The 111,829-nt window shown below is 64.7% G+C and carries 86 protein-coding genes, 1 tRNA gene and 1 pseudogene; 56 read left to right on the forward strand and 32 right to left on the reverse strand.

Annotated features, from left to right (window positions below):
* Positions 1-195: 195 nt before the first annotated feature.
* Positions 196-1,104, reverse strand: a complete 909-nt coding sequence (gene nhaR / locus GNK13_RS01665) for a transcriptional activator NhaR (RefSeq protein ID WP_164100703.1) — start codon at positions 1,102-1,104, stop codon at positions 196-198.
* Between the two features lie 144 nt (positions 1,105-1,248).
* On the opposite strand from nhaR, the gene GNK13_RS01670 reads away from it, so the two are divergent.
* The 5 genes from GNK13_RS01670 (at position 1,249) to GNK13_RS01690 (ending at position 13,322) form a co-directional block, all read left to right on the forward strand.
* Positions 1,249-3,408, forward strand: a complete 2,160-nt coding sequence (locus tag GNK13_RS01670) for a peptidase domain-containing ABC transporter (protein ID WP_164100704.1) — start codon at positions 1,249-1,251, stop codon at positions 3,406-3,408.
* Positions 3,409-3,414: 6 nt separating this feature from the next.
* On the forward strand, positions 3,415-4,881 hold the full coding sequence (locus tag GNK13_RS01675) for an HlyD family secretion protein (RefSeq protein ID WP_164100705.1): 1,467 nt from the start codon (positions 3,415-3,417) through the stop codon (positions 4,879-4,881).
* A 29-nt stretch (positions 4,882-4,910) separates the two neighbouring features.
* Positions 4,911-6,599, forward strand: a complete 1,689-nt coding sequence (locus GNK13_RS01680; RefSeq protein ID WP_203328876.1) for a TolC family protein — start codon at positions 4,911-4,913, stop codon at positions 6,597-6,599.
* A 708-nt stretch (positions 6,600-7,307) separates the two neighbouring features.
* The gene (locus GNK13_RS01685) at positions 7,308-12,893 is read left to right on the forward strand and encodes a pre-peptidase C-terminal domain-containing protein (protein WP_164100707.1); all 5,586 of its coding nucleotides are present in this window, start codon (positions 7,308-7,310) and stop codon (positions 12,891-12,893) included.
* A 270-nt stretch (positions 12,894-13,163) separates the two neighbouring features.
* On the forward strand, positions 13,164-13,322 hold the full coding sequence (locus tag GNK13_RS01690; protein WP_164100708.1) for a hypothetical protein: 159 nt from the start codon (positions 13,164-13,166) through the stop codon (positions 13,320-13,322).
* Here the strand turns inward: GNK13_RS01690 and GNK13_RS01695 are convergent, their stop codons facing one another.
* Positions 13,323-14,084, reverse strand: a complete 762-nt coding sequence (locus tag GNK13_RS01695) for a 3-keto-disaccharide hydrolase (RefSeq protein WP_164100709.1) — start codon at positions 14,082-14,084, stop codon at positions 13,323-13,325. It abuts the gene before it with no gap.
* 168 nt (positions 14,085-14,252) lie between these two features.
* Between GNK13_RS01695 and GNK13_RS01700 the strand changes: the two genes are divergently transcribed.
* The 3 genes from GNK13_RS01700 (at position 14,253) to GNK13_RS01710 (ending at position 17,906) form a co-directional block, all read left to right on the forward strand.
* Positions 14,253-15,050 carry an SDR family oxidoreductase gene (locus tag GNK13_RS01700; protein WP_261345380.1) on the forward strand — a complete coding sequence of 266 codons (798 nt, stop codon included), beginning with the start codon at positions 14,253-14,255 and terminating at the stop codon, positions 15,048-15,050.
* Positions 15,047-16,144, forward strand: a complete 1,098-nt coding sequence (locus GNK13_RS01705; RefSeq protein WP_164100710.1) for an NAD-dependent epimerase/dehydratase family protein — start codon at positions 15,047-15,049, stop codon at positions 16,142-16,144. Before GNK13_RS01700 ends, GNK13_RS01705 begins: the two co-directional genes overlap by 4 nt.
* A gap of 361 nt (positions 16,145-16,505) precedes the next feature.
* Entirely contained in the window at positions 16,506-17,906 is a 1,401-nt protein-coding gene (locus GNK13_RS01710; RefSeq protein ID WP_164100711.1) for a fatty acid desaturase family protein, read from the forward strand.
* 153 nt (positions 17,907-18,059) lie between these two features.
* Here the strand turns inward: GNK13_RS01710 and GNK13_RS01715 are convergent, their stop codons facing one another.
* The 4 genes from GNK13_RS01715 to GNK13_RS01730 form a co-directional block, all read right to left on the reverse strand.
* Positions 18,060-19,283: an ATP-binding protein gene (locus GNK13_RS01715; RefSeq protein ID WP_164100712.1), complete on the reverse strand. Its 1,224-nt coding sequence runs from the start codon at positions 19,281-19,283 to the stop codon at positions 18,060-18,062.
* A 50-nt stretch (positions 19,284-19,333) separates the two neighbouring features.
* On the reverse strand, positions 19,334-19,876 hold the full coding sequence (locus GNK13_RS01720; protein WP_164100713.1) for an RDD family protein: 543 nt from the start codon (positions 19,874-19,876) through the stop codon (positions 19,334-19,336).
* A gap of 291 nt (positions 19,877-20,167) precedes the next feature.
* Positions 20,168-23,278, reverse strand: a complete 3,111-nt coding sequence (locus tag GNK13_RS01725) for a PVC-type heme-binding CxxCH protein (protein ID WP_164100714.1) — start codon at positions 23,276-23,278, stop codon at positions 20,168-20,170.
* Positions 23,279-23,514: 236 nt separating this feature from the next.
* Positions 23,515-24,567: a DNA topoisomerase IB gene (locus GNK13_RS01730; RefSeq protein ID WP_164100715.1), complete on the reverse strand. Its 1,053-nt coding sequence runs from the start codon at positions 24,565-24,567 to the stop codon at positions 23,515-23,517.
* A gap of 608 nt (positions 24,568-25,175) precedes the next feature.
* Between GNK13_RS01730 and GNK13_RS01735 the strand changes: the two genes are divergently transcribed.
* Both GNK13_RS01735 and GNK13_RS01740 read left to right on the forward strand, forming a co-directional pair.
* The gene (locus GNK13_RS01735; RefSeq protein ID WP_164100716.1) at positions 25,176-26,207 is read left to right on the forward strand and encodes an ImuA family protein; all 1,032 of its coding nucleotides are present in this window, start codon (positions 25,176-25,178) and stop codon (positions 26,205-26,207) included.
* On the forward strand, positions 26,107-27,993 hold the full coding sequence (locus GNK13_RS01740; RefSeq protein WP_164100717.1) for a Y-family DNA polymerase: 1,887 nt from the start codon (positions 26,107-26,109) through the stop codon (positions 27,991-27,993). Before GNK13_RS01735 ends, GNK13_RS01740 begins: the two co-directional genes overlap by 101 nt.
* Here GNK13_RS01740 and GNK13_RS01745 read toward each other — a convergent pair.
* A complete protein-coding gene (locus GNK13_RS01745; RefSeq protein WP_164100718.1) occupies positions 27,990-28,343 on the reverse strand; it encodes a PilZ domain-containing protein in 354 nt (117 codons plus the stop codon). The genes GNK13_RS01740 and GNK13_RS01745 overlap by 4 nt on opposite strands.
* A gap of 6 nt (positions 28,344-28,349) precedes the next feature.
* Positions 28,350-29,849: an arylsulfatase gene (locus GNK13_RS01750; RefSeq protein ID WP_164100719.1), complete on the reverse strand. Its 1,500-nt coding sequence runs from the start codon at positions 29,847-29,849 to the stop codon at positions 28,350-28,352.
* Between the two features lie 452 nt (positions 29,850-30,301).
* Between GNK13_RS01750 and GNK13_RS01755 the strand changes: the two genes are divergently transcribed.
* Positions 30,302-31,105, forward strand: coding sequence for a carboxylesterase family protein (locus tag GNK13_RS01755; protein ID WP_164100720.1), 804 nt, complete (start codon positions 30,302-30,304; stop codon positions 31,103-31,105).
* Positions 31,106-31,280: 175 nt separating this feature from the next.
* On the opposite strand, the gene GNK13_RS01760 is transcribed toward GNK13_RS01755, so the two are convergent.
* The 3 genes from GNK13_RS01760 to GNK13_RS01770 form a co-directional block, all read right to left on the reverse strand.
* Positions 31,281-32,318 (reverse strand): zinc-dependent alcohol dehydrogenase, encoded by a 1,038-nt coding sequence (locus tag GNK13_RS01760; protein WP_164100721.1) that lies wholly within the window; start codon positions 32,316-32,318, stop codon positions 31,281-31,283.
* 20 nt (positions 32,319-32,338) lie between these two features.
* On the reverse strand, positions 32,339-32,770 hold the full coding sequence (locus GNK13_RS01765; protein ID WP_164100722.1) for a peptidylprolyl isomerase: 432 nt from the start codon (positions 32,768-32,770) through the stop codon (positions 32,339-32,341).
* Positions 32,771-32,859: 89 nt separating this feature from the next.
* On the reverse strand, positions 32,860-33,645 hold the full coding sequence (locus tag GNK13_RS01770; protein ID WP_164100723.1) for an enoyl-CoA hydratase/isomerase family protein: 786 nt from the start codon (positions 33,643-33,645) through the stop codon (positions 32,860-32,862).
* Positions 33,646-33,729: 84 nt separating this feature from the next.
* On the opposite strand from GNK13_RS01770, the gene GNK13_RS01775 reads away from it, so the two are divergent.
* The 5 genes from GNK13_RS01775 to GNK13_RS21870 all read left to right on the forward strand — a co-directional run bounded on the left by GNK13_RS01775 (position 33,730) and on the right by GNK13_RS21870 (position 37,224).
* Positions 33,730-34,977 carry a GTPase gene (locus GNK13_RS01775; RefSeq protein ID WP_164100724.1) on the forward strand — a complete coding sequence of 416 codons (1,248 nt, stop codon included), beginning with the start codon at positions 33,730-33,732 and terminating at the stop codon, positions 34,975-34,977.
* Between the two features lie 67 nt (positions 34,978-35,044).
* A complete protein-coding gene (gene hisH / locus GNK13_RS01780) occupies positions 35,045-35,671 on the forward strand; it encodes an imidazole glycerol phosphate synthase subunit HisH (RefSeq protein WP_164100725.1) in 627 nt (208 codons plus the stop codon).
* Between the two features lie 29 nt (positions 35,672-35,700).
* Complete coding sequence (locus tag GNK13_RS01785; protein WP_164100726.1) at positions 35,701-36,213, forward strand: hypothetical protein; 513 nt, start codon at positions 35,701-35,703, stop codon at positions 36,211-36,213.
* A 363-nt stretch (positions 36,214-36,576) separates the two neighbouring features.
* Entirely contained in the window at positions 36,577-36,999 is a 423-nt protein-coding gene (locus tag GNK13_RS01790) for a hypothetical protein (protein WP_164100727.1), read from the forward strand.
* Positions 37,000-37,089: 90 nt separating this feature from the next.
* A complete protein-coding gene (locus GNK13_RS21870) occupies positions 37,090-37,224 on the forward strand; it encodes a hypothetical protein (protein ID WP_261345378.1) in 135 nt (44 codons plus the stop codon).
* A 6-nt stretch (positions 37,225-37,230) separates the two neighbouring features.
* Here the strand turns inward: GNK13_RS21870 and GNK13_RS01795 are convergent, their stop codons facing one another.
* The 5 genes from GNK13_RS01795 to GNK13_RS01810 form a co-directional block, all read right to left on the reverse strand.
* Complete coding sequence (locus tag GNK13_RS01795) at positions 37,231-37,761, reverse strand: 3-hydroxyacyl-ACP dehydratase FabZ family protein (RefSeq protein WP_164100728.1); 531 nt, start codon at positions 37,759-37,761, stop codon at positions 37,231-37,233.
* A 12-nt stretch (positions 37,762-37,773) separates the two neighbouring features.
* Positions 37,774-37,872: a 50S ribosomal protein bL37 gene (locus tag GNK13_RS22030; protein ID WP_390622483.1), complete on the reverse strand. Its 99-nt coding sequence runs from the start codon at positions 37,870-37,872 to the stop codon at positions 37,774-37,776.
* A gap of 170 nt (positions 37,873-38,042) precedes the next feature.
* The gene (locus GNK13_RS01800; RefSeq protein ID WP_164100729.1) at positions 38,043-39,125 is read right to left on the reverse strand and encodes a mannose-1-phosphate guanylyltransferase; all 1,083 of its coding nucleotides are present in this window, start codon (positions 39,123-39,125) and stop codon (positions 38,043-38,045) included.
* Between the two features lie 45 nt (positions 39,126-39,170).
* The gene (locus tag GNK13_RS01805) at positions 39,171-40,646 is read right to left on the reverse strand and encodes a UTP--glucose-1-phosphate uridylyltransferase (protein WP_164100730.1); all 1,476 of its coding nucleotides are present in this window, start codon (positions 40,644-40,646) and stop codon (positions 39,171-39,173) included.
* Between the two features lie 194 nt (positions 40,647-40,840).
* Entirely contained in the window at positions 40,841-41,584 is a 744-nt protein-coding gene (locus tag GNK13_RS01810; RefSeq protein WP_203328877.1) for a lipoate--protein ligase family protein, read from the reverse strand.
* A gap of 307 nt (positions 41,585-41,891) precedes the next feature.
* Here GNK13_RS01810 and GNK13_RS01815 point away from each other — a divergent pair, with 307 nt between their 5' ends.
* From GNK13_RS01815 to GNK13_RS01845, 7 genes and pseudogenes are all read left to right on the forward strand, one after another.
* Positions 41,892-43,490, forward strand: coding sequence for a hypothetical protein (locus GNK13_RS01815; protein WP_235934716.1), 1,599 nt, complete (start codon positions 41,892-41,894; stop codon positions 43,488-43,490).
* Between the two features lie 57 nt (positions 43,491-43,547).
* Positions 43,548-43,889: a 4a-hydroxytetrahydrobiopterin dehydratase gene (locus GNK13_RS01820; RefSeq protein ID WP_164100732.1), complete on the forward strand. Its 342-nt coding sequence runs from the start codon at positions 43,548-43,550 to the stop codon at positions 43,887-43,889.
* A gap of 2 nt (positions 43,890-43,891) precedes the next feature.
* Entirely contained in the window at positions 43,892-44,215 is a 324-nt protein-coding gene (locus tag GNK13_RS01825; RefSeq protein WP_164100733.1) for a hypothetical protein, read from the forward strand.
* A 1,031-nt stretch (positions 44,216-45,246) separates the two neighbouring features.
* A complete protein-coding gene (locus GNK13_RS01830; RefSeq protein WP_164100734.1) occupies positions 45,247-46,716 on the forward strand; it encodes a sulfatase-like hydrolase/transferase in 1,470 nt (489 codons plus the stop codon).
* Positions 46,717-46,733: 17 nt separating this feature from the next.
* A pseudogene (locus GNK13_RS01835) lies at positions 46,734-48,602 on the forward strand (PSD1 and planctomycete cytochrome C domain-containing protein); the annotation flags it as partial.
* On the forward strand, positions 48,554-49,396 hold the full coding sequence (locus GNK13_RS21600; protein WP_390622484.1) for a DUF1501 domain-containing protein: 843 nt from the start codon (positions 48,554-48,556) through the stop codon (positions 49,394-49,396). The pseudogene GNK13_RS01835 and the gene GNK13_RS21600, both read left to right, overlap by 49 nt.
* A gap of 162 nt (positions 49,397-49,558) precedes the next feature.
* The gene (locus GNK13_RS01845; protein WP_164100736.1) at positions 49,559-51,037 is read left to right on the forward strand and encodes a sulfatase family protein; all 1,479 of its coding nucleotides are present in this window, start codon (positions 49,559-49,561) and stop codon (positions 51,035-51,037) included.
* A gap of 189 nt (positions 51,038-51,226) precedes the next feature.
* Here GNK13_RS01845 and GNK13_RS01850 read toward each other — a convergent pair whose 3' ends face one another.
* Both GNK13_RS01850 and GNK13_RS01855 read right to left on the reverse strand, forming a co-directional pair.
* Positions 51,227-51,529 carry a hypothetical protein gene (locus GNK13_RS01850; RefSeq protein WP_164100737.1) on the reverse strand — a complete coding sequence of 101 codons (303 nt, stop codon included), beginning with the start codon at positions 51,527-51,529 and terminating at the stop codon, positions 51,227-51,229.
* A 13-nt stretch (positions 51,530-51,542) separates the two neighbouring features.
* Positions 51,543-52,967: a YeiH family protein gene (locus GNK13_RS01855; RefSeq protein ID WP_164100738.1), complete on the reverse strand. Its 1,425-nt coding sequence runs from the start codon at positions 52,965-52,967 to the stop codon at positions 51,543-51,545.
* 212 nt (positions 52,968-53,179) lie between these two features.
* Between GNK13_RS01855 and GNK13_RS01860 the strand changes: the two genes are divergently transcribed.
* The 3 genes from GNK13_RS01860 (at position 53,180) to GNK13_RS01870 (ending at position 58,747) form a co-directional block, all read left to right on the forward strand.
* Positions 53,180-53,581 (forward strand): acyl-CoA thioesterase, encoded by a 402-nt coding sequence (locus tag GNK13_RS01860; RefSeq protein ID WP_235934717.1) that lies wholly within the window; start codon positions 53,180-53,182, stop codon positions 53,579-53,581.
* The gene (gene hrpA, locus GNK13_RS01865) at positions 53,578-57,546 is read left to right on the forward strand and encodes an ATP-dependent RNA helicase HrpA (RefSeq protein ID WP_164100739.1); all 3,969 of its coding nucleotides are present in this window, start codon (positions 53,578-53,580) and stop codon (positions 57,544-57,546) included. The genes GNK13_RS01860 and hrpA overlap by 4 nt, the downstream gene beginning before the upstream one ends.
* 319 nt (positions 57,547-57,865) lie before the next feature.
* A complete protein-coding gene (locus GNK13_RS01870; RefSeq protein WP_235934718.1) occupies positions 57,866-58,747 on the forward strand; it encodes an SDR family oxidoreductase in 882 nt (293 codons plus the stop codon).
* A gap of 176 nt (positions 58,748-58,923) precedes the next feature.
* Here GNK13_RS01870 and GNK13_RS01875 read toward each other — a convergent pair whose 3' ends face one another.
* Entirely contained in the window at positions 58,924-59,412 is a 489-nt protein-coding gene (locus tag GNK13_RS01875; RefSeq protein WP_164100741.1) for a YciE/YciF ferroxidase family protein, read from the reverse strand.
* 118 nt (positions 59,413-59,530) lie between these two features.
* Complete coding sequence (locus tag GNK13_RS01880) at positions 59,531-59,953, reverse strand: hypothetical protein (RefSeq protein WP_164100742.1); 423 nt, start codon at positions 59,951-59,953, stop codon at positions 59,531-59,533.
* Positions 59,954-60,231: 278 nt separating this feature from the next.
* On the opposite strand from GNK13_RS01880, the gene GNK13_RS01885 reads away from it, so the two are divergent.
* From GNK13_RS01885 to GNK13_RS01950, 14 genes are all read left to right on the forward strand, one after another.
* Positions 60,232-60,672, forward strand: a complete 441-nt coding sequence (locus GNK13_RS01885) for a hypothetical protein (protein WP_164100743.1) — start codon at positions 60,232-60,234, stop codon at positions 60,670-60,672.
* 141 nt (positions 60,673-60,813) lie between these two features.
* Entirely contained in the window at positions 60,814-61,785 is a 972-nt protein-coding gene (locus GNK13_RS01890) for a serine O-acetyltransferase (RefSeq protein WP_164100744.1), read from the forward strand.
* A 71-nt stretch (positions 61,786-61,856) separates the two neighbouring features.
* Positions 61,857-62,594 carry a uracil-DNA glycosylase family protein gene (locus GNK13_RS01895; protein ID WP_164100745.1) on the forward strand — a complete coding sequence of 246 codons (738 nt, stop codon included), beginning with the start codon at positions 61,857-61,859 and terminating at the stop codon, positions 62,592-62,594.
* Positions 62,591-63,799 (forward strand): PA0069 family radical SAM protein, encoded by a 1,209-nt coding sequence (locus GNK13_RS01900; protein WP_261345379.1) that lies wholly within the window; start codon positions 62,591-62,593, stop codon positions 63,797-63,799. Before GNK13_RS01895 ends, GNK13_RS01900 begins: the two co-directional genes overlap by 4 nt.
* Before the next feature lie 3 nt (positions 63,800-63,802).
* On the forward strand, positions 63,803-64,492 hold the full coding sequence (locus GNK13_RS01905) for a hypothetical protein (RefSeq protein ID WP_164100746.1): 690 nt from the start codon (positions 63,803-63,805) through the stop codon (positions 64,490-64,492).
* A gap of 187 nt (positions 64,493-64,679) precedes the next feature.
* Entirely contained in the window at positions 64,680-66,140 is a 1,461-nt protein-coding gene (locus GNK13_RS01910; protein WP_164100747.1) for a sulfatase-like hydrolase/transferase, read from the forward strand.
* 60 nt (positions 66,141-66,200) lie between these two features.
* A complete protein-coding gene (locus GNK13_RS01915) occupies positions 66,201-66,941 on the forward strand; it encodes a 3-keto-disaccharide hydrolase (RefSeq protein WP_164100748.1) in 741 nt (246 codons plus the stop codon).
* Positions 66,942-66,957: 16 nt separating this feature from the next.
* Entirely contained in the window at positions 66,958-68,424 is a 1,467-nt protein-coding gene (locus GNK13_RS01920) for a sulfatase family protein (RefSeq protein WP_164100749.1), read from the forward strand.
* A 326-nt stretch (positions 68,425-68,750) separates the two neighbouring features.
* Entirely contained in the window at positions 68,751-69,188 is a 438-nt protein-coding gene (locus tag GNK13_RS01925; protein WP_164100750.1) for a CsbD family protein, read from the forward strand.
* A gap of 62 nt (positions 69,189-69,250) precedes the next feature.
* On the forward strand, positions 69,251-69,667 hold the full coding sequence (locus tag GNK13_RS01930) for a hypothetical protein (protein WP_164100751.1): 417 nt from the start codon (positions 69,251-69,253) through the stop codon (positions 69,665-69,667).
* Positions 69,668-69,733: 66 nt separating this feature from the next.
* Positions 69,734-70,081: a hypothetical protein gene (locus tag GNK13_RS01935; RefSeq protein WP_164100752.1), complete on the forward strand. Its 348-nt coding sequence runs from the start codon at positions 69,734-69,736 to the stop codon at positions 70,079-70,081.
* A 44-nt stretch (positions 70,082-70,125) separates the two neighbouring features.
* Positions 70,126-70,872, forward strand: coding sequence for a phage holin family protein (locus tag GNK13_RS01940; RefSeq protein ID WP_164100753.1), 747 nt, complete (start codon positions 70,126-70,128; stop codon positions 70,870-70,872).
* A 176-nt stretch (positions 70,873-71,048) separates the two neighbouring features.
* On the forward strand, positions 71,049-71,279 hold the full coding sequence (locus GNK13_RS01945) for a hypothetical protein (RefSeq protein WP_164100754.1): 231 nt from the start codon (positions 71,049-71,051) through the stop codon (positions 71,277-71,279).
* An 11-nt stretch (positions 71,280-71,290) separates the two neighbouring features.
* Positions 71,291-72,526, forward strand: a complete 1,236-nt coding sequence (locus GNK13_RS01950) for an AI-2E family transporter (RefSeq protein ID WP_164100755.1) — start codon at positions 71,291-71,293, stop codon at positions 72,524-72,526.
* Between the two features lie 27 nt (positions 72,527-72,553).
* On the opposite strand, the gene GNK13_RS01955 is transcribed toward GNK13_RS01950, so the two are convergent.
* Positions 72,554-73,618: a beta-ketoacyl-ACP synthase III gene (locus GNK13_RS01955; protein WP_164100756.1), complete on the reverse strand. Its 1,065-nt coding sequence runs from the start codon at positions 73,616-73,618 to the stop codon at positions 72,554-72,556.
* A 286-nt stretch (positions 73,619-73,904) separates the two neighbouring features.
* On the opposite strand from GNK13_RS01955, the gene GNK13_RS01960 reads away from it, so the two are divergent.
* Both GNK13_RS01960 and GNK13_RS01965 read left to right on the forward strand, forming a co-directional pair.
* Positions 73,905-74,378: a hypothetical protein gene (locus GNK13_RS01960; RefSeq protein WP_164100757.1), complete on the forward strand. Its 474-nt coding sequence runs from the start codon at positions 73,905-73,907 to the stop codon at positions 74,376-74,378.
* Between the two features lie 191 nt (positions 74,379-74,569).
* Positions 74,570-75,673 (forward strand): S26 family signal peptidase, encoded by a 1,104-nt coding sequence (locus GNK13_RS01965; protein ID WP_203328879.1) that lies wholly within the window; start codon positions 74,570-74,572, stop codon positions 75,671-75,673.
* Here GNK13_RS01965 and GNK13_RS01970 read toward each other — a convergent pair.
* A complete protein-coding gene (locus tag GNK13_RS01970) occupies positions 75,636-75,962 on the reverse strand; it encodes a hypothetical protein (protein ID WP_164100759.1) in 327 nt (108 codons plus the stop codon). The genes GNK13_RS01965 and GNK13_RS01970 overlap by 38 nt on opposite strands.
* A 536-nt stretch (positions 75,963-76,498) precedes the next feature.
* The gene (locus GNK13_RS01975) at positions 76,499-77,335 is read right to left on the reverse strand and encodes an EcsC family protein (RefSeq protein ID WP_164100760.1); all 837 of its coding nucleotides are present in this window, start codon (positions 77,333-77,335) and stop codon (positions 76,499-76,501) included.
* A gap of 167 nt (positions 77,336-77,502) precedes the next feature.
* Here GNK13_RS01975 and GNK13_RS01980 point away from each other — a divergent pair, with 167 nt between their 5' ends.
* The 4 genes from GNK13_RS01980 to GNK13_RS01995 all read left to right on the forward strand — a co-directional run bounded on the left by GNK13_RS01980 (position 77,503) and on the right by GNK13_RS01995 (position 80,731).
* Positions 77,503-77,901, forward strand: coding sequence for a hypothetical protein (locus GNK13_RS01980; RefSeq protein WP_164100761.1), 399 nt, complete (start codon positions 77,503-77,505; stop codon positions 77,899-77,901).
* Between the two features lie 204 nt (positions 77,902-78,105).
* Positions 78,106-78,921, forward strand: coding sequence for a CAP domain-containing protein (locus GNK13_RS01985; protein WP_164100762.1), 816 nt, complete (start codon positions 78,106-78,108; stop codon positions 78,919-78,921).
* A 424-nt stretch (positions 78,922-79,345) separates the two neighbouring features.
* A complete protein-coding gene (locus GNK13_RS01990; RefSeq protein WP_235934720.1) occupies positions 79,346-80,242 on the forward strand; it encodes a DUF1559 domain-containing protein in 897 nt (298 codons plus the stop codon).
* 42 nt (positions 80,243-80,284) lie between these two features.
* Positions 80,285-80,731 (forward strand): hypothetical protein, encoded by a 447-nt coding sequence (locus GNK13_RS01995; protein WP_164100764.1) that lies wholly within the window; start codon positions 80,285-80,287, stop codon positions 80,729-80,731.
* 306 nt (positions 80,732-81,037) lie between these two features.
* Here GNK13_RS01995 and GNK13_RS02000 read toward each other — a convergent pair whose 3' ends face one another.
* On the reverse strand, positions 81,038-82,519 hold the full coding sequence (locus tag GNK13_RS02000) for a Gfo/Idh/MocA family protein (RefSeq protein ID WP_164100765.1): 1,482 nt from the start codon (positions 82,517-82,519) through the stop codon (positions 81,038-81,040).
* A 505-nt stretch (positions 82,520-83,024) separates the two neighbouring features.
* Between GNK13_RS02000 and GNK13_RS02005 the strand changes: the two genes are divergently transcribed.
* The 4 genes from GNK13_RS02005 (at position 83,025) to GNK13_RS02020 (ending at position 89,387) form a co-directional block, all read left to right on the forward strand.
* The gene (locus GNK13_RS02005; protein ID WP_164100766.1) at positions 83,025-83,618 is read left to right on the forward strand and encodes a DJ-1/PfpI family protein; all 594 of its coding nucleotides are present in this window, start codon (positions 83,025-83,027) and stop codon (positions 83,616-83,618) included.
* Between the two features lie 162 nt (positions 83,619-83,780).
* The gene (gene aroE, locus GNK13_RS02010; protein WP_164100767.1) at positions 83,781-85,331 is read left to right on the forward strand and encodes a shikimate dehydrogenase; all 1,551 of its coding nucleotides are present in this window, start codon (positions 83,781-83,783) and stop codon (positions 85,329-85,331) included.
* Positions 85,328-85,753, forward strand: a complete 426-nt coding sequence (locus GNK13_RS02015; RefSeq protein WP_164100768.1) for a GNAT family N-acetyltransferase — start codon at positions 85,328-85,330, stop codon at positions 85,751-85,753. Before aroE ends, GNK13_RS02015 begins: the two co-directional genes overlap by 4 nt.
* A 37-nt stretch (positions 85,754-85,790) precedes the next feature.
* The gene (locus GNK13_RS02020; protein ID WP_164100769.1) at positions 85,791-89,387 is read left to right on the forward strand and encodes an ABC transporter permease; all 3,597 of its coding nucleotides are present in this window, start codon (positions 85,791-85,793) and stop codon (positions 89,385-89,387) included.
* 313 nt (positions 89,388-89,700) lie between these two features.
* On the opposite strand, the gene GNK13_RS02025 is transcribed toward GNK13_RS02020, so the two are convergent.
* On the reverse strand, positions 89,701-90,174 hold the full coding sequence (locus GNK13_RS02025) for a thiol-disulfide oxidoreductase DCC family protein (protein ID WP_164100770.1): 474 nt from the start codon (positions 90,172-90,174) through the stop codon (positions 89,701-89,703).
* 326 nt (positions 90,175-90,500) lie between these two features.
* Here GNK13_RS02025 and GNK13_RS02030 point away from each other — a divergent pair, with 326 nt between their 5' ends.
* Positions 90,501-92,177, forward strand: coding sequence for a hypothetical protein (locus GNK13_RS02030; RefSeq protein ID WP_164100771.1), 1,677 nt, complete (start codon positions 90,501-90,503; stop codon positions 92,175-92,177).
* 329 nt (positions 92,178-92,506) lie between these two features.
* Here GNK13_RS02030 and GNK13_RS02035 read toward each other — a convergent pair whose 3' ends face one another.
* The 6 genes from GNK13_RS02035 to GNK13_RS02060 all read right to left on the reverse strand — a co-directional run bounded on the left by GNK13_RS02035 (position 92,507) and on the right by GNK13_RS02060 (position 103,045).
* A complete protein-coding gene (locus GNK13_RS02035; protein ID WP_164100772.1) occupies positions 92,507-93,895 on the reverse strand; it encodes a hypothetical protein in 1,389 nt (462 codons plus the stop codon).
* A gap of 217 nt (positions 93,896-94,112) precedes the next feature.
* A complete protein-coding gene (locus GNK13_RS02040; RefSeq protein WP_164100773.1) occupies positions 94,113-97,118 on the reverse strand; it encodes a PVC-type heme-binding CxxCH protein in 3,006 nt (1,001 codons plus the stop codon).
* A 53-nt stretch (positions 97,119-97,171) separates the two neighbouring features.
* Positions 97,172-98,239, reverse strand: a complete 1,068-nt coding sequence (locus tag GNK13_RS02045; RefSeq protein WP_164100774.1) for an FAD-dependent oxidoreductase — start codon at positions 98,237-98,239, stop codon at positions 97,172-97,174.
* Between the two features lie 155 nt (positions 98,240-98,394).
* Entirely contained in the window at positions 98,395-99,813 is a 1,419-nt protein-coding gene (locus GNK13_RS02050) for a sulfatase family protein (RefSeq protein ID WP_203328880.1), read from the reverse strand.
* A 142-nt stretch (positions 99,814-99,955) separates the two neighbouring features.
* Entirely contained in the window at positions 99,956-100,360 is a 405-nt protein-coding gene (locus GNK13_RS02055) for a hypothetical protein (RefSeq protein ID WP_235934721.1), read from the reverse strand.
* Positions 100,361-100,936: 576 nt separating this feature from the next.
* The gene (locus GNK13_RS02060) at positions 100,937-103,045 is read right to left on the reverse strand and encodes an alpha/beta hydrolase family protein (RefSeq protein ID WP_164100776.1); all 2,109 of its coding nucleotides are present in this window, start codon (positions 103,043-103,045) and stop codon (positions 100,937-100,939) included.
* Positions 103,046-103,418: 373 nt separating this feature from the next.
* On the opposite strand from GNK13_RS02060, the gene GNK13_RS02065 reads away from it, so the two are divergent.
* From GNK13_RS02065 to GNK13_RS02085, 5 genes are all read left to right on the forward strand, one after another.
* Complete coding sequence (locus GNK13_RS02065; protein WP_164100777.1) at positions 103,419-105,710, forward strand: DUF1549 and DUF1553 domain-containing protein; 2,292 nt, start codon at positions 103,419-103,421, stop codon at positions 105,708-105,710.
* A 28-nt stretch (positions 105,711-105,738) separates the two neighbouring features.
* Positions 105,739-107,772: a serine protease gene (locus GNK13_RS02070; RefSeq protein ID WP_164100778.1), complete on the forward strand. Its 2,034-nt coding sequence runs from the start codon at positions 105,739-105,741 to the stop codon at positions 107,770-107,772.
* Positions 107,773-107,774: 2 nt separating this feature from the next.
* The gene (locus tag GNK13_RS02075; protein WP_164100779.1) at positions 107,775-109,196 is read left to right on the forward strand and encodes a DUF1501 domain-containing protein; all 1,422 of its coding nucleotides are present in this window, start codon (positions 107,775-107,777) and stop codon (positions 109,194-109,196) included.
* A 302-nt stretch (positions 109,197-109,498) separates the two neighbouring features.
* Entirely contained in the window at positions 109,499-110,692 is a 1,194-nt protein-coding gene (locus tag GNK13_RS02080) for an exo-beta-N-acetylmuramidase NamZ family protein (RefSeq protein ID WP_164100780.1), read from the forward strand.
* 130 nt (positions 110,693-110,822) lie between these two features.
* Entirely contained in the window at positions 110,823-111,179 is a 357-nt protein-coding gene (locus GNK13_RS02085) for a hypothetical protein (protein ID WP_164100702.1), read from the forward strand.
* A gap of 356 nt (positions 111,180-111,535) precedes the next feature.
* Here the strand turns inward: GNK13_RS02085 and GNK13_RS02090 are convergent.
* Positions 111,536-111,619, reverse strand: a tRNA-Leu gene (locus GNK13_RS02090).
* Positions 111,620-111,829 lie beyond the last annotated feature (210 nt).

Genomic DNA, 111,829 nt, shown 5'->3' on the forward strand with positions numbered 1-111,829 from the left:
GAGAACGCAGATGAAAGGGGGAGGAGGGGAGGTGGCGGGCGATCGAAATGGACGAGTGGGGCCACGGAAGGACACGGAAAGGGCACGGAAAGGGGAGGGACCGCGGATAGCTCGGAGAACGCGGATGAAAGGGGGCCACGGAAGGACACGGAAAGGGGCACGGAAAGGGGGAGGGAACCGCGGGGGGAGGATTTTTCAGGGCTTTGGGGGCTGGGCGGCTCGGCAGACGGCGACGACTGCAGGGTGTTGGATCTGTCGCTCGGTGGAAATCGCAAAGAAGCGGACTTGGACGGCGCTGGTTTGTCCCAGCTGCACGACGTCGTACTGGCGGCAGATCTCTTCGGCGACGACCGCGGGTGCGGGAAAGACTCCGTCGCCCGCTTGGCCGAAGACTTTCAGCAGCGCGCTATCGGCGATCTCGTGGACCACGCGGGGCAGGATCTGGTGCGTGTCGAACCACTGCTCGAGCCCTCTTCGCAGCGGGTTGTCGGTGGGCGGGAGCAGCATCGGCAGCTCGCGGAGCCGGCTGACGAGTTCGGCTTCCGTGGAGGCTGTGCGTGATTCGATCACATCGGGGTGGGCAAAGAATGCCACCGCCGACTGTCCCAGCGCGTGGTTAAAAACCTTCAGCCCGCTGGCCGAGGGTGCCGGGGCATCGGAGAGGACGACGTCCAGACGGTGGGCCACCAGGTCGGCCAGCAACCGATCCAGTTCGGCTTCGCGGCAGAGGATTTGCACCGGTTGATCGGTGGTCCGAGCGGACTGCAGCAAGCGGTAGATGACCAGTTTCGGCAGCGAGCTCGTCGCCCCGACCTTCATCCGCAGCGCGCCGCTGGTCGCTCCGCTCCGGATGAACTCGGCCAGCTCTCGGCCGAGCGAAAAGATCTGCTCGGCGTACTCGAACACCGTCTGCCCGGTGTCGGTCAGCGTCAGGCGGCGGCCGCCAGGGCGAAACAGCTTGGCCCCCAAAGATTCCTCGAGCTTGCGGATCTGGCTGCTCAAGGTCGGGCTGGTCAGGTGCAGCTGGCGGGCTGCCTCGGCGACGCTGCCGGTGCGGGCCACCATCCAGAAATAGTGCAGATGGTGGTAATTTAGCCAATCCATCGCAGGACTCCCGTGCAGGACGCCGCCGGACAACCATTCGATATTTTCGAATGTTTTCGTAGAAAGTTAAGAAATAGCTTTGTCAAACGCCAGCCGTATATTTCTATCGGGGACTGGAAACGACATCCATTGAGACGAAGCGACATGTGGAATCCTGCAGACACGCACCGGGCTGTGGACGGCGTCGAGGAGGCGTTGGCGATCCTCGAGCGGTTTTGCGACCAGAACCGGGTGCCGCGTGATTCGGCCGAGCTGCGGCGTTGGCTGCTCGAATCGCTACGAGCGGTTCCCGGGGAAGGGGCCAACGGCTGGATGCGTCGGCTGATCAGCTGTGGCGGCAAGACCGGCCTTCGCGTGGGGCTGTTCGAAGCCCGTCCCGAGGAGGCGCTGCCGTTTGTCCGCCAGGGCTATCCTGTGGCTTTCGCGCTGCCGAGCGAGGATCCGACCGAGCCGGTCGCGTGGCAGGTTTTGACCGGCAGTCGGGGGCGGAAGGTGCGGGTTTGGAAGCCGGCCGAGGGGAATCGCGAGCGGTGGATGTCGCGGCGGCGGTTTTTGAAACGGCTGGCCTGCGAGGGGGCGAGTTCCTGTCGCTGGTTGGTCGCTCAGCCCGCCCTTGGCTGTGCGGCAGCGGCCGAGCAGGGCAAACCGCTGACGCCCCTGGCGCGGCTGGCGGCGGTGCTGCAGCCGGAGCGTCGCGACATCATCTCGATGATCATCTTTTCGGTGATGGTGGGGGTCTTCACGCTGGCCACACCGCTTGCGGTCGAGGCGTTGGTCAACACCGTCGCGTTTGGGCGGTATCTGCAGCCGATCATGGTGCTGGCGTTCCTGCTCTTCAGTTTCCTGTCGTTCGCGGCGGGGCTGCACGCGCTGTTGGCCTTGATCTCGGAGATGATTCAGCGGCGGCTGTTTGTGCGGGTGGTCGAGGATCTTGCGCATCGTTTGCCGCGGGTCCGCCAGTCGCAGTTGGACGGTCGCTACGGGCCGGAGCTGGTCAACCGATTTTTTGACGTCGTGATGGTCCAGAAGGCGACCAGCCGGCTGTTGCTCGATGGAATTGCGTTGGTCGTCGCGACGCTGGTGGGGATGGCGGTGTTGGCCTTTTACCATCCGTTTTTGCTCGGCTTCGACGTGCTGTTGCTGGCGATGATGGCCGTCAGCGTGTTCGTGCTGGGGCGAGGAGCTGTCTCGAGCGCGACGAAAGAGTCGAAGGCCAAGTACGAGGTTGCCGGGTGGTTGGAGGAATTGGTCCGGAACCCGACCGCCTTCCGCTTGCACAGCGGCAGCCACCATGCGCTTGAGCGGTCGGACCAACTGGCGGTGGATTACCTCGACGCCCGCCAGTCGCACTTCCGGATCTTGATGCGGCAGATCCTGTTCTCGTTGGGGTTTTATGCGATCGCGGCGACCGTGCTGCTGGGTCTTGGCGGCTGGTTGGTGATTCAGGGCGAGCTGACGCTGGGGCAATTGGTCGCGGCCGAGATGATCCTGGCGGTGATCCTGGGGGCCTTTGCAAAGATTGGAAAGCAGTTGGAGAGCTTTTATGACTTGCTGGCCGCGGTCGACAAGCTGGGCCAGTTGTTTGACCTGCGTTTGGAGCCGACCGGAGGGGCTTACACGCTGATCGGCGAGGAGCCGGTTCCGCTAAGGCTCGATCGCGTGAGCGTCGCCATCGCCGGGCGGTCGATTCTCAAGGACGTTTCCCTCGAAGTGGACAGGGGAGCGTCGTTGGCGGTAACGGGCGCGAGCGGGAGTGGCAAGTCGACGCTGCTGTCGGTTTTAACGGGCGAGCGGGGAGCCAGCTCGGGCTATCTGCAGGTGGCGGGGATCGATTTCCGCGAGATCGATCTGGACAGCTATCGCGAGCAGTTGGGAATCAGCCGCGGGAACGAAGTCTTTGCGGGAACGCTGGCGGAGAACGTCCATCTGCATCGGGCCCACATTCGCCCGCAGGACGTGAGCTACGCGCTGCGGCTGGTGGGTCTCGAAGAAGAGGTCCTCGCCTTGCCCGACGGCACCGAGACGCAGCTGACCACCGGCGGCCGACCGCTCTCGGAGACCCAAGCGGCGCGGCTCGCCCTCGCTCGGGCTATCGCAGCCCGTCCGAGAGTCTTATTAATCGACGGCACGCTCGACGGGTTACCGGCGGACACGGCTCGCACAGTTTTGGCAAACCTATTGCAGGCACCTCGTCCTTGGACGCTCCTGGTGGCCACCAGCCGCCGCGAGCTGGCGGATCTGTGCGATCGGGAGTATGCGGTCGGCCGCGGTGATGTCCACTCAGGTCTTTCTTCTTCAAAGTAGCGACGCATGAACAGCAAGTCTTCCAAAGTCGCTTCCCAGGAACCTCGGGTCGGCACCCTGACGAGCCCCAGCGGTCTCACCCCCGCGAGAGAACTCCTCGGCACGCGTCAACCGGCCGGCGGCACCGAGGCGGTCCTAGTTCCCGCTTCGCCGCGGATTCGCCCCCTGCGAACCGCTTCGCGACTGGTTCAGTCGAGAGGTCGATCGCAGCGGCTCGCCCGTTGGCTGCTCGCCGTCATCTGCCTTGCTATCGTGGCGCTGGCGTGGCTTCCCTGGCAGCAGTCGGCTCGGGGGACCGGGAGCGTCATCGCGCTGAATCCCCAGGAGCGCCAACAACCGATCACTTCTCCGGTCAAAGGGCTCGTGCTCAACGTCAGCGACGGGTTGACCGAAGGGGCGTCGGTCCGCGAGGGGGACGTGCTTCTGGAAATCCAACCTTTAGCAGCCGATCTGGCTGCGACGCTCGAGTTGCAGACCAGCGACTACGAGGGCAAGCTCGCCAACACCGAGAACAAGATCGAGCTCTACGGTGAAATGGTCCGCTCGCTGGAGGTCGCTCGTGATTTTGCCGTCAGTGCAGCCGAGGCGATGGTCCAGTCGGCCGAGGCGAAGCTGCGGGCCAAGCAACAAACGGTTCCGGCTTACGAATCGAAGGCCCTGCAGACCGAGCAGTTTTATAACCGCAACCTGACGCTCTTCCGGCAAGGGGTGAAACCCGAAAAGGAAGTCGAGAAGGCCAAGCAGGAATGGGATCTGGCCCGAGCCGAACTGGCGGCGGTCCAGAGCGAGGTGCAGAGCGCCCAGGAGGAACTGCGGAGCAAGCAGAGCGAGCTGGAGCAAAAACGAAGTGAAGCTCAGAGCAAGGTGGACCAGTACCGCGCGATGGTCGAAGGAGCGCGAGGCGATTTGAATACGCTCCGCAAGGAGATGCGCGACCTCGAGATCAAACGCTCGGAGCTGGACCGCTTGGTGATCCGGGCGCCGCGGGACGGAAAGATTTTTCGGCTGCCGGTGTTCGAGCGGGGGCAGGCGGTCAAAGAAGGCGACTACCTGTTGACGTTGGTCCCCGACTTCACTGAACCGGCGGTCGAGCTGTGGGTCGCTGGCAACGACATGCCGCTGGTCCGTCCGGGCGACCATGTGCGGCTGCAGTTCCAGGGCTGGCCGGCGGTGCAATTTTCCGGCTGGCCTTCGGTCGCCGTGGGAACCTTTGCCGGCGAGGTAATCCAGGTCGACCCGGCTGATGATGGGCAGGGGAATTTTCGCGTCGTCGTGGGGCCGACCGCCGAAGAAGATTGGCCCGATGACCGATACTTACGGCAGGGAGTTCGCGCCAATGGATGGGTGATGCTCCGCACGGTTTCACTCGGCTACGAATTGTGGCGTCAGATGAACGGCTTCCCGCCGGTCGTCGCCGAGGATGCTAAGGGTGCCATGGATTCCAAGCCCTCCAAACCAAAACTGCCCAAATGATCTGCCAGGGATGGGGAAGGCGAATTGCCGTGGGCGGCTTGCTGCTGGTCACGGCTGGCTGTGGATCGCTCGAAGCGCCGCGGCTCGACCCTTTCGCTTTCTACCGCCCCGACTCGGCCGCGGCTTCGCTGGCGGAGACAAGCGCGGAGACGAGCGCGGAGACGAGCGCGGAGACGAGCGTCGAGCCAAGCGTTGCGGCCAGCACTGCAGCGGCGGATTCGGGCGTGGTTCTGGCTGGAGCCATCGAGGACGTGGCACCCGAGCAGACGGCGATCCTTCCGCCGCCGATCGGCACTCTCGACGATGCTCCGACCGCCCCTGCGACTCGCACCCATGGCGGGACAGAACCGCTTCCGTTGGCGGCGGTGATCGAATCGGTCGAGCGGGCGTATCCGGAAGTTGCCGAAGCGGCGGCCGAACGGGCCACCGCACGCGGTAAGGAGCTGGCCGCCTGGGGTGCGTTTGATACGGTGCTCGAGGCGACCACGATCAACCAGCCACTCGACTACTACGAGAACTATCAGCACGCGGTCGGCGTCACCCGTCCGCTCTGGTCGGGCGGGGCGGTTTCGGCGGGCTACCGAATTGGCCGCGGCGACTTTGAGCCCTGGTATGGGGGCCGCGAGACGAACGAGGGTGGCGAGTTCATGGTCGGCTTTCAGCAGCCGCTGTTGCAGGGACATCGGATCGATCCGCGGCGGGTCGCCGTGCGAACCGCGGCGCTGCGTCGGCAAGCGACCGATCCGGGTTTCCGCGCGGCGGTGCTGGGAGCGCAAGGCGTGGCTGCTCGGGCCTACTGGGGCTGGGTGCTGGCCGGGTTCAACGTCCGCGTGCAGCAAGAATTGCTGGCACTGGGACGAGAGCGGGTCGAGCAGATTGAGAAGCAGATCGCGGCGGGCGACTTGGGACGAATCGCGGGGATCGACAACGCCCGCCTGATGGCCCAGCGTGAGGCGGCGCTGATCCAAGCCGAGCGAGGGCTGCAAGTCGCGGCGGTCGACCTCTCGATCTTCCTTCGCGATGCCTCCGGGATGCCGATCGTCGCTCCGCCGCAGTGGCTTCCCGAAGAGTTTCCCGCGATCTCTGCCCCGCAGCCGGAGAGGCTTCGCGACGCCGTCGTGCGAGCTCCCTTGAACCGCCCCGAACCGCAGGCCCTGCAATTGGAAGCGGCCGCTCTTCGCGTCGAGCTTGCCGGGGCAGCCAACCTGACCTTGCCGCAACTCGATGCAGCGGTCGAAGCCTCGCAAGACGTCGGCGGCCGGTCGAAGCCAAGCAACGACAAGCAGCCGTTCAAATTGATCGCCGCGGTCGAGGGCTCGCTGCCGGTCCAGCGTCGTGCCGGTCGCGGACGGATGGCAGCGATCCAAGGCGAGCTCAGTCAGAATCGCGCCCAGGCACAATTGGTCAGCGATAAGATTACCGCCGAAGCTCGCGAGGCGGCCGCACGGCTGGTTGCGGCTTGGGAGCAAATCGAACGCGCCGAGGCCAATCTCGACTTGGCCCAGCAGGCGCTCCAACTGGGACGAGTGGCGTTTGAGGAGGGAGACATCGACCTGCTGCTCCTGAACATTTATGAGCAGAGCGTCGCCGATGCTCAGCTCCAACTCTATTCGGCTAAAGCCTCTTTGTTCGCCGCCGCGGCCGATTTCCAGATCGCCACCGGCCAAGGCCTCTCTCCTCGCCAAGCCGCCGCCGTCGCCGTGGACCCCGCCCCTTAGCCGGCTTCGCCATGCGCTGCAGGTGAGACGGACCTGGCCGGGGAAACAACCACGAATCACACGAATTGCACGAATGGGGGCCACGGAAGGACACGGAAGGGCACGGAAAGAGGGAGGGAAAGGGGAGGGACCGCGGATAGTACGGAGAGCGCGGATGAATGGGAAATTCGATTGCCAATTGATCGTGGTTCAGCTCTCTGCCTGTCCTTTGTGCCCTTCGTGGTTTCTCGGTTTATTGGTAATCCGTGGGCTCACGCTCGCCCGCTTAGATTCCGTTAGTGTTAGGAGATTTGGAATCTGAAATCTGAGATTTGGGATTTCAAACATGGGATATGAGATTCTGCATTCTGATAATGAGCGCGAGCACCGCTGTGCGGAGCGCGATATAGGCCAGACTGGAAAGCCTGACGTACGTTCCCGGGCGAGGAGAACCTGACGTACAGGGGGGGCGGGGGCGGCGAAGTTGACACCCCATTGTCAGGGGGATTAAAACCGTCCGCCGATGGGAGAACGTCTCTCCCTTTCCTCCTTTAGCGGACATCGCCCATGTCACCGGCTCAGCGACGGAATTCTCGCCAGGTTCTCCGTGGTCTTTTGCAGTCCGAATCTCCTTGGATCACTCGCCGTGCCTGCCGCTCAGCGTTCGCGCGGCAGGCTTCAGCGGCGCCGCGTTATACCACTCCGCGGTGCGAGCAGCTCGAGGCCCGAATGCTCTTGGCCGCCGCTCCTTTCGGCGATGTCGCTTACGCCAGTGCCGCATCGGCCTTTCCAGCACTTGAGCCGCAACTACCACTCGGCTCGCTGGTCTACCAAGGGGAACAGGCCGGGGCGATCGAGCTGGACGGGGAGCGAGACACTTTCACGCTGGACGTCGATCCCGGTCAGTCGTTGACGGTGGTCCTCGCCGCGGACGACACGCTGCGGGCTTCGGTGGAAATTCGCCGCTCACCGGACGCGGACGCGGTCCACGCGGAAGCCGACAGTGCCGGCGAGGCGGTGGTCCTTCAGTCGATTCCGACCCGCGGCCGGCTGATCGGCAATGGCCCGCCGGCGGCGACGTATGAGATCGTGGTTTCCAGCCTCGACGGCAGCACCGGCGGTTACACGCTGCAAACGATCCTGAATGCGGCAGCGGAGTTGGAAGAGCAGACCGGAGCGACCAACGACGATCCCGCGACGGCTCAGGATCTCGCTGCCGCCTTCCAGCCGCTCGCCCAAGGGATCGACGACGACAGTGATGGCGATGGCCGCGCCGACCGGGCGGCGGTCATCGGCCGCCTCGGCAGTGACGGCACGACGACCGTGCCGTCGGTGTTTGCGGAGGTGGACGGAGACAGTGCTACCGACATCCCTTTCAACGTCAGCCGCTTCTATAACAAGACGAGCATGCGGTTTCAGCAAATCTACTCGGCGAGTGAATTTACCGAGGGAGGGCTGATCGACGAGCTGCGATTCCGCCGCGATGCCTGGGCGGAGGCTTTTGAAGAGCGTGGAATCGATGTTCAGGTGAAGCTGAGCTACGCCGCGAGAAGCGTCGACACCCTTTCTCAGCGGTTTGCGGAAAACGTCGGAGCCGACCAGATCACCGTGTTCGACGGCCTGCTCGATTTGGAGAGCGACGGTGAAGGAATCCCAAGGCCCTTTGACATTGTCATCGATGTCGACGATGTCTTTGTCTACGATCCGAGCCGTGGCGATCTTTTGGTCGAGATGCAGATACGAAATGCGGCGACGGTCCCCCGATTCGACTATGCACGCGGGATTCAGCAATCCACGACGAATAGCGTCTACGCGTTCGACGCCGATGCGACGGACGGAGCGGCTTATCCATGGAACCTGGGAGGCCTGGTGACGCAGTTCGGTATCGCGGCGAACGAAGACTGGTACCGCTTCACTCGAGAAGCGGGCGAGTCGACGACGATCGCGCTTTCGGAACTCTCCGCGGGCCAAGCGACTCTGGAGTTGTACGCCGCCGACGGTACGCAGCTGGCGAGGGGCGTGAGCGATGCGCTGCATGCTTCGGAAGTGATTGCAGACTTTGCGGCCGAGGAGACGGCGGGCACTTACTACGTCCGCGTCAGCGGTGAGGGGAATACCCAGTACAACTTGGTGGTCACTCGCAACGCGGCGTTGGAGAGCACAAACAACGATTCGATTGCATCGGCCCAGGAGTTGATTCCTTCAGCGTCGGCCGGTCGCCGCTGGGTGCTGGGGGGCATCGATGGCAGCTCCGATTTCTACGCCGTCACGGTGGAAGGCAATCGAATGCTGACCCTGGAGACCGACACTCCGGGTAGCGGCTCGGGAGATTTTGTCAACGATCTCGATCCGATGCTTCGTTTGTATGACAGCGAAGGCCAACTGGTCGCCGTGGATGACGATGGTTCGCCGGTGGGGCAAAACGCGAAGCTCCGTTACAAAGTGCCCAAGGGTGCCGGTGGGGTCTACTACGTCGAGGTGCTGTCGTCCGAGGCGGCGAGCCCGACCACCGGCGAATACATTCTCAGCGTCCAGCACGCCGACGCGGTCCCTGGGCCTTTCGAAGCCACGATCGTCGCGCCGCCGGAGGCGTACCGCACCCGCACTGCTCCTACGCACGCGACGGTGGATTTTAATGATGCCGTGTGGCTACCGAGTGTCGATGCGTCGGATCTAAGCGTATCGGGCGTGACGGCGACCGACGTGATCGTGGTCGATGGGAATACGCTGACATTTGAGCTTCCGAGCTATGCGTTTCCGTGGGACTTGGCTCAGGGCGGGAACGGCAACTACTACATGCTCACCGATCGCACGACGTCGTGGGCGGAAGCGGCACAGTGGGCTGAGGCTCTCGGCGGCCAACTGGTTAGCATCGACTCCGATCGGGAGCGGCAGTTCCTTGAGCACCACTTCCTCAGCGGAGACCATCGGGATGATTCTTACTGGCTCCACGGCGGAAGCGTGTTCAGCAGTTTGAGCGAAAGCCAACCGGCAAGGCAGGGCATCGTCGAGTTGACTGAATTGCCTCCGGGGATCTGGTCGCTGAACGACGGTGTTCACACGCTCGCGATCGCCGACGGGGCAGTCAGCGACGTGCAGTCGACGCCCGTGAGCGGAGGGAGCTCGACGGTTCTCGTCGATTTAACGGCGCCGCGTGTTGTGGGGGTTTCGCCGCAGTCAGGTGCCGTGGCCGCGTCGGGAGATTTTGAAGTCACGATCACCTTCAGCGAGCCGATCGATGCCGCCGCGCTGGACCCTTCGGGGCTGACCCTCGCGGGGCACTTCCGCGAAGGGCACTTCACCCACGATTCACTGCAGTGGAACGCCGAGGGTACGGCTCTCACGCTGAGCTACAGCTCGCTGCCCGACGATCGCTACGCGTTGACCATTCCGAGCGGAGTGGATGGAATCCAAGATCTGCTGGGGTGGCAACTCGACGGCGAAGGCCAAGCGGTGCCTTCGGGCGATGGTTTTGAGGGTGGCAGTTTCCGTTACATCTTCGCGGTCGATCCGAGCAGTGCGGCGAGCTTCTCCGCTCCGCTGTATCCAGTGGCGCCGGCCGGAAGTCTGATCCACGACTCGCAGTTCACGACTTCGCCGGGCGGCCCCGCGACGGCCGGTGCCGACGGGACGATCGCGCACGGCGACGACCAAGACGACTTCACGATCCATCTCGATCCGCACCAAACGCTCACGGTGGTGGTCGAGACTGAGGACGCGTTGCAGCCCACGATCGAGATCCTCGATCCTTCCGGGACGGTCGTGGGCAGCGGCGAGGCGGTGGGCGTGCGGGAAGCGGCCGTCGCTCTGGCTCCGGCGACCGCAGGCGGCATCTATACGATCCGGGTCGGCGGTGTCGCCGGCTCGATGGGACTCTATAGCGTGCGAGCGGTGCTCAATGCGGACATCGAGCGGGAATTCTATGGTGGTGAGAACGACAGCATTGCGACCGCGCACAACCTGGAGTCCTCGTTCACGTCGCTGCTCAAGGGAGCCGAGCGGGGGGCGATCCTCGGCCGCGCCGACGGCATTGGGACGGGGCTCGGTCCCGACGGCTTCGGTTATATGGCGACGTCCGTTCCTTTCTCGTTCGAAGACATCAGCACGACCGGGACGCTGATAGAAGAATTCTACTTAGCCTATCCCGCGCGGACGTCGACCTTTGACGGCTATGCACCACTGAGCGATGCGGACCTGGGTGACTTCGAATTTGAGTTTTACGGCGCGACCTACCGTGACCTGTTTGTAAGCATCGACGGATTCCTGACATTCCGTTGGGGAGTGGTCGCGCCCGACAATTCGGACCTGCGATACTCACCCTCTCCACCCATCATTGCCGCGCTGTGGGACGACTACCAATTGTTCGGCGGCAGTGGAAAGGTTTATTGGCAGGTCAGCGGCGAAGGAGATGCTCAAGAACTGACAATCCAGTGGAGCAATCTCCGCCTCGACCCATCATGGAATCATCATCCGCAGACATTCCAGGTCGTACTTCGCGAAGCGGACAACTCGATCCAAGTCAACTATCTCAACCTTGCCACCGGCTACGATGCGACCGCCGAGGGAGCAACCGCGACTGTGGGAATCAAAGATTCGTGGTCGCAGCCGGCTCTCAACTCTCGAAGACTCACCGCTTCCTACAACGACGCTTCGAATCGTCACGTGGGGACCGGACAGAGCCTGCGGTTCCATCTCCCCGACCCCACCGCCGACTACTATGCGGTGGAGTTGGAAGCGGGAGAAAAATTGACCGTTGCCACGACTGCCCTCGATGCGGGAGTCGTCGACGTCGAACTGGTTGATGGTTCGTCCAGCATTTTGGCAAGCGGCCACAATGTTTCGGTCGGCGAAGATGTAATTGCAAACTTCGAATTGCCCAGCAGTGGGACGTATTATGTTCGCGTCCGCGGAGATTTGGATGTCGATTACAGTCTGGTTCTAACTCGCAATGCCGTCTTCGACACCGAGGGCAATAGCACGCCGCGGATCGCTCAGGATCTGGCAGGCCTCAAAGTGGCTCTGGGGCACGTGGGCGGCCCCGCTGCGACGCCGGGGAACGTCCGCGTCGCGGTGCATGCCAACGATTGGGATTGGACGTCGCGACAAGGCGCCCTACGAGTGGCCACGCAGTTGAACGACAGCTCGGTCTATGACTTTACTGCCACGGTGGTCGCAAACGACTCGATGGACACGGTGGAGGAGTTAGAAAATTACGACGTGGTGATCATCGGCAGCTGGTTTTATCGCGAATTTCCGATGGACGTGGCTAAAGCGCTGCGGAGTTGGGTCGAGTCGGGTTCGGGCGGCTTGGTGGCCATCGGCAACGCGAACCGGCAACTCACCCAGTTCACCACGGATCAACGCGTGCGAGCGATGATGGATCCGATCATCCCGCTCGACCTGGGGTACAACAACGTGCCCTATGCCTACGCCCCGCTGACGGTAGTCGATTCGCTGCATCCGGTGACCCACGGGATCACGGAAGTCACGGGCATCTACCAGGGTGAATCGAGCTTCAACGAGGCCGATGCGGATGCCCAGGTGCTGGGAATTGAGGGCTCTTGGGCCAAGCGGCCGGGGATTACCGTCAGCGAAGCGAGCGGTGGGCGGACCGTGCACTTGATGCCCCAGTACGGCTGGCCCGACTACACCGATCTGCGCGTCCCCGGCAGTTCCGCCGACCGATTGCTGGAGCAGGCCGTGGCGTGGGCGACGCCGCCGGGCTTGGACGAAGCGGACGTTTACGCGTTCAACGCCGAGGCGGGAGCGACGCTGGATCTGTTCACCACCACGCCGGGCGACGGTTCGGGCGCGTTCGCCAACACGCTCGACCCTCGCCTGACGCTGTACGATGCCGCTGGCAACGTGGTCGCGACGGGGATCCCGATGGCCGATGGTCGCAACGAGCAGATCGTCTACACCGTGCCCGCGGGTGCGGGCGGTCGTTACCGGATCGCCGTGGCGGCGGAGAATGGGACAGCGGGCCAGTACGTGCTGGATCCAGTCCAGGTCGCGCCCCCCGAATCCCTGACCGCCACAAGCGAAGCGACGCCCGAGATCGTGTCTTCGACGGCGCCGCAGCCGGACGCCGCAGCGGGTGACTCGGGGGACGAGATTGGAGGATCCGCGGCCCCCGGGGAGGCGACTCTGAGCGGTTTGTCTTGGGAAGAGTCGCCGCAGGACGATTACGAATCGCTCGCCGTAGCCCAACTCGAAGCCGAAGAGCAAGCGGCCGAAGAGGGCCCGGCCGAAGAGCCGCCGGTCGACCAGCTGTTCGCCGACACCGCCTCGCTCGAGGAAGTCTTACAGAGCTGACCCGCAGCGGGAATTGACCCTCGACTGGGTTTTTCGAAAGATGGAAACTCGGCACCTTCCTCCACCTCTGGGCCCCCTGAGTCGCAAGCGGACTGCTTTCCGCTCAGGTGGGCCGCTCACGCGGACGAGGACGAGACACTGAGAATCATCTTCGAATTCGTCGGCGGCCCGAACGACGGCACGGTCCTGCACGGCCGTGTCGGCGAAGCGAGCGACGCCGAGCGGTACTTTCTGTTCACCAATCACGGCGCCGTCGGCCAGCGGTTCAAGGTGGCGTCGCCGTACGCGGTCGAGACATTGGCCGAAGAGGGGCTGCAGGAAGAAATGCCGCACCACTTTCAGCGGCACTTCTACATCGTCACCGACCGCCAGGAAACGAGCGACGAGGTGGTGGTTGCGGCTCGCTACCTGCCCGAAGCCAGCGAGTAACTACTCGAGGTCTTTGATCCGGATGTTTTTGAATTCGACCCACATCGGCTTGCCTGCGTGCAGCTGCAGGGCGAGGACGCCGTCGGTCAAGGCGAGCTCGGGGGCTTTGTCGGTGAAATCGAGGATCAAGCGACCATTGAGGTAATGCCGGATGTGGTTACCTTTGGCGACGATCACGACATCGTTCCAGTCGTCGAGCTCGAACAGCTCTTTGTAGCCCGCTGCATCGATCAGCGTCTCTTGGACCTGTTTGCCACCTTCGGCCGTCCAGACCGCCTTCTCGCCAGCCAAGCAGATCCGGCCCCGCTTGCCCCCTTCGTCGTAGATGAAGCCCGAGACGTTGGGCATGTCTTCCTCATTGCGGAGCTCGTGCTGGTAACCGCGAACGACCCATTTGTTGCGAGCCGAAGAGTCGGTGATGTGCTTGGAGCGGTACTGGATTCCCGAGTTGTTGGTGGCGCTCAGCCGGAACGACAGCCGCAATTCGAAGTCGCCCGTCTTGCCTTCCTCCCAGATCAGGAAGGTATTGCCTGTGGCGGGATTCTCGGCGGTCGTCTCGCCGTGGATCACTCCGTCGCGGACCGACCACATCGACGGATCGCCGTTCCAGCCCTCGAGCGATTTGCCGTCGAAGATCTTTTTCATGTCCGCCGATTCGGCGGGCGCTTCGTGCGACGCATCGGCCGCACCGACGGCTTGCGAATGAGCGGCATGAAGCGAAAAAGCGGCGAGCAGGGCAACCGCGAACAGGCGGATCGTCATCGTTGGGAGTTCCCCAGGTGGAAAGTAAAGTACAGGTTCCGTAACGGCGATTATGGTTCGCCGAGTGGCGAGGTAAAACCCGCAGGCTAACTTAGCCCCGCGGATTTCGCTCGAGCCATGTGGGTCGCAGACAACCGCGAGTAACAGACGGAGGAGATTCCGATTCAAATCGACGGGAAAGTAGCCTGGGTCACCGGAGCTTCGTCGGGCATTGGCGAGGCGCTAGCCGAAGGGCTGGCGCGGCGCGGCGCTTCGGTCGTGCTCAGCGCCCGCCGCGGCGAGATGCTTCGCGAAGTCCAAAGCCGCTGCCCCCGCAGCGAGGCGCACCTCGTGCTGCCCCTCGACTTGACCGACACCGCGGCCATTCCCGCGGCGGTCTCCCAGGTCTTGGGACACTACGGGAGGATCGACCTCCTAATCAACAACGCTGGGCTGACGCAGCGGAGCTTGGCGATCGACACCTCGCTGGACGTCGACCGGCGGATCATGGATGTCAACTTCTTTGGCCCCGTCGCCCTGACCAAAGCGGTCCTCCCCAAAATGCTCGAGCGGGGTTCGGGACAGATCATCGTCGTCAGCAGTTTGCTGGGTAAGTTCGGCATCGGCCACCGCTCGGCTTACTCCGCTTCCAAGCACGCTGTGCAGGGGTTTTTTGATTCGCTACGGGCCGAGGTCCATGACCGCGGGATTGGAGTTACAATCGCATGCCCCGGAGCGGTCCGCACTAGCGCCTCGCTCAACGCCTTGTCGGGCGACGGCACGCCCCATGGAAGGATGGACCCGTTCATCGAGCGGGGACTCGCTCCGAGCGATTGTGCCGAACGGATCCTCCGCGGCATCGAGCGCGAGCAGTACGAAGTCTATCCCGCCCGGCTCGAACGACTGGCCCTGCTTCTGAGCCGACTCGCACCCGGCTTGTTTAAGCGATGCATCCGCGCGAAGAGACTGGAACAGCTACCCAAGTGACGCACACCTCTGAACCGAGCCCTCCTGAACCGAGCCCTCCTGAATCCAGTCCTCCGCAGGCCAGCCCCGAACCGTCCGGAGCAAATCCGCCCCGCCCCAAGCGGCTGAGCCTGATCACCGGAGCGACCGGCCTGCTCGGCAGCTACATCGCCGAACAACTCCGCGAGCAGGGGGAACCGGTTCGCGGGCTAGTCCGCACGGGGAGCGACACGCGGCTGCTGTCGAAGCTGGGCGTGGAACTTTTCGAAGGCGACCTCCGCGACCTCGACTCGCTCGGCCGAGCCACCCAGGGAGTCGATACGGTCTACCACTGCGGCGCGTTTGTCGGCGACTGGGGCCCCTGGCAGCAGTACTTCGAAGGGACGGTCGAGACGACGCGGAACGTCGTCGAAGCCTGCCGGGCCTCGGGCAACCCACGGCTCCTGCACGTCAGTTCGATCTCGGTCTACGGTCAAGTCTCTGCCGACCGAGGCAAGATCGACGAAGATTTTCCGATCGGCCAACACCACTGGCTGTGGGACTACTACGGACGCTCCAAAGTCGAAGCGGAGCAGGTGGTCCGGGCGTATCCGAACCACACGATCGTCCGCCCCAGCTGGATCTATGGTCCTCGCGACCGAGTCTCGATCCCGCGGTTGGTCGACGCCCTGCGGTCGGGCCAGTTGCGGATCATGGGAAGCGGCCGCAACCCGCTGAACATGGTCTATGCCGGCGACGTGGCGGCCGGAGCGATCTTGGCGGCCAACGAGCCGGCGGCCGTCGGCCAAGCCTACCACCTCTGCAGCCATGGCGAGATCACCCAGCGGGAATTGGTGGACCTGTTCACCGAGGGGCTGGGGATGCCACGAGTCGAGCGACACGCCCCGATGCCGGTCGCCTGGTCGGTCGCATTTCTCGCCGAAGCGGCCTTTCGCAGCCTCGGACGACGCACGCCGCCGCCGTTCACGCGCCGCGGGATCTACATCATGGGCCGGCCCACGAACTTCAGCATCGCCAAGGCCGCCGAGCAACTCGGCTGGGAGCCGCGAGTGAAAACCCGCGAAGGGGTCCGCGAAGCGCTCCAGTGGTATCTGAGCACCCACCCCGCCGCGTAACCATCCAGTGCCGTCTCGCGGGTGAGCCGACGGCGCTAGCCGCGGGTGAGCCGACGGCGCTAGCCGCGGGTGAGCCGACGGCGCTAGCCGCGGGTTCCGCCGGGCTGCCGAGCGGGTCGGGTCGCGTTTCGCTGCGGCGCAACGCTTTTCCTCTGCGCGGACCGGAAGGGGCTCGAGGCTAGCGCCTGCGGCTCACCCGAGGCTAGCGCCTGCGGCTCAAGGGAAAGGGGCCTACGGCTCAGAGGGCTTTGCCTTGACACTCCAGGTGGGGCTGGGAAAGATGGGCAACAAGCACCGGCGCTTCGCTGCGCTCTTGAAAGTCGCTTCATCGAGCTGTCACACCTGAGTTGGATCCGCGCGAATGTCCGGTTATGCCCCGACCGAGTCCAAGACGAAAACGAAGTCGACGTCGAGTAGCGAAGGGGGAGCCAGCCGAGGGGCTGCGAGTGGCCACGCCGTCGTGCCGGCCAAGTTCCCACTGCCGCCCGAGTTCAAACGTAAGCTCCAAGAACTTCGCCGCACCGACAACACCACGAACTGGTTCTACCTCGCCCGCACCTATCTGGCGATCGCTTTGGTCGTCGGCGGGACGATCGCCTTTTACCAGTATCGGGCCGAGAGCGGGATTTCGTGGCTTTGGAATGCGCCAGTCACATTCCTCGCGATCCTCGTCGTCGGGGCGCTCCAGCATCACTTGGCGACGCTCGCGCACGAAGCGGTCCACCGGGTGCTGTTCAAGAACCGGTACCTCAACGACCTCGCCTCCGAGTGGCTCTGCTCGTTCCCGATCTTCGGTTCGTCGTTTCATTATGGGCTGCACCACCTCGCCCACCACCAATATGTCAACGACCCGGAACTCGACCCCGATATTTCTCAATTGGAACTGAGCGGCCATCGGCTGACGTTTCCGATTCTCCAGCAGGAGTTTCTGCAGGTTTTGATGCGCCAGTTGTGGCTGCCCAACTTGTTCCGCTACACCCGCGCGCGGGCCGAATACGATTCGCTCGGGACCGACAAAAATCCTTATATCCGCGAAGGTTGGAAACCCACGAAAACATTGGCGCGGGTCTGTCTTGGATATTTGATTGGGCTGATCGCCACTCTCGCCGGTTTAGTCCTTCTCGGCGATCCGATGTTGTTGGCGGCGATCCCGGTGGCCGGCTGGCTGGGGATTATGGCGGTGCTCCGGCTGATGCCCGATGAGGTTTATTATCAGAGCCGGATCCAACCGCTCTTTTCAGTGCGGACGCTGACGATGATGCGGATCAGCTTCTTCAGCTTGGTGTTCACTGGGCTCGCCTGGGGCACGTGGGCGACCGGGCATCCGTGGTGGTTGTATTTCCTCGTGCTGTGGGTCGTGCCGCTGGTCAGCTCGTTTCCGTTTTACATGGTGCTCCGCCAGATTGTGCAGCATGGCAATGCCGACCGGGGCTGGTTCACCAACAGCCGTGTTTTTGACTGCAACCCGCTGATCAACTTCGCGATTTTCTCGCTCGGTCAGGATTACCACCTGCCGCATCACATGTACGCGACCGTGCCCCATTATCGGCTCAAGGCACTGCATGAAGCGCTTCTCGATCTGCCCGAGTACCGCGAGCAGGCAACGGTGGTCGAGGGCTACCTGGTTCCGCGACACCGCCCGCCGACCAAGCCAACCGTGGTGGAAGTGCTCGGACCGAAGTACGCACCGGGCAGCGGAAATGCGATTTTCATCGACGACTCGGTGCTCGAGGGGCAGCGGATGGACCCGCCACGAGGTTAGGGTGGATTCTTCATCAGCCGCCACGCGGTAGCCCGGAATATTCATCAGCCGCCGGGCGCTAGCCCCCGGTTTCTGAAAAACGCCGTGATAACCGGACGCTAGCGCGTGGCGGCTGATGAAGCGCAACTTTCGCGGAGCGAAAGGCGACTATCTTCACTTCATCGCGCGGATTGCTCGTGCGGAGGGTTCGGTGAGGGCGTAGTTCTCGACGGTGCGGTGGACCAGCCAGTGGGCGGCTTGCGGCCGCGCCAGCAGGAGCCCGGTGACGGCTGCCGCCGGAATCTCGCTCATCCAGTCGTCGGTGGGCCGTGCGAGGGTCTCCTGGCTGTTGGCGTAGAGCCCGCGCCCCGTCCAGCTCCGCCACAACTGTCGCACGAGCTCAGTCCGGCTCGCTCCTTGCATCGCCGCCGACATCAGCATCAGCATCCGCTGGTGAAACCGCACTCCGACTTCGCCCGGCGGCAGCGGTTCGACATGTTCACCGACGGAGACTTTGAGGAACTGGCCCGCCAAGTCGACGCCGGTGAGCAGCGCGTGGTAGGGCCCACCGATTCGCGGGTTGCACTCGATGTACTGGGGTTGTCCGCTGGCCGGATCGTAGAAGTAATCGAAAAAGATTCCGCCGTGCCAGTGGAGAGCCGCTCCGAGTCGGCCGATCTGCTCCTCCACGACTTCGTGGCGGGCGCTCTCTCCACAACTGGCCCACCCGGTCTCGGCCGGCAGTCGCAGCTCGATGCAGTGCTGGGCGACCATCCGCCCGTGCTGGAAGACCGCGTAGAACACCGACTGGACGCCCGTGGCTCGCTCCTGGATCACGACTTCACGACCCTGGCCAAACCAGCCCGCCCGTTCGTACTCGTCAGCGATCCGCAGCATGTCCTCGCGATTGGCCGCCGGACGGACGCTCTTGCCTGCGGTGCCGTAGTCGACTTTGACGAAGCAGGGGAAGCCGGTGAAGTCGAGCAGCTCGCGGTGCGACTGGACGATCGTCGTCGCCGGCGTGGGCAGCTCGAACTCCTCCATCAGCCGAGCGAACTCGGCTTTGCCAAACACGCGGTGCAAGTCCTCGAACCGCGGCACGGCGAGCCCGGTCAGCCCCTCGAACCGCTCGGCCACGCGAGCGAGCAAGTACATCTGCTCGTGGCTCGGCAGCACCGCGTCATAAGGCTCCGCCCGCAGCCGCTCGAGGAGGAATTCGAGATACGCCTCCGGTTCGGTGGCGAATGGCGGGCAGCGATAACACCGCCGCACGAACCGCGAAAAACGAGCTTGGCAAAGCGACGCCGGATCGACGACGTCGATCGTGTGGTGCGGACCGAGGGAAAACAGCAGTTCGCGAGCGGTGATGCTGGATCCTTCGGTCAATAAAATCTTCATGCCGTGCCCGTTTCCCCCGCCGTGCGAATTACTCTCCAGAGCCCGAGGCCTCAGTACTGCGGACCCCGCGCGATCGGCCGGGTGAGCTTGACGACTTTCGTGCCGGCGACGTCGTCGTGCACACAGGCTCGGCTCTCGCGGAAAATCGCCAGGACGTTCACCAAGTTGATGAGCTGGCCAATCCCCGGAATCATCGTCACCAGCCAGACCCATGAATAGCGTTTGATCAGCAGTGGAACGATCGGAAGAATCTGGTTCGTCTCCCGGTCCACGATCTGGGTCTTCATGACGATTTTGCCAATCGTCTGCCCGCGGGTGGCGAGCAAATACCCGTGCAGGATCAGAAACCCGCCCATGCCAGCCACCCCACCGATGAGATCAAAGACGAAGTCGGGCAGCTCGCCGAGCCCCGCGATCGCCAGTCCGAACCCTACCGCGAAGGTGACTGGGAACACGAACATCAGCAAGACGACCGTGTCGATGATCGCCCCGAGAAGTCGCTCGCCACGGGTCGCTAGCTGAGCTCCCTCGGCAGCAAGCGGGGCGGAGGCATCGAGCGTGGTGGCGGTCGGCGAGTAGGGGTTGGCGCTCATAAGGCTGTGCCGCAAATGAATGGTAGGGCGCGAAAAAAATAGACGGGGGCGATCGCACTTTACCGAGGGGTCCCGAGACCACCTCGACGAAGGAAATACCGTATGAAGATTTTTCGGCTGCTCGCCACACAATCCTTTTAGGTTTTCAGCGAGTTCCGCGGGTCGGATGTAGACCAGTGTATTGAATCAGCCGCCACGCGCTAGCGTCCGGTTTTCCCGGCACGTTCGAGAACCGGGGGCTAGCGCCCGGCGGCTGATCAATAATCCCGGCTAGGGCTCGGCGGCTGATGATTAGTCCCCGCTAGCGGCCGCGCCCGGTGGTGGCGAAGTCGCTTGGAGGTAGGCGAGCAGGTCCGCGACTTGCGATTCGCTGAGGGTTTGCAAGATTCCTTCAGGCATCACGGAGCGGACTGTCTCGGTGACCGCTTCAATTTCCGAGCGGGGGATCGTGACGAGCTTTTCGGCGTCGTGCAGCACGATTGCGGCCTCGGAGTTTTCCCGGATCAGCCCCGTCACGACTCGTCCATCGACCGTCAGCACGCTGACCGCTTGGTAGTCTTTGCCGACGATCGTGTTGGGTGCCAGGATGTTCTCCAGCAGGTAGTCGAGGTTGCCGCGGTTCGCTCCGGTCAAATCGGGTCCGATCTCGCCTCCCTCGCCAAACAGGCGATGGCACTGCGCACACGACTTTTCGTACAGCGCTCGCCCGCGTGAGGCGTCGGCCGCAGCCAGGACTTTGGCGGTGTACTTCTTCCGCATCCGTGCAATTTCCTGTTCGACCTCGGCCGGCGTGCTGCCGACAACTCCCCACAACTCGGTGAGCTGCTGATCGACTTCTTCGCGGCCGAGCTGGCGAATCTTGCCGGCGTGCACCGCTGACACGTCGGTTCGCGGAACCCGCTCGTCGGCAACCGCGGCGAGCAGCGCGGCGGCGTGCGCCGGCCGCGAGGCGAGCGCGTCGATCGCCGCTCGGCGGTCCTCCGGCTCCCACGTCGCGTACCGCGCGAGAATGGTTTCGGGGATCCGCTCGGAATCAAAACGCCCCAGCACCGACAGCACCTCCTTGCGAAGCGGCGGATCGTCGAGCAGCGCGAGGGCGAGGCTCTCGAGTTGGGGATCGCCGCCGCGAGCAAGTGTGGCCAAAGCTTCGCGGCGCAGTCCCAGCTCCGCCGTGCGGTCCGCCACCAGCCGGCGAAGCAGCGGAAAGATCGAGGCATCGCCGAAGCCAACGCTGAGCGTCTGCACGGCGCGGCGGACCGCTGGATCTTTCCAGTCGGCCGTTTTCTGAACCACCGCAGGCCACTCGGCCGGCATCCGCAGCTTGCCCAGCCGCGGCGCCGCTTCGGCCAATTGCTCGAGCATCACCTTGGACCGCGTCGGCTCCGGGTCGGCGGCGATGGCGGCAACCAAACTGCCGACCAAGCTCGGGTCGCTGGCCGCACGCCGATAGATGAATTGCTCGACCAGCGGGATCTGACACCGCGAGGCCAAGTCGAACGCCCGCTCGGTGTCGCTCGCAACCAACGGCGAAACCCCATACCAAATCATCAGCGGCAAGTTGGGGTCGTGCTGGCTCTCGGCATGGGCGACGAGCCCTTCGGCGATCCTCCAGCGGGCCGTGGTCGCTCGTTCCGCGGCGTCAAGATTCCCGGCGTCACGATTCCCGGCCTCAAGATCCGCTTGCGAGAGTCGCTGCAGAGCCGAGGCGAGGTAGAGCCGTACGACGGGCGAGTCGTCGCGCTCGGCGAGGGCGACGAACCGCTCCAGCACTTCCGCCGACGGCGTCGCTCGTTCGCAGGCCAGCTGAATCGCCCAACCTCGCAGGATCGCTTCCGACTGGTCGAGCAGGGCCAGGACTTCCGCTTCGCCAAGCGGTGCGATCCCGTGAGCCGACCAGAGGTAGCGCAGCCGAGTCGCTGAGGGGGCAGCGGACAACGCTCCCTCCCACAGCTGCTGGCGAACGCCAGGAAGCGGTTCGCCACGGGCCGCTCGCTCCATCAACATCCGGCTCGCCATCCGCGACTGCCACTCGTTGGGATGCGCGTGCAAGGCAATGAGCTGTGCGTTGTCCGCCGCTTGCAAGTCGACCGCACGAGTCTCGTGCTCGCCGTACCGCAGCCGATACATCCGCCCGTTGGTGCGGTCCCAGATTTCCGGAGTTGTGCGGTGACAGGCGTTCTTGTCATACCAGTCGATCAGGTAGACCGCTCCGTCGGGTCCGAGCTGCAAGGCGATGCCGCGGAACCAGGGGTCGTTGGCAAAGAGCAGGTCGGGGGCATGGGAAGCGACAAAGCCCGAACCTTGACCGCGGAGCCGGTCGACGTTGACGCGGTTGCCATGCAAGTTGTGCATCAGCAGCGCGCCGTGATACTCGGCGGGCCAACTGTCCCCTTGGTAGATCAGCGCTCCGCAGTGGGCATGTCCTCCGCCAGCGGCGCTGGTCGCATCATCTTCGACCGGTTCGTCGCGTCCCCACCAAGCATGGTCGCGAATGTTGCCGGCATAGTGGGCGTGGTCGGCGATCGTCTTCAGATCGTCAAAGGTATAAGGATCGAAATGCTGACCCGCCTGCCGCTGATAACGTCCGCCTTGGATCATGTGGTAAGTATGTGGAATTACACAGGCAGTGATGAAAGCCTGGCCGTGGGGATCAAAGGCCAAGCCCCAGGGATTGCTGGTCCCTTGAGCGAAGGCTTCGAACTTCTTGAGCACCGGATGGTATCTCCACACCCCAGCATTGAACGGGATGCGGTCGCCCGCCGCAGCTCCCGGCGGGCCGATCTGGCTGCGGGTAAAAACGCCTTGGCAGCCATACAGCCAGCCGTCGGGTCCCCAGGTGAAAGCATTCAAGGTTTCATGGGTGTCTTGATAGCCAAACCCGTCTAGCAGAATTTGGGGTGCGGCATCGGGTCGATCATCACCATCGCGGTCGGGAATGAACATCAGGTAAGGAGCGGCGCCGACCCAGACACCTCCGTAACCGACCTCCAAACCGCTGATCAGATTCAGCCCCTCGGCGAAGACGGTGCGAGTTTCGAAAGTGCCATCATCGTCGCTGTCTTCAAAGATCAGGATCGCATCGCATCCTTCTCCCTCGGGAGCCCGGGCCGGATAGGTGTGCGCCTCGGCGACCCACAGCCGACCGCGGGCGTCAAAGCAAAACGCGACCGGCTGATGCAGCTCGGGCTCGCCGGCAATCAAGTCGACGTGAAAACCCGAAGGGGCGGTGAACTGCCGAGCCGCTTCGCGCGGAGACAATCCGGAAGTTGGGCGGCGAGCCGCCGGCAGAGGCCGGGCTGCGGCGAGCGAAGCCGCGTCGCCGGCTAACCGTTCCTCGGCCACGGCCGAGCACGACGCCAGCGAGAGAACCAAGCCGCAAACGAAGAAGGGACGAGAACGCATCACAGAGGATCCGGCAAGCGGAGGAGCAAAGCCCTAACAGCGAAAGGACCATGATAACCGGGAGCCGGTATCCGGGGTCCGGGAGCCGGTCGAGGCTTTTCCTTCGTACTCGTACTCAGCGCAGCGGTACTCGTACTCGAAGCCGCTCAGCCACGGAAAGCACTCTCGTGGGGATCGAGTACCGCTGCGCTGAGTACGAGTACGAGTACGAAAGGTTCCCGCTCCCCGCCTCCCGCCTACCGGCTCAACAAATCGAGGAGTCGGATTTCGTTTTGCTTGAGTTCGCGGTGGGCGACGGGAGGATTGCGGAGTTGTTCGATCCGCTTGGGGGTGGTCGCCAGCTCCAGGACGTGGGGATGAATGTAGTACTGGCGGGCGGTGGCTTGGGTGTTTCCCAGATAGCCGGCGGCGGCGCGGACGGCGTATCGCTGCCGCTTTTTGGGAGTCTCCGGCGCGTCTTCGTCCAGGATTGCCGAGAGTGCGGCTACGCTTCCGTGCCAAGTCCGAAAATCTTTAGCGGTCACGTCCGCCCCCGAAATCTCGCGGAGATACTCGTTGACGTCCGCTGCGTCGACCGCGTGGACGTTCTGCTCGGCGTCGAGCCACTGGAAGAGCCGCTGGCCGGGGAGACTCTTGATCCCCGCCAGGACGCCGGCCAGCCGTTTGTCGGTCAGCTCCACCGTCCGGGAGCAGCCACTTTTGCCGCGATAGGTTAACTGCACTCGCGCGCCGGCCAGCAGCAAATGGCGGCCGCACAGCGTGGTCGCTCCGTAAGAATGGTTTTCTTTGGTATACCGCGCGTTGCCCACCCGCACCGCCGCTCGATCGATCAAGCGGATTACCGCAGCCAATACCCGCTGGCGGTCGAGCTCCGAGCCCTGCAGGTCTCGGCGAATGCGACCGCGAATCCGAGGCAAACGCTCGCCGAACGCAGGCAGCTCCGAAAATTTGTCCGCGTTGGCGTAGGCCATCCAGTCGGGATGGTAGCGGTACTGCTTGCGGCCGCGATCGTCATATCCGGTCGCCTGCAAGTGCCCGTTCTGCAGCGGGCAGACCCACACTCGCGTCCAGGCCGGCGGAATCGCCAGACTCTCGATCCACCTCCGATGCTCCCCTTGCGGCAGACACCCTCCGTCGGGGAGCCGATACGTGAAACCGCGCCCACACCGCTGTCGCTTGAGTCCCGGTATCGAGTCTTCGCTGTAGACCAAATGCGCCACCCGCAACCGGCGACGGATCGAAGGCTCAGCAGCGGCGGGCGACGAGCGGAGAGGGGTAGGGCAGAGCATGGCGAGAGGACTCAAGCAATTGCCGGACCGGAGGAGAAGGAGCAGGTGTCCGGTGTCCGGTGTCTGGTGTCCGGCGTCCGGTGTCCGGTGTCCGGTGTCCGGTGTCCGGTGTCCGGCGTCCGGTGTCCGGTGTCCGGCGTCCGGTGTCGTTCGTACTCGTACTCGTACTCGTACTCGTACTCAGCGCAGCGGTACTCGATCCCCGCGAAAGTGTTTTCTGTGGCTGAGCGGCTTCGAGTACGAGTACGAGTACCGCTGCGCTGAGTACGAGTACGAAAGCAAGACTCACTCGGCCTTCCGGCTTCCGGCTTCCGGCTTCCGGCTTCCGGCTTCCGGCTCCCGGCTCCCGGCTCCCGGTTTCCGGTTTCCGGTTTCCGGCAAAATTTTCCGATTATCCGGACTGGATTGACCTAACGTGTCCGGCCGCTTGCCTACGGTTCCGCAGCCGTTCCTTGGGGGGCTCCCTCCCCTCGAGAACCGGCTCCCGCGAGAAAAACTGGACCCGCTTTTTGTCTTTTGCTAGCATTAGCAAATGACGATACAAGGGTTCAGTATTCGCAGGACATGGATGGACCGACTTTCCCCCCTCAAGCTTCAAGGGCCGTGCGATGGCAACCATGCAGCTGGAATTATGGGATCCGGTGGAGCAGGACGCGGCGACCGAGCGGCCGCCGGTCGCGGGGCTCCAGACCCCTGGACGCCTGGCCGCCGCCAAAGCGCCGCCTGCGGACTCCGCACCGGCGGCTCCGCCGGCGTCCGGGCGGGAATCGGTCCTCGATTCGTTGCGAGCCAAACTCTCGCGGATCGAAAGCGGCCGCCGCGATCCGCTCGCTGCGGCCATCTCCTGCGGCTCGCCCGAGCTCGACCAATTGCTTCCCGGCGGCGGGCTGACTCCGGGGACGCTCAACGAGTGGGTGGGCGAGAGCCACGGCTGCGGAGCGGGCTGGCTTTCGCTCCTGGCCGCTCGCGAAGCCCTCGCCGGAGGCGGGTCGCAAGCGGGGGGCGAGCCGCGAACCGGGGGCAAGCGGGGGCGTTTGGTGGTGATCGACGGCAGCGAAACGAGCCGGGGGAGCGGCGCGTTCTACCCCCCGGCTGCGATCGCGGCAGGAATTCCCGCCGACCAGATCATCGTCGTGCGGGTCGCCGGGCGGAGCGACTTTGTCTGGGCGGCCGACCAGGCGCTGCGGAGCCCCGCGGTGGCAGTGGTTTGGGGATTTTTGGAAACGCTCGACGACCGCGACGCGCGGCGGCTGCAATTGGCTGCGGAGACCGGCCGTACGACCGCGATGTTCGTCCGCCCGCAGGCGGCGCTCCGCGAGCCGAGTTGGGCCGAAGTCCGCTGGCACGTGCGGGGCATCCCCACACCGTCGCCGGACCAGCCGCTCGAGCAAGCTGCTCAAGAGCCCGCCTCTCGCCGGTGGAGAGCCGAGGAGAGGGGTTCGGGCGACCGGCGACTGCGAGCTCGGCTGGTCCGCTGTCGCGGCGGGCGGGCGGGAGGAAGCGTGATTTTGCGAATCGATGCCGCCGGACGACTCCACCATGACACCGCCTCGAACGCCCGCCACTCGGCTGCTCTGCCTCTGGTTGCCCAACTGGCCCATCCAGCGGCTGCGCAGCGAGCTGTCCGCCGCCGAGCCTGACGCGGCGCATCCCCAACCGCCCCCCGAGTCGTTCGGGCCCGAAGCCCCGCTGGTGCTGTGGGGGATCGATCCGCGGCGGGGCCGGTTGGTCGTCGCCTGCTGCGAGCGAGCCGCCGCCCGAGGCGTGCGGGTGGGAATGACGGTGGGCGAAGCCGACTCGCTGCTGCGCGGACATGCCCCGCAGATCCTTCAGCATGCCCCCCAAATCCTCCAGCATGCCCCCCAAATCCTCCAGCATGACAGCGAGGCCGATCTGGAGGCGCTGCGGCGGTTGGCCGAGGCGTGTGCCGAGGAGCTGAGTCCGATCGTCGCTCTCGAGCCGCTCGACGATTTCCTCTGGGCGGGCCAAGTCCTGCATCAGCCTCAGGCGCTGCTGCTCGACGTGACGGGTGTGGGGGAGCTGTTCGGCAGCGAAGCGAAGCTAGCCGCCGCGGCCGAGAAGCTCCTCGGCCGCCAGCGGCTCGAGGGGCGGATCGCGATTGCCGATACCGCCGGAGCCGCTTGGGGATTGGCCCATTACGGAACCGCATCCAACTCCTTGTGCCTGATTCCCCCAGCGCAGACTTCCGCGACTCTCGATCGGCTGCCGGTCGCGGCGCTGCGGATTCGCAGCGAGACCGCAGCGATGCTCCGCCGCTTGGGAGTCGAGCGGATCGAAGCCCTGCGGCGGTTGCCACGCAGCGGATTGGCGACGCGGCTGGGGACCGACCTGCTCCGCCGGCTCGACCAGGCGCTCGGAGCGGTCGACGAACCGCTCCCGGCCCACCATGCGGCCGCCAGCGATCGTGCCGCGGTCGATCTTGAGTATCCGACGCGAGATCTGGACATCCTCCGCCATCAAGTCGAAGGCTTGGTCCGCCAGGTGGCTCGCGGTTTGGCGGAGCGACAACGCGGTGCCCTGCGGCTCGTCTGCCGGTTTGATTTGGAACAGCCTCCGGCGGTCGAAGTTCGCATTGGGTTGTTTGCCCCCTCGGCCACGGCCGAGCATCTACTGCGGCTGCTTGCGGGCAACCTGGAGCGTTGCCGCTTTCCGTCGCTGGCCCATCGCGTCGTGGTCGCCGCGACGCTGACCGGTCCTTTGACCATGCATCAACCGACGCTCGGCGATATTGGAGGCGACGAACAGGGCTCGGTGATCGACTTGGCTCGGTTGATCGACGGACTCAGCAGTCGCCTCGGGCGGAGTCGCGTGCTGGGCGTCGAGCTGACCGAAGACCCGTTGCCCGAGCAGGCGATTCGGCTGCGTCCGCTGGCTGGCCAACCGATCGGGGCAATTGTGCCGGGGCGTCCCGCGCCCCGCCGCCGCTCGGCGCGTCGCACCGCAAGTCGCGAGCGATCGCCGCGCTCGTCGCCTTCACTGCCTTCGCCAACGTCGCACTCGCCCGCGTCGCACTCGCCCGCGTCACGCTGGACCAGCGCCACCCACCCCCCCACGCCGAGCGATCCGCTCCGCCGCCCGCTGATGATGTTCTCCCAGCCCGTACCTCTCTCGGTCCTCGCTCCCGGAGCCGAAGCGAGCCGCCAAGATCCACCTCGAGCAAGGGCAGGGGAGGACTCCCAAGCACCAGCGGAGGGGCCGCGGAGCCTGCCCGAGCGGTTTCGCTTCGGCGGACGAGTCCACCGCATCGTCCGCCACTGGGGCCCCGAGCGGCTCGAGACCGGCTGGTGGAACGGCCCGATGCATCGCCGCGATTACTACCGCGTCGAAACCGAAGAGGGAGCGTGGCTGTGGATCTATCACGACCTCAAGCAAGACCGCTGGTGGCTCCACGGCCATTTCTTTTAGTCCTTCCGTTCCTCCGGCGAGGTGTCGCGGAGGGTTTCTTTGGGGTACCGCTGCAGCAACCGCCGCTGCTCGGCGACGATCACTGGCAGCGGAATCCATTTTTCAAACTGGATGATCAGCTCCTCCGCTTCACAGCGCAACACCGACGCGGTCGTCTGGCACTCGGCGCCGTCGCGAAATACCACTCGCACCGAGGCCACGGATCGCCAACCACTCGCCGCCCCAGCGGCAGCGAGCGACGCGCCGCTCTCGGACAAGTTCAACACCGCATACTCCGCCGCGCCGACGTACAGACGAGGTCGATCGGCGTGCGGGAAGCGGATACGAAAATGGCTGCGAGGCTGGCTCATCGACCTTCACCGCGTGGACGGCTTTTTCCGCTTGGGTTCGGGGACTTGCCAATTCGGGTGGGGCGCATGGGCCTCTTCCATATAACGCACCGCTTGGGCCACGACTTCGGGGTGATCGGCAGCGACATTGTTGGTTTCGCCGAGATCGGACTCGAGATTGTAGAGTTCGACCGGGCCGCTGAGCATCGGTTGCCGGATCGCTTTCCAAGCTCCAAAGCGGACCGCTTGGCGGCTTCCCTGCTCATAGAACTCCCAATACAGATATTCGTGCTGCTGTTGCTCGTCGGGATTGCCCAACAGCGTGGGCACAAAGCTGATGCTATCGATTCCCGCCGGCGGCTCGACTCCCGCGAGCTCGGCAGCCGTCGCCATCCAGTCGCCAAAATAGGCAACGTGATCGGTGACCGTCCCGGCCGGAACGGTCCCGGGCATCCGGCAGATCGCTGGAACGCGAATTCCTCCTTCATACAAAGCTCGCTTGATTCCCCGCAGTGGACCCGACGGATCGAACCGTTCCAAATCGTGTCGGGCTTCGTTATGAGGTCCGTTATCGCTAGTGAAAAAGACCAGCGTATTTTCCTCAATTCCCAATTCGGCGAGCAGGTCGAGGATTCGCCCGATGTCGCTGTCCATCCTTGTGATCATCGCCGCCTGGCCTTTATCCGTGTTGGGCCAATCCTTATCGGCGTAGGGACCATAGTCGGGAACTTCGGCGCCGTCGCCGGTCAGCCGCGAACCTTCGTTATTCGCGTGGGGGATCGTTAGTGCAAGATACAGGAAGAAGGTCTCATCCTGATGGGTCCGCAGAAATTCGAGCGCTTCGCTAGCGAACAGGTCGTGTGAATAGTCGATTCGCTTGGTTGCCGCGCCGCCAATAAATCCTTGATACCCGGCCGGCTTCTCGACTCGCTGCACCTCATTCCGCAGCAGCTCTTTCTCGAAACCTCGATATAAGAATTCGGGATAGTAGTTATGGGCGTGGGCTTGATTGAGATATCCATAGAAGGAATCGAACCCTTGTTTGAGCGGGTGCCCCGGCATGTCGATTTCGCCCAATCCCCATTTGCCAATCAGCGCGTTGGTGTAGTTGGCTTTTTTAAGAACCTCGGCCACCGTCACGTCTTCCTCGCGGAGCGACTGTCGCTCCATCGCCGCGGCGCCGGCGTTGCCGCGGACGTGGGTGTGCCCCATGTGCTGGCCGGTCATCAGCACGCTGCGGCTCGGCGCGCACACGGTGCTGCCGGCGTAGAACTGGGTGAACCGCATCCCTTCGGCCGCCATGCGGTCGAGCCGCGGCGTCTGGATCACCGTTTGGCCGTAGCAGCCGAGATCGCCATAACCGAGATCGTCGGCCAAGATGAAAATCATGTTTGGACGCTGCGGCGGCGGGTCGGCCGCGGCGGCGGTGCCGTCGTCTGCAAAGGTGCTGAGAACGAGGATGCTGATCAGACCGAGCGCAACGATCAGCCGGTGGCCGATCGAGGGCAGGGGATGCAGGCGGGTCATCGAAAACCTCGCGAGAGGAAGAATGCAGATGGCTTGGGGAGTGCCGTTAGCATAACCGGCCCGAGCGGGAGAGGGTGGTGGGGAAAGTCTCTAGAGTTCCCTCTCCCCCGAATCGTTCGCGCGGATGACTCGTTGTAATCCTCCACTCATTCGCGAACGATTTGGGGGAGAGGGTTAGGGTGAGGGGGCTTTACAATGCGGCAAACACGCTCCATAAGTCCGCCCACACCATCCGCCTGTGAAGCTAAAATCCACCGTTCGAACGCCTTGGTCGCGGCGGGTCGCCAGCCGCGTCGGCCCCCTCACCCCAACCCTCTCCCCCACAGGAAATCGCGTTGAAACACATGGCGATGGTAAGGTGAAAGCCGCGATTCCCTGTGGGGGAGAGGGGGCCAGAAAAACTCCCCCTCCCTCCAACATTCCTCTCACGCACCTCATTGGAATCTCTGCCGATGACTATCTCTCTGGTTCGCGCCGCGATGACGGCACTTGCTTCCTTGGCTCTCCTGACTTCGATGAATGCTTCCGTGGGAATCGCTGACGACTCGTGGAAAGCGGCGCTCGAGCGGAAGACAATTTCCGACGACTCCGGCTCGCTCGACTACCGTTTGCTCACTCCGCCAAAGTCGGACTCGGGCGACGAGAAGCAACAGTATCCACTGGTTCTGTTCCTGCACGGAGCCGGAGAGCGGGGGAGCGACAACGAAGCTCAGCTCGTCCACGGCGTCGGCGACTTCTACGCTCGCCGCGCTACGCATCCGGCATTCGTGGTCGCTCCGCAGTGCCCCGAGGGCCAGCGGTGGGTGGAAGTCGACTGGAGCGACGAGAGCGGCAAGAACTCCTTTCCCGACAAACCGTCGGAGCCGATGCGGTTGGCGCTAAAGATCATCGACCAGCTGGTCGCTTCGGGACGCGTCGACCAGGACCGAATCTACGTCACCGGGCTGTCGATGGGAGGCTATGGGACGTGGTATGCGGCTGGCTTCAAGGGACACCCCTTCGCCGCGGCGGCGCCGATCTGCGGCGGCGGAGATCCAAGCTGGGCCGAGCGGTACGTGGGGCTGCCGCTGTGGGCATTCCATGGCGACGCCGATAAAGCGGTGCCGGTCGAGCGGTCGCGCGAAATGATCGAAGCGATTCGCGAAGCCGGGGGCGAGCCAAAATACACCGAGTACCCAGGCGTCGGGCACAACAGCTGGAGCCAGACCTACAGCAACGACGCGTTCCACGAGTGGCTGTTCGCGCAGAAGCGGTAGGCTCTGGCAGAAAACCTGTAGCCACACACCCTCCTCCTGGGAGGGTCGCGAGGAACGAGCGGGGAAGGTAATGCTGAGAGGGAGTTTTCTGACGGAGCCCAGTCGCGGCCACCGTACGTTAGCCTTTCCAGGCTGACTGATGCAGAGTGTCCGACTGAACCGCCTGGCGTACGGGCTACGCTTGCGGGCAGACGAGGACTTTCATGGCTCCGGGGACGCCTTCGTAGAGGCGGGCGAACCACTCGGGGCCTTCGGCGAGGGTCGCTCGAGCAGTGATCAGCGGCTCGACGCGGATCGCTCCGCTTTCGAGCAGCCGAATGCACTCGGGGTATTCGCCCTGCGAAGCGCAGCTGCCTTGGATCGTCAGCTCGCGGGTCACGACCGACTGCAGCGGAAACTCGATCTTCGGCGAGAGGTTTCCGACGAGCGTCACCACGCCCCCTTTGCGGACCGCGGCGATCGCATCGTTGACCGTCTGCTGATGGCCGACCACTTCGAGCGCCGCATCGGCACCTCGGCCGTCGGTCAGCCTCGCGATTTCGGCGGGGATGTCGGTCTCCCGGGCGTTGAGCGTGATATCGGCTCCGAGCTGCCGCGCCATCTCCAGCCGGCTCTCCTCCACATCGGTCGCGATCACGCGTCCGGCGCCGCGGAGGCGAATCGCCTGGATCGCCAGCAGTCCGATCATGCCGCTGCCGATGACCACCGCGGTGTCGCCGAGGGCGAGCCGCGTGATATTGGCCGCGTGCACGGCGATCGAAACCGCTTCAATCAGCGCGGCCGCTTCGAACGACAGCCCCTCGGGGAGCTTGTAGACGATGTTCTCGGGGACCGAAACCAGCTCGGCGAAGGCTCCGTTTTGGCGGTAGTCGCCACAGGAAACGCCGAGTACGCGGCGGTTGTCGCAGAGATTGATCTCGCCGCGGCGACAAAAGTGGCAGCGGCCGCAGGAGACGGTCGAGTCGAAGGTGACTCGGTCCCCCGCCTTGAATTTGCGGACAGCCGAGCCGACCGCTTCGACCACGCCGGCCGCTTCGTGCCCCATCACCAGCGGAGGAATCCGCCGCCCGGTGCTGCCGTCGTAGCCGTGGATATCGCTGCCGCAAATTCCACACGCATGAACCCGGACCAACACATCCTCGGCTCCGACCTCCGGTTCCGGGATGTCGGCGAGCTCGATGTGTTTGTATTCGGTCAGCACGAGCGCTTTCACGATTGGATTCCTCGGGTGGATTACTCTTCGCTGATCGTGACTTTGTTCATCGCGTCACCCTGCTCGATCGAGTCGACCACGTCTTGGCCTTCGAGGACATGGCCGAACACGCTGTGCTTGCCGTCGAGCCAAGGCGTCGCGACGTGGGTGATGAAGAACTGCGAGCCGTTGGTGTTCGGTCCGGCGTTGGCCATCGAGAGGATCCCCGGCCGATCGTGCTTCAGGTCGCGGTGGAACTCGTCCTCGAACTTGTAGCCCGGGCCGCCGGTGCCAGTCCCCTGCGGACAGCCGGTCTGGACCATGAAGTCGGGGATCACGCGGTGAAACTTCAGCCCATCGTAGAATCCCTCGCCAGCCAGTTTCTCGAAGTTGGCGACCGTCTTGGGGACTTTGTCCTCGAACAGCTCCAAACGAATGGTGCCTTTGTCGGTTTCGATCGTGGCGACTTTCATGCTCTCGGCTCCAGGCTCGGTTTGCGTTGCGAATGGTTGAATGCGCGGTGGTGATCACCGGGCGGCCTGGGAGTTTAACCGAAGCCGGGCTACGGCCACACCGCGGGGCGTTTTTCCGCGAACGCGGCCAGCCCTTCGGCGGCCGATTCGGTCGAGCAGGCGGTGGCCCCCATCCCGGCCCCGATCGTCAGCTGCCCATCGAGCATCTCGCCGATCGTCTCGTTCAGCAGGCGTTTGGTCAGCTGCAACGATTCGGCCGGAGCGGTGGCACACTGGCGGACGAGTTCTTCGGCAGCGACCCAGACCTGGTCGCTGCGAACGACGCGGCTTGCGAGCCCCGCGGACTCGGCCTGCGAGGAGTCGAGCGCGTCGCCAGCGAGCAACAGCCGCGCGGCCGCGGAAGCTCCGAGTCGAAACACCAGCAGCGGAGCGACCAGTCCGCTGATCAATCCCCGCTGGGCGGCTGGGGCGGCAAACCGAGCTCCCTCGGAGGCGACGATCAGATCGCTCGCCAGTGCGAGCGCCAGCCCTCCGCCGAGCGCGTCCCCGTCGACCGCCGCGATCACCGGCTTGGGAAACCGCAGAATTTTCTTCAGCAGCTCGGCCACCGCGACCCAGTCAGCGTGCAGTTGGCCGAGCGACTGCAGATCATCCTGCCTCCGCGTCGCATGCAGCTCTTGCAGATCCATGCCCGAACAAAAGTCGCTGCCGGCACCGGTCAGGATCACCCCTCGCACCCGCTTCTCCTGATGCAGATCGTCGAGCGCCTGATCGAGCTCTTCAATCATCCCCCGCGATAAGGCATTCCGCGTTTGCGGTCGCTCCATCACAATGGTGCCGCCGGGGGCATGGATTTTCACCGAGACGTGGGACACGGTTGCGATTCTCCAAAGAAGCGGGGATGGTCGGCCCCCTTTTTTTACCCGACGCAATTACCTGTCGATAAAACCTATAGTCTTGTGAGCCATCCTGACCAGTCGGCAGAGCCGTCCGCCCGAACCGCCGCCGACGGCACCCTGGCAGCGCCGCTGACGGCCGCCGGACGGGGTGCGATCGCGGTGATTGGCGTCCGCGGACCGGCAGCTCATCGCGCGGTCCTGCGAAACTTTGCACCGGCCACCCCGATTCCTGCCGACCGCTTTCCCCTCGATGCGATCCGCTACGGACGCTGGATGGGACCGGCCGAGGAGCGCGAAGGACGCAGCGGCGAATCGGTCGTCGTGGTCGCCACCGCCGACGACGCAATCGAAGTCCACTGCCACGGCGGTCGAGCAGCGGTGGCCGCGATCCTCCGCGACTTAGCCGCCGCCGGTGCCGCCACCGTCGATGCCGAGACGTGGCTCGCCTGCACCGCCGCAGCTCACACCTCAAGCGTCCGCGTGGCAGCCACTCGCATCCTCGCTCAGACCAGCACCGAGCGGACGGCGGCGATCGCCCTCGATCAGCTCCGCGGGGCGGTGGACCGCTTTGCCGCGACGCTCGCCGCGCAGCTTCGGGAGGCGGCGGCGAGCGGCGTGCTGCCAGAGGTGCAAGCACGGGTCGCCGAAGTGCTGGGCCGCGCGTCGCTCGGGGCGCATTTGGCTGAACCTTGGAACGTCGTTTTGGCGGGGCCCCCGAACGTCGGCAAAAGCAGCCTCTTGAATGCCTTGCTCGGGTACCGCCGGGCGATCACTTTTGCCTCTCCCGGGACCACCCGCGACGTCGTCTCGGCCGACGCGGCGATCGGGGGCTGGCCAGTCCGGCTGAGCGACACCGCCGGGGTTCGCGCGACCGACGCAGCGCTCGAAGCCGAAGGGGTCCGCCGCACGGGAACGGCTCTTGAGAAAGCCGACTTGGTGCTGCTGGTGATCGACAGCCAGAGCGGCTGGACGGCGACGCACCGAGAGCTGCGGGCGCGAACCTCCGCCCCCTGCTTGTTCGTCTGGAACAAGGCGGACCTGGCCGAGCCGCCGAACGGGGCCGCTCCTGCAGGTGATCCGCAGGGGGCCGTCAGCTTTGCGGTCTCAGCGACACGCGGCACGGGGTTGGTGGAGCTCGAACGGGGCATCAGCCGAGCGCTCGTGCCGTCGGCTCCGGAGCCGGGCGCCCCGGTCCCGCTGACCGCCGAGCAGCGGGCGGCGCTGCGGCGGGCGGTCGAGGCTCCGACCGCCGCCGAATGCCTCGCGGCGCTCGAGTCACTCACAGCTCCGGCCGATCCTTGCCTTTAATGCTCTCGTGCTTTTCGCTCTCGCAGTCCACTCCCCCGCCTCCGAAATCTCCGCTACGGTCACCGCCATGATCACCATTGTCGACTATCAAATGGGAAACCTTCGCAGCGTGCAAAAGGCGCTCGAACGGGTGGGCCAAGAAGCCGTGATCTCGTCGGATCCCCGCGAGATCGCCGAAGCCGAGCGGTTGATTCTGCCCGGCGTCGGCGGCTTTGGCGAAGCGATCGCGGAGATTCGTCACCGCGACTTGGAGCAGCCGATCCTCGACTTCATCGCTAGCGAACGCCCGTTTTTGGGAATCTGCCTGGGGCTGCAGCTGCTGTTCGAAACGGGCTACGAAGCGGGCGAGCATCGCGGGCTGGGGGTGCTCGCCGGCGACGTCGTCCGGTTCGACATCGATCCGACTCTGAAAGTGCCGCACATGGGGTGGAACCGGGTAACGGCTCCTCAAGGCCGGAGCCCCATTCTCGAAGGGATCCCCGAGACGGCTCACTTCTACTTCGTCCACTCGTATTACGTGCGGCCGAGCGATCGGGAAGTGGTGGCGCTCGAGTGTGATTACGGTGGGCCGTTTTGTGCGATGGTCCGCCGCGGCAACCTGCACGCGGTACAGTTCCACCCGGAGAAGAGCCAGGCGGACGGGCTGCGACTGCTCGAGAATTTCGCCTCGCTTCCCCTGCACGCACCCGCCTGACTATCGCCCGCCTGAGTTTCGCCGCTTCCATGAACCAACCTGCTCCACCTCCTCCGGTCGCCGCGCTCGATCCCGCCGGCCGCGGACTCCGCATCCGCTTCTTCTGGCAGGGCGATCGCTTTGGTCACGTGATTGAGCGGGTCGATGGCGACGCGGTGACGGCCGAGCTGACGTCGATCGAATCGGATGCCGAAGCCGATTGGCCGGAGAGTCCGCCGCTGCAGCAGTTGTCGGTCGAGACGATCGGGACCACGACCACCGCGCTCGGCGTGGGAGCCGCGGCCCGCAGCCACTGGAGCATCAGCGTCCACCCCACCGACCGCGGCGGAGTCCCCGCGCTGCAGTTCGACGTCGCGGCCCGCTGCAGTAGTGCTGAGCGCGGATTTCTCGGCTCCCGTTACCAGCGGTGTGGGACGGCGGTGGCGATCGAGCCGCTCGGTGACATCGCGGCGACCGAGCTCGAGGAAACAGCCGGAGCAATCGAGCTGCGACCGGCGAGCAGCGACGGCACCACGATCCGCTGGGCCTACCTGGTCGCCTAAGGGCGGGAAAATCCATCAGCCGCCGGGCGCCAGCCCCCGGTTCCCAACAGCGCCGCGATAACCGGACGCTAGCGCGTGGCGGCTGATGAATCAAAAAGAGCCCCGCCCCTGGCAAACCTTGCCGGCTGCGATGCTCCCTGCCGGTCGCAGCGATCCTTCCTCTCTTGCCGGCCGTGTCGGTTCTCCGCATTCCCCCACCCGCATCCGCGGCACAGCCGGCTTGGGACGCACAATTCGTACAACACCAGCCGTTCCTCGCCCGATCCTGACTCTCAGCCAGCAGCAAGGCTCCTTCCGACCATCCGCGGGATGCGGAGGGGCGAGAAGGATCGCGAACCTGCGTCAGCCGGGAGTGGAAATCAGGTGCAAAGAGTCTCGAGCTATCGAAGCGGCATCGATGCCGGCGACCGCCGACCGCGGAGCCCGAGGGCGCTGCGTGGAGCGGCGGTGCTGGGGATGCTCGCTTCGATCAGCCTCGGGTGCACCTCGCCCGGCCCGACTCGCGGGAATCTCGCCGGGGGCTCGCCACTGAATTGGAGCGGCGTCGAGGGGGCCAGCGGGGGAGAAGCCGGCGAAGATCCGCAACTGGCAGCGGCTTTTGCACGGCTCGCCGAGGCAAGGGCCGAACATGCGGCCGAACATGCGGCCGAACATGGGGCAGGGCTCGCCTCGCGGCCGAGCCCGCGAGCGACGGGGGCGGGCGCGGAAGTGGCTAGAGCACCGGCGAGCGAGTTGCTGCCGGGATCACGGCCGGCCAGCATCCCGGTTTGGCCGGGGGTGCGGTAAACTAGCGGGCGAGAGCGGACGAGCCACTCTCGACAATCCGGCCAGGCGTCGTCCCGTCCTGGCGATTCCGCAGTGCGTGCGAGCCCAACGGTGAACGCCCCCTCCTTCGACGCGGACTCGGCGGCCGTGATGCTCGTCATGGGGGCGCTGATCATCGCCCCGACGCTGCTGATCGTGATCGCCGTGGTCGCCGGTCGCTTTCGCAACCCTCAAGATAAGCCGTAGGCCGGCTTAGTTCGCGTCAGCTTCGGCGGCCATGGCTGCGTTGATCGCATCGACCGGGATCGGGATGCCTTTGAGGACTCCTTCGACGACCAGCGAGTCGCCGACGGCTCCTTGGAAGCGGGCGACGATCATCCGCCCTCGCCGGGCTTTCTCGAGCCGCGTCATCAGGACCAAGCGATCGCCGGGGATGACGGGATCGCGGAAGCGGACTTCATCGACGCCGCCAAAACCGACCATCGCAGCCCCGAGCAGGTCGTGCTTCTGCGTGAAGTAGCTCGCCAATTGGGCCGCCGCTTCGAGCATGATCACGCCGGGCATCAGCGGCATACGGGGCATATGGCCGCGGACCCAGAATTCGTTCCGAGTCAGGTCCTTGTAGGCCGCGCAGACATTCTCCGTCAGATCCTCGTAGAGGATCGCCGTCAGCTGTTCCATCTCGAACCGCTGCGGGTTGTAGCGGCGGATCTCTTCGATCCCCGCGATCGGGCGGTCGAAGTCGAGCAGAGATGGGTCGACTAGGAAATTGCGATTGGCCACAACGACCCTTTCCTAGGTCCGGATCTTCTTCCGCTTGGCCTTGCGGGCTTTCGCGTTGGCGGGTCGGCGACCGTGATTCGCCTTCTTCAATTTATGGTGAGGTTTTGCCATGGTTCGGAATGGATCGAGCTAAAAAGCGTAAGGGTTTTGTGGGAATCGGGGGGTTTTCGGACCGCCATTTTCGAGCGGAGCCCTCCGAAGCTCGGCAAGAGTAGCATTTTCACCGCCGCAGCGGAAGACTTCCCCAGCCACCACGGCCGGTCCGCGGCGCGGGCTCAGCGTCAGAGCAGTGCGTCGAGGCCTTCTTCCTCCAACCGGCGGACGGCTTCGCGGACGCGTTCTTCGGCTGCCTTGGGGGCGACCAGCGTCGCTCCGGGGGTGTGGACGATCACCAAATCTTCGACGCCGATCGTGACGACGACGTGTCCGTCATCGCTGCGGATGATCGCCCCGCGGGTGTCGATCCCCACGTGCTGGCCTTGAACCGTGTTGCCGTCGCGGTCCGGAGGGACCATCCGCGCGAGTGCTTGCCAGCTGCCCAGGTCGTCCCAGGAGAAGGCGGCTTCGATGACGGCCACCGGCTGGTACCGCTCCATCACCGCATAGTCGATCGACTTGCCCTCGATGGCGGCGAACTCGCGCTCAAGGACTGCGTCGAAATCCGCCGCTCCGACCGCTTGGCCGATCCGCTCGAGCCGCGCGGCCATCGCCGGTTCGGCCTCGCCGATCGCGTCCAGAATTGTGCTGGCCCGCCACAGGAAGATGCCGCTGTTCCAGTAGAACGTGCCGGCGGCCAGGTAGCTCTCGGCGGTCGCCCGATCGGGCTTCTCGCGAAACCGGGCGACTTCGAACGCTTGGAGCCCAGGGATCTTGGCGGCGAGCGGGTTGCCGCGTTCGATGTAGCCGAACGACTCGGCGGCGTAGGTCGGGGGGATTCCGTAGGTCACGATCCGCCGCGGGTCTTCCTCGAGCAACGCCATTCCGGCGGTGATCGCCGCTTGAAATTGCTCGCGGGTACCGATCACGTGGTCCGACGGCAGGACCAGCATCGTGGCCTCGGGGTCGCGAGCCAGCAGCAGCGTGGCGGCCAGTCCGATGCAGGGGGCGGTGTCGCGCTTGCACGGTTCGCCGATGATCTGCTCGGCGGGCAGCTCGGGCAGCTGCTCGGCCACGGCAGCGACCAGCCGGCGGTTGGTGACGACCATCCGTTGCTCGGCCGGCACCAGCCCTTCGAGCCGGTCGGAGGTGGCTTGGATCATCGTCCGCTCGCCGACCAAGCGGAGCAATTGTTTGGGGACATCCCGCCGGCTGGCCGGCCAGAACCGCGTCCCGCTACCACCCGCCATGATTACTGCGTGCAACATTCCGGCTGTTTCCGAAGGGCGAACTGAGAGGAAGGGGTGCAGGGGTTAACCACCGAAGTACTGATCGGATTCGATCGTCGTCCCGGCGGCGGGAAGCCGTCCCTCGGCGACGGCCGAAGCGACTTCGCCTGCGTCCAACGCCAGCTGCGAATTGATCTCCACCTGCACTCCCGCGGCGACGTTGACTCCGGCCTGCTCGAGCCAGCGGCGATGCAGGTCGACGATCGCTCCCTTGGCGGCGGCCGGCGTGTCGGTGGGAGCGCCATCGGCATTTTTAACCGGTGCAAAGACCTCGGCGGGAATTCCTTCGACGACGAACGCGTGGGACGCCGAAGGGAGCAGGTCGAAGATGAACCGTTCGAACTTGGTGGCGTTCGGCTCCTCTGGCTCGACGCGCTGGCCGCGCTCGTCGACGTAGGGGACTTTCTTGGTCGCCCGGTGGAAGGGCAACCGCTGGGGATCATCGGCCGCGCGGGCGAGAAACTCGAGCTCGAACACGTGCACGGCGATGTTGCCGGCCCAGAGCTTGAGGTTGCCCGCCTCGTCGGTCATCTCGGCTGCCTGCTCGGGAAGGTCGCTGTACTCGATGATCTGGACGCGGCCGTCGACGAGCACGACGTTGCCCACCTTCTCCATGGGGAACCGCTTGCGGACCACCTGCGTCGTCATCTCGCTGCCGGCCATCAGGTGGTGGCCGATCAGCTCCGGGTCGGCGAGCGGGACGAGCGGGTTGTCGACCTGGGCGTAGAAGAGTTGACGAATTCCCCTCCGCCGCATCGCCTCGAGCGCGCCGCTCCGCTGAAGGGCCGCCACCGTGCCGCCGTGCCCGTCGGGGCTGAGGGCCAACGAGTCGCGTTCGGCGAGCAACAGCTTGCCGCTCTCCCGGTCGACCGCCGGCATCGTTCCCTGGCAGAAGACATGCACGTCGTCGCGGCCGAGCCCCAGGTAGTCGTTCGCCTGGAGGTAGGCGAGCGTCTCCTCGTGCGTCGCCGGGCTGGTCATCAAGTACAGCGGAACGGTGCGCCCATAGCGGCGGGCGACGGCTTTCAAGCGGTCGGCAAAGAACTGAAACAGCGTCCGCCCCGAGAGCGGGCCGACCGGGAACATCCCCTTGGGCTGGTCGAACCCGAGCCGCGTTCCCTGGCCGCCGGCGACGATCAGCACGGCCACCTCGCCGCGGCGGAGCGATTCCTCACCGCGAGCCCGTGCTTCGGCTACCGACCACTCGGCTCCCGTCCCGTCGGCACGGACCGACGGCGGGGCCTCGGCCCGCGCGGCCAGGACCCCAAAGTCCACCGACTGATCCTCGCCGCGGACCAGTTGATCGAGCAGCTCCAGATCGACCTCGGCGAGCTGCCGAGCCAAGGAATCGCGGCCCGCCGCGTCGAGCTGATCCCAGAACCGCAGCACGTGCTGTTGTCCATGAGCCGCCAACCGCTCGGCAAGGCCTGCGAAGCGTTCCGCAAGGCCTGCGGGATCCGCATCGACTCCGGACGGGGACTCTGAAGACTGCTCCGACATCGTTGCTGCTTTTGATTGGCGAGGAGGGAAATTTTCGGGAACCGCTGGCTCGCACAGCCTAAGCCAACGCACGAGAGCCGGCCAGCAGTACGTCACACAGTCGTTTAACGGCAAGCCGAAGGCGACGGTGTTCAAAAAAGCAGTCGCCTTGGGCTTGCCGTTAAACGATTCTTCCGCGAGCCGCTCTACAGCTGTCAGTGCCGGAAGGTCCACGCGTCGCTGGCGTACCGCTCGACGACCAACTGCTCAGCCCGCTCGAGCGGTCCGGCGGCGAGCGAGGCGAGACGGGCTGGGGTCGCTGGAGGCTGGCCGGCGGCGAACGCTTCGGCGGTGGCTTCGCGAAGTTGTTCGGCGGTCAGCGGCACATTGGTCACGAAGGCGGCGTGCTCGCGATCCTTGCGGTACTCGGGGCGACGCGGCGGAGTTTTGAGGCAACTGGCGAGCAGTTCGAGATCCGCGGCGTAGAGCAGGGTGCCGTGGTAGAGCAGATGGTCGCGGGTCACGCGGAGACTGTTGCCGGAGAACTTGCGGTTCTGCCACGCCAAGTCGCAGGTGCCGCGGACATCGACCTCCGGGAGCAGCTTTTGGATTTGCTCGGCCAGCTGTCCCATGACGAACTGGTGGGCGGCATCGAGCCGGCGGAGCTCGGGTCGCTCGCGGAGGCTGAGCACGACCGAATACATCAGGCAGCCCGGTCCGGCGAGGATCGCCGCGCCGCCGCTGGCTCGCCGCAGGACCGGAACGCGGCGGGCCGCACAAGCGTTGAGATCGACTTCGACTTTGACCCGCGAGCCGCGGCCGATGACGACCACCGGCTCGCTGAACTCCCACAGCCTCAGCACCTCCCCCGCCTGATCCGCTTCGGCCGCCTGCAGGAGCGCCTCATCGATCGCCAAGTTGAGCGGCAGAGAATCGACCATCCAATCCAGTCGCTGCATCGTCAATGCGGAGTCTCAGTGGGAGAAGTTGGGCGGGGAGCGGGGAGACTTGTTGCGAAAAGACAACGCTTGTAGCGGCGGCTGCACAAGCCGGGCAAACTAGCAAAACCGGACCGGCTATACCCTCGGCTGAGTGCCCAATTAACTTGAACTTTTTTCAGAATCGCTAAACGTCGACCTCTGGTGAACTTGCTGACTCTCATGCCCGCAGATGGGATTTGCATGTTGCTTGACCGCGGAGCAAACTTAGGCACACGGCCTGCATGGAGTACACGTCGTCCGCGACTCTTCCAGCACTTGATCCATGATGATGCAAAACCGATCGCTCCGCTTGACCTGTTCCGTCCGCAGCTTGGCCTTGGCGGCCGGTGTCTCTCTGCCACTCGTCGCCGCTGGTGAAGCTTTCGCCCAAGACGACTGCTGCTATCAACCGGCTTACCGCCTGCAGTGCGACACGGTGCTCGAACCGCAAGTCGAAACCGCCTATCGCACGGTTTATGAAACGGTCTTCGTACCGCGCGAAGTCAGCGAGACGCGGATGGTGCTCAAGACCCGCACCGAGCAGCGGGAGCATACGGTTGCTCGTCCGATCACCGAGACTTCGTTCCGCGAGGAACAGTACACGGTGATGCGGCCGGTCCTGGAGACCACCTATCGCCAACAACAAAAGACGACCACGCGGATGGTGACCGAGACCTCCGAACGGGAAGAACAGGTCACCACCTACCGTCCGGTCGTCGAGACGCAGTACCAGGAGCAACAGTACCAGGTCCAGCGTCCAGTGGTGGAGACGCAGTACCAAACGCAGGCTTACACGACGCTGCGGCCGGTGACGACGGTGCAGAACCAGACCGTCGACGCCGGCAGCTACGTGGCCCAGCAGGTGATCACCCCGGGAACCGTCGGGTATGGCCTGCAGTGGGTGCCGCGGGCTTATCAGACCACCGGTCCGCTGGGGATCGTGTCGATCAACCGTGGGGGTTTGTTCTGGACTCCGGCGGCGACCCCGCCGACCGTGCAAACGCAGCTGACGTATCGCCCGAACTTGATCACCCAGCAGGTGGCGCAAACCCAATACGTCCCGGAAACGGTCCAGCAACAAGTGCCGGTTCAAGTCCAGCGGATGCAGACCGAGACGGTCGTCCAGCGGGTGCCGGTGCAGACGACGCGGCTAGAGCCGGTGGTGGAAACCCGCCGCGTACCTGTGACCGTCCAGCGACCAGTCACCGAGACGACGACCGAGAACATTCCGGTGCAACAGTACAAGTACGTGCCCGAAGTGAAGACGCGGCGGGTCCCGGTGGAGACGACGCGGATGGTCTACGAGACTCGCAAGGAACCGGTCGAAGTCCAGTACTACGAGCCGGTCACCGAGACGCGGACGATTCAGGTGCAGCGGCAAGTCGCCAAGCTGGTGCCCTACCAGCGGACGGTGATGGTTCCGCGGCAAGTCGTGCAGCGCGTGGCGCCGAACTACTACGACTCGTTCGGGGCGGCAATCTCTAGCGGCCACTCGTCGCTGATGCCGCCGCCGACGATCGAGCTGCCGGGCACGCCGCTCGGAGCTTCGGTGATTGAGCCCGAGCCGAGCGCGGCGGAGCAAGCCCCGCGAACGCGGCTGCAGAAAGCGGAGATGAGTGCCCCGGAGAATGGTGAGGGAGCGACGCCCAGCCCCTCGGACGCAACTGGCGAAGCGGCAGCTGCAGCCGGGGAATCGGCCACCGAAGCCGGTCCCTCGTCGCCCGATGTTGAAGAGAAGAAGCCTGAACAGGACGCCGCGGAGCAGGACGAGGCGGACCAGCCGAGCGATCAAGACCGCGTTCCACAGCCCACCTTGGGCAGAGCGGAAAATGCACCCGCTTCGCTGCGACAATCGCCCTTTCCTCGCTCGGCTCGCGACATCTGATTCGGTGGCTTTGGCCCCGTCCGTGCGAACCTAGAAAGCTCAAAAGCGATCCGGATCATGTCTACCGATTCCCAGTTGGCGAGTCGCCGTTGCAAACCCTGCGAAGGGGGAGTCGAACCGCTGGGTCCCGAGCAAGCGAGAATGTTCCTTGGGCAGGTGGAGGAGTGGCAGCTGAGCGACGACGGTCGGTCGATCTTCCGCAAACGATCCTTCCCCAACTTTCTTGAAGCCCTTTCGTATTTGAATCGAGTCGGCGGATTGGCCGAGGAAGAGCAGCACCATCCCGACTTGCACCTGGTCGGCTATCGCAATGTGCGGATTGAACTGACGACGCACGCCATCGGTGGGCTGAGCGAGAACGACTTTATTCTGGCCGCCAAGATCGATCGTTTAACTTAGCGATGCTGTCGAGAATCCGTGCCCTCGCACTTTTGAGCCAATGCGAGGGAGCTGAGATCTGGTCCGTCGAGCACTGCCGCGAGCAAGGGGTTCCGGAGGAGTGGATCGAGGAGCTCGCCGATGCTTTTGAGTCGGGCTACGCCCACGACCGGGACACGATCTATTACGGCAATGCGCCGGTGAACCAGTTTCACGGCGTCTCGGACCTCCATCTCGCCGAGCGACTCGGCGCTCTGCTGGGCATCGACGTGGCACGCGTCACCGCGACAGCCCTCACCCGCCCTGCCAAAGTCCGCGCCATCAAAGAGGCTGTGGAAGAAGGGTAGGCGCTGCCAGGAAGGCGGCCTCCACCCTTGCCCCGGGCTTCACCCTCAGCCCGGAGGGCTCAAACAAAACCGCCCAGAGCGCCGCCCTGGGCTGGATTGTTCGGGCCCCTGCGGGGCGGGCTCCCCGGAAGGGGGCCACAGCCCTGAGGCTCCCCGGAAGGGGTCACAGCCCTAACGCCGGCGCCGAACTTCCCTCTTTTCCCATTTGCCCCATTAACGACACGTTACCCAGTATCTCCGGCAGGACTGCGCTCGTCGCAGGAAGGGGTCACAGCCCTTGCGCCCAGCCCGCACACCCAGCCCTAACGTTTTACCTTTCCTTCCCATTCCTCCCACTGCAGGCAATTTTCCCACTGTCTCTGTGAGGGCTGTGACCCCAAATGGGCTCTGTCTCCGTTAGGGCTGTGACCCCAAATGGGCTCTAACACCCTCAGGAAGGGGTCACAGCCCTGACGCCGGCGCCGAATTGCCCTCTTTTGCCATTTACCCCATTACCGACACGCTACCCAGTGTCTCCGTTAGGACTGCGCTCGTCTCAGGAAGGGGTCACAGCCCTTGCGCCCAGCCCCCGCACCCCAGCCCTAACAGCTTACCTATTATTACCACTCGCCCCACTGCAGGCACTTTACCCACTGTCTCCGTTAGGGCTGTGACCCCAAATGGGCTGAGCGGAGGTTTGTCTCGCCCTTTCAGGGCTTCCGGGTGTGAGGGACGCGCGTGCCCCAGGGCGTCGCTCTGCGGCTTCGCCGCGACGCTGTGCCCTGGGCTGGATTGTTGGGGCCCCTGCGGGGCGCGCTCAAAAGGGGCCACAGCCCTAACACCATCAGGAAGGGGTCACAGCCCTAACGCCGGCGCCGAACTTCCCCCCTTTTCCCATTTGCCCCATTACCGACACGCTACCCAGTGTCTCCGTTAGGGCTGTGACCCCCAATGGGGAACGGGGGAGAAAATGGTGGCGGGCGGGGGTTCGATTGGCGCATGATGGGGCGCCGGACGGGTTACTTCCTGGGCTTGAGTCGAGAGGAACAGCGATGCGAAAGCTGCAGGGGTTGGGTCGGATTTTGCTGTGCCTTGGCTGCTGGGCGGTTGCCGGGGTTGCACCGCATCGCAGCAGCGGAAGTGAGGCAGATGCCCCGAAATCGGAGTCCGGGAGCGAGCGGCCGCCAAACATCCTGTTTCTGCTGACCGACGACCAGCGGCCCGACACGGTCGCCGCGCTCGGCAACACAGTGATTAAGACACCCCACCTCGACTCCCTTGCTCGCCGCGGCACCGCCTTTACTCGCGCCACCTGCGCCCATCCGCTCTGCGTCCCCAGCCGCCCTGAGATCCTCACCGGCTGCACCGGCTTTCGCAACGGCGTCCACCCTCCGCACAACAAACCCGATCCGTCGCTCACGACTTGGCCTGCAGCGATGCAGGAGGCGGGGTACCACAGCTGGTGGGTTGGCAAATGGCATCTCGCCGGCCGCCCCACGACGCGTGGCTACTCCGAGAGCCTCGGTCTGTTCTCCTCCGGCGGCAGCCGTTTTCCGCTCGCCTACCCGCAGGACTATCGGGGCGAAGAGGTCACCGGCTACCGAGGCTGGATCTTTCAGAGCGACGACCGACAACTCCAGCCCGAACACGGCGTCGGCCTAACTCCGACGATCAACGCCCGGTTTGCCGATGCGGCGATCAAATTCCTCGCTCGCCGGTCACCGCAGCCCTTCTTCTTGCACGTCAACTTCACCGCCCCCCACGACCCGCTGCTCGTCCCCCCGGGCGACGAGAGCAAATACGATCCCGCCCAGATCCCGCTGCCAAACAACTTCCAACCGCAGCACCCCTTTGACCACGGCAACTTCGACGGCCGCGACGAACAGCTGCTCCCTTGGCCACGGACCGAAGAGATCGTCCGCCGCGATCTGGCAGCCTACTATGCCGTGATCTCCGATCTCGATGCCCAGATCGGCCGCATTCTCAAAGCGCTCGAACAGAACGGCCATGCCGACAACACGATCGTGATCTTTTCCAGCGACCACGGGCTGGCGATGGGCAGCCACGGTTTGCGGGGCAAACAGAATATGTACGAACACACCATCAATGTGCCGCTGATCTTTGCCGGTCCCGGGATCCCCGCAGGCGAAACCCGAGCCGCCCAGTGCTACCTGCGGGACCTTTTTCCAACCACCTGCGAACTCGCCGGGGTCCCCGTGCCCAAGTCGGTGCAGGGCAAGAGCCTCGTCCCGGTCCTCCACGGGCAAACCGACGAGATCTACCCCTTCATCGTCGGATACTTCGGCGACAGCCAACGGATGATTCGCACCGATCGGTGGAAGTACATCTGGTACCCGCAGATCAACCACGAGCAATTGTTCGACCTCCAGAACGACCGCGACGAGCTGCACAATTTGGCCGCTGCGCCCAGCCACACCCGCCGCCGTAGCGAGCTTCGCCAACAATTGCTCGACTGGCTCGGAGAGCACGACGACCCGCTGGCCACCACCAAAAACCCCTGAGCCCGAGGGAAGATGCCATGCGCACCACCGGTCGCCGCCACTTTCCGCTCCGCCGCATCGCCGGCGCATTGCTCCTCGCCGCAGCCAGCTTCACACTCACTCCGACTCTCCGAGCTGCCCCGCCAACCTCCACGCCTGACTCTCCCACAACTGAAACCCCCACAGCCGACGCCCCAGCCGCGACCATCGACTTCCAGCGCGACATCCGGCCGCTGCTGGCCGAGCATTGCTTCGAGTGCCACGGCCCCGACGAGGCGCAGCGACAGGCGGATCTGCGGCTCGACCTTCGCCAGGCAGCGGTCGCCGATTCCCGATCGTCCGCTTCGCAACCAGCCGTGATCGTCCCCGGCGAGCCCGAACAGAGTGAACTGTACCGGCGGGTCTCCACGCCCGAAGCAAGCGAACGGATGCCCCCTCCGGAAGCGGGCCAAGCGCTTCTCCCGGCGGAAGTGGAGCGGCTGCGGCAGTGGATCGCAGAAGGAGCTCAGTGGAACGAGCACTGGGCATTCGTTGCCCCCCGCCAACCGGTGACGCCCGAAGTCGCCGATGCAGACTGGCCGCGGAGCCCGCTCGACCGCTTCGTTCTCGAGAGACTCGAACAGTCTAATCTGCAGCCGGCTCCCGAAGCCGATCGCGCGGCCCTGATCCGCCGCGTGACGCTCGACCTGACTGGACTTCCGCCCACTCCCGCCGAGGTCGATGCGTTCCTGGCGGATTCCTCACCGCAGGCATACGAGCGGGTCGTCGATCGGTTGCTGGCCTCGCCAGCCTACGGCGAACGGATGGCGCTCGAGTGGCTCGATGCGGCTCGCTTCGCCGACTCCGGCGGCTACCAAGGAGACATCCTCCGCTCGATGTGGCCTTGGCGAGATTGGGTGATCGAAGCGTTCAACCGCAACCAGCCCTTCGACCACTTCACAATCGAACAACTCGCCGGCGACCTGCTGCCCGCTTCCCCACAGCAGCCACAGCCCACCCAGCAGCAACGAATCGCCACCGGCTTCAACCGCAACCATCGCATCAACGATGAAGACGGCATCATTCCCGAAGAGTTCCGCGTCGAGTACGTGGTCGACCGCGTCGAAACGACGGCGACGGTCTGGCTGGGGCTGACGCTCGGCTGCGCTCGCTGCCATTCGCACAAATACGACCCGATCTCCCAGACCGAGTTTTACGAGTTCTTCGCGTTCTTCAATAACATCGCCGAAGAGGGTCGCGGGCACGGCAACTCGCCGCCACTGTTGTCGCTGCCCGAAACGCCCCACGGCTCCACCTCGGTGATGGTGATGGAGGAGCTGGAGCAGCCGCGAACGACGCACCTGCTCATCCGCGGCGCGTACGACCGACCGGCCGAAGCGGTTTCACCTGGCATCCCCGCAGTCCTCCCGGCACTTCCGCCGAACGCCCCTCGCAATCGGCTGGGGCTTGCTCGCTGGCTGGTCGATCCCCAACATCCCCTGACCGCTCGGGTGACGGTCAATCGGTTCTGGCAGATGCTGTTTGGGACGGGACTGGTTGCGACACCAGAGGATTTTGGGATCCGCGGAGAACGGCCGAGCCACCCGGAGTTGCTCGATTTTCTCGCCCTCCAGTTCATCGACAGCGGCTGGGATGTGAAAGCGCTGCTGCGAGCGATCGTCACTTCGGCGACTTACCGACAGTCGACGCTGGGGAGCCCTGCAAGTTGGCAGCGGGATCCCGACAATCGGCTGTTGTCGCGAGGCCCCCGGTTCCGGCTCGCCGCCGAGCTGATCCGCGATCAAGCGCTGGCCGCCAGCGGTCTGCTGGTCCGGGAACAAGGCGGCCCATCGGTGCGGCCCTACCAACCGGCCGGACTGTGGAAAGAGCTCGCCTCGGCACACCCGGGAGCAGCGGGTTTCTTTCGCCGCACTACCAAGGAATCAAATTCCGCGGCGTCGGTGATCCGGTCATCCACCTCTCCAATCCGCCAGGCTTCGGCCCTGCCGACCGGAGGCGAATGCTCGACAGCGTGGCCCAGCTCAACCGGCTCAAGCACCAGCAGTGCCCCGACCCGGAGATCACCTCCCGCATCGCCCAGTACGAGCTGGCCTATCGGATGCAATCGTCCGTCCCCGAGTTGGCCGACTTATCGCAAGAATCGCAAGCGGTGCTCGACCTCTACGGCCCCGACGTCTTGCGGCGGGGCAGCTTTGCCTACAACTGCTTGCTCGCCCGCCGGCTCTGCGAGCGAGGGGTGCGGTTTGTCCAACTCTTCCACCGTGGATGGGACCAGCATCGCACCCTCCCGACCCAGCTCGCCGGCCAATGCCGCGACACCGATCAAGCCTCCGCCGCCCTGATCACGGATCTCAAACAGCGAGGGTTGCTCGACGATACGCTGGTCGTCTGGGGTGGCGAGTTCGGCCGCACCGTCTACTGCCAAGAAGAGCTCACCGCCAAGAGTTACGGCCGGGACCATCATCCTCGCTGCTTCACGATCTGGCTCGCCGGTGGCGGAGTGCGCCCTGGCATGACGCACGGAGCGACGGACGAATACAGCTACAACATCACGGAAAAACCGGTCAGCGTTCACGACCTGCATGCCACGATGCTCCACCTGCTGGGCATCGACCACCGCCAACTCACCTATCGCTATCAAGGCCGAGATTTCCGCCTGACCGACGTCTTCGGCAACGTTGTCGAAGAGGTCATCGCCTGAGTGCTGATGGGTTCCCTTTGATCCCATCAGCCGCCGGGCGCTAGCCCCCGGTTTCTGAAAAACGCCGCGACAACCGGACGCTAGCGCGTGGCGGCTGATCGTGCGAGAACCCAACACCTGCAACTCGCCGCAAAACGAACGCCTCAACCCAGAGAAACCCACATGAGAATCTCCACCGCCGGACCACTCCTATCCCTAATCCTAACCGCGATCCTCATCCCCACTCCCACCACTCCTGCTCAAACACCTCCTGCGGCAGACGAGACCCGGGACGCCAAACGTCCACCCAACGTCGTCTTCATCCTGACCGACAACCAGGGGGCGTGGACGCTGGGATGCTATGGCAACCCCGATATCCGCACGCCCCACATCGACCGTCTGGCGGCTGAGGGCATGCGGTTCACTCGCGCCCTGAGCAGCAATCCTGTCTGCTCACCCACGCGGGCGACCTTTCTCACCGGGCTGATGCCATCACAGCATGGCATCCACTCGTTCTTGGATCCCAAATACATGATGGGGCCCGAGGCTTATGACACGCTCGATGAGTTCCAGACGCTACCTGAAATCTTACGCGACGCGGGATACGTCTGCGGGCTGAGCGGAAAATGGCACCTCGGTGCCAACCTCACACCTTCCAACGGATTTAGTTTCTGGGTCACGAAACCCGATGGTTCCACGCGAGAATTTTACGACCAACAAGTGATCGAAGACGGAAAACTGCGGAACGAGGCGGGTTATACGACGGAACTTTGGACGCGCAAAGGCATCGAGTTCATCGAGCAAAACCAGGAGCGGCCGTTCTTTCTTTTCTTGGCTTACAACGGACCTTATAACCTCGGCCGCCTGATGGCGAACCCGCCCAAGAACCGGCACGCCGAGTACTATCGCGGCAAGGAATTTAAAAGCTTTCCCGTCGACACCATGCATCCTTGGCAAGACGCCAACAAATATTTTCACAACACCCAGACGGCGATGGAGCGTTGTGCGGCCGAGACGAGCGGAGTGGACGATGGCGTTGGCGAACTTATGGCAACGCTCGAGCGGTTAGGGATCGACGACGAGACGCTGATCGTCTACGCCGCCGATCAAGGCTGGATGGGCGGCCAGAACGGATTGTGGGGAATGGGGGATCATACTAAGCCAGTCACTGCTTTCGAGCTGATGATGCAAATCCCGCTCATCTTCCGTCATCCGGGCCGCATCGCTGCCGGACAGACGAGCGATCGAATGGTCAGCAACTACGACTTTATGCCCAGCCTGCTGAGCTACCTCGGACTCTCCGAGCGAATGCCCCAGCAACCCCCATCCCCTGGCCGTGACTTCTCGCCGATGCTCACCGGGACTAGATCACCGGAAGAGGAGACGGAGTGGGACGATACGGTCTTTTATGAGATGGAAGTTTGTCGCGCCGTGCGCAGCGAGCGATGGAAATACGTCAGCCGGCATCCCAACGGGCCTTATGAGCTGTACGACATGCAGAACGACCCGCAGGAGAGGGTGAATCTGTACGGTCAACCGGGCATGGAAACCGTCCGCAAGGAAATGGCCGAACAACTCGACGCCTTCTTCACTCGCTACGCCGACCCGAAGTACGACATCTGGAACGGGGGCGGCTCCAAAGCCAAGCGGCACACCAAGTAGGCTCGGACAGGGCCACTTTCTCACGCCGAATCGTCAGAACATCAGGAGTGCCCAGCAGTTCGTCCCACAGTCGTTTAACGGCAAGCCGAAGGCGACTGCTTTTTAAAACACAGTCGCCTTCGGCTTGCCGTTAAACGATTTTTCCGCGAGTCGTTCCGCTGCGAACGAATTCAGCGTGGCGTCGCGCAGCTACTCGCCCATGCGGATCGGCTCGACGGTCGGTTTGCCGTCGACGTAGACGAGCCGGACGCCGTCGATCGCTCCCATCTCGGTATAGAAGAGGGCGTCGGGGTGGATTCCCTGGGCACGATTGCGGTCGATGTGGCGACGTACCGCACGCTGCTGGCCGACGGCCGGCAGCACGAGCAGCCAAAGGAGGGCGATCGCCACGCAGCCAGCGGCGAAGAGGACGATGCCTCGGCGGTTGGGATGCTGTTCAGCTGAGCCGCGATAAGCGGACGCTAGCGTGTGGCGGCTGATGGGGCGAAACATTCGGGCGTTGCTCCTAGTCCATCGCGGCGACCCAGTGGGGGAACACCTGGGTGAACATCAGCCAGGCCATGAATAGGGTCAGGCAGAGGTTCAGCGATTGGCCGACGAGGTACAGGACGATCGGCTTCCCGCCGCGGAGCTGATGGGCCAGCATCCGAAAATTGGTTTCCAAACCGATGCTGACGAAGGCGAGACAGAAGAACCAGCCCCGCAAGGTTTTGGTGACGCCGGTGGTCGACGTGGCGAGCGCTTCTCCAAAGGTTCCCGATCCGGCCAGCAGCGAGAACAGGATCGAAGCGACGACGAACCCAATGATGAACCGCGGGAACCGCCGCCAGATTTCCGCGATTCCGGGACGCGGTCCGCGAATCTCACCGGCTCCAGCCGACGGCTCCAGCGCATGGGCCGCAGCGTCGACGTCTCGGTAGCGGACCCAGTACCAGGCGACTCCAAACGCGACCACGCCGATCAGGATGTTTTGGATCATCTTGACCGTCACGGCGACTTCCAGCGCGGTGCTGTCGAGCATCGATCCGGCCGCGGCCACCGCCCCGCTCGAATCGATCGTCCCGCCCATCCAGGCCCCACCGACAACGCTGCTCATCTCGGTCCAGCGAATCACCGCCGGCATGATCACCATCATCACCACGGTGAACATCAGCGACAGGCTGATCGCCAGCGAGAGTTCTTCTTTCTTCGCCCGGCACGCCGCCGCGGTGGCGATCGCCGCCGAGACGCCACAGACCGACATGTCGGCCGAGATCACCATGTTCAGGGTCGGCGATTCGATCCGCAGCACTCGCTGCCCAAACCAAAAAGTCGTGATCAGCACGATCGGGGTCACGACCCAGGCGACGCAGACCCCGGGCAATCCGAGCGCCATCAGCCGCCCAAACAGCACCTCCGCGCCGAGCAGCACCAGCCCGGTCTTGATGTAGAACTCGGTCAGCGACATCGAGGCCAGCCACCGCGGGGTGCCGACGGTGTTGCTGATCAACAGCCCGATGCCGAGCGCCCAGATCGCGTATTCGAGGTTGTAGTGCTTGACGACCGCCTGGCCGGCCAGCACGTAGGCGAGCGTGGCCAAGGCGAGCACGCCGAGCATCCCGGGCACGAAATGGTCCAGCCGGCGGCGGGCGGCTAGCGCCGCGGCCAACCCGGCGACGCCGAGCACCAGCCATGCGGCCACGATCCCGCTCCACCGGGTCATCCCCTCCAGCGGACTCGAATCCCACTCGCCCGGCTTCGAGATTTGCCCCTTCAGCGGATGCGTGAGCCCATCGGCCGTCATCTCTCCGGCGGCAGTTACGATCCCGAGCACCACCACCAGCAACCCCGCCCCGACCAGAATCGCCAGCCAGTCTTCTTTGATTCGCCACCGTGGAGCGGGAGCGAGTTCCGGTTCGGCTTGAGCTTCCGCCGCAGACATGTTGGCCATCGATTGAGGAGGGGTAGAGGGTGGGAAACGGCTTCACGCGGTGCGAAGTCGTTTGGAGCAGGGCAGGGGGAGCAGGCAGCGGTGCCGCCAAAATTATCTCCGCGGTATTATGTCGGTTCAGGTCTTGATTGCCACACCAATGAGCCCAGGCGAGGGTCCATGCACCGGCCCGCGCGCCCTTTCGAACCTTTCAGCCGCCGAACTGTCTATCAGTGATTCAAGAGCATCAGACGCAGCTCCGGGTACGGTACGACGAGACCGATCCGATGGGCTTTGTGCACCATTCGAACTACTTGCGCTACTTTGAGATCGGCCGCACCGAGCTGCTTCGCGCCAGCGGCGGGAGTTATCGCGCGATGGAAGCGGCGGGCCAATTGGTCGTTGTCGTGCGGATCGATTGCCGCTACCGCAGCCCCGCCAAGTACGACGACCTGATCACCGTCCACACCCGGATCGCCCGAGTGACGGCCGCCAAAATCATCCACGAGTATAAAATCCGCCGAGGCGATGAGCTGCTGGTCGAAGCCGACGTGACGTTGGCCGTGATCGACCGCGAGGGTCGTCTGCAGCGGGTCCCCGAGTCGCTGCTCGAAGCCTATCAGGCGAACCTGTGAACGTTCCCATCGACCGCAAATCCTCTGTCGATCCCGAGCAGCGCGCCCGCACCATCGAGTCGCTCGATCTGTCGGTTCCCGCTGAGCTGCCGATCGCCAACCACGCCGCAAAGATCGTCGAGCTGCTCCGCCAGCGGTCGACGATCGTCGTCTCGGGGGAAACCGGCAGCGGCAAAAGCACGCAGCTCCCCAAGCTGTGCCTGGCCGCCGGGCTCGGCCGCGGCGGCTTCATCGGCCATACCCAGCCGCGGCGGTTGGCGGCCCGCTCGATCGCCCACCGGCTGGCCGAGGAGCTCGGTTCGCCGCTCGGCGAGCACGTGGGCTTTAAGATCCGCTTTGCCGACCAGACGCAAGGCAAGACGCTCGTCAAACTGATGACCGACGGGATCCTGCTGGCCGAGACCCAGAGCGATCGCGATCTCGCAGCCTACGACGCGATCATCATCGACGAAGCGCACGAGCGGTCGCTGAACATCGACTTTCTGCTCGGCTACCTGCGGCGACTCCGCGAGCGACGTCCTCGGCTGCGGACGATCATCACCAGCGCCACGATCGATGCCGAGCGGTTCGCCGAGCACTTTGCCGACGACTCCGGTCCAGCTCCGATCGTCGTCGTCGAAGGGCGATCGTACCCGGTGGAGATCCGCCATCGACCGTGGGAAGAGGTCGGCAGCGTCGACGAGGAGGGACTGCCGCAGAACTACGACCTGGCCCGCCACGTCAACGGAGCGATCGACGAGCTGATGGCGGCCGGCTCTGGCGACATCCTGGTGTTCCTTCCGACCGAGCGGGACATCCGCGAAGTCTCCCACCGCACGGCCGGGCATTTCAAACGCCAAGGCCGCACCGGGTCGGTCGAGCTGTTGCCGCTCTACGCGCGGTTGCCGCAGAGCGAGCAGACGCGGATCTTCAACCCCTCGGGCAATACGCGGCGGATCGTGTTTGCGACCAACGTTGCCGAATCGTCGCTGACGGTTCCCGGAATCCGCTACGTCGTCGATTCGGGAACGGCCCGGATCAGCCGTTACAGCCCCCGCAGCAAGGTGCAGCGGTTGCCGATCGAGCCGGTCAGTCAGGCGAGCGCTCGCCAGCGTGCCGGGCGGTGCGGTCGCGTCGCGCCAGGGATCTGCATTCGGCTCTACAGCGAAGACGACTTCCTTAGCCGCGACGCCTACACGACGCCCGAAATCCGCCGCACCAACCTGGCCTCGGTGATCCTGCAGACCCACGTCTTGCGGCTCGGTGCGGTGGCCGACTTTCCCTTCCTCGATCCGCCTCGCCCCGAAGCGATCAGCGAAGGCTACCGGACGCTGTTCGAGATCGGAGCGATCGACGACCGCCGGCGGTTAACGCCCATCGGCCGCACGCTGGGACGGTTGCCAGTCGATCCCCGCGTCGGGCGGATCATCCTGGCGGCCGAAGCCAACGGCGTGCTTCCCGAAGTGCTGGTGATTGCCGCGGCGCTAGAGATCCAGGACCCCCGCGAACGGCCGCCGGAAAAGAAGCAAGCAGCCGACGAGGCTCAGGCGATCTTCCAGGATCCCTCGAGCGACTTCCTCAGCTATCTGCGGCTCTGGCAGTTCTACCAAACGCAGCGCGAGAACCTCAGCCGCAACCAGCTGCAGAAGGCTTGCCGCAGCCGCTTTCTGTCCCCCAACCGAATGCGCGAGTGGAGCGACGTCTACCGCCAGCTCCGCGAGATGACTCGCAGCCTCGGCCGCGGCAACAAAGCGGGCATCGGTCCGCCGCGGATCGAGATCGACCCGCAAGATTCCGCCGCAGGAATCGTCGACGAGGTTCGCTACGCGGCGATCCACCAATCGCTGCTCAGCGGCTTGCTCAGCGGAGTCGCGCAGGCGACGGAGAAGAACGAGTATCTCGGAGCCGGCGGGCTCAAGCTGTTCTTGTGGCCTGGCTCGGGAGTGTTTGGGGCGAAGCCGAAATGGATCGTGGCCGCCGAGTTGGTCGAGACGTCGCGGCAGTACGCCCGCTGCGTCGCCCGCATCCAACCGCAGTGGCTCGAGACGGTCGCGGCGCACTTGGTTCGCCGCAGCTACAGCGATCCGCACTGGAGCACCAAAGCGGGAGGCGCGTTCTGCTACGAGCGGGTCAGTCTGTTTGGGCTGCCGGTGGTGGTCCGCCGCCGCGTTCCCCTGGCTCCGATCGACCCGGACACGGCGCGGGCGCTGATGATCGAGCAGGGGCTGGTCGAGCGGCTGATGCCCACGCGGGCTCGCTGCGTCACCCATAACCGGCGGCTTTGCGACGCGATCGCCGACTTGGCCGCCAAGACGCGGCGGCGGGATTTGGTCGTCGATCCGTATGCGGTCCAGCGGTTTTACCACGAGCGGCTTCCGCAGGAAGTCGTCGACCGAGCGCGGCTCGAGCGCTGGGACCGCGATCAGCCGCCGCCCGACTGGGCCCGACAACTCGGCGGCGTCGCACAGCTGATCGAGTGGCTCGACCACCCGCCCACGCTGCCCGAAGCAGGTGAGGCGACGCCCTACATGCGGCCCGAGACGCTGATCGGTCAAGAAGAAGCAGCGATCTCGCCGCAAGCGTTCCCCGATTCGCTCGACCTCGGCGAAACCCGCTTGCCGCTCCGCTACCGGTACGAGCCGGGGGCGGCCGACGATGGCGTGACGGTGACGGTCCCGCAAGCCGCGCTGCCGCAAGTCTCCGACCACCGCCTCGGCTGGCTCGTCCCGGGATTGTTCGAGGACAAGCTGGTCGCCCTGATCAAGGCCCTCCCCAAGCGGATTCGCCGCAACCTGGTTCCCGCCGCCGACACCGCTCGCGAAGTGGCCCGCGAGCTCTCCGGGGCGGCTGGCGAAGTCCCCTTCATGCCGGCGGTCTGCCGAGCCCTTTCGGCGCGGGCCGAGATGCCGATCCGCGAGTCGGATTTCGACCAGGAAAAGCTGCCCGCGCACCTGCAGTTTCACATCCAAGTCGTCGACGATTCCGGGCAGCCGCTCGCCAGCGGGCGGTCGATCAGCGAGATTCGCACCCAGCTGAACCTCTCGCCCGCCGGCGACGCCGACGCGCCCGGAGAGGCGGGCGAGCTGCGAGACGAGGATCTCGACCGTGACGCAATGGTCACGTTCGATCTGGAAACGCTTCCCGAGGAAGTCATCCGCCGCCGTGGTGGAGTGCGCGTGGCGCAGTATCCAGCGCTGCTCGACCGCGGTGAAAACGTCGATGTGCGAGTGCTGGCCGATCGGGGTGCCGCCGAGCTCGCGACTCGCCGCGGGCTGATGCGGCTGTTCGCGATCGCCGAACGCAAAGAGATCCGCAGCCAAATCCGCTGGCTGCCCGACGTCGAACGCTCTCGGGTGCTGATGGCGCACGCCCTCCCGCCGGGAACGTTTGAAGCCAATCTCGGCGACCTGATCGCCCGCCGCGCGTTTGTCGACGGCGAGCCGATCGTCCGCACGGCCGAGGTTTTTGCCGCGCGGCGCGGAGAGCGTGGCCGGCGGATCGCTGAGGCGACCCAGGACATCGCCGCCTGGTTGCCCCAGCTGGCCACTGCGATTCACACCGTCCGCAGCTCACTCGAATCGGCCAAAGGTCCCGCGTTCCAAGGGCTGGTCGAGGACGTGCGTGGGCAGATCGATCGGCTGCTCGCGGCCGACTTCCTGCAGCGGACGCCGTGGGAATGGCTCCAGCACTATCCCCGCTACTTCCAAGCGATCGAATACCGCTTCGACAAGTTCCGCAGCGGAGCGATGGCCCGCGATGCCGAGCTCACGCAGTCGGTCACGGGGCTCTGGCAGCAGTACGAAGCGCTCGCTGGGGCGGGTGGCGCGGAGGAGCGGAGCCAAGCGGCGGCGGTGGAGGAGCTGCGGTGGATGCTCGAAGAGCTGCGGGTGAGTCTGTTCGCCCAGCCGCTCGGGACCTCGATCAAGGTCTCGCCGCAACGGATCGAAAAGCAGATGCAAAAGATCGCCCAAGCCGGCCACGGCTGAGATAGTCGGAGCACCTTTCTTCGATCAGCCGCCGGGCGCTAGCCCGAATTAATCATCAGCCGCCGGGCGCTAGCCCCCGGTTCCTTTCGCTCCGCTTGAGCCGACGGCGCTAGCCGCGGGTTCCGTCGCGCTATCGAAAGGATCGAACTCGGGATGGGATGCCGCTGCAGCGCGACGTTTTCTCGCAGTCCAAACCGCATGGGGCCCGAGGCTAGCGCCTACGGCTCAACGGGCTAATCCCGCCAGGCCCCCTGACGGGCGGCACGGTGATTGCTTTGCTCGGCGCTCGTTCCTACCTTCCCCCCCAAGGATGACCGAGATGCCGACTCCGCAAGATCCCCGCACGCTCTACCCCCAGCCCCCGTTCAAGGACCAACAGCCGTTCGAAATGCCGGGCTCGAGCCAGGAGATGCGGCCGAAGCCCGACCACGGCGAAGCGTCGTACCAGGGGACCGGTAAGCTCTCGGGGATGACCGCGCTGATCACCGGGGCCGACAGCGGCATTGGGCGGGCCGTCGCGCTGGCCTATGCGCGGGAAGGCGCTCAAGTCGCGTTCAATTACCTCTGCGAACACGAGGACGCCAAGGAGACCGAGCGGCTGATTCGCGACGCCGGAGGTGAACCGCTGGTGGTCCCGGGCGATTTGCGCGAGGAGGCGTTTTGCCAGGAACTGGTCGACAAAGTCTTTGACCGCTTCGGGCGGCTCGACATCCTGGTCAACAACGCCGCCTACCAAGAGACACGGGAGTCGATCGATGAGTGGTCGACCGAAGTGCTCGACCGGATCATCCGCACGAACATCTATGGCCCGTTCTGGCTGTGCCGCGAAGCATTGCCCAAGATGAAGCCCGGCGGCAGCATCATCAACACCGTCTCGATCCAAAGCTACGAACCGTCGCCAAACCTGCTGCCCTATTCGCTGACCAAATCCGCCTTGGCCGGGTTTACCAAAGGCGTGGCCAAGCTGGCGATGGAGCAGGGAGTACGGGTCAACGCGGTGGCTCCCGGTCCGGTCTGGACGCCGCTGATCCCGGGGTCGATGCCACTCGAGAAGATCCAGAATTTCGGCAGCAACACGCTCTTCAAACGACCGGCCCAGCCAGCCGAACTGGCTCCGTTGTACGTCTGGTTGGCCTCGCCCGAAGCCAGCTACGTCACCGCTGAAGTCTTCGGTGCCACCGGCGGCCGGACGCCGGTGTGAGGAGGGGGAGAAGGGGTTTGCCTCTCCGGAATCGCACCAATCAGCCGCCACGCGCTAGCGTCCGGTTCCTCCGTCGTCGCACCAATCAGCCGCCACGCGCTAGCGTCCGGTTCTCGCGGCGTTTTCGGGAACCGGGGGCTAGCGCCCGGCGGCTGATGAGCCGAGAAACCACAGCCTTACGCCAAGGCCGCCTGGTTGATCTTGGTGCTCAGCTTGGTCAGCTTCTTGTCGGTCGCCTCTTCTTCGCTGAGGTTTTGTTTGAGCAACTCGAGGGCCTTGTCGTAGCCGAGGCATTTGGCCCAGGTGCAGAGCGTGCCGTAGGTGGCGATCTCGTAGTGCTCGACCTTTTGCGCGCAAGCGATCATCACGGCGTCGAGGACTTCCGAAGCATCCGCCTCCTTGATCATCTCTTCGGTCTCTTCGACCAGCCCGGCCATCGCTTCGCACTTTTGGGAGCGGGCCGCTTTGCCGGTATCTTCAAAGGCTTGCTCGACGCGTTCGATCTGATGCTTGGTTTCCTCGAGATGCTTTTCGAACGCTTCCCGCAGCTGCGGGCTGCTAGCCTTCTTGGCCATTTTCGGCAGCGCCTTGGTCAGCTGGCGCTCGGCGCTGAGGACGTCGCGGAGTTCATCGTAGAAGGCATCGGCCAAGTTTTCTAAAGACATCGCTCTCTCCGGTGGGGAGGCTTGAAGAATGGAAACCGCCGGGCGACACACCCGTGCCGACTGGCCTGGAACGGCGACGGTTTGCAACTCGCATGCCAGCGGCCGAGCCAGTCGCGGCTCAGCGGGGCAGGGGGGCCGGCAGAGCGGTCGAGGCGATCACGGCGACCGAGGGCAGGTGCACGCCCCGCTTGGCGGCTTCGAACCGCAGCGCCCGTTCAAAATAGGGGAACGGATAGCCGGGGTTGCGGCGCTGCGAGTAGCGCATCAGGGCCAGCACCAAGCGGCGGTCGAGTTGGCCGTGGTCGACCGAGACTTCCACGCGGCGGAGGAATTCTTGCTGCTCGAATGCCGTCGCTCGCAGATTGTTCGTCAGCGTTTGCCGCAGGGTGGGCAGTCGCACGCCGCCCGGTGCCGGCACGTCGGAGCCGACCTCGGGGGCAAAGCCCAGCGGAGCGGCCGGACCGATCTGAGCCTCGGCGGTGGCTGCGGTGGCGACGAGCAGGGCGAGCGAGACGAGGCAAGCGAGAGCCGCGGATGGCATAGCACTGGCTTTGGGTAAGAAGGGGGCGGTGATTCAGAAGCGGCGGGGCGCTGTTACCACTCCCCGCCTCAGCGACGCAAGAGCGGAAACGTATGCCGAAGTGTCCAGGCAAACTGGGCAATCTTTGCCAGGCCGACTTTCGCGTCTTGGTTCCGGTTGAACCGATTCTCTGGTTACTCGCGAATCCTCCGGCCGATGGTCTTTCCCGGGCGACGGTTCCAGCCGGTGACGCCTGTCTCGAACCATCTGTCAGTCTCCCGTAGAAGGACCTACTCCCGATGAAACGCATCACTCTGCTCGCGGCGGCAGCGCTGCTTCTGACCGGCAGCCTGGGCTGCCACTCCAATGGCTGCAAGACGTGCGGTCCGCACGCCGGTGGTGGCGGAGTGCTGGGTCACGGGCACCTCGGTCAAGGGCACCTCGGGCATGGGCATGCCCACGGAGGCTGCAACGTGGCCACCGGCTGTCGCGCCTGCAAGCTCGGTTGGCAGCACGGCGGCTTGGATTACTCCGAAGGTTTGGCGACCCATCATCCCGGGCACTCGTTCCCCGGTGGGCAGTCGGCTCCTTACGGGGGCGGACGACTGGGCCACCACGGGGCTCCGGTCGGCCAGTACGGACCGGCTGGACCTCCGACCGGCGCGGTCGCCTATCCCTACTACACGACCCGCGGGCCTCGCGACTTTCTGCTCGACAATCCTCCTTCGATCGGCCGCTAGACTCGGCAGCGCGGAGGATTCCTTCTGCCGCCGCCGTGGGCTCGGCCCCGGCGGCTGGCTAAAATCGAGGCGTCTCGCGAGGGTGAGGCCCCAAATCGTCTTTGACTCCTTGGCCCCCACGGCTCTCTGGTCCGATCCGACATGGCGACCGACTTTCGCCTCAAGCAGCGTTTGCCCGAGCTAACCGAGCAGATCGTCCGCACCTATCGCCCCGACGATGGGTTGAACCACTTGGGACACTGCCCGCTGCCGAGCTACAACGCGGTGGTCGAGATTCTGCACAACCTGCGGGACGTCCTGTATCCCGGCTATCGCGGCCGAGTGGGATTGCACCAGGGGAATATCACCTACCATGTCGGCAATCTGGTCGACACGCTGCACGACGCGATGACCGTTCAGATCGGGCGGGCCCTGCAGCACGATCATCGGGTGCGGCAGACCCACGCCGACTGCGATTCGGCAGTCGACTTCGAAGCCAAGGGCCAAGCCATGGCGATCGAGCTGCTGACCCGCATCCCGCGGCTCCGCGAAGTCCTGGCGACCGACGTCCAAGCCGCTTTCGAAGGGGACCCGGCCTGCCAGACGACCGACGAGATCGTGTTCTGCTATCCGGGTTTCGAAGCGATCACGATCTACCGGATCGCCCATGAACTGGTCCAGCTCGGCGTCCCCTTCATCCCGCGGATGATGACCGAGTGGGCGCACAAGCAAACCGGGATCGACATCCACCCCGGAGCGACGATCGGCAACCACTTTTTCATCGATCACGGGACCGGCGTGGTGATCGGCGAGACCTGCCAGATCGGCAACCACGTGAAGCTCTACCAGGGCGTCACGCTCGGCGCGCTCAGCTTCCCCACCGATGCCGACGGCCACCTGATTCGGGGAACCAAGCGGCACCCGACGATCGAGGACCGCGTCGTCGTGTATGCCAACGCGACGATCCTAGGCGGACGGACGACGATCGGTCATGATGCGGTGATCGGCTCGAGCGTGTGGATCACGCGGAGCGTCTCCCCGTTGACGACCGTGACGCTGGAAAAACCCCAACTGCGGGTCCGAGGCTCCGCCGCCGAGAGCGATCTGAGCCCGGAGCTGAACTTCCAGATCTGAGTCGCCCCCTTCCTGCGAAGGTGCCCCTTCCTGCGAAGGGTCCCGTTTCTTTCCAAAGCCCCCGCGAGTCCTTGTCCCCTCCGGCTCCATCCTCTCCGCTCACCGCCGCAATCTCGGCCGCTCGCCGGCTCTCCGCCGCGGTCGATCGGCTCGTGTTCGCCCCGCCGGTCACGCACGTCTATAACCCGCTGGACTACGCCTGGAAGAACCACGAACAGTACCTGCGGTGGATGAACCCCCGCGGCACGCGGGTCTTGTTCCTGGGCATGAACCCCGGCCCCTGGGGCATGGCCCAGACCGGCGTTCCCTTCGGCCAAGTCGCCGCGGTCCGCGATTGGCTGCGGATCGATGGCCCAGTCGAGAAGCCGGCCCACGAACATCCCAAACGTCCCGTCGAAGGGCTCGGCTGCCAGCGAAGCGAAGTCTCCGGCGAGCGGCTGTGGGGGCTTTTCCGGAGCCGTTTCCCCGACCCCGCCGACTTTTTCGCCGAGCACTTTGTCGCCAACTACTGCCCGCTGGTGTTCATGGAGGACTCGGGGCGGAATCGGACTCCCGACAAGCTCCCAGCGAGCGAGCGAGCCCCCTTGGTCGCGGCCTGTGATGAACACTTAAAAACGCTCGTCACCGCTCTCGACCCCGAATGGTTGGTGGGCATCGGCGCCTACGCCGAAGCGTGTCTCGAGAGAGTCGCTGGCGAGGGCCGCAAGACGACGCGGATCCTCCACCCCAGCCCGGCGAGCCCAGCGGCCAACCGCGGCTGGGCCGAAGCGGCTACCGGTCAGCTGCAAGCCGCTGGGGTCTGGAAGTGAGCAACAAGCCGGCAATTGGGCAGCCGGCAGACGGGCAGCCGGCAGACGGGCAGCCGGCCGGTGGGCAGCCGGCCGGTGGGCAGCCGGCCGGTGGTAGGCGGTCCGAGGGTAACCGGGGAGCTGGCGGCCGCGGCGCCCGGGCCGACGTGCCGAACCGTTTCGAGCAGCTCCACCGCCAACCGGATCTTTCGGAGCTGGGCGAGGAAGACGCTCAGGAGCGGCTCGCGGCCCGCCCGCCGACGCTGTTCCTCAGCGACCGCAGCGTGAGTCTGATCAGCGAGAACCGCAGCCCCGACATTCCCTTTCGCTACAGCCTGAATCCTTACCGGGGCTGTGAACATGGCTGCAGTTACTGCTACGCCCGTCCGACGCACGAGTATCTGGGGATGTCGGCCGGGCTCGATTTCGAGACCAAGATCCTGGTCAAAGAGCAAGCGGTCCGGCTGCTGCTCGAGGAATTGGCCAAGCCGTCGTGGGAGCCCGCCCCGCTCACGCTCTCCGGCGTGACCGATCCCTACCAGCCCGCCGAGCGGCAGTGGCGACTGACGCGGGGGCTGCTGCAGGCGCTCTGCGATTGCCGGCACCCGGTCAGCCTGATCACGAAGAACGCGCTGATCGAGCGCGATCTCGATCTGCTCGCTGCGATGGCCGAAGACTCGCTCGTTCACGCGGCGATCAGCCTGACCACGCTCGACGCGCAGTTGGCGCGCGACATGGAGCCGCGGACGAGCACGCCCGAGGCTCGTCTGCGGGCCATCCGCAGCTTGACCGAAGCCGGGGTTCCGGTCCGTGTGATGGTCGCGCCGATCGTTCCTGGGCTGACCGATCACGAACTGCCGAGCCTGCTCGAGGCGGCCGCCGAAGCCGGTGCGTGCTGCGCGGGCTACACGCTGCTGCGGTTGCCTGGAGCGGTCGAGCCGGTGTTCAGAGAGTGGCTCGCCGAAGTCCGTCCCGAAGCTCACGACCGCGTGCTGGCGAAGATTCGCGAAGCTCGCGGGGGAGCACTGAACGACGCCACTTTTGGTCGGCGGATGCGCGGCAGCGGCGAGCGAGCAGCGCAGATCGGCAACCTCTTCAAACTCTTCTCGCGACAGTACGGGTTAGCCGACGAGCCGCCGCCACAGCGAACCGATCTGTTCGTCCGCCCAAGCCGTCCCGGGCGCGATCGAAGCCCAGCGGATGGGGGCCAACTGCGGCTGTTCTGACCCATGGAGCGAGTTCCCCGCAAAGTTCTCCTGATCCCCGGGCTGTTCTACCCGCGTTGGATGCTGCTGCCTCTCCGCTACACGCTGCGGAAGAAAGGTTTTGAGGCGGAGATTTGGGACACCACGGGAGTGGCCGCGCCGCTGCCGAAAATCGTTGCGGAACTGGTCGACGCAATTCGCGGCTTCGCCTCCCCAGCCCGGCAGCCCGATGGCATAGCCTGGCAACCCGATGGCATAGCCCGGCAGCCCGATGGCATAGCCCGGCAACCCGCTGGCGTCTCGCTCGTGACGCATTCCTTCGGCGACTGGTTGGCCCGCGCGGCCCTGGCCGAGATCGATGGCGATGGCGAGCGGCCGAGCGGCGTCGACCGGATTGTGTCGCTGGTCCCGGTGATCGCTCAGAGCCCGGCAGCCCAATTGGCCGCGCCGCTGTTTGGTCGCTGGCTGCCGCCGCTCGAAGCGATGTCCGACCCCAAGCGGGCCGCCCAGGGGCTGCCGCTGCCCGCGGGGATCGAGCGGAAGATCATTTGGGCCCGAGGCGATCTGCTGCTCCGCCGCGCTCCGCCCCAAACCGACGCGCGGACCCGCGAAGTCTATCTGTGGACGACCCATAATCTTCTGCTGGCCGACCCGCGGGTGCATCGCATGGTCGGCGAGTTCCTCCGCGATCCGCAGCCCTGTCAGAAACATTGAGCCGACGGCGCTAGCCGCGGGTTCTGCACGGCGGGGCGGCGAGGCCCGAGGCTAGCGCCTACGGCTCAAAGAACTGAATGCGACGGGGCTTCTAACAGACCCGAGCTTTCTTGCGGCGCGGCAAATGGGTTCTGGTAAAGTAGTCACTTCCCACCTGAGCCGCGATTTCTGTGGAGGCGCTCCCCCGATGCAATCTCTCCTTCTCGCTGGCATCCTCCCTGTGACGAACCGCGCGGTGTGGACAGCTCTGCTGGTCGTCTTCGGCGTCGTCTTGTCCGTGGGCACTCCCGGCAATGCGCGAGGCGAGGAAGCGGCGCCCGGGGAGGTGAAAGAGCAGGGGGCCAAAGATCCTCGCCCCAACATCTTGATCATCACCGCCGATAACCTCGGCTATGGCGATCTCGCGACTTACAACCGCGACTCCTCGATCCGAACGCCCGAGCTCGATCGCTTGGCGTCTCAAGGCGCGCGGTTGACGCAGTTCTATACCGCCTCGCCGACCTGCACCGTCTCCCGCGCTTGCCTGCTCACCGGCCGAATTCCCGAGCGCCACGGATTGGTCGATCAATTAGCCGGAGTCGAGGGAAATTATGGTGTGGGGTTGGATCAAGACGAAATCCTCATACCGCAAATGCTCAAGCAGGCGGCAACGCCCTACGCGACCGGGTGCTTTGGAAAATGGAATATTGGATTCGCCGAAGGGTCGCGGCCGACGGATCGCGGCTTTGATGAGTTTCTCGGCCACGCTTCGGGAAACATGGATTATTACCACCACCATTATCGCGACCGGCACGATCTCTATCAGGGCAGCAAAGAGCAGGGGATCAAAGAACTGTTCCGCGAAGGGACGTATGCCAGCGACTTGTTTGCCGACGCGGCGATCGAATTTATCGAGCGGAAGTCAAAACGTTCCGAGCCGTGGTTCGTCTATCTTCCCTTCAACGCTCCCCACTTTCCAACCGCGGGAAACAAACGCCCAGGTCAGGCGAATATCTGGCAGGCGCCCGAGTGGGCGTTGGCGGCGTACGGGCTGAGCCCCGACGAACCCGATCCCGCAAAGCGTTATGCGGCGGTCGTCACGGCGCTCGACGCAGCGATCGGACGAGTTCTCCAAGCGGTCGACGCGTCGGGGGAAGCGGAGCGGACGTTCGTCTTTTTCATGTCCGACAACGGGGCCTTTCGCTTGGACCGCGAAGGCCTCGACGTCGGTTCGAACGCGCCGCTCCGCAGCGGTGGCGTGACCTGCTGGGAGGGAGGATTGCGAGTCGTCGCCTTTGCCCGCTGGCCCGGACAAATCGCTGCCGGATCGGTCATCGAGGAACCGCTCTGGTCTCCCGACTTGATGGTCGCCTGCAGCGCATTGGCGGCTGCCCCGTTGCCGGAGGACCGCGTCTACGATGGCCGCAATCCGCTGCCGGTGCTCTGCGGCGAAGCGGAGTCCCCCCACCGCTCCCTCTATTTTCGCTACCGTAACCACGCCGCGCTGCGGAAGGGGGATTGGAAGATCGTCCGCGAGAAGCCGGCGGCTCCCTGGCAGCTATTCAATTTGGCTGCCGATCCCGCGGAGACGGCCGATCGGGCTCGGCAAGAGCCGGGGCGAGTCGCCGAGCTGACGGCCGCGTTTTCTCACTGGGAGGCGTCGTTCTGAATAAACTGTGGCGTCGGCCGGCTTTTGCATTTCTTGAACCTTGCATTTCCAGGTAGGACTATGACTCGAGTTGCGTTGTTTTCACTCGCCGCCCTGTTGCTCGCTCCGCCACTCTCGGCCGGAGCTGCCGAGGCGGAGCCCCCGGAGGGCTTTCGCTCGCTGTTCAATGGCGAAAACCTGGACGGGTGGTACGGCAACAATCCGCATGTGACCGTCAAAGCGAAAGACGCGAAAAAGTCGATCGAGGAGCAGCAAGCCGAATTCAAAGAGCACTGGAGCGTCGAGAACGGCGAGCTCGTCAACGATGGCCACGGACCCTATGCGACGACCGAGGAAGAGTTCGGGGACATCGAATTCCAGCTCGAATACAAGACGGTCGCCAAAGCCGACAGCGGCGTCTATCTCCGCGGCACGCCGCAAGTCCAGATCTGGGACACCACGGTCGAAGGGGGCAAGACCGGCCCGCCGCGACACGCCGAGCGGGGTTCCGGCGGGCTGTTCAACAACGCCGAGGACGCCCCGGGCAAACATCCGCTGGTGCACGCCGACAAACCGTTCGGCGAGTGGAACCAGCTGCGGATCCGCCAGGTCGGCAGCCGGACCTGGGTCTGGCTGAACGACAAGCTGGTCGTCGATGGTGCCGAGATGGCGAACTTCTGGGACCGCAGCAAGCCGCTGCCCGAGCGCGGACCGATCATGCTCCAGACGCATGGCGGCGAGATTCGCTGGCGGAACATTTTCGTTCGCGAGATTCCCAAAGACGAGGCGGCGAAGATCCTCTCCCAAGCGTCCGCTAGCTAAAACTCTGGAGCCCACGATGATTCGGCACTTCGCATCCTCGGCCTTCGCCCGATCCCTAGCTTTCGCCCTGCTCATCGCTCCGGGGCTGCAGGCAGCAGCTCCGGAGAAGGAGAGTTCGCAAGACGAGACTCGGGAAGCAGCCACCGCTCCGCGCCCCAACATCATCCTGGTGATGTGCGACAACCTCGGCTATGGCGACATCGAGCCGTTCGGTTCGACGCTGCACCGTACGCCGCATCTGAACCGGATGGCGCGGGAGGGAATGAAATTCACGCATTTCTATTCGGCCAGCGGCGTCTGCACGCCGAGCCGCGCGGCGCTGATGACCGGCTGCTATCCGCAGCGTGTGGGGATGCATGAGACCGACGGAATCGTGCTCCGTCCGGTCTCCCCGATCGGGCTCCATCCGGACGAAATCACGATCGCCGAAGTGCTCAAGCAGGCGGGTTATGCGACCGCCTGCATTGGCAAATGGCACCTCGGCGACCAGCCACCGTTCCTGCCGACGCAGCAGGGTTTCGACCACTACGTCGGGATTCCTTACAGCGACGACATGACGCCGCGGCCCGGCAAGAATTGGCCGCCGTTGCCGCTGATGCACAACGAGACGGTCGTCGAAGCGCCGGTCGATCGCGACCAGCTGACCCGGAAGCTGAACGAGGCGGCGGTCGAGTGGATCAAGGCTCACGCCGACGAGCCGTTCTTTCTGTACTACCCCGAAGCGATGCCCGGTTCGACTTCGGCTCCGTTCGCCAGCGAGCGGTTCAAGGGCAAGTCCCAAAACGGGCCCTGGGGCGATTCGATCGAAGAGCTCGACTGGTCGCTCGGCCGCCTGCTGGAAACGGTCGAGGAGTTGGGGATCGGCGAGAACACGCTGATCATCTGGACCTCCGACAACGGAGCACCGCGTCGCCAACCGCCGCAGGGCTCCAACAAGCCGCTCGGCGGCTGGGGCTACACGACGCAGGAGGGCGGCATGCGAGTTCCGTGCATCATGCGGTGGACCGGCCACGTGCCGGCCGGCGGCGAGCAGAGCGAGCTGGCGACGCTGATGGACCTGCTGCCGACATTTGCTCACCTCGCCGGCACCGAGCCTCCGGGCGACCGGATCATCGATGGCAAGGACATCCGCCCGCTGCTGACGCGGGTTTCGGCCGAGACGCCCCACGAGGCGTTTTACTACTACCACGTCGATCAGCTGCAAGCGGTCCGCTCGGGGCGGTGGAAGCTGCATCTGGCGATCGAGCCGGTTTCGCTCCAGCCGACCGCCAAACCGCAGACTCGCCCCGCCCAATTGTACGACGTGGTTGCCGATCCCGGCGAAACCACCAACCTGATTGCTCAGCATCCCGAGGTGGTCGCTCGACTGGAGAAGCTCGCCGAGCAGGCCCGCACCGATCTCGGCGACCACGGTCGGCCGGGTGCGCATCCGCGTCCCGCCGGGCGCGTTGCCGAGGCACAGCCGCAGGTGCTCGAGAACTAGAGCCGCGGTGCCAGGCATCGAGGCTCGTTGCGGGCGTCTCTGCGCCTGAGCCGTAGGCGCTAGCCTCGGGCCTCTTCGCTGCGCCTGAGCCGTAGGCGCTAGCCTCGGGCCTCTTCGCTGCGCCTGAGCCGTAGGCGCTAGCCTCGGGCCTCGCATCTGGCGATATGCTGCAGAACCCGCGGCTAGCGCCGTCGGCTCAAAATTCTCCGCTACCGATCTGCCAGCCGATTGCTGCTGGGCAGGTGCGGCACGGGAGTTGCTCTAGAAAATCGTTCGCTGGGTTGTCGGCTGAGCGGCACCACCTCCACGATCAGGGAACTCCATCCATGGTTTCGCGCGACGAGCTGAAGGGAAGATGGCATGAGGTCAAAGGCCGGTTGAAGGAGCAGTGGGACCAACTCTCCGAGGAAGATTTCAGCCGCATCGAGGGAGGGGCCGAGCGGCTGGTGGGGGCGATTCAGCAGAAGACCGGAGCGACGCGGCGGGAAGTCGAGTCGTTTCTCGAGCGATGCATGCAGGACGCCAGCGGGATGTCGGCACTGACGCGGGAGTACATCGATCAAGCGGCCGACGCGATGAGAGACGGTTACAAGCGGGCGGCCGACTCGACCGGCGAATTCTCCAAACGGCTCGGCGAGCGGGTCTCCCGAAAGCCCATCGAGTCGCTGGCAATCGCCCTGGCGATGGGTGCGGTTGTCGGCTGCATGTACGCGATGAGCCGTCGCGATTCCACGTCGCGCAGCGGACCCGTCCGGCGGGGCTAAAGACCTTCCGTCCCGCCATCTTTCTCGCTCCATCGCATCCCTCAGCGCCCGAGGCTCGCTCCGTGGCAACCACCGCTTCCCATCACGAATCGGCGATGATCCGCGAACGAATGCGGTCGATTCGCAACACGCTGCCAGCGCGCATGTACGAAGCGCGGTCCGAAGTCCGGCAGATGACGGACTGGAAACACCAAGCTGGCAAGCATCCGTGGTTGGTCTTTGGGGCGGTTGCCGCGGCGGGCTACTTCGTCGTGCCCTACAAGCGTCCCAAAGCTGAATCGGCCACCCTCAGCATGGCACAACTGGAAGACGGAACGCCGGTGGCGATCCGCGAGACGCCCGGAAAGACGACGGCCAAAGCCTCCCTGGCCTCGATGTTAGTCAGCACGATTACGACGTTTGCCTTGCGGACCGGAACCGGGCTGCTGGCCCAGAAGCTGAGCCAACGCTTCGATCCCGAAATGCGGTTCGGCCGCTAGCCCGCAAAAATCGCAGCGGGTGAATGACCCTCTGACCCACAATTTTCCTCCCCTCGAGCTGCTCCCATGATTGCCCCCGAGTCGAAACACCGCGATGGCCAAGCCGCCAAGTCGCTGCCTCCGCAGTCGGGCTTTCCTCCGCAAGCCTGCGGCGGGGCGGGTCCTGGCGGGTCGAGCTATGCCGCGATGGGGCCCACTGCAATGGGGCGCGACCCGTTGGGGCACGAGACGTGGGGCGGCGAGACGCGGGGTGGTGGGGGGTTCGCCGCCTCGGTGCCGCCGCAGCTCTCCGTCGCCGTTTCGGCCGCGCGGTCAGCAATCGGCGGAGCGGGCGGACGCCTGCCGCTGCCAGTCCTCGTCGCCACTGCCGCGGTGCTCGGCATCACCGCCGGCTGGCTCATCAAACGGCGGTAAAGATTTCGGCCCTCCACTCGGATGCTCGTGACGGACCTGAACCGATGAATGCTGACAGACCCTCCGCAATCCGTCGCGTCCTTTCCGACGTGGTCGACCTTGCCCTGCTGCAACTCCAGCTACTGGCGGTCGATGGTCGCGAAGCGGGGCGACGCGGAATCGGCGCGGCCTTGTACCTCGGATTGGCCGCGGCGCTCCTGATTTCAACCGCCACGGTCGGACTCTTTGGCTTCGGCTGGGTGCTGCACGCCGGGGCCGGTTGGCCGCTCGGGTGGAGCCTGCTGGCGGTCGCGGGGCTCGCCTTGCTGCTGGTCCTGGGAATCCTCGGCCTGGCCTATGTTTCGCTCAAAAGGGCCGCTTCGGCGATGCACGAAGTCGGTGCGGAGTTTGCCGAGAATGTCGAGTGGCTGCGGGCGGTCGTCGCCTCTCCTGCCCCACAGCACGGAGCGGGTCCGGTCGGAGCGGGTCCGGCGGGAGCGGGCTCCTGGGAGTCTGTCGCTGCAGGATATGGAGGCCCGGGTTATGGAGCTGCGGGATTCGGCCCGAGCGGCAGCCCCGGCTCCGCGGGGGCGGGTCCCTACGCAGCGGGCCCCTACGCAGCGGGCCCCTACGGGCCGGAAGCGCATGGGCCTGGACCCTACGGCCCGGCCGCCCCGGGATCGCCCCCACCCAGTGCAGCAGCCCCACCCAGTGCAGCGGCCCCGCCCAGTGCAGCGGCCGGGGAATCGTCCGGTTGGGGCGGGGAGCCGACCACCAACAAACCGTCCGCCACCGCCCACGCTCGTTTTTGAATCGCGTTCGGATTTGCTAATTCCAAAAGGAAGAAAAGATGGCAGAGAATGGTGCGTCCAAGTCGGAACAAGTTGCGGGTTCCTCAGCCAGCCCCTCCAGTCCCAGTTACGGGGCCAGTCCCAGTCACGGGGCCAATTCCAGTCACGGGGCCAGTTCCAGTCACGGGGAAAGTCGAGTGGAGGGGGAGGACCGCAGTCACGCGGCGGTCGAGGCGGCGCGAGCCGGTGTCAGCCGGGCTGCCCATTCGGCGGCGGACATGAGCCGCGAGGGAGCTCGCTACTATGTTCAAGAGCCGGCCCAAGACCTGTTCGGCCTGCTCCGCGATTATGCCCGTGAAAAACCCGACGTCGCCGCCGTGTGGTGCTTTGGGTTGGGACTGATCGTGGGGTGGAAACTGAAACCGTAGACGAGAAATCGATGGCGGAGGGTCAACAGCCGGGGCGAGGGAAGGCCGGTGCGCAGGCGGATGTGCAGGCCGGTATGCAGGCGGAGTTTGTGCAGGCCGCCGCGGGGCGCGGCCTACAGATCCCGATCTGGGTCATCGCCGCCCTGGTGGTTTGCCACGCCCTGTACTTTGCGCGCACGCTAGTCGCACCGGTCGTCGTCTCGCTGCTGCTGTACTTGACGCTCCGCCCGCTGGTGGTGCGGATGCAGCGGTACGGCCTTCCGCATCTCGGTTCGGCGCTGATCCTGCTGGTCGCCTTCATCGGCCTCCTGATCGTCGGCGTGGCCACCGTCATCACTCCGGCTCGCGGCTGGCTGAACGACCTGCCGGTGCACCTTGAGACCTTGGAGGCGAAGGCCGAGGGCATTCGCAATCCGTTCGAAGCGATCGAGGATGCTTCGGAAAAAGTCGAGGACATCGCCACTGACGCGGAAGAACGAGCCGAGAAGCCCGTCGAGGTTCAGATCCAGCAACCGCAGTGGACCGATCAGTGGTATCTGGTCAACGGGACCTCGGCCGTCGTGGGCTTCATCGTGCTCACCGTCGTGCTCGCTTTTTTCCTGCTCGCGACCGGCGACGCGCTGATCAACAATCTGCTGCACGTGCTCCCTTCGTTCAGCGAGCGGAGGCGAGTGGTCGAGCTGATCCTCGAGTTGCAGGGAGGAATCAGCAGCTATCTGGGGCAAGTCACGCTGATCAATGTCGGCTTGGGGGTGGCCGTCGCGATTGCGATGGCGCTGCTGGGAATGCCCAGCCCGTTGCTGTGGGGCACGATGGCGACGCTGCTGAACTTTATTCCCTTTCTCGGCGCGCTGATCGGGGCCGCCGTCATCTTCCTGGCCGCCGCGATCACGTTCGAGCCGCTTTCCTGGGCGTTCATGACCACCGCGGTCTACCTCACGCTGACGACGATCGAAGGCAACTTCATCACCCCTTCGTTGCTCGGCAAGACGCTGCAGCTAAGCCCCGTCATGGTCCTGCTCTCGCTCGCCTTCTGGGGCTGGATGTGGGGCTTGGTGGGGATCTTTGTCGCCGTCCCGCTGCTGATCGTCGCCCGGCTCGGGTTCGAGCACTTCGCCAAGACGCGGTCGCTGGCCGTGCTGCTCGGAGCCAAAGACCCCGCCGCGGAGGAGACGGAGGAGACGGAAGCCGCCGAAGCCGCCGAAGAGGAAGTGGAGAGGTCCGACGCGGTCCCCCACGCGGGATAGAGGGACCAAACACTCAGTACTCAGTACTCAGTACCTCAGGACGGCGGTTCCCCACGCCAAACCGGCTCCGAAACCGCACAGCAGCACGTGGTCGCCACGCTTGAGTTTGCCGGCGGCGAGCGCTTCGTCGAGTGCCAGCGGGATACTTGCGGCGCTCGTGTTGCCGTACCGCTCGAGGTTCACGAAGACTCGCTCGGGATCGACCCCCAAGTCGGCGACCGCCGAATCGATGATTCGCTGGTTGGCTTGGTGGAGAATGATCAGGTCGAGATCGGCCGGGGTCAGATTCGCCGCTGCCAAGACGTCGAGCGTGCTGTCGGCGACGACGCGGACGGCCCACTTGAAGACGCCCCGTCCGTCCATGCGGAGATACTGGAGCCCCTCGGTGAGGCCCTGCGACGAAAGAATCTGCCGCGATCCGCCGCTCGGGATACAGAGCATCTCGCCGCCGCAGCCTTCGCTGCCGAGGGTGTAGGCGAGCAGACCCGATGCGGGCTCGTCGTTGCTGTCGGCCGAGAGGAGTGCGGCACCAGCGGCGTCGCCGAACAGCGGATAGGTCTTCTTGTCGTCCGGATCGATGATCCGGCTCATCAAATCGGCTCCCACGACCAGAGCATGTTTGGCCGCACCGGTGGCGACGAACTGCGCGGCCGATACCAAACCGAACATAAAACCCGCACAGGCGGCGTTGAGATCCATCGCTGGGGCGACCGCCCCCAAACGCCGCTGCAGGTGGCAGGCGGTCGACGGAGTGGGATGGTCGGGGGTGATCGTGGCGACCAGAATCAGGTCGACTTGCTCAACGCCCACTCCCGCTGACCGCAGGCACCGCGTCGCCGCCTCGAAGGCCAAGTCGCTCGTCGCCTGGGACTCGCTCGCTTTGCGACGCTCGAGAATCCCGGTCCGCCGTTTGATCCAGTCGCTGTCGCACCCGAGGGCGGCAAGATCTTCGTTGGTAACGATCTGGTCCGGGACGTACGCTCCGGTGGAGACAATGCGGATCCCGGGAGTGCAACCCAACCGACTGCGGCCGGAGATACCGACGGCGGTCGACGGAGCGTGGAGAGGATTCGCGCTCGAGACTCGCGACATGAAACGACTGCAAAACGTACGCGGAACGGGACAAGGGGTGACGTCAAGCCGGAGTATAGCGACGGAGGCCTGGGAGGGGCAGGCGAACTTTGCCGCGGGTCGTGACGGAGGCCGCCACGCCCCCTCGGCCGGAAGTGGCAGCGTCCCTGCTCGAACCGCTCCGCTTTCCGCTTGCCCGGGCCGAGCGGCGAGTTACACTCCAAGGCGTGGTAGGTTTGGGACCGCTTTTCGCGTCACGCACCGGACGCACAACCGCACCGGACGCACACCCGCAACGGACGCACACGTGGAAATTCAAGGCGGCCACCATGCCGGCGAGCTTCGCCGCCAAGCGGGGATCGAGGAAGACGCGCTTCCTCCAACCCCGGCCCGCATCGAGCGGGTCGCGCCGCTCCGGGGCGGAGCCGTGCTGCGGTGGGAGAGCGACGGCGAGGATGTTTTCGTGCTCGGCTCCCACGGCGGGCCGGTCGCGGCTCCCAAGGCAGTCGAGCCGCTCGCCGACCTCGCCGCGCTGAAGGAGCGAGTGCCGACCGAGAGCCCGGTCGGCTACCGCGGCTGCGATCGGGCGTATCATTACTTCTGTGTGCCTGCCGGAAATGGCTATCGCCTCCCGCGACGGGCTTGGGCGGTGACGACAATGCCGGTCACCCTGGGATTCTGCATCCCCCTCGTGTTTGCCGGAGAGCGGCTGGTGATTCCGTCTCGGGAGTGGTCGAGCCGCCTGGATCTTCCCTCGCTGCAATGGATCTTGGACCCCTGAACTGGCCCCGACGCCTTCCCGGCCTCAGACCCCTCCCCAGCCTCAAACCCCTCGTTTGGTCCACTCGCCTCCATGGGCCCAGGTTCCGCAAGGGGTGGCTGCTGCCCCTCCTCGCCCTCTCCGCCCTGCTGGCTTGGCGAGCGTCTCGGGTCGAAGGCTTGCTCCGTCCGATCCGCGTGGCCGGTCCATCAATGAGTCCCACGCTGTGGGGTCCGCACCGCTTGGCGAACTGCGAAGCGTGCGGGTGGGAGTATCGCATCCACTGGCCAGCCAGCGGAACGCTCCGGTGCTTCAAATGCGGACGGCTCGGCCTCGGCGTTTCCGAAACCACTCAAGCCGGCGATCGCGTGTGGATCGACCGTGGAGCGTATCTCCTCTCCCCACCCCGCCGGGGAGATTTGGTCGCTATCGAGATGCCGTCCGGCGGACTGCAAGTCAAACGCGTAGTGGGACTCCCGGGCGAGGTCGTGAAGATCTGCCCGGACGGAAAGGTGCTCGTCGACGACCAGCCACTGCGGCTCTCGCCGACCGAATCGTGGGAGCGATCGATCGTCGTCGATGACGACCACAACCCCGGCACCGAAGCGTCTCGCTGGCGTCTTTCCGCTGGCGAAGATTGGCTGACGTATCACCACCGCGATGTCTATAACCCCGCAGGCTCCTCCGACGCGGGACCGAGGATTCGTGATGACGATCCGGCCAACGCGAGCCTCAGTCGGCAGACGCACCCGGTTGAGGATCTGCAGTTGGCGGTGCACGTGGTCGCCGCCGCGCCCTGCACCCTGGAGGTCGCCTTCGCGACGAACGATTCTCCACGCGTCGCTGCGATCGAGCTGGAGCAGGGGGCGCAAACGGTGCGGCTGGCAAAACTCGGAGCGACGCTCTGGCTGCTGCCGCCCGAGGCCCCGTCGCGGCTACTTTCCGACCACGGTGCCGCGGCGCAAGCACCGCTGGCCGCCACCGAGCGACCGCCAGTCGACCTCGCCCGCCCCGTCGCCTTGCGGCTCCGGGGGGCGCGTCGGCCCCAACGACTTGGGCCCGAGCAACTTGGGCCCACGCGACTCTGGCTTGGGCGCTCGGTGCGGTTCGACCCGCCGCGAGCCTTTGCGGCGGTCTGGCGGCAAGGCGTTCGCGTGGCGGCTGGCCGCTACCTCGTCCTCGGCGACAACCCGCCTGCTTCACTCGACAGCCGCTCGGCTCCGGAGGGAGTGGCCGAGGAGCGGATCCTCGGCCGCGTCCACCGCTGGCCCGATTCGACTAGCGACTCAAGGGGGCGTAGAACGGCCCCACGTTGAAGGGAGTGGGAGCAACGGTTCGCCGCGAAGTGGCCGGCCCGGCCGCCCGGGCATGCTGGCGGCGAACCGCGTTTCCGTAGAAGTGCAGTGGACGATTCGGACGCTGTTCGATCGGCAGCGACTGCAAGTGCTCGCGATACTCGCCCCGCGCGATGATCACCGGAACCCAGCGGGGCTCCGCGGCAGCAGCCGACGTGGCGGGAAGCAGGGAACCGGCGGCGAGCAGCGCCAGTGCGGAGCAGGTACCGAAAGTGCGGCGGAGCAGGGTGCGGGTGCGAGAGATCTTCATGGGTTTCAAGGTGTGGTGTCCGAGGGGAACGATGAGAACTCTCTACGTCACCGCGAAGTAGAAGCAAGCCTCCCGCCCCAAAATGCGGAATCGGCCCTCAGCGACGAAGAGATTACAGCCGCCAGAGCCCTCTGCACAATCTGTTCCAAACTTCCCAAACTGCCTATCCCTCCAAATTCCGGTCCCGCTTCCCCGGAAGGTGGAATCCCGCTGCCCAATCAGCCGCCACGCGGTAGCCCTACCAATTGCGAATCCCTTGAGCCGTAGGCGCTAGGCTCTGTCAGAAAACCCGGCGATTTCACTCTTTTGAGCCGTAGGCGCTAGCCTCGGGCCTCGCAGCCCCGGGACTTCCGCTGCAGCACCCGCGGCTAGCGCCGTCGGCTCAGGGTTTTCTGATAGAGCCTCGCCTCGAGCCCAATGCGGTCTGCGTCACCGAGAAGCGTGACGCTGTAGCGGCGTCCAGTCGCAAGTTCGGACCTTTCGTCAGCGCAACGGAACCCGCGGCTAGCGCCGTCGGCTCAATAGTCATCGCCCCGCTAGAGGTTGCGGTAGATCCGGCGGACGAGCTCCGTGCCGTGCTCCCGCTCGAGGGCCCGCATCGTGAAGTGGGCGCGGGCGATGTCTTGGTAGTGATCGATGAAGAAGGTGTTGAGCAGCGCACCGCCCGCCGCTCCGATGATCGGCACGGCTTGAGCGGCGACCTTTTCGCTGACGACCACTCCAAAGCGTTTGGCGATCACCGCGATGAACCGGACCAGCGGCGGCGCAGTCGGCTCGGTCAATCCTTTGCGGGCGAGATGCTTGGCCGCATCCGAGACATGCTTGGCCAACCCGGCCCGAACCGCCAAGTAGCCGATCTCGGTCCCTTCATCTTCGCCGCTCCCCTCTTCGCTGGTTTTGCGTCCTCCTCCGAGAGCGAACACCTCCAGGCAGGCCAAACGGACTTCGAGCTCGCTCAGCTCCTCGCCGTGGCTGCGGGCGATATCGGCCACGCTCCGCAGGATCAGGACGGTCGACAGCGGCAGTTCGATCGCCAGGGCGGGGAGCCCAAACGCACCGCCCGCCGCTCCGCTGACTCCAGCCATCAACTTGTGCGACCACAGCCGGGGCCCCGCGTCGGTCTTGTCGCCCAGCGTCGAGACGGCAAGATCGAGCGCCTTGGTCAGGGCTTTCATCGTGGCCGCGTTGATCGACTCGCTGGCTGCCGTCGGAAGCATTTGCAGTCCCCGCTCCACCGGCATCCCCACCAGCTCGGTCAGCCGTGCCGCCAGCCCAGGATGCTCGAGCACCTCGTGGGCCTCCTTGATCGCTTCAAGGTGCTCGGGCGGAAGCGGAATGTCGGACAGGGACCCATCGTGGCGGGAGTCGTTCATGGGAAGTGGAAGTCAGACGGGATGGATGGAAAGCGAAGAGGGCTCGGCATACTAATGGTTGTACCGGTTGCGGCAAAACGAATCTGCACAATCGAGGCCAATCCGCCTGCCGCCCCCCTCCGGCGGCACCTTGGTTCCAACGGCTTCTGCCGAAGCGAAGCACCCCGATGCACTCCCCACACGACCCCAATCTTGACGACCCGAAGCTGGGCGACGCGAATCTTGATGAGAACGTCCTCCAGTCGCTTCGCAATGCACTCGTCCCTCCCGAAGCCGACGCGGCCGAGGCGAGCCGTCGCACCCGGGAGTTGGCCGATCGCCTGGCCGCTTCGCTGAGCCAGCTTCCAGCGCACGTGGAGTTCGCCGGGCGGCCGGCAACGGAACTCGAATGCGCCGCGATGCTCGAGTCGTTGCCGCTGTTCGAGCAGTTGGCCGAAGCGGCCGGCCTCCGCCAGCGGTATACGGGATTGGTCGCCCGCTGTCGGCTGCACTACACCGCCTATCGTGAATACCGCTCTCGCGACGATCGGCCGGAAACCTACGTGGAGTTCTTTGCCGAGCCGTAGCGCCCCCGCTGCGCACTGGCCGAGAACTTGACGATTCCAATCTTTTGAGCCGTAGGCGCTAGCCTCGGGCAAGGCAGCCCCGGGATATCCGCTGCAGCACCCGCGGCTAGCGCCGTCGGCTCACCGAACCCTAGGCATACGATTCGCTCCGCTAGGGGGGCAAGTAGATTGACTGCTTGATCTTCGCTTCCGGAGGTATCTGCAATGGTTTTTTCTTCCCTGAGCCGTGGTCCGCTTCTCACGTTCCTTCTGCTCGTCGGCTGTTTCTCGCCGGCGGTCGCTCAGAGCGTGGAGACTCTGCCCGACACCGATGCGCAGCAACTTTCTGATCCCGACGAGCCAGCGGCCGAGAGATTCGAGCTTGCCGCGACTCGGGAAGAGATCGTGCGGCGCACCAACGAGTTTCGTGAGCAACAGCAGCGGTCGCCCGTCGAAGTCGATCAGGACCTGCAGCAGGCGGCGAAGGATTTCGCCGAGTACATGGCCGAGACGATGAAGTATGGGCACCATGCCGACGGGCGGACTCCGGCCGAGCGGGCGGTCGCAGCGGGATACGAGTACTGCATCGTGCTCGAAAACATCGCCTACCGGCAGCAGACTCGTGGGTTGGCTTCGGTGGATCTGGCGAGCCACTTTTTCGAGGGCTGGCGGGAGTCTCCCGAACACCGCAAGAACATGCTCGACCCGGCCGTGACGCAGACCGGCGTCGGGTTGGCGGTCGGCGAGAAAGGGACGACGGTCTTTGCAGTGCAGATGTTTGGTCGTCCCGAGTCGGCGCGGATCCAGATCGACGTCACCAACGCGGCGGACGAGCCGGTCCAATTGGTGGTCCAAGGGGAGTCGAAAAGCCGCGAGTTTCAGCTTCCGCCGCGGGCGACGTTGACGCTCGAGCGGTGCCGGCCGACCCAAATCCAGATCGGCGGTGGCGAGCAACCCCGAGCTGAGCAGCAGGTGAGCGAGAGCTCCAAGTGGGTGGTCCGCTCCGAGGACGAGCAGTTCACGCTCCGCCGAAGCGACTGACAGCGAGTCGCAAACCGCTCGCGAAAGAATCGTTTAACGGCAAGCCGAAGGCGACTGTGTTTTAAAAAGCAGTCGCCTTCGGCTTGCCGTTAAACGAGCTGCGTTAAACCCGCGCCGCACCCGAAGGTTTCGCCGAGTCGCGGGAAAATCCGCAGCGGCTTGACTTTTTTCTAACGCGTGGTAGCACACGCAACGGGGCGTTAACATCCCTTAATGGTCAATTTTCGGCCATGCACGGCACTTTATGGAAGAGAGGATCTGACACCACCTGAACGAACCAGCGCGGTCGTTCACTTTTTGAAAATTGCGTGAATTCCGACTATGGAAAGGATGTACACAGCAGCAAAGGCGAACACGTCTGTGGTGTTTCGTTCACGCTGTGACGCATTTTCTATCTTTTCTTCTCACTTCTGGAGCAATGAGTATGCGGCGGCGCGGTGCTTTTACTTTGGTGGAACTGCTGGTGGTGATCGCAATCATCGGCGTTCTGGTCGGACTGTTACTTCCAGCGGTTCAGGCAGCTCGCGAGGCGGCGAGACGGATGTCTTGCAGCAACAATCTCAAGCAGATCGGCCTGGCGATGCACAATTATCACGATACGCACAATGTTTTCCCCACCGGGGCTGCCGGCTGCTGCTACGGCACTTGGCCGGTGCTGCTGATGCCCTACTTTGAGCAAGGGAATGTTGCCGATCTGTATGTCAGCTGGGGCGATACCTCCTCGACCGGCGTGCGGTACAGCGGCTCGCCGAACGTCGAAAACGTCACCGGCCGTCGCTACGACATGCTGACCTGTCCGAGCGACCAAGAGAACAGCCCGATTGGCGAGATCACCAGCCACAACTATGCGGTCAACTACGGCAACACGAGCAAAACGCAGGTCTCGAACCTGAACGGCGTGATCTTTGGCGGAGCTCCCTTCTCGGCCGATCCTTCCAAAGAGTTTGGTTTTCACAGCGTCACCGATGGTACTAGCAACACGCTGATGGTCGCCGAAGTCCGCCAAGGGCAGGGGAGCGATTTGCGGGGTTTCCTGTGGTGGGGTGACGCGTCGGGTTTTGAGTCCTATCTCGGTCCCAACAGCCCGCTGCCGGACCGGATCTACTCGTCCGGCTACTGCAAGCCGGTCAAGGGAATGCCCTGCGACGTCAGCTCGAGCACCAACCCGACAATGTTCGCCTCGCGGAGCCAGCATCCCGGCGGCGTCAACGTGGCGCTCTGCGACGGCTCGGTGCGTCTGTTCGGCGAGACGATCGACTTGGAGACCTGGCGCGGTCTGAGCACTTCGCGTGGTGGAGAAGTCCTCGAGTTGAATCAGTAATCCGCCATCCTCTATTCTCACTTGCACAGGTTTTCACGGAACATGCTTGACTGTTTGACGAGTCGTGGTTTGGTTGGCGGAATGGCGCTGGCTCTGGCAGCGATCCTCTCCACCGGTTGCGGCGGTGACACTTCGGGCCGGCTGCCGTTGGCGGGCCAGGTGACGCTCGATGGCCAGCCGTTGGATCGGGGGACGATCGAGTTCCATCCCGAAGCGGGAGCGGCGGGCATGACCGGCGGAGTGATCACCGACGGTCGCTTTGAGATTCCGGCCGAGCAGGGCGTGATGCCGGGCACTTACACCGTTCGGGTCTATTCGGCTGCGACCGACGGCACGACCGAAGCCGCTCCCGCCGCTCCGGGTCCCGAAGCGGCCCAGGAACAATTGGCCGCCGAGCGGATTCCGAGCCGCTACAACGTCGACTCCGAACTGGAGACCACGATCAGCGACGCCAACTCCGAGCAGCTCGAGTTCGCTCTGGAGTCGTAGTCGACAGCGATCCAAGTGAGGCTGGACTGCCACGCAGTTCAGCCCCCTATGGCCAAAGCTCGAGGCGGGAATCCCATCTCGGGCTTTTTTTGCGCCAGTACCTTTCGCGTATCTGCCGAGCCGTACGCGCTAATCGCTGTCAGAGAACCTCTCTTCCCGATCACCCTCCCCCCGGGAGGGTGAGGCGCCGACGTTCAACGGCTCAAGCGTTTGGCGCTCGCCGTCTACGAAAAACGCCCGCGGCGGGAATCCCGTCGCGGGCGTTTTTTTGTTCGGAGCAAAGGCTCGCGAAAAACCGGCGGCTGCTTACGACTTGGCCGGATCTTTGCCGTCGACCCAGGGGCCGGCCAGCTTCATGTAATCGGGCTCTTCGAGCGTGCTGCCGTGATCGCCAGCGGTCCAGCCGGGGATGTGGTTCGGCTTGCCGCGAGCTTCGGAGCGCTCTTCCCACTTCTTCGCCCAACCGGGATCAGTCGTGCTGATCTTGCCCGTTTCGGCGTCGAAGAAGAACACCACTCCTTCGCGGTAGCTGCGGGCGCCGAGGTTGACCACCGCCATCGCGGCGGCGCCGAGTTCCGGATCGTTGTTGCACAGATTCGGATCGCCCGCCTCGATCGCATCGATCCAGTTGGCGAAGTGGGCGTAGGTCGTATCGGCCACCCGCTCGGTCGCGATCCGCTCGGGTTCGACGTCGCGGAGACGCGTCACCTGGGGCCGCTCAGGGATGAAGTCAAAGCCGTCGAACTGCTCGCCGTTGCCAAAGGTGAAGGTCCCAAAGTGCCCCCGGATCAACTGATTGATCCGCGATTCTTGGTTGCACATCGTGGCCGTGACGAAACCTTGGACGCCTTCGTTGAAGTCGGCGGCCACGGTCGCCACGTCCGGCACATCGCGGCCGTCGTATTCCAGGTACAGGCCGCCGGCACCGACGACGCGAGCCGGGAAGCGAAGCCCGGTCGCTTTGAGCATCGACGTGGTGCGGTGGACGAACAGGTCGGTGTACATGCCCGAGCCGTAGGGCCAGAAGCGACGCCACTGCTTGTAGACTTCGCGGTCAAACGGCACCGACTCGGCCAGCCCTTCCTCGCTCCCCAACCACCGCTTCCAATCGATCGTCTTGGGCGTCATCGACGGCTCGAGGGCGTAGTACCGCCACTGGCCTTGGGCCGAGTTGCGGAAGTACTCGGTCTGATAACCGAGCACCTTGCCGAGCTTGCCTTCCTGGAGCAGGGCGCGGACCTGATTCCAGACCGGGAGGCTGGTCGACTGGACGCCGACCTGCATCACGCCCCCCGTCTTCTTCCAAACGTCGACGACTTCGAGCGCCTCGACGACCGATTTGGTCATCGGCTTTTCGCAGTACACGGCCAAACCCGCTTCGAGCGAGTCGATCGTCTGCTTGGCGTGCCAGTGGTCGGGGGTTCCGATCGCCACCGCGTCGAGGTTTTCCTTGGCGATCATGTCGCGGTAGTCGACGTACTTGGCGACCGGCGTGCCGGTCTCCTTCTCGATGTAATCGGCAACCTTGTCGCGCTGCACTTCATAGACTTCAGCGACGGCGACCAAATCGATCTTGCGGCCGTCCTTGCGGAGCTCGACCAGCTTCTTGACGTGGGCGCCGAAACCGCGACCCCCAGGGCCGATGAAGCCGATTCGAATCCGGCTGTTGCCGTCGGCGGCCGAGGCCGGAGCCGGGGCGGAGATGCTGCCCAAAGCAGCCGCACCGGCTGCCAGAGTCGAACTCGTCTTCAGAAAAGAGCGGCGATCGCTTTGCGCGGGCTTCTTCATAAAAATGGAACTCAGCAAGAGTAAGGGGGACGCAGTTATCCGTCCGTGCATTACCGTAAACTCACCATCTTACCAAACAGCTCCAATCGGCCAAACACGAGAATTGGCGATCCAATCCCACTGAAAGAGGGGCAGGGGGGGGCCACGGAAAGACACGGGCCACGGAAAGACAGGGGCCACGGAAAGACACGGAAGGGCACGGAAGCAAGGGCGGGGAGAGGCAGTGGGCAGAATTCTCTCGTGCTCGTGCTCGTGCTCAGCGGAGCGGTACTCGATCCCCGCGAGGGTGCTTTCCGGGGCTGAGCGGCTTCGAGTACGAGTACGAGTACCGCTTCGCTGAGTACGAGTACGAAAGAAAGAAAGTTTCTGACCGCCTCCCCCCCTTCCGTGCGCTTCCGTGTCTTTCCGTGGCCCGCCTCCCCGATGCCCGACCCCGAAAGACTAGTTTAGGATGGAGACCGCGATCGGTTCCCCGTCTCGGCCCCACCTGCGGTTGAATCCTGCCATGCAAAAAGTACTGATCATCATTGGCGACGCCAGCGAGACTCTCGACACGATGTATCCCTACTACCGGCTCGAGGAAGCCGGGTTTCTCCCGGTGGTCGCGGCCCCGGAGAAACGGCGGTACCAGATGGTGATGCACGAGGTCAAAGCGGGCTGGACGATCACCAAGGAGTGGGAGGGGTATACGATCGAAGCGGCGACCGCTTTCAAAGACGTCGACCCGGAGGATTACGCCGGGATCTTGTTCTCGGGCGGGCGAGCCCCGGAGTACATCCGCTACGACGAGGATTTGGTGCGGATCACCCGGCACTTCTTCGAGGCGGGCAAGCCGATCGCCAGCGTCTGCCACGGGGTTGAGATTCCCGCCTATGCCGACTGCGTCCGCGGGCGGCGGATGGCGACGGTCCCTAAATGTCGCTTCGATTTGGAAGTCTGTGGAGGGATTTTCGTCGACGAACCGTGCGTGATCGACGGCAACTTATTCAGCGGCCGCACCTTCCACGACAACGGCCACTACGTCGGGCCCTGGATCGAGATGCTCATCGAGCGGCGGACGGCGGCCAGCGAACCGCAAGCGGTGGCCGCGAGCCGGTAGCCGGCTAACCTATGCCGTCGGCTTGAGCGGAAGTATCGTAGGAGCGATGCCCGCTCTTCCGGGCAGCCCCTATTTTTCAGCACACTCGACCCCATCGCTATTTCCCAGAAGTCTCTCTTCTTCTGCGGATGAGGTCGCAGGTTACGGAGCAGAACCGGATCCATGATTTGCGTCAGCGTCGGGCGTACCCGGCACAAGTACACGATCGCCGAACATCGATATCTGGCCGAACAGGGAGTCCAGTTGGTCGAGCTGCGGCTGGACTTCATCGGTCGCAGCGTCAACCTCAGCCGCCTGCTCGACGAGCGTCCCTGCCCGGTCGTCGTCACCTGCCGCCGCCGCGAGGACGGAGGCCGCTGGCAGCGCTCTGAAGAAGAGCGGTTGATGCTCCTCCGCGGGGCGATCGCGATGGGGGTGGAGTACGTCGACTTGGAGGGGGACATCGCTGCTTCGATTCCCCGCTACGGCCAAACCAAGCGGATCGTCAGCCACCACGATTTCGTCCAGACGCCCGACAACCTCGAGGAGCTGCACCAGCACTTGGCAGCCCAGGAAGCGGACATCGTCAAGATCGCCACGATGGCCAACACGGTCGACGACGTGCTGCGGATGATGGAGCTGGCTCGCAACGCGAAGCTCCCCACGATCGCGATCTGCATGGGGGACATCGGCACGCCGACGCGGATCCTCGCCGGGCGGCTGGGGGCCCCGTTCACCTACGCGACCTACAGCGCCGATCGCCGCTTGGCTCCGGGACAGCTGAATTGGCGGGAGATGAAGGAGACGTATCGCTACGATTCGATCACGCCCGAGACGCAGTTGTTCGGCGTCGTCGCCGATCCGGTCGCCCACAGCCACAGCCCGGTGATCCACAACGCGGCGCTGGCCCATCAGGAGATCGACGCCCGCTACCTGCCGTTCCGCGTGCCGGCGGAGGATCTGGAGACGTTCATCGAGGCCTGTCCGCAGCTGGGGGTCCGTGGGCTGAGCGTCACGATCCCGCATAAGGAGGCGGCGCTCGATCTGATGACCCGGGCCGAAGCGGCGGCCACCGGCATCGGGGCGATCAACACGATCGTGTTCGATGGCGAGGAGCGGCTGGGCTACAACACCGACTATCGCGCGGCGATGGAATGTTTGCTCGAGGCGATGCGAGCCGCCGAGGGAGACGAGCAGCCGCTGACCGGAAAGTCGGCGCTCGTCCTCGGTGCTGGCGGAGCAGCCCGCGCGGTCGCCTGGGGACTGCGTCAAAAGGGTGCCAAGGTGCTCGTCACCAGCCGCACCGCCGAGCGCGCCCGGCAGTTGGCCAGCGACATCGATGGTACGGCGATTCCCTGGGAGGATCGCCATGGACCACGCGTCGATCTGCTGGTCAACGCGACGCCCGTGGGGATGCACCCGGATCTCGACAGCACCCCGTTCCGCGGCGATCTGCTGAACCCCGACTGCGTCGTCTTCGAGACGATCTACAACCCCGAACGCACGCTCTTGATCAAAGACGCCCGGGCCGCCGGCTGCCAAACGATCACCGGCGTCGAGATGTTCGTCCGCCAAGCCGCTTACCAGTACCGCTTGTTTACCGACCGCCAACCGCCCATCGAATTGATGCGCGAAGTCCTCAAAACGGCCACCAATCCCGTCCGACTCGGCGGTCAAATTAGCCACGCGGAACCGGGCCCGGCGGAATTTGGCCACTCGGGGGCAAGCGAATGAGCTCAGCGGAGATCAGCTTTCGCACGGCCACCGCCGACGATGTGCCCCGACTGCTGGAGATGCTCGAGCCCTTCGTGCGAGCTCGCAAGTTGCTCCGCCGCACCCCGGAAGAAGTCGCCGTGCTGACCCGCCACGGATTCATCGCCGAGGACGAAGGAGAGATCGTCGGCTTCTCCGCGATCGAAATCTACAGTCGCAAGCTGGCCGAGATCCAGTCGCTGGCGGTCGCCGATGGGTACCAGAATCGCGGCATCGGGCGAAAGCTGGTCATGCGGTGCCTCGACCGAGCCCGCGAGCTGGACGTGATGGAAGTCCTGGCGATCAGCGCCAGCGACGACTTCCTGCGGAGCTGCGGGTTCGATTACTCGCTCCCCGATCAGAAGCGCGCGTTATTCTGTCAGCTAAGACAGCGCTCGGACTGAGGACCACGCTGGCCCACTTCGTGAGGGATAGACCCCGATGCAATTGACGGTCGGTCGCCTCGTTTGGCGGAGCGTCTGGTTTCACCGCTGGGTGACGCTGGCGGTCGTCCTCGGCGTGGCTGCGGCTACCGCCGTGGTCAGCGGCGCACTGCTGGTGGGTGATTCGATGCGGGGGAGCCTCCGCGGGCTGACCCTCGAGCGACTCGGCGAGATCGATGCCGCGGTCCTGCCGGGCGGCTTTTTTGATCCCCAGCGGCTCACCGCCGAGCTGCCCGCCTCCGTCGACACCGCGGGCATCATCCTCTTCGGCCGCGCGGCCGTCGAAGCTCCGCGAACAGCTCCCGACGAGACGGGCCCCGAGACCGATTCGCTCCGCCGCGCCGGAAACGTCCAAGCGATCGCCTGCGGGCCGGAGTTCTGGGAATTCGGCACCGCGGGTGTCCGCCCCGATCCGCTGCCGAGCGGCGAGGCGGTCGCACTCAATGCCGCGGCGGCCGAGGAACTGGGAGTGGGAGTCGGTGACTTGGTGACCGTCCGGCTGCCGGCCGAGCAAGCCGTTCCGGCCGACAGCCCGCTCGGTCGACGCGAGAGCGAGAGCGAAGGACTGCCGCGGCTCGAAGTCGTCGCGATCGTCCCCGATGAAGGGCTCGGACGGTTCAGTCTGCAGCCCAGTCAGAGCAAGCCGCTGACCGTCTTCCTGCCGCTCGAGCTGGTCCAAGACGCGCTCGATCGCCCCGGCGCGGCCAACGTGCTGCTGATCGATAGCGGAGCGGACGAAGACCCGGCTGCCGTCGAAATGGTCAGCGAGCAACTCCGCCCGGCGCTGGCCGACTATGGGCTGCGGGTCCAACGGATCCGGCAAACCTTTGGCGGCGATCCTCTCCAAGAAGGCCCTCCCCAAGAGATCTTCGACTACTACAGCCTGACCAGCGATCGCTTGCTCCTTTCGGACACCGTCGTCGATGCGGTCCGCCAATCGCTCGGAGCCGACAACGCCACTCCCGTGCTGACCTACCTGGCCAACGCGATCGAGCCGCTCGACGCAGCGGACGACACACCGCTCGACGCACCGGGCGGGGAAGCTGCCGCCGCCTCGATTCCCTATTCGACGATCACGGCGATCGATTCGAGCGAGTCGCTGCCGCTCGATTTCACGCTCCCCGGCAGCAGCACCGCGTCGAGCGCGGGAGATGCGAGCGGGGAGAGCGCGAGCGGGGAGCCGGTGCCGCTAGTCCTCAACTCGTGGGCTGCCGAGCGTCTTGGGGTCGAGCCCGGGGACCGGCTGCGGATCGCCTACTTTGAGCCCGAGACCGAGGGGGGCCGCGAGCGCGAGCGGACCTTCGCCGCGGTGCTGACTTCGATCGTCCCGATCACCGAACCGGCGACCCCGTATCGGCGGCGGCGGCCAGCCGAATTCGACAACCCGCCGACGCGGTACAACGATCCCGATCTGACTCCCACCGTACCCGGCGTCACCGATCAGGATTCGATCAGCGATTGGGATCTGCCGTTTCGCCTCGAGCGGGAGATCTCGCGGGCCGACGACGATTACTGGAACCAGTACCGACTGACGCCCAAGGCTTTCCTGCCGCTGGCTGTCGGTCGCAAGTACTTTGGCAGCCGGTTCGGCCAGACGACCAGTCTCCGGATCGATCGCTCGGTGGCCGCGAGCGTCGAAGAGCTCGAGCAGCGGATCGCCGAAGCGCTACGAAGCCGGCAAGCGGAACTCGGCTTCGCAGCGATACCGATCAAAGCCCAGCAGCTGGCCGCCTCGCGCGGGACGACGCCGTTCGACGCGTTGTTCCTCTCGCTCAGCCTGTTCGTGATCGTCGCCGCGCTGATGCTCGTCGCGCTCCTGTTTCGCTTGGGGATGGAACAGAGGGCGAGCGAGTATGGAGCGTTGCTGGCCGTCGGGATGCCATCGCGGCGAGTGGCGCGGACGGCGCTCGGCGAAGGAATTTTGATCGCCGTCCCGGGAGCGATCCTGGGAGTGGCGGCCGGAATTGGCTACGCGATGCTGGTCCTGTGGTCGCTCCGCTCCTGGTTCGTCGGCGCGGTGACCGTGCCGTTCCTAAATTTTCACTGGTCGACGCTCAGCCTCGTCGGCGGATTTGCCGCCGGGGTGCTGATGACGATCCTCACCATCCTGCTGACCACTCGCCGGCTGCGGGGGGCTCAAGTCCGGCCGATGCTGATGGGCCGGCTGCCCGAAGGCCGCCGGCGGGGAGCCTCGGGCCGCGTGCTGAACTGGTCCGCCCCCCTCTGTTTTCTCGCCGCCCTTGGGCTCGGCATCGCGGCGACTCAGCTCGGAGGCCCGGCCCGCGGCGGGGCGTTCGTCGGCGGCGGGATGCTGCTGCTCTGCGGCGTGCTGGCCACCGTCTACTCACGATTGAGCCACTGGCAGGTCGGCTCGCGTCGCCGCGAAGTCGGCAGCAATTACACCCTCGGCACGCTGGCTTGGCGAAGCATCGGACGCAATCCGCTCCGCAGCACGCTGAGCATCGGCTTGATGGCGGTGGCTTGCTTTCTGATCGTCTCGATGAGCGTCTTTCAGATGCGACCGACCGCCGCGGGAGTCGGCGGCTTCGATCTGCTCGGCCAAACCGCCGTGCCCCTCTACCGCGATCTCGGCGATCCGGCGGTCCGCGGCGACCTGCTCGGCCGCGACGGCGAAGCGGCGGCCTCGGCGAAAATCTTCGGCCTCCGCTGGCGCCCCGGCCAGGACGCCAGCTGTAACAACTTGTACCAGGCCAGCCAGCCACAAGTCCTCGGCGTTCCCCCCGCGCTCGACCAGTGGTACGCGGGTGCCGCGGCTCCCGTCCCGTTCGAGTGGGCGGCCGCTGGGGGGCAGCCGGGTGCCGCGGCTGCGACCCCCTGGGCGCTGCTCGAGCAGCCGGCCCGCGGAACGGTGGATGATCCGGTGCCGGTGATCCTCGACCAGAACACGGCGCTCTGGAGCCTGCAGATGCGCGGCGGCGTGGGTGAAGTCCGAGGATTTGTCTTTGACGATGGTCGGGAGCGTTACTTCCGCGTCGTCGCCTTGCTCAGCAACTCAGTCCTGCAGGGGAGTCTGCTGGTCGGTGAAGCAAACTTCGAGCGGCTGTTCCCCGAGATCAACGGCTACTCGTTCTTCCTGATCCGAGCGGGCGAAGAAGCGGATCCGGCGCGATTGACCGAGATCCTCGAGAATCGACTCGGCGACGTGGGAATGGACGTCGTCTCGAGCCGCGCGGTGCTGGCCCGCTTACTCGAGGTCCAAAACACCTATTTGCGCACGTTCCAAAGTCTCGGTGCACTGGGCTTGTTGCTGGGGACGTTTGGGTTGGCGGTCGTCCAGCTACGAAACGTGCTGGAACGCAAGAGCGAGCTGTCGCTGTTGCGCGCTGTCGGGTTCTCCCGCGGGCGTCTGGCCTCGAGCGTGATGACCGAGAACGCCGTGCTGCTAGTGGTGGGCATCGGCTGTGGCGTCGGCGCGGCGCTGGCGACGGTGATTCCCTATTTTGTCGCCGGAGGGGAGTGGCCCGCGGTCGTCGAGCCGCTGTGGATGTTGGCGATCGTGCTCGTCGTCGGACTTCTCGCCAGCCTCCTCTCGGTCCGCCGAGTCCTCCGCATGCCCCTGCTGGCCAACCTGTAGGGCCGCCGTTGTCCGTCTCCACGAGACCACCGGCTATCCATCAGCCGCCACGCGCTAGCGTCCGGTTCTCATGGCATTTTCGAGAACCGGGGGCTAGCGCCCGGCGGCTGATAACAAGAATCCGCGAAAGTAGATTGTATTGGGCGCTAGCCCTCGGTTCTCCTGACTCTAAGGGAATCTAAGTGCGCGAGCTTGTGCCCACGGATCGCACGAATATTTGGTTTTCGGGCTCCCCTTTTATCCGCGTTCTCCGTGCTATCTGCGGTCCCTCACCTTTCCGTGCTTTTTCGTGTCCTTCCGTGGCCACCATTCGTCATCTCTTCCCCCCGAAATGCACCTCGCAGGCGTCCCCGTCGCAGTTGGGTTTGTTCCAGCGGTACCGCTGCCGCGCCACCTGCGCGTACAGCCACCTCCAGAGATGCGCCGAGAACGGCACGTGCAGGATCGGCACTAGCGGCCACAGGACCTTCAATCGCCGCGACAAGTAGCGAACCGCGTCGGCTCCTCCGTGGCGGCCCCCAAAACGATCGACGACATACATCTGCTGCATCAGCATCTCGAACGTCAGCTCGGGATAGCGTTGGCGAACCCGCGGGTCGTGGAGCGAAATGAACGTCAGCCGTGGCGGCCCGCCGAACCGCCGGCCTAGCCGATCGAAACCCGCCAGCCGCTCGACTTGAGCCCGACAGAACTGGCACTGCCCGTCATAGATCACCACGTCCGCATCGGGGTGGCTGTCGAGCTCCGGAAGCGAATCGGCGTCGGAACCGCGATCGGTGGCAAGCATCCGGCAAAGTCCATGCAATCGTCAGAAAAACGGCGAGCTGGTACGAAACAGTTATCAGCCGCCACGCGTTTCACCCTTACCCTCCCCCCGGGAGGGTCGGGCTCTCAGGCCCGGGGAGGGACTGCTGAATCCTTCCTCGTTCACGAATCGATGCCGTGCCTCGCCCTCCCCGCTCGTTCCTCGCGACCCTCCCGGGGGGAGGGTGTCGCGCGGGTTTTCTAATAAGGCCTGATCCGGATTATTCATCGACCGGTGACCTGCCCGGTATACTTTAAGAACCGGGCCAAAACCAACCTAGATCCTCTTTTGCCGAGCGGGAACCGTCGATGGACACGATTCGCCATAAGATCGCCGCCGCTCGCCGCCGGTTGCTCCTGCAGCGTTTTGGCCGGGTCGCCTCGTGGACGTTCTTTGTGCTCTTGGCACTCGCCGCCATCGGGGCCGCGGTCCCCAAGGTCTGGCCGCTCGCGGTGCCGAGCGAGACGTGGTGGTGGATGTGGACCGCCGGAGGAAGCGCCGCAGCGGTCCTTATCGCCGCTGGAATCACTTTCTTCACTCGGCCCACGCTGGCCCAAACCGCGCTCGAGATCGACCGACGCTTTGGGCTCAAGGAACGCCTCAGCAGCAGTCTCGCGCTCGACGACGAGGCGCGGGAAACTGAGATGGGTCAGGCGCTGGTGGGGGACGCGGAGCAGCGGGCGAGTCAGCTGGAGATCGGCGAGCACTTTGCCATCGTCCCGCACCGCCGCGGCCTGCTCCCGCTCGTGCCGCTGGTGTTTCTTGGGGTCCTGATCTTCGTTCCCGATGCGACGCGGAAAAATGTAGCCGATGCTGGCGTCGACGCGGCGGCCAAGGCGGAAGCCGAACAGATCAAGAAGGCGGCTGAGACGCTGAAAAAACGGCTCGAGCAGCACCGTCGCCAAGCCGCCGCCGAAGGGCTCAAGGACGCCGAGGAAACGTTCAAAAAGCTCGAGCAGCAGGCGGGGAAGATCGCTGATCACAAGGCCCCGGACAAAAAGGAAACGCTGATCGCGCTGAACGACCTCAAAAAGCAGCTCCAAGAGCGCCGCGACGCCCTCGGCTCTCCCGAACAGATGCGAAAATCGCTCGCGCCGATGAAAAACCTCGAACAGGGTCCCGCCGATCGGGCAGCCCGAGCGCTCGCCGAGGGGGACTTTGCCGAAGCCAAACAGCAGATCGAGGCGCTCGCTCAAAAACTCCGCGATGGCTCGCTTTCCAAAGAAGCCAAACAGCAGTTGGCCGAGCAGATCGAGCAGCTGGAGAAGAAAATTCAGCAAGCGGCCGCCGAGCACCAGCAGGCCAAGCAGCAACTCGAGGAGCAAATCGAGCAAGCGCGACGCGAGGGGCGGACGGCGGATGCCGCCAAAATGCAGCAGAAGTTGAATGAACTGCAGCAGATGGATCCGACCATGCAGCAGCTTCAGCAGATGGCCGAAGGGATGCAAGCCGCCCAGCAGGCTCTCGAAAATGGCAACGAGCAGGAAGCCTCCGAAGCGCTCGAGCAGATCGCCGACGAGCTCGGCCAGATGCAGGCCGAGATGGACGAGCTGGAGGATCTGCAGGACGCGATGGACCAGCTCTCGCAGACCAAGGAGCAGATGGCCTGCAAGCAGTGCAGCGGCGCGGGCTGCGCCGAGTGCCAAGGGGCGGGCAGCCAATCCAAACTCGGCCAGCGTTCCGGCCGCGGCGGTCTGAAACCCGGAAATCAGCCCGGCCGCGGGCCCGCCAATCAGGACGACAGCCAAGCCGATACAAACTCCTACGAGTCGCAAGTCCGCGGCGAGCCCAAGAGCGGCCGAGCGATCATCGCTGGGCCGGCCGGTGGAGCCAATCGCAAGGGACAGACGCGGGAAGATGTCCAAACCGCCGTCGTCGAAGCGCTGTCCGAAGAGAGCGATCCGCTCACCAACGAGCCGCTGCCCCGAGACGAGCGGGAGCACGCTCAGCAATACTTCGACCGCCTCCGCGACGCGGGGTTGTAGCGAGGAGGGGGGCATCTCGAGAGCCGAGATAACGGATCGGTCACCGGTCTAACCCTCCCCCCGGGAGGTTCGGGCTGGGATGGTGAAAAGCCCGGAGGAAAAGGTCGCCAAAAGTAGAAACGGCGACTCAAAACATCACCCTCCCGCATGCGGGAGGGTCGGGCTCTTAGGCCCGGGGAGGGCAATGGGTTTCGACACGAACTCTCGACTGAGCCGTTAGAAAAGAAGCCAATTCGTTGAGGAAAAAGGGTCACACGCACTCATCGCGCGAGCGTCTACCGGCCCCTCCCCGCTCGTTCCTCGCGACCCTCCCGGGGGGAGGGTGACTGCTAGGGCCGACCGGTACGATCTCTCAGCAACTTCTCCACCGCTCCGAGCAGCACCGCTTCGACGGCTGGGCTGACCCGCGTCGCTCGATCGCTGGTTTCGTAGCCTCCCTCATCGTAGGCGACCGCGGTCCCGATGTAGCCGGGGCCGTAATCACCATAAGCGGCCATGGCGACGAACAGCTCGGGCCGCATCTGCTGGGCGGCCAGCTGGTATTCGACGAACAGCTCGCCCGGCATGTGCAGCACCCGCGCGGTGCCCAGCCGCAGGCAACCGATCTCGATCTTCTCGCCAGCTTGAACGCGGCGGAGCCACGCCAGGTGCTTGGCCGCAGTCAGCAGACTCAGCTCTGGATTGTCTTTCGCCTGGCCCGAGAGCCGAGCGACCAGGACCGACTCGTCCACGTGCTCGCCAACCGGGAGCTCGACGCTGACCGATTCCCAGCCGACGTCCGTGGGGCGGAGCGGCGAACGCTCGGTCGCCTCCCAAGCAGCTTGCATCGCACGGGCGACGCGGTCGGTCAAGATCTCGCGATACTCGACCGATCCATCGTTCCACTTGCCCGCTCCGATGTTGCCGCCGGCGCCGTTGAAGTGAATGTGCGGGACGCCGCTCTCGGACTGGCGGCGGTCGCGCGCGTAACCCGGAAAGTCGGGATTCGCTTTACCGGTCCGGTAGTAGCTCTGGGGGTGCGTCGCGAAGTAACTCAGCGCGGCGACCGCTTCGTCCCCGTTCCAAAAGCTGATCATCCGCAGCTTGGGATCGACGGTTCCCGCGGGTGCTGCCCGCAGCCGGGGGTCGCGAGTCGCGGTGTAGCGGGTGGCGGCGACCTTGCCGTCTTCTCCCAGGATCCGCCGGTTCGAAGCGACTTGCTCGACTTCGGCGACCCCCAGCCCCAGCCCGTCGACCGGTACCGCCCGCTCAACGGCCGAACGGGCCGCCTCAGCAGCCCGCTCAAACGCCTGACGCGCGCCTCGGACATCGTACAGCTGCTCCTGCCCGTAGTGGTCGAGCAGGGCGGCGGCGGTAAAGTCGCAGCGAGGCGCATCGTGCTGATGCAACGCATGCACCGAGACCCGCTCAGGTGTCGTCCCGGTGGCTTCGGCCAGCCGCTGCCGCAGCTCGTCATGGGCTTCGTTCGCCACGCCGATCCAATCGATCGCGCAAAGCACGATCGGCTCTCCGGAGCCGAGAATCACCACGCCGCGACAGCTCAGCGGATCGGTGACTTCGATGCACCGGTCGTAAGCCATCATCGAGCCGATCTCGGGAGACGCATCGGAGTGGAACACGCCGACGCGAAGACCCTCCGCCGCGGCTGGCGAGAGCGACAGGCAGAGCCCCGCCCAAACCATCCCCACAGCCAACCCACAGCATCGCACGATCCGCATCACGTTTCCCTCGATACGTCGCAAGGTACGTCAGGCTTTCCAGCCTGACCGGTCCGCTACCGCCATCGTTTAACGGCAAGCCCGCTCGTTCTTCATCCCATCAGCCGCCGGGCGCTAGCCCCCGGTTCCTTCGAATGCGGCAGGAACCGAACGCTAGCGCGTGGCGGCTGATAAGTGCCAAGCGAGAAACCAACAACATTCCACTCTCGCCGTCCGCTCAGGACTGGCTTGCTCGGAGGAATGCCAGCAAGTCGCGGAGGACTTCCGGCGGAATCTCCTTGTGCAACCCTTCGGGCATCAGCGAGCGGCCGGTGGCTCGCAGCTGCTCGATGTCGCCGCGGGGAACGGTCGTCCGCACACCTTGCGAATCGACGATCGAAACGCTGGCGTCGGTCTCCGATTCGACGACCCCCGAGAGGATCTGGCCGCTGGCCGTCTCGAGCACCACGGTCTGGAAGCGGAGGTCGACTTCGCGGTTCGGATCGAGAATCGCGATCAGGAGCTGCTCGTTCGACTTTTCGAGCACACTCCGCAGATCGGGCCCGACCGCTTGGCCTTCGCCACCGGCACGGTGACAGGCCGCACAGATCCGCTTGAAGGTCTCCCGTCCAGCGGTCGCATCGCCGGGGGTGTTCGCCACGGCGGTGTACTTCTGCAGGATCTCCGGGGGGACCGATTCGGTCATCACGACCGCCCCTTCGGCCAACCGCTTTTGCAGTTCCGCGTCGCCGCGATCGTTCAGCAGCGTCTGCACGTCAGCCGGAACCGCCCGCGGTTCGAGCGAGCCATCGATCACGGCCGCGGCAACCAGGTTCAGTCCTTGCCGCTGCCCCTTGAGCACGCCCCAGGCCGCTTCCCGGACTCCCGGAGTCAACTCCCCGAGGCTGTCGAGCACGAGCTCGAGCGAAGCGGCGTCGTTGCCCACCAGCCGCTGCATCGCCAGCTTCTGGACGCCGATCGGCTGCGACGGATGGAGCAGCTCGACCAGCAGCTCGCGGGTCTCCTCCGCCGGCAGGCTCCACTGCAACAGCGCCAACCGGTTCTCGAGCGACAGGGATGCTCGATCCTTGCTGTCGCTCGGCTCGAGGGCCGTGGGATCGAGCGCCGTGCTGATCCATTCGGCCAAGGGGCGACCACGCTTGCTGGCGGACAGCCCTCGCAGCTCGGCGGCGATCGCTCCCATCAACTGGTTTCGCTCCGCCGATTCGGCTTCGGTCGCTTCGAGCCGGCGAACCAGGCTCTCGATCCCATCCTCGTCGGTGTGCAGCAATTGGCAGACGGTCGCCCGCAGCCAAGCGGCGCGATCGGCCGCCGGAATCGCCTCGGCCGGCTTAGCCAGCCGATCAAGAAACGCGTCCGCGGCCGAGCCGAGCGAACCTTCGACGGCCCAGCGGATCCAAGCGTCGCTGGGGTTCTGCCGAGCGACCTCCCAGAGCAGGGCGGCTCGCGTCGCTTCGTCCTCGACCAGCGTGTCGGCGTGCAGGGCGAGCTGGAAGCGAACGTGGATCGAATCGTCGCTTCCGGCTGCGGCGATCTGCTCGACCTCGAGCGGCAGCTCCGCGCCGCCGCCGGCAAACCGCACCGCCCAGCTGCGAACCCGCGGGTAGGTGTCGTTCCAAGCCGCTTTGACGGTGGCCCCATCGAGCCCACCGGGAAGCCCCGCGAGGGTCTGCATCGCCTGCAACCGCCCGGCGGCCGTCTTCCCTTCACGAACCAGCGCCCGCAGCTGCGGGATGACTTCCTGGGGCTGCCGCTCGTAGAGCAAGCGGGCAGCGGTTCGGCGGTGCCAGGCGTTGGGATGGTCGAGGACCGGAACGAGTTCGGCCGAAGTGAACGTCTCGAGCGGCTCGACTTCGCGGCGCAAGGGACGGTCGGTCTTGACCAGTCGCCAGATGCGGCCGCGGTCGTTGCCGCTGTTCAGATCGAGGTGCTGTTTGATTTGCGGCGGCAGGCTCGCCGGGTGCTCGATGACTTCGCGGTACATGTCGGCGATGTACACCGCACCGTCCGGTCCGTTACCGAGCTGGACCGGGCGGAACCAAATGTCCGAGGACCGCAGCAGCTCGGTCTCTTTGTCGATCCGCGTGCCTTCCCACCACACGCCGTCGGGGGTCAGCCGCTTGCGGTGGACCAGGTTGCTGCCGACGTCGCAAACCAGAGCCAGGTCGGTTTCCTCGTCAAACCACTGATCCCCATCGTAGACGTACACGCCGGTCGCACCGGTGAAGTAGCCAGCCGCTCGACCGCCTCCTTCGACCACGCCCGGAACCGCTCCGGAAACCCGCAGCTCGGTCCGCAGCACCCGCCACGGTTCGACCGGCGAGGCGCGATAGACGTCGGCTTGCGGGCCATCGACCGCGATGCTGCGACGCATCGGCGGAGTCGCCGAGAGGACCCCTTCGGAGCCGGCGACCATCAACACCTGCTGCAGGTGATCGCTGTTGCTGCAGACGAATTTGTCACCCCAAGCGTTGAACACCATCCCGTGCTGGCCACCGCCGGGAACCGCTTCGAATTCGCGGCTGAGCGGTTCGATCGCGAAATCGCGGCGGCCGAGCGGGAGGGCGTTGGCGGAATCGGCCGCTTGGACATCCGCGCCGCTGCTGCTGGTCGCCCCGTGGATCCGGTTATCGGGTCCCCAGCGAAGGCTGTTGACCAATCCCTGCACGTTGCTGCGACGAAAACCCGTGAACCACAACTCGGGCTCGACCGGTTCGCCGTCCTTCGGTTCGCCGATGTAAAGGATGTCCGGAGCCGCGGCGACCAAGTAACCATCGCCCCAGCACGCCACGGCGGTGGGCCAGGAGAGGCCTTCGGCGAGCGTTTCCGCTTCGTCCATCTGGCCGTCGCCGTCGGTGTCGGTCAGCCGCCGCAAGCGTCCCATGTGATCGTTGGGCCGCTCGCTGTAGTCCCGCATCTCGACCACCACCAGCCGGCCGAGGGCGTCGAAGCAGAACGCCACCGGGTCGACCACCAACGGCTCAGCGGCCACCAACTCGACGCGGTAGCCGGGGGCAACGTCGAAAGTTTTCGCCGCCTCGGCGGGCTCGAGCGGCTCGATCCGAGGCAACCGCGGGTCGCCGGAGACGCCGTCGGCGGCTTGCATCGACACGGCAGCCTGCAGCGAAAGCGCCGCGGGGATCGCGAGGGCCACCCACAGTGCCCGCTTCAGAAAGTGGCCCCGCTGCGAACGGGAAACTTGCTTATTCTTCAAAACTCGCATAAATCCGATGACCAGTAAGACGGAAAAAAACAGCAGCCGCAAAGCCCGCCCAATCATAAACCACCTGGGGCAGTCTCGTCGACGATTCGAACGACCGCATCGGCGGACCCCCACGATAGAGTCAGCCCTGAACCACCATGGCCATAGTGGTGAATGATCCGTGGCTCGCGGGGGTCGGGCTCCAGCCGCACGGCCTTGCGAACCGGCCGCAGCCCAACCAGTTTTTGCAGCGGCTGCTGCCCGGCCAACCGGGGTTCGAACGCCACGCAGCGGGCCAGGATCTGCTCGAAGATCGCCTCGTCTCCGCGCAAGAGATCTCGCGCCGGGGGAGCCGGCTCGGTCAGAATCGCCGTCCCGCCACAGATCATGTCCTCCTCGCTCCCGGACCGCGGCACCATGTACAGCGGCGTGTCGTGGAACGGCCCGCGGTGCATCGTGATTAGCGGCTGGCCGGGAATCTGCGGCATCCGGAGCACGTACCCGGCCAGCAACCGCATGCTCTCCGGTCCCTCCCGCTCCTCGGCCACCGCGTGCTTGGCCTGCCAGCCGGTGCAGTTGATTACTAGGTCGAAGCCTTCGGAGTCGAGCAGCCCAGCGAGCGACTCGACCCAGCCCGCTCGCACTTCGCTTCCCGGCAGCTCCAAGAAGCGGCGGCGGAGGTAGGCGAGGTAGTCGGGCATCCGCGCGACCGGCGTCTCGAACTGAACCCGCTCGACAAACTCGATCGGCGTGCTCGTCCCCGGCAGGGTCATGCTTCGCGGTTCGCGAACCGGCCCGCGCGACCAGTCAATCCCGGGCAGATGACGCCACCAGTAGGCCTCATCGAGCTCCTCGTCGAGCTCCTTGGCTCCCGCCGCGTCGAGCCACTCCTCGGCCGGCGTCAGCTTCACTCCCGTTCCCGGCTCGTGGGCCAACTGCTGCAGCACCTTGAGCGTGTCGCTGGCCCAGCGGTGATCGTACTGGCCGATCCAGTACGGAGCCCAATACGCAGCGGCGGTCGCCGAAGTCGTCTCCAGCGGTTCTTGGCCGCTGATCAGCGTGACCCGATGCCCCCGCTCGGCCAGCCGAATGGCCGTCGAGTAACCAATCACGCCACCACCGACCACCGCAATTCGCTTCACGACGTTTGCTCCAGGGGAAAGTGCTCCGACCGCGACAACTGGATGCTCAAGTTAGCCGAGATCGCGAGAGAAAGCTGGCACCCTCTCCGACGCCAATCTCCAAATCGGCCGAGACTCCCGCTCCGGTCAACACCACGACATTCATTGAAAGGACATCAGTGTCGTTTGCGTTGATCGAGCCGTTCGCCAGCGGGGACTTGCACCGGGAGCACCAATCCTCCCGACTCGCCCAGCTCCTTGAACAACCGATCGCGGAGCTCGGCGATCTGGTCTTGATAAGCGGGCACGTTAATCAAATTGTGCCGCTCCAGAGGGTCGGTCTCGAGATCGTGAAAGCTGTCATGATCCCAGGTGCCGTGGTAATAGACGTACTTGTAACGATCGGTGCGGATCGCCAACACCGTGGGGGTCGCCGGAAAGTTCCATTCCCAGTGGTACTCATACAGGATGTGGTCGCGCCAATCCTCGACCGGGCCTCCTTGCCACAGCGGCTGCATCGAGCGACCGTCGAACTCGACGCGCGCGGGCGTCTCGACTCCACAAACGTCGAGGATCGTCGGAGCGATATCGACATTCTGCACCATCGATTCGACGACCGTCCCCGCTTCGATCCGGCCCGGAGCATAAGCCAGCATGGGCACGCGAATGGACGTCTCAAAGGCGTCCCGTTTGTCGTAGAAACCGTGCTCGCCCAGGTGGAACCCATTGTCGCCCATATAGACGACGATCGTCTCCTCGCTCAGACCGTTCTGATCGAGGTAATCGAGCACGCGGCCGACGTTCTCATCCATTCCATGGACCGTCTCGCAGTAGTTGTAATACAGCTCGTCAAAATCGGGGACTGGATCTTTATCAAAAGCCCCGGTCTCCATGTGATCGATACCATGGATGCTATATCGCCGGTCGAGCACCCACCGCGGCTGAGTCTGATAATTCCGCTCGGTGTTAGCCATCGTCTCGGGATAGTCGATCGGCTTGCCGTGGTACCGACCAGCATGGCGCGGGGCGGGCTGAAATGGATAATGCACCGCTTTGAAAGACAGATACAACAGAAACGGCTTGTCGTCGGGCCGTTCACCCTTGAGCCACTCGAGCGCCTGGTCGGTGAGCACATCGGTCGTGTAGCCCGAAAAATCCTTGTGCTGGCCGTTGATATTCAGTGTCGGATCGAAGTAGACGCCTTGCCCTGGAAAGCTGACCCAATGGTCGAAGCCCGGACGGGGCTCGTCGTTGTCGTGCCCCATGTGCCACTTGCCAACGAACGCCGTCGCGTAGTCGGCTTGCTGCAGCAATCGTGGGAAAAACGTCGTGCCCTCGGGGACCGGACGCTGGTTGTCGACCACGCGATGGTGGTGCATGTACTGGCCGGTCAGAATCGACGCGCGGCTCGGCGAGCATAGCGAAGTCGTTACGAACGCATTTTTGAAATGGGCCCCCTGAGCGGCCATCCGGTCGAGGTTGGGAGTCTCCAAGAACGCGGGGCTCGATTCGACGAACCCCATAAAATCGAAGCGGTGGTCATCGCTGAGGATGAACACCACGTTGGGCCTCTCGGCCCGGGCTTCTTCTGCCATCGCTCGCCGTTCCAAGGCCAAGCTCAGAACGGCAGGCAGCAGTAACCCAACAAAGCAAGCCAAGAGGCGCGTTCTCATCAGTCAAAGTCATCGATTCGCGGATCCGAAAGACCTGCTGAGCGATGGACTCGTCGGGCGAGGTTTATTCGCTCGTCAGAGCGAAATCGGCGACGTTCTCTCCCGAAGTAATATCCGTCGTCAGCTCCGTTCGCGAATTGTACTTGGCGGGAATATACATTTCACCCACCGGCACGCGTTCCCCCGGGTTCGACTCGTCAAACTTTCCCGGAATCGGTCGTGAAGCGGTGACTTCGACCGAGCTCGTTCCCACCGGAACTTCAGCCGAATACTTTCCATCGACGATCGGAGCGCTGAACGCACGCGAATCGGTCGTACCCCGGAACTGAATGCGACCTTCCTTCACCGGCTCGCCATCGAACGTCACCGTCCCCTCAACCGGCTCCAATCCATCGTCCGAGGACGAGCAACCGCAGAGCCCCACACACAACAGGGCCGCGGCAACCAAACTCCAAACTTGCGATCGCATGCACATCGACTTCAAAAGCAGGACAAAGAAACAAGATTCACGAAATCAGCCGCCACGCCCTAGCCCTCGGTTCTCGAAATTGCCGTGACAACCTCCCTCTCAGCATCACCCTCCCCCCGGGAGGGTCGGGCTCTCAGGCCCGGGGAGGGCCAGCTGAGTCTGTGCGCGCTCAGGGTTCAACGTCGCGCATCGCCCTCCCCGCTCGTTCCTCGCGACCCTCCCGGGGGAGGGTGTTGTTATGGGTTCTCTGACAGAGTCTCGGGCCTCGCAGCCCCAGAATTTTCGCTGCAGCACCCGCGGCTAGCGCCGTCGGCTCACGGTCTACTGAAGGAGCTTGGCGTCCGGTTTTCCTGACGTTCTTCACACTCACCCTCCCCCCGGGAGGGTCGGGCTCTCAGGCCCGGGGAGGGCCAGCTGCAGCTTTCTGCGGTCAGGGCTCGACGTCGCGCATCACCCTCCCCGCTCGTTCCTCGCGACCCTCCCGGGGGGAGGGTGTTGTTATGGGTTTTCTGACAGAGCCTCGGGCCTCGCAGCCCCAGAATTTTCGCTGCAGCACCCGCGGCTAGCGCCGTCGGCTCAGGGCTGCTCCTCGAGCGGCTCTCCGGCGGCGCCGCGCGGATCGCGGCTGCTCAACCGGTCGCCGAGCATCGCTGCCAAGTCGGGCAGATCGTAGACCCGCAGCGCTCCATGGACAGCGTTCGCGACTTGGTTCTGACCGAGCGGCGACTCGACCAGATGCGACCACGAAGCCAGCCCCCCTTCGAGCTCGACCGAAGCGAATAACTCTGGCTCGAGCGCCGCGGCGTGCAGCGCCGGGACGGTCAGTTCACCGGTAGCCATTAGGTCGACCTGCGAGCCGCCCTCGCTTTCCGCGAACCAGCGGACCGCGCGGAGGATATCCTCGGTCCGCATCCCGACATACGATTTGCCGAGCAGGTACGCCACGGTCGCATTGCCGCCGTTGCGGCCAAAGCGTTCGTGGTACCAGGGCCGCCCCTCGGGCAAGGTTTCGCCGACGCCGCGAATGTCGATCGCCAGAACCGTGTGCCCGGACTGCAACCGCTCTGCGACCACGCCGCCAGCCGCGAGCGCCGCGTCTTTACCTTCGGCGTGCAGCACACAGGTCAGCGGCCGCGCCTCCCCTTCGGAATCGCCCGCCGCAGCCTGCTTGGCGGGACGCACGAGCACCGCCGGCAGCCAGATGTCCTCATCCACTTGCAGCACCAGCGGCTGATGCGTCACGCCGTCAACGGTCCGCGGCTCCTTGAATTCCAACTTCGCCGCCGGCAGCTCGGCGAGCGGCCGGACTCCGGCGAGCCTGCGGATCTGAGCGAGGAGCTCGTCCCGAGAAGCGGTGCGATGGAGCTCTCGCCGCTGCTCGGCAAGCCGCTGATTCTCCTGCCGCACTTGATCAAACGCTGACACCTCCCCTTCGAGGTTCAACACTTGCCCCCCCGGGGCGACTTGAAACTCTTCGACCGACAGCACCTCCCAGTCGGAATCTTGGACCTCGACAACCTGACCGGTTAGATGCTGCAGCATGAATTTGACGCTCGCGTCACGGAGCAGCGGATGCCAGCCATGTCCGGCATCGACTTCGGCCAGCTGCATGTTGCCCGCGGCTCCGAGTCGGGTATAGAGCCGCTTGGCAAAACGAAAGCTGTTCCAAGTCCCTTGAATGTCAAAGAAGTCTTCGGTCGCGCAGGCGATCATCGTCGGCTTGGGAGCCCGCATCATCAGATAGTCGGCGTGATCCATTCCGAACCCGATCTGGCCGTGGATGTTTTGCTCCGAATCTTGCGGACCAATCGTTTCCAACAACCGCTGAAAGCTCGTGATGTAACAACTTGGTGCAGCCGCCTCGATCCGCTCATCGAGCGCCATCAAATAGGAGGTCTGCGTGCCACCACCACTGTTGCCCATACATCCAATTCGGTCGCCCCGAATATCTTCCCGCGACTGCAGGTAATCGATCGCCCGCATCCCATCCCAGATTTCCCAGCGAGCCGTGTTCCAGCCGACCAGCATCGCCGCGGTGCCGAGCAAAGAGTGTTCGGTCGTGGCGCTCGGGACCGCGGGTTTGCCATCTTCGCCGAGGATCTGTTTGCGCTCTCCTTGCCCGATGGGGTCAATGATGAAGCCGGCGATGCCATATTTCGCGGCCAGCGCCGTGCCGCGCTGATATCCCTCATACTGCTTTCCTTCGGCGCTATGACCACAGACAACGAGCACCGCGGGCCAGGGGGGCGGAAACCGTTCGGGATCCGGAAGGAAGAGGCCGCCCGTGACATGGAATCCGGGAAGGCTTTCAAACAATATTTTCTCGATCGTGAACCCGTCCCGTTCGATCCGGTCGACGACTTGGGGATTCAGCGGGCTCCGCTCGGGCAGCCCTCCGAGCTGTTCGACAAAGAACTCTCGCATCTTCGTCTGATAGGCTTCGATCTCGGCCGGTTCGGTCCGCGCCTCATAACGCTCTTTCCATGCCTCGGTTTGCTGGCGGACCTGACGCAAGAGTGAGTCCCGGACCATCGTTCCGGGCGTGGTTTCGGACGCCGCTTCTTCGGAAGGCGTCGTGGCCAGGGGAAGCGAATCGCTCAAGACCGACTGCGCTCGCACGTCGGCGACGCAGCTCAGGGAGATGCCGACAGCGAGGCAAAATATCAGCAGTGGACAGCGGGCCATCGGTTCACTCTCGTTCAACTAAAGGAGGTGCGGCAGGAAATTCTAGAGCTCGGTCAGAAAACCCTGAGCCGACGGCGCTAGCCGCGGGTGCTGCAGCGGAAATCCCAAGGCAGCGAGGCCCGAGGCTAGCGCCTACGGCTCAAGAATTTCGAAATCGCCCGGTTTTCTGACAGGGCTATGAACGTACTGGGGTCTCAAGGGTGCAGCGGCAACGAGGCCCAGTCAAGCAAGCGACTCGCAAGCGCGCCACATCTTTCCTTGTAGCAACCATACTTTTACCCGGTTATAATGGGAGGCCTCCCGCCCCCGATTCTACGATCCGGCCGCGGCATCTCGAGCCTGCCGCCTCCGATCGCCTACCTCGGAATCCGACATGGACAACGCGATCCCCGCCGCGCTGGACTCTGTGCGCCCCAGGCTTCTGCGTCTGAGGCTTCTGTGGGCAATCCTCTCGCTTGGCATCTGGAGTGGTTCGTTCGCAGCCCCCGCTCTTGCCAAGGAGCCCGCAGCTCCCGGCGGGCCTGCCGAGGACACCGTCAGCTTCGTCAACGACGTGATGCCGTGGTTGACCAAAGCGAATTGCAATTCGGGCGGTTGTCATGCGAAAGCCGGAGGAGGCCAGAACGGTTTCCAACTTTCGCTGCTCGGTTTTGAGCCGCAAGATGACTACGCGAGCATCGTGCGGGAAGCCCGCGGGCGGCGGATCGTCCGCGCTGCGCCGGAGGAAAGTTTGATCCTCAAAAAAGCCTCCGGCGGGATCCCGCATGGCGGCGGCGTCCGCTTGGTGCGAGGCTCAGCGGGCTACGACACGATTCTTCGCTGGATCCAGCAAGGCGCCACCGACAGCCTTCCCTCGGAACCGGAACTCGTCTCGCTCGAGGTTCAGCCCAATGGCGAAGTGGTCGAGATGGGAGGCGAGCGTCAGCTGACGGCCTTGGCGACCTATTCCGACGGCACCGTCCGCGACGTCACCGAGCTGGCGCTCTACGAATCGAACCAAGAGGCGATGGCGGAGGTTACCGACGACGGCCGGGTCAGCATCCAGCGGCTGCCGGGCAGGGTGGCGGTGATGGCCCGGTTCCAAGGCAAAGTGGCTGTCTTCACCGCCTCGGTCCCGTTGGGCGCCCCGGTCGAAGACTTGCCCGAGCCGGTGAATTTCATCGACGAGCATGTCTTCGCAAACCTGCGCCAGATCGGCATTCCCCCCTCGCCGGTCTGCGACGATCCGACGTTTCTGCGGCGGGTCACGATCGACATCGCCGGCCGACTTCCCACCGCCGAGGAAGCCAAAGCGTTTTTGGCCGACACCGCCCCGGATCGCCGCGATCAGGTGATCGAGCGATTGCTCCGCAGCCCGAACTACGCGGACTACTTCGCCAACAAATGGACGCCGCTCCTGAAGAATCGCCGCGACGATGCCAGCGACATCACCTCGAACTTTGCTTTCCATGCTTGGCTTCGCGACAGCTTGTTAGCGAACGTTCCCTACGACCAACTCGTGCGGGAGCTTTTGGCCGCGACTGGAACGGTCGTCGAGAACCCGCCAGTCGCCTGGTACAAGCGGGTCAAGGATCCGAAGGAGCAGCTCGAGGACATCACCCAATTATTCCTCGGCGTTCGGATGCAGTGTGCCCAGTGCCATCACCATCCGTTTGAGCGCTGGAGCCAAGACGATTACTACAGCATGGCGGCCTTCTTCAGCCGCATCGGACGCAAGCCGACTGGCGTGCGAGGCGAGGATCTGATCTTCCACGACCGGGGTCCTGCCACGGCCGTGAACGTCAAATCGGGCGAAGCGCTCCCGCCGGCCGCGCTCGGCGACGATGTGGGAACGATTACGCCGGACGAGGACCCGCGGCTGCGGCTGGCCGATTGGATGGGCTCACCCGAGAACCCGTACTTCGCCAAGGCGCTGGTCAATCGTTACTGGAAACACTTTTTCAGCCGCGGGTTGATCGAGCCGGAGGATGATATTCGCGATACCAATCCGCCAACCAATCCCGAGCTGCTTGCCGCCCTCGAAGCGCACTTTATCGAGAGCGGTTTTGATCTGAAAGAACTCGTCCGCGTGATCACGCGTTCGCGGACCTATCAACTCAGCTCGATTCCGAACGAGAAGAATTGGGTCGACCGCCAGAATTATTCTCGGTTCTATTTGCGGCGGTTACAGGCGGAGGTCATGCTCGATTCGATCGATGATCTGACCGGAGCGAACACGAATTTCGCCAACCTGCCGGCCGAGACGCGGGCGATCGCGCTGCCGGATAACAGCTACACGAAATCGTCGCCGTTCCTGCAGGTTTTCGGGCGGCCCGAGGCGGCGAGCGTCTGCGAGTGCGAGCGCGTGCAATCCTCCAGCCTCGCGCAAAGTCTGCACCTGATCAATTCGGCGGATATCAAGAACAAGCTGGCCACGGCGGGCGGGCGGGCGGCAGAACTGTCGGCCGCTGAGATGACGCCGGAGGAAAAAATCCACGCGCTCTATCTGGCCGCGTTCTCACGCCCTCCGCTGCCGGAGGAACTAGAAACGGCGGTGGCCTATCTCAACGAACCGCTGCTCGATGCCAGCGGCAAACCGCTCGCTCCGGAAGCGGCCGAGAAGCAGAGTTTCCAGGATCTGATCTGGGCGCTGATGAATACGAAAGAGTTCCTCTTCAACCACTGATCCAACGAGTTCTGGCGAGTCCCCTCCGATGAAATTCAAGATCGCGCTTCGCTTGGCATTTTCAGCGGCCCTGCTGGGATCGGTTCCAGCCGTCCAGGCGCAATCGGTCTGCCTGCCATCGCCCCGCTTGCTAACCACGATGCCGATGGGCGGGCAAGTCGGCACGACGGTGGAGATCACGATCACCGGCGAGCATCTCGAGGGAGCTGAAGAGCTGCGGTTTTCGAACCCCGCTCTGGTTGCCAAACCGAAGCTGGACGACAAAGGGGCCGTAGTCCCGAATGTGTATGTCGTCACGATCGGTGCCGATTGCCCGCTTGGGATTCACGAGGCGCGCCTGATGACTCGGCTGGGGCTCTCTTCCTCACGCGTGTTCAACGTGGGTGCCCTGCCGGAAACGACTCGCGATCGCTCGAACACCTCGCTCGAGACGGCATATCCGATCGCGCTCGATTCGGTCTGCAACGCGGTGATGACCAAGCAGGGCATCGACTACTACCGTTTCGAGGCCGAGCAGGGTCAGCGGGTCGTGATCGACTGCGCGGCGATGGGAATCGAGTCGAAGCTTAAACCGGTGCTGATCGTCGCCGACGAGAAAGGGGCCGACCTCCAAGTCGAGCGGCGCGGAGGAGCGATCGATTTCACCGCACCGAGCTCCGGTGCGTATGTGATCAAAGTCCACGACCTGACTTACAACGGTGGTCCCCACTACTTCTATCGCTTGGCGATCCGCACCGCCGAAGGAGACGCGCTCGTGCCGCCATTCCCGGCGGTTCAGACGGTCAGCTCGTTCTCGTGGCCACCGCCCGGGTTGGCCGCTGCGGCTCCACTCTCCGAGGCCGAGCCGAACAACGAGCAGGCCGAAGCGCAGCCGATCACGCTGCCATGCGACATCGCCGGCAGCTTCTTCCCGGCAGCCGACGTCGACGTGTTTGAGTTTACGGCCAAAAAGGGAGAGGTCTGGTGGATCGAGGTCGCCTCCGAGCGACTCGGGCTGGCGACCGATCCGGCGATCGTGGTCCAGCACGTCAGCGGCAGCGGAGCGGAGGAGAAGTTGACCGACGTGGTGGAGTTGAGCGATATCCCGAGCCCGGTGAAAGTCTCGAGCAACGGATATTCCTACGACGGTCCTCCCTACAACGCCGGCTCGACCGATATCCTCGGCAAGCTCGAGATCCAACAGGATGGCGTGCATCGGCTGCAGATCCGCGACTTGTTTGGCGGCACGCGGAAAGATCCCCGCAACATTTACCGGTTGGTCATTCGTAAAGCCGCACCCGACTTTGCGGTGGTCGGTTGGGCGCTGCACATGAATCTGCGAAACGGCGATCGCAATGCGCTCTCCAAACCGGTCGCCCTCCGCGGTGGGGCGACGATGGCGCTCGAGGTCGTGGTGGTGCGGCGCGATGGATTTGATGGCGAGATCGAGCTGCTGATGGAGAACCTGCCTGCCGGGGTGACCGCCAGCGGGCTGAAGATTCCCGCGGGCGCTTCCCGCGGAATCATGCTGGTCACCGCCGCCGAAGATGCACCCCGCGGAGTCAGCAACGCCACGTTCCTCGGCCGGGCGACGATCAACGGGGAAACGGTCACTCGCCCCGGCCGCATCGCCTCGATGCAGTGGCCGGTCCCGAATGCGTGGAGTGAGATTCCCAATCCACGGCTGTTGATCGATGTGCCGGTTTCGGTCTCCGGGACCGAATTGGCGCCGATCACGGTCGAACCGGCCGAGGACAAGCTGTGGGAAGTCGCCGCCGGAGAGAAGCTCGCGATCCCGTTGTCGCTGACCCGCCGCAGCGAGTTTTCCGGAGCCAACATCAACTTCAAAACTTATGGCGCCGGTTTCGAAGGAGCCCCCGCGTTTGATGTTCCTCTGGGTGCTGAAATCTCGATTGTCAATCTCGACTTGGCCGCTTTGAAAACTCCTCCGGGAGAGTATGTGATCGCGTTCTATGGCAGCGCGGTCACCAAGTACAAACAAAATCCTGAGGCGGAACCTCAGGATATCGCCGATATTGTTGTGTCCGAGCCCATCACGATCCGCGTCAAACCAGCAGAATAACCATGACTGACCCGTTCCATGCGTCATCCGTGGGTCCGTGTGCCGGCCCGGACTCCCGCCGGGGCTTCCTGCGAATGGGCCTCGCCGGGTTTACCACCCTCAGCCTTCCCGGCGTCCTCCGCGCTCGGGCTGCGAGCGACAGCGGTAACTCTGCGGAGAAAACCGCCGTCATCATGGTTTGGAAGCCGGGCGGTTGCTCGCACATCGACACGTACGATCCCAAACCGAACGCGCCGAGCGAGTATCGGGGACCGTTCAGCACGATTCCGACCAAAGTCCCCGGAATGCGGTTCTCCGAACTGCTTCCGATGCAGGCCAAGATCGCCGACAAATTCACCGTCCTCCGCTCGATGCGGCACAACGCGGCAGGACACCCCGCCGGCAGCATGCGGATGCTCTCGGGCGACCCCGACACTCGCGACAAACCCGAACCCAAACTTCCTGACTGGATGTCGGTCGCGAATTATCTGCGGGCTCAAGCAGGGCCGCGGACCAATCCGCTGCCCGCTTCGGTCGGAGTCAATCCGCCGACGACTTATAATGGGCCGGCTTATCTGGGCGATGCTTACGCGCCGTTCTCGGTCACCGGCGATCCGAACCAACCGAACTTTGTGGTCCCCAACATCGGGCTCTCGAATCCCAACGAGGTGATGCCGCTCGACCGCCGGACTTCGCTCCGCAAGAACCTCGACACGCTGCAGCGAGCTTTTGACAAAGCCGAGGAACTGCAGGCGCTCGACGAGTTCGAAAAGCAGGCGATGACGCTCCTGACGAACCCCAAAACCAAAGACGCGTTCGACCTCAGCCAAGAAGACGACCGGACGCGGGACCGGTATGGACGCAACACCTGGGGTCAGCAATTGCTGATGGCTCGACGCTTGGTCGAAGCCGGAGTGGAAGTGCTCACGACCAGCCTCCGCGGACCGCTCTGCGGACGGGTCCAGAACTGGGACGACCACGCAGTCAACCATCACATTTTCGACGCGATGCGGTTCCGTGCCCAAGCCTACGACCAAGCCGTCTCGGCGCTGATCGAAGACATCTATGAACGAGGGCTCGACAAGCGCGTGCTGGTCGTCGTCACCGGCGAGTTCGGTCGCACGCCGAAGATCAATTACCAGCCGAGCACCGGTGCTGGAAACGCCAGCGCCGCGGCCGGAACCAAGCAGCCCGGCCGCGATCACTGGCCACGGGCTTTTTCGAACATCTGGGCTGGCGGCGGGATCGAGACCGGACGCTATATCGGGGCGACCGACGAACGGGGCGAGGACGCCATCGAACGGATCTGCAGCGCCGGTGACTTTTTGGCGACGATCTATCGTCACCTCGGAATCGACTCCTCGGCCGTCTTCATCAAAGACCTCAACGGTCGCCCCACGCCGATCGTCGACCACGGAAAACCGATCCGGGAACTGACCGCGTAAGCTCTCGGACTCGGCGCTTGTGTTGGCTGTCGCATTATCAGCCGCAACGCGCTAGCGTCCGGTTCTCACAATCTCCGCAGAAACCGGACGCTAGCCCGGATTGTTCATCAGCCGCCGGGCGCTGGCCCCCGGTTTCCGAAAACGCCGCGAGAACCGGACGCTAGCGCGTGGCGGCTGATGGAAGGCAAAACACGTCGGCCCCCCGCCTAAACGCTCCCGCCTACAGTGGCTGCGCACCGGCGGCTAAAGTATCGTCCGGCTTTCCAAGTGCGGCTGGACAGGGGCGAAGCGAAGTTTCGACGATGGCGAGTAGCAGAATTCTTTTTGGCTTGGAGCGAGTGGCCCAGGCCCGGCCGGCGGTGATGCGGGGGGCTCGGCTGGGATTGCTGATGAACCAAGCCTCGGTCGACGGTCACTTGCGGTATGCCTGCGACGTGATCGACGAGGCTTTCCCAGGGCAGCTTCGCGCGCTGTTCTCGCCGCAGCATGGGCTGTGGGGCGAACAGCAGGCGAACATGATCGAGTCAGCCCACATGGTGCATCCACGGCTGGGGATTCCGGTCCACAGCCTGTACAGCGAGACCCGCTCGCCGACCGCCGCGATGCTCGAGGAACTCGACTGTCTGGTCATCGACCTGCAAGACGTGGGGACGCGGGTTTATACGTTCGTCTGGACGATTTCGTACTGCCTGCAAGCCTGTGCGGCGGCCGGCATCCCGATCGTGCTGCTCGATCGGCCGAACCCGCTCGGCGGAGAGCAGATCGAAGGGCCGATGCTCGAGGCGGGGCAAGAATCGTTTGTCGGCCGGGCTCCGATTCCACTGCGGCACCAGCTCACGATCGGCGAGTTGACGCTCGTGGTGAACGAGCTGATGGGAATCGGTGCGGAAGTGCACGTGGTTCCGCTCGAGGGTTGGCGGCGCGAGATGCAGTGGGGGGCAACGGAGCGGCGGTGGATTTGGCCCTCGCCCAATGTGCCTCGCCCCGAGAGCACGCTCGTCTATCCCGGCACGGTGTTGCTCGAGGGAACGAATCTGTCGGAAGGGCGGGGCACGACGCTCCCGTTCGAGGTTTTGGGGGCTCCTTTCATCGATCCCGATCGGCTGGCCGAAGAGCTACAGCAGTACGCGCTGCCGGGGCTGGCCGTGCTCCCGCTGCGGTTCGTGCCGACGTTCGACAAATGGGCCGGGGAAAGCTGCGGCGGACTGCTGCTGGAGGTGACCGACGCCGAGGCATTTCAACCGGTGCTGACCGCGGTTGCCGCTCTGGCGTCAGTCCGACACCTGTGGCCCGACCAGTTCCGTTGGCTCCCGCCGCCGTACGAATACGAAACCGAAAAGCCGCCGATCGACATCATCGCCGGCACGCCGCGGGTCCGAGAGCAACTCGACGCGATCACCGCCCGCGATCCCCTCAGCCGCGGTCAGCTCGAGAGCTTGCTCGCCTTCGACCGCGACGCTTGGCGGGACCGCTGTCGCCCGCATCTGCTGTACTGAGCGCATCTGCTGTACTGAAATTCGCGTTCGGAGCCTACGGGGAACGGCATAGGCTTTGCCTCTTCATTAGGGCCTCGTGACGGGGCCCCGATGATCCGTGATCGGAAACAGCGAATTGAGGGGGGCTCCCATGCGATTCTACTACCCCACCGTCCTGACCTTGAGCTTGGCGGCGATCGTCATCGCCGGCAGCTGGTGGGCTCTGACCGAGCCATCCATCCTGCCTCCCACGGAACCGCTACCGGCCGAAGCAGCCCCACCCGAACCGGTGCCCAGCGAACCGGTGCCCAGCGAACCGGTGCCCAGCGAACCGGTGCCGAGAGAGCCCGTTCCCCGAGAGTCCGAGCCGCGGCAAATCGAGCCGAGAGAGATCAACCCGCGGGAAATCGAGCCTCGGCAGATCGATCCCCGGGAGATCGAACCCGAGCCGATTGAGCCAAGAGCCACCGGCCCCGGACGAGCGGAGGGAAGGGAAGGGCAACGCTAGAACTGTTCGCAACCCGCCCCGCAGGGGCCCAAACAAACCAGCCCAGGGCACAGCGCCGCGGCGAAGCCGCAGAGCGACGCCCTGGGTTGCCTGTTCCCACACGCGCCCCGAAGCCCTGAAGGGGCGGGGGCAGCTTCTCGCGGCACCCTGTGGCGCCCCTTCAGGGCTTCCCACCTAGGGGCGCGCCTCCATACCCAGGGCGGCGCTTGTGCGGCTCCGCCGCGGCGCTCTGCCCTGGACTGGTCTGTTGCAGCCCCTCGGGCTGTGTTGGCACCGCGCATGAAAAAACGCTCGCGGAGAAATGCTCCGCGAGCGTCGTCTTCGTGGCTCGGCACACGCGGTGCCGCTGCTTTCAGTACCGAAGGTGGGACTCGAACCCACACTCTCTTGCGAGAACTGGATTTTGAATCCAGCGCGTCTGCCAATTCCGCCACTTCGGCTCGGTGCGGTTTGCACTGCGTGGCATTCTAAACTAGCCCGGCGGCGTCTGGCCAGTCCGGTCTGGTGGAGCTTTTTCTGAGGAAATCCCAGCCCACCCCGGGCCCCCTCACCCTATCCCTCTCCCCCACGGCTTGGCTGCGGAACTTTCGTTCGCAGCCAAGCCGCGGGGGAGAGGGGACCGGAAAACTGCACGACCTCCGGGGGGAGGG

This window comes from Candidatus Laterigemmans baculatus (assembly GCF_010367455.1).
Lineage (GTDB): Bacteria > Planctomycetota > Planctomycetia > Pirellulales > Pirellulaceae > Laterigemmans > Laterigemmans baculatus.

Excerpts from the sequence above, each read along its gene's own strand:
- GNK13_RS02040 (WP_164100773.1), bottom strand. The coding sequence starts at position 97,118 with ATGCGAGTTTTGAAGAATAAGCAAGTTTCCCGTTCGCAGCGGGGCCAC.
- GNK13_RS01910 (WP_164100747.1), top strand. The coding sequence starts at position 64,680 with ATGCAATCTCTCCTTCTCGCTGGCATCCTCCCTGTGACGAACCGCGCG.
- GNK13_RS01920 (WP_164100749.1), top strand. The coding sequence starts at position 66,958 with ATGATTCGGCACTTCGCATCCTCGGCCTTCGCCCGATCCCTAGCTTTC.
- GNK13_RS01800 (WP_164100729.1), bottom strand. The coding sequence starts at position 39,125 with ATGTTGCACGCAGTAATCATGGCGGGTGGTAGCGGGACGCGGTTCTGG.
- GNK13_RS01685 (WP_164100707.1), top strand. The coding sequence starts at position 7,308 with ATGCTCTTGGCCGCCGCTCCTTTCGGCGATGTCGCTTACGCCAGTGCC.
- GNK13_RS01970 (WP_164100759.1), bottom strand. The coding sequence starts at position 75,962 with ATGAAGATCTCTCGCACCCGCACCCTGCTCCGCCGCACTTTCGGTACC.
- GNK13_RS01670 (WP_164100704.1), top strand. The coding sequence starts at position 1,249 with ATGTGGAATCCTGCAGACACGCACCGGGCTGTGGACGGCGTCGAGGAG.
- GNK13_RS02075 (WP_164100779.1), top strand. The coding sequence starts at position 107,775 with ATGACTGACCCGTTCCATGCGTCATCCGTGGGTCCGTGTGCCGGCCCG.
- GNK13_RS01880 (WP_164100742.1), bottom strand. The coding sequence starts at position 59,953 with ATGCCATCCGCGGCTCTCGCTTGCCTCGTCTCGCTCGCCCTGCTCGTC.
- GNK13_RS01925 (WP_164100750.1), top strand. The coding sequence starts at position 68,751 with ATGGTTTCGCGCGACGAGCTGAAGGGAAGATGGCATGAGGTCAAAGGC.
- GNK13_RS02005 (WP_164100766.1), top strand. The coding sequence starts at position 83,025 with ATGCAAAAAGTACTGATCATCATTGGCGACGCCAGCGAGACTCTCGAC.
- GNK13_RS01940 (WP_164100753.1), top strand. The coding sequence starts at position 70,126 with ATGAATGCTGACAGACCCTCCGCAATCCGTCGCGTCCTTTCCGACGTG.
- GNK13_RS01815 (WP_235934716.1), top strand. The coding sequence starts at position 41,892 with ATGATGCAAAACCGATCGCTCCGCTTGACCTGTTCCGTCCGCAGCTTG.
- aroE (WP_164100767.1), top strand. The coding sequence starts at position 83,781 with ATGATTTGCGTCAGCGTCGGGCGTACCCGGCACAAGTACACGATCGCC.
- GNK13_RS01710 (WP_164100711.1), top strand. The coding sequence starts at position 16,506 with ATGTCCGGTTATGCCCCGACCGAGTCCAAGACGAAAACGAAGTCGACG.
- GNK13_RS01855 (WP_164100738.1), bottom strand. The coding sequence starts at position 52,967 with ATGGCCAACATGTCTGCGGCGGAAGCTCAAGCCGAACCGGAACTCGCT.
- GNK13_RS01695 (WP_164100709.1), bottom strand. The coding sequence starts at position 14,084 with ATGACGATCCGCCTGTTCGCGGTTGCCCTGCTCGCCGCTTTTTCGCTT.
- nhaR (WP_164100703.1), bottom strand. The coding sequence starts at position 1,104 with ATGGATTGGCTAAATTACCACCATCTGCACTATTTCTGGATGGTGGCC.
- GNK13_RS02015 (WP_164100768.1), top strand. The coding sequence starts at position 85,328 with ATGAGCTCAGCGGAGATCAGCTTTCGCACGGCCACCGCCGACGATGTG.
- GNK13_RS02025 (WP_164100770.1), bottom strand. The coding sequence starts at position 90,174 with ATGCTTGCCACCGATCGCGGTTCCGACGCCGATTCGCTTCCGGAGCTC.
- GNK13_RS01765 (WP_164100722.1), bottom strand. The coding sequence starts at position 32,770 with ATGAAAGTCGCCACGATCGAAACCGACAAAGGCACCATTCGTTTGGAG.
- GNK13_RS02065 (WP_164100777.1), top strand. The coding sequence starts at position 103,419 with ATGGACAACGCGATCCCCGCCGCGCTGGACTCTGTGCGCCCCAGGCTT.
- GNK13_RS01785 (WP_164100726.1), top strand. The coding sequence starts at position 35,701 with ATGAACCAACCTGCTCCACCTCCTCCGGTCGCCGCGCTCGATCCCGCC.
- GNK13_RS01885 (WP_164100743.1), top strand. The coding sequence starts at position 60,232 with ATGAAACGCATCACTCTGCTCGCGGCGGCAGCGCTGCTTCTGACCGGC.
- GNK13_RS01850 (WP_164100737.1), bottom strand. The coding sequence starts at position 51,529 with ATGTTTCGCCCCATCAGCCGCCACACGCTAGCGTCCGCTTATCGCGGC.
- GNK13_RS01905 (WP_164100746.1), top strand. The coding sequence starts at position 63,803 with ATGGAGCGAGTTCCCCGCAAAGTTCTCCTGATCCCCGGGCTGTTCTAC.
- GNK13_RS01735 (WP_164100716.1), top strand. The coding sequence starts at position 25,176 with ATGGCAACCATGCAGCTGGAATTATGGGATCCGGTGGAGCAGGACGCG.
- GNK13_RS01845 (WP_164100736.1), top strand. The coding sequence starts at position 49,559 with ATGAGAATCTCCACCGCCGGACCACTCCTATCCCTAATCCTAACCGCG.
- GNK13_RS01955 (WP_164100756.1), bottom strand. The coding sequence starts at position 73,618 with ATGTCGCGAGTCTCGAGCGCGAATCCTCTCCACGCTCCGTCGACCGCC.
- GNK13_RS01820 (WP_164100732.1), top strand. The coding sequence starts at position 43,548 with ATGTCTACCGATTCCCAGTTGGCGAGTCGCCGTTGCAAACCCTGCGAA.
- GNK13_RS01750 (WP_164100719.1), bottom strand. The coding sequence starts at position 29,849 with ATGACCCGCCTGCATCCCCTGCCCTCGATCGGCCACCGGCTGATCGTT.
- GNK13_RS01745 (WP_164100718.1), bottom strand. The coding sequence starts at position 28,343 with ATGAGCCAGCCTCGCAGCCATTTTCGTATCCGCTTCCCGCACGCCGAT.
- GNK13_RS02080 (WP_164100780.1), top strand. The coding sequence starts at position 109,499 with ATGGCGAGTAGCAGAATTCTTTTTGGCTTGGAGCGAGTGGCCCAGGCC.
- GNK13_RS01825 (WP_164100733.1), top strand. The coding sequence starts at position 43,892 with ATGCTGTCGAGAATCCGTGCCCTCGCACTTTTGAGCCAATGCGAGGGA.
- GNK13_RS01975 (WP_164100760.1), bottom strand. The coding sequence starts at position 77,335 with ATGAACGACTCCCGCCACGATGGGTCCCTGTCCGACATTCCGCTTCCG.
- GNK13_RS01720 (WP_164100713.1), bottom strand. The coding sequence starts at position 19,876 with ATGAGCGCCAACCCCTACTCGCCGACCGCCACCACGCTCGATGCCTCC.
- GNK13_RS01980 (WP_164100761.1), top strand. The coding sequence starts at position 77,503 with ATGCACTCCCCACACGACCCCAATCTTGACGACCCGAAGCTGGGCGAC.
- GNK13_RS01730 (WP_164100715.1), bottom strand. The coding sequence starts at position 24,567 with ATGCTCTGCCCTACCCCTCTCCGCTCGTCGCCCGCCGCTGCTGAGCCT.
- GNK13_RS02020 (WP_164100769.1), top strand. The coding sequence starts at position 85,791 with ATGCAATTGACGGTCGGTCGCCTCGTTTGGCGGAGCGTCTGGTTTCAC.
- GNK13_RS02060 (WP_164100776.1), bottom strand. The coding sequence starts at position 103,045 with ATGGCCCGCTGTCCACTGCTGATATTTTGCCTCGCTGTCGGCATCTCC.
- GNK13_RS01875 (WP_164100741.1), bottom strand. The coding sequence starts at position 59,412 with ATGTCTTTAGAAAACTTGGCCGATGCCTTCTACGATGAACTCCGCGAC.
- GNK13_RS02030 (WP_164100771.1), top strand. The coding sequence starts at position 90,501 with ATGGACACGATTCGCCATAAGATCGCCGCCGCTCGCCGCCGGTTGCTC.
- GNK13_RS01725 (WP_164100714.1), bottom strand. The coding sequence starts at position 23,278 with ATGCGTTCTCGTCCCTTCTTCGTTTGCGGCTTGGTTCTCTCGCTGGCG.
- GNK13_RS01830 (WP_164100734.1), top strand. The coding sequence starts at position 45,247 with ATGCGAAAGCTGCAGGGGTTGGGTCGGATTTTGCTGTGCCTTGGCTGC.
- GNK13_RS02085 (WP_164100702.1), top strand. The coding sequence starts at position 110,823 with ATGCGATTCTACTACCCCACCGTCCTGACCTTGAGCTTGGCGGCGATC.
- GNK13_RS01715 (WP_164100712.1), bottom strand. The coding sequence starts at position 19,283 with ATGAAGATTTTATTGACCGAAGGATCCAGCATCACCGCTCGCGAACTG.
- GNK13_RS01985 (WP_164100762.1), top strand. The coding sequence starts at position 78,106 with ATGGTTTTTTCTTCCCTGAGCCGTGGTCCGCTTCTCACGTTCCTTCTG.
- GNK13_RS01870 (WP_235934718.1), top strand. The coding sequence starts at position 57,866 with ATGCCGACTCCGCAAGATCCCCGCACGCTCTACCCCCAGCCCCCGTTC.
- hisH (WP_164100725.1), top strand. The coding sequence starts at position 35,045 with ATGATCACCATTGTCGACTATCAAATGGGAAACCTTCGCAGCGTGCAA.
- GNK13_RS02070 (WP_164100778.1), top strand. The coding sequence starts at position 105,739 with ATGAAATTCAAGATCGCGCTTCGCTTGGCATTTTCAGCGGCCCTGCTG.
- GNK13_RS01915 (WP_164100748.1), top strand. The coding sequence starts at position 66,201 with ATGACTCGAGTTGCGTTGTTTTCACTCGCCGCCCTGTTGCTCGCTCCG.
- GNK13_RS02055 (WP_235934721.1), bottom strand. The coding sequence starts at position 100,360 with ATGCGATCGCAAGTTTGGAGTTTGGTTGCCGCGGCCCTGTTGTGTGTG.
- GNK13_RS01805 (WP_164100730.1), bottom strand. The coding sequence starts at position 40,646 with ATGTCGGAGCAGTCTTCAGAGTCCCCGTCCGGAGTCGATGCGGATCCC.
- GNK13_RS01990 (WP_235934720.1), top strand. The coding sequence starts at position 79,346 with ATGCGGCGGCGCGGTGCTTTTACTTTGGTGGAACTGCTGGTGGTGATC.
- GNK13_RS01965 (WP_203328879.1), top strand. The coding sequence starts at position 74,570 with ATGAGTCCCACGCTGTGGGGTCCGCACCGCTTGGCGAACTGCGAAGCG.
- GNK13_RS01740 (WP_164100717.1), top strand. The coding sequence starts at position 26,107 with ATGACACCGCCTCGAACGCCCGCCACTCGGCTGCTCTGCCTCTGGTTG.
- GNK13_RS01890 (WP_164100744.1), top strand. The coding sequence starts at position 60,814 with ATGGCGACCGACTTTCGCCTCAAGCAGCGTTTGCCCGAGCTAACCGAG.
- GNK13_RS01935 (WP_164100752.1), top strand. The coding sequence starts at position 69,734 with ATGATTGCCCCCGAGTCGAAACACCGCGATGGCCAAGCCGCCAAGTCG.
- GNK13_RS02050 (WP_203328880.1), bottom strand. The coding sequence starts at position 99,813 with ATGGCAGAAGAAGCCCGGGCCGAGAGGCCCAACGTGGTGTTCATCCTC.
- GNK13_RS02000 (WP_164100765.1), bottom strand. The coding sequence starts at position 82,519 with ATGAAGAAGCCCGCGCAAAGCGATCGCCGCTCTTTTCTGAAGACGAGT.
- GNK13_RS01810 (WP_203328877.1), bottom strand. The coding sequence starts at position 41,584 with ATGCAGCGACTGGATTGGATGGTCGATTCTCTGCCGCTCAACTTGGCG.
- GNK13_RS01675 (WP_164100705.1), top strand. The coding sequence starts at position 3,415 with ATGAACAGCAAGTCTTCCAAAGTCGCTTCCCAGGAACCTCGGGTCGGC.
- GNK13_RS01995 (WP_164100764.1), top strand. The coding sequence starts at position 80,285 with ATGCTTGACTGTTTGACGAGTCGTGGTTTGGTTGGCGGAATGGCGCTG.
- GNK13_RS01950 (WP_164100755.1), top strand. The coding sequence starts at position 71,291 with ATGGCGGAGGGTCAACAGCCGGGGCGAGGGAAGGCCGGTGCGCAGGCG.
- GNK13_RS02035 (WP_164100772.1), bottom strand. The coding sequence starts at position 93,895 with ATGCGGATCGTGCGATGCTGTGGGTTGGCTGTGGGGATGGTTTGGGCG.
- GNK13_RS22030 (WP_390622483.1), bottom strand. The coding sequence starts at position 37,872 with ATGGCAAAACCTCACCATAAATTGAAGAAGGCGAATCACGGTCGCCGA.
- GNK13_RS01755 (WP_164100720.1), top strand. The coding sequence starts at position 30,302 with ATGACTATCTCTCTGGTTCGCGCCGCGATGACGGCACTTGCTTCCTTG.